This is a genomic window from Roseobacter sp. EG26 (assembly GCF_049830555.1).
In the GTDB taxonomy this organism is placed as follows: Bacteria; Pseudomonadota; Alphaproteobacteria; order Rhodobacterales; family Rhodobacteraceae; genus Roseobacter.
In genome coordinates this window covers 1-111,172 of sequence record NZ_JBNBLH010000004.1, presented here as the reverse complement: position 1 = coordinate 111,172, position 111,172 = coordinate 1, and the positions used below count along the sequence as shown (strand labels likewise).

The 111,172-nt window shown below is 56.2% G+C and carries 108 protein-coding genes, 1 tRNA gene and 9 pseudogenes (1 of these 118 cut by a window edge); 68 read left to right on the top strand and 50 right to left on the bottom strand.

The window, feature by feature from the left end; all coding sequences use genetic code 11:
• On the bottom strand, positions 1-166 hold the 5' end (the start) of the coding sequence (locus ACOTTU_RS10625) for an acetyl-CoA C-acetyltransferase (RefSeq protein WP_425657902.1). Its footprint begins 1,010 nt before the window's first position; 166 of the gene's 1,176 nt are visible here — the first part of the coding sequence; its start codon is at positions 164-166; the stop codon falls past the left edge of the window.
• A 161-nt stretch (positions 167-327) separates the two neighbouring features.
• Complete coding sequence (locus ACOTTU_RS10620; protein ID WP_298920627.1) at positions 328-1,170, bottom strand: EAL domain-containing protein; 843 nt, start codon at positions 1,168-1,170, stop codon at positions 328-330.
• A 131-nt stretch (positions 1,171-1,301) separates the two neighbouring features.
• On the opposite strand from ACOTTU_RS10620, the gene ACOTTU_RS10615 reads away from it, so the two are divergent.
• The 6 genes from ACOTTU_RS10615 (at position 1,302) to ACOTTU_RS10590 (ending at position 7,000) form a co-directional block, all read left to right on the top strand.
• The gene (locus ACOTTU_RS10615; RefSeq protein ID WP_425657900.1) at positions 1,302-1,886 is read left to right on the top strand and encodes a DNA-3-methyladenine glycosylase I; all 585 of its coding nucleotides are present in this window, start codon (positions 1,302-1,304) and stop codon (positions 1,884-1,886) included.
• A gap of 131 nt (positions 1,887-2,017) precedes the next feature.
• Complete coding sequence (gene rpsD / locus ACOTTU_RS10610; protein ID WP_298920631.1) at positions 2,018-2,638, top strand: 30S ribosomal protein S4; 621 nt, start codon at positions 2,018-2,020, stop codon at positions 2,636-2,638.
• A gap of 75 nt (positions 2,639-2,713) precedes the next feature.
• On the top strand, positions 2,714-4,132 hold the full coding sequence (locus ACOTTU_RS10605) for a homospermidine synthase (RefSeq protein WP_425657898.1): 1,419 nt from the start codon (positions 2,714-2,716) through the stop codon (positions 4,130-4,132).
• Positions 4,133-4,203: 71 nt separating this feature from the next.
• Positions 4,204-5,289: a histidinol-phosphate transaminase gene (hisC, locus tag ACOTTU_RS10600; protein ID WP_425657896.1), complete on the top strand. Its 1,086-nt coding sequence runs from the start codon at positions 4,204-4,206 to the stop codon at positions 5,287-5,289.
• A complete protein-coding gene (locus tag ACOTTU_RS10595; RefSeq protein WP_425657895.1) occupies positions 5,286-6,206 on the top strand; it encodes a prephenate/arogenate dehydrogenase family protein in 921 nt (306 codons plus the stop codon). The genes hisC and ACOTTU_RS10595 overlap by 4 nt, the downstream gene beginning before the upstream one ends.
• Positions 6,203-7,000, top strand: a complete 798-nt coding sequence (locus ACOTTU_RS10590; RefSeq protein ID WP_425657893.1) for an extensin family protein — start codon at positions 6,203-6,205, stop codon at positions 6,998-7,000. The genes ACOTTU_RS10595 and ACOTTU_RS10590 overlap by 4 nt, the downstream gene beginning before the upstream one ends.
• Here ACOTTU_RS10590 and ACOTTU_RS10585 read toward each other — a convergent pair.
• Positions 6,997-8,001: a DUF2125 domain-containing protein gene (locus ACOTTU_RS10585; protein ID WP_425657891.1), complete on the bottom strand. Its 1,005-nt coding sequence runs from the start codon at positions 7,999-8,001 to the stop codon at positions 6,997-6,999. The two genes, ACOTTU_RS10590 and ACOTTU_RS10585, sit on opposite strands and share 4 nt — an antisense overlap.
• Before the next feature lie 65 nt (positions 8,002-8,066).
• Here ACOTTU_RS10585 and ACOTTU_RS10580 point away from each other — a divergent pair, with 65 nt between their 5' ends.
• The 3 genes from ACOTTU_RS10580 (at position 8,067) to ACOTTU_RS10570 (ending at position 11,797) form a co-directional block, all read left to right on the top strand.
• Complete coding sequence (locus ACOTTU_RS10580) at positions 8,067-8,597, top strand: gamma-glutamylcyclotransferase (RefSeq protein WP_298920644.1); 531 nt, start codon at positions 8,067-8,069, stop codon at positions 8,595-8,597.
• 75 nt (positions 8,598-8,672) lie between these two features.
• Positions 8,673-9,857, top strand: coding sequence for a biopolymer transporter ExbB (locus tag ACOTTU_RS10575; protein WP_298920646.1), 1,185 nt, complete (start codon positions 8,673-8,675; stop codon positions 9,855-9,857).
• 2 nt (positions 9,858-9,859) lie between these two features.
• Positions 9,860-11,797, top strand: coding sequence for a peptidoglycan -binding protein (locus ACOTTU_RS10570; protein ID WP_425657889.1), 1,938 nt, complete (start codon positions 9,860-9,862; stop codon positions 11,795-11,797).
• Between the two features lie 126 nt (positions 11,798-11,923).
• Here the strand turns inward: ACOTTU_RS10570 and clpA are convergent, their stop codons facing one another.
• Positions 11,924-14,245, bottom strand: coding sequence for an ATP-dependent Clp protease ATP-binding subunit ClpA (gene clpA / locus ACOTTU_RS10565; protein WP_425657887.1), 2,322 nt, complete (start codon positions 14,243-14,245; stop codon positions 11,924-11,926).
• Between the two features lie 175 nt (positions 14,246-14,420).
• The gene (gloB, locus tag ACOTTU_RS10560) at positions 14,421-15,188 is read right to left on the bottom strand and encodes a hydroxyacylglutathione hydrolase (protein ID WP_425658350.1); all 768 of its coding nucleotides are present in this window, start codon (positions 15,186-15,188) and stop codon (positions 14,421-14,423) included.
• Positions 15,189-15,250: 62 nt separating this feature from the next.
• Here gloB and ACOTTU_RS10555 point away from each other — a divergent pair, with 62 nt between their 5' ends.
• From ACOTTU_RS10555 to ACOTTU_RS10530, 6 genes are all read left to right on the top strand, one after another.
• Entirely contained in the window at positions 15,251-15,985 is a 735-nt protein-coding gene (locus ACOTTU_RS10555) for a methyltransferase domain-containing protein (RefSeq protein ID WP_425657885.1), read from the top strand.
• Positions 15,986-16,301: 316 nt separating this feature from the next.
• On the top strand, positions 16,302-16,862 hold the full coding sequence (locus tag ACOTTU_RS10550; RefSeq protein WP_298920654.1) for a F0F1 ATP synthase subunit delta: 561 nt from the start codon (positions 16,302-16,304) through the stop codon (positions 16,860-16,862).
• Positions 16,863-18,401, top strand: coding sequence for a F0F1 ATP synthase subunit alpha (gene atpA / locus ACOTTU_RS10545; RefSeq protein ID WP_298920655.1), 1,539 nt, complete (start codon positions 16,863-16,865; stop codon positions 18,399-18,401). It begins immediately after the preceding gene.
• Positions 18,402-18,412: 11 nt separating this feature from the next.
• Entirely contained in the window at positions 18,413-19,288 is an 876-nt protein-coding gene (locus tag ACOTTU_RS10540) for a F0F1 ATP synthase subunit gamma (RefSeq protein WP_425657882.1), read from the top strand.
• Between the two features lie 19 nt (positions 19,289-19,307).
• Positions 19,308-20,732, top strand: a complete 1,425-nt coding sequence (gene atpD, locus ACOTTU_RS10535; protein ID WP_298920657.1) for a F0F1 ATP synthase subunit beta — start codon at positions 19,308-19,310, stop codon at positions 20,730-20,732.
• A 12-nt stretch (positions 20,733-20,744) separates the two neighbouring features.
• Entirely contained in the window at positions 20,745-21,161 is a 417-nt protein-coding gene (locus ACOTTU_RS10530; protein WP_298920658.1) for a F0F1 ATP synthase subunit epsilon, read from the top strand.
• 159 nt (positions 21,162-21,320) lie between these two features.
• Here the strand turns inward: ACOTTU_RS10530 and ACOTTU_RS10525 are convergent, their stop codons facing one another.
• Positions 21,321-22,340 (bottom strand): ribose-phosphate pyrophosphokinase, encoded by a 1,020-nt coding sequence (locus ACOTTU_RS10525; protein WP_298920659.1) that lies wholly within the window; start codon positions 22,338-22,340, stop codon positions 21,321-21,323.
• A gap of 114 nt (positions 22,341-22,454) precedes the next feature.
• On the opposite strand from ACOTTU_RS10525, the gene ACOTTU_RS10520 reads away from it, so the two are divergent.
• On the top strand, positions 22,455-23,054 hold the full coding sequence (locus ACOTTU_RS10520) for a 2-hydroxychromene-2-carboxylate isomerase (protein ID WP_425657879.1): 600 nt from the start codon (positions 22,455-22,457) through the stop codon (positions 23,052-23,054).
• On the top strand, positions 23,051-23,794 hold the full coding sequence (locus ACOTTU_RS10515) for an alpha/beta fold hydrolase (protein WP_425657877.1): 744 nt from the start codon (positions 23,051-23,053) through the stop codon (positions 23,792-23,794). Before ACOTTU_RS10520 ends, ACOTTU_RS10515 begins: the two co-directional genes overlap by 4 nt.
• Positions 23,795-23,831: 37 nt before the next feature.
• Here ACOTTU_RS10515 and ACOTTU_RS10510 read toward each other — a convergent pair whose 3' ends face one another.
• From ACOTTU_RS10510 to ACOTTU_RS10480, 7 genes are all read right to left on the bottom strand, one after another.
• A complete protein-coding gene (locus ACOTTU_RS10510; protein WP_425657875.1) occupies positions 23,832-24,866 on the bottom strand; it encodes a threonine aldolase family protein in 1,035 nt (344 codons plus the stop codon).
• Entirely contained in the window at positions 24,866-25,336 is a 471-nt protein-coding gene (locus tag ACOTTU_RS10505; RefSeq protein ID WP_425657873.1) for a YcgN family cysteine cluster protein, read from the bottom strand. Before ACOTTU_RS10505 ends, ACOTTU_RS10510 begins: the two co-directional genes overlap by 1 nt.
• Positions 25,333-26,265 (bottom strand): bifunctional riboflavin kinase/FAD synthetase, encoded by a 933-nt coding sequence (locus ACOTTU_RS10500; protein ID WP_425657872.1) that lies wholly within the window; start codon positions 26,263-26,265, stop codon positions 25,333-25,335. The genes ACOTTU_RS10505 and ACOTTU_RS10500 overlap by 4 nt, the downstream gene beginning before the upstream one ends.
• Before the next feature lie 77 nt (positions 26,266-26,342).
• A complete protein-coding gene (locus ACOTTU_RS10495) occupies positions 26,343-26,786 on the bottom strand; it encodes a MaoC family dehydratase (protein WP_298920669.1) in 444 nt (147 codons plus the stop codon).
• Positions 26,787-26,876: 90 nt separating this feature from the next.
• Positions 26,877-27,749, bottom strand: a complete 873-nt coding sequence (locus ACOTTU_RS10490; RefSeq protein ID WP_298920670.1) for a TIGR01459 family HAD-type hydrolase — start codon at positions 27,747-27,749, stop codon at positions 26,877-26,879.
• Positions 27,750-27,848: 99 nt separating this feature from the next.
• A complete protein-coding gene (locus tag ACOTTU_RS10485; RefSeq protein WP_425657870.1) occupies positions 27,849-28,769 on the bottom strand; it encodes a manganese-dependent inorganic pyrophosphatase in 921 nt (306 codons plus the stop codon).
• Positions 28,770-28,858: 89 nt separating this feature from the next.
• Positions 28,859-29,212 carry an MmcQ/YjbR family DNA-binding protein gene (locus tag ACOTTU_RS10480; protein ID WP_425657869.1) on the bottom strand — a complete coding sequence of 118 codons (354 nt, stop codon included), beginning with the start codon at positions 29,210-29,212 and terminating at the stop codon, positions 28,859-28,861.
• Between the two features lie 96 nt (positions 29,213-29,308).
• Here ACOTTU_RS10480 and ACOTTU_RS10475 point away from each other — a divergent pair, with 96 nt between their 5' ends.
• The 3 genes from ACOTTU_RS10475 to groL all read left to right on the top strand — a co-directional run bounded on the left by ACOTTU_RS10475 (position 29,309) and on the right by groL (position 32,176).
• Positions 29,309-29,986, top strand: a complete 678-nt coding sequence (locus tag ACOTTU_RS10475) for a DUF2161 domain-containing phosphodiesterase (protein WP_298920677.1) — start codon at positions 29,309-29,311, stop codon at positions 29,984-29,986.
• A 191-nt stretch (positions 29,987-30,177) separates the two neighbouring features.
• Positions 30,178-30,465 carry a co-chaperone GroES gene (locus ACOTTU_RS10470; RefSeq protein WP_298920679.1) on the top strand — a complete coding sequence of 96 codons (288 nt, stop codon included), beginning with the start codon at positions 30,178-30,180 and terminating at the stop codon, positions 30,463-30,465.
• A gap of 67 nt (positions 30,466-30,532) precedes the next feature.
• Positions 30,533-32,176: a chaperonin GroEL gene (gene groL, locus ACOTTU_RS10465; protein ID WP_298920680.1), complete on the top strand. Its 1,644-nt coding sequence runs from the start codon at positions 30,533-30,535 to the stop codon at positions 32,174-32,176.
• Positions 32,177-32,312: 136 nt separating this feature from the next.
• Here groL and ACOTTU_RS10460 read toward each other — a convergent pair whose 3' ends face one another.
• Both ACOTTU_RS10460 and ACOTTU_RS10455 read right to left on the bottom strand, forming a co-directional pair.
• Positions 32,313-32,747: a response regulator gene (locus tag ACOTTU_RS10460; protein WP_298920682.1), complete on the bottom strand. Its 435-nt coding sequence runs from the start codon at positions 32,745-32,747 to the stop codon at positions 32,313-32,315.
• A 41-nt stretch (positions 32,748-32,788) separates the two neighbouring features.
• Complete coding sequence (locus ACOTTU_RS10455; RefSeq protein ID WP_425657866.1) at positions 32,789-34,387, bottom strand: sensor histidine kinase; 1,599 nt, start codon at positions 34,385-34,387, stop codon at positions 32,789-32,791.
• A 48-nt stretch (positions 34,388-34,435) separates the two neighbouring features.
• Here ACOTTU_RS10455 and ACOTTU_RS10450 point away from each other — a divergent pair, with 48 nt between their 5' ends.
• The 5 genes from ACOTTU_RS10450 (at position 34,436) to ACOTTU_RS10430 (ending at position 38,751) form a co-directional block, all read left to right on the top strand.
• On the top strand, positions 34,436-34,741 hold the full coding sequence (locus tag ACOTTU_RS10450) for a hypothetical protein (protein ID WP_425657865.1): 306 nt from the start codon (positions 34,436-34,438) through the stop codon (positions 34,739-34,741).
• A 101-nt stretch (positions 34,742-34,842) separates the two neighbouring features.
• Positions 34,843-36,333, top strand: a complete 1,491-nt coding sequence (locus tag ACOTTU_RS10445) for an extracellular solute-binding protein (RefSeq protein ID WP_425657863.1) — start codon at positions 34,843-34,845, stop codon at positions 36,331-36,333.
• A gap of 78 nt (positions 36,334-36,411) precedes the next feature.
• Positions 36,412-37,155, top strand: coding sequence for a sensor histidine kinase (locus tag ACOTTU_RS10440; RefSeq protein ID WP_425657862.1), 744 nt, complete (start codon positions 36,412-36,414; stop codon positions 37,153-37,155).
• 43 nt (positions 37,156-37,198) lie between these two features.
• Positions 37,199-37,723 (top strand): response regulator, encoded by a 525-nt coding sequence (locus tag ACOTTU_RS10435; protein ID WP_425657860.1) that lies wholly within the window; start codon positions 37,199-37,201, stop codon positions 37,721-37,723.
• 179 nt (positions 37,724-37,902) lie between these two features.
• Positions 37,903-38,751, top strand: coding sequence for a DMT family transporter (locus ACOTTU_RS10430; RefSeq protein WP_425657858.1), 849 nt, complete (start codon positions 37,903-37,905; stop codon positions 38,749-38,751).
• On the opposite strand, the gene ACOTTU_RS10425 is transcribed toward ACOTTU_RS10430, so the two are convergent.
• Positions 38,717-39,172 carry an NUDIX domain-containing protein gene (locus tag ACOTTU_RS10425; RefSeq protein WP_425657856.1) on the bottom strand — a complete coding sequence of 152 codons (456 nt, stop codon included), beginning with the start codon at positions 39,170-39,172 and terminating at the stop codon, positions 38,717-38,719. The two genes, ACOTTU_RS10430 and ACOTTU_RS10425, sit on opposite strands and share 35 nt — an antisense overlap.
• Before the next feature lie 72 nt (positions 39,173-39,244).
• Here ACOTTU_RS10425 and ACOTTU_RS10420 point away from each other — a divergent pair, with 72 nt between their 5' ends.
• Positions 39,245-40,036 (top strand): alpha/beta fold hydrolase, encoded by a 792-nt coding sequence (locus ACOTTU_RS10420; RefSeq protein ID WP_298920693.1) that lies wholly within the window; start codon positions 39,245-39,247, stop codon positions 40,034-40,036.
• Positions 40,017-41,162, top strand: coding sequence for an alpha-D-ribose 1-methylphosphonate 5-triphosphate diphosphatase (locus ACOTTU_RS10415; RefSeq protein WP_425658348.1), 1,146 nt, complete (start codon positions 40,017-40,019; stop codon positions 41,160-41,162). Before ACOTTU_RS10420 ends, ACOTTU_RS10415 begins: the two co-directional genes overlap by 20 nt.
• Before the next feature lie 8 nt (positions 41,163-41,170).
• On the opposite strand, the gene ACOTTU_RS10410 is transcribed toward ACOTTU_RS10415, so the two are convergent.
• From ACOTTU_RS10410 to ACOTTU_RS10400, 3 genes are all read right to left on the bottom strand, one after another.
• Positions 41,171-42,238 (bottom strand): 5-(carboxyamino)imidazole ribonucleotide synthase, encoded by a 1,068-nt coding sequence (locus ACOTTU_RS10410; protein ID WP_425657854.1) that lies wholly within the window; start codon positions 42,236-42,238, stop codon positions 41,171-41,173.
• Positions 42,231-42,719, bottom strand: a complete 489-nt coding sequence (gene purE, locus ACOTTU_RS10405) for a 5-(carboxyamino)imidazole ribonucleotide mutase (protein ID WP_298920697.1) — start codon at positions 42,717-42,719, stop codon at positions 42,231-42,233. Before purE ends, ACOTTU_RS10410 begins: the two co-directional genes overlap by 8 nt.
• Positions 42,720-42,810: 91 nt before the next feature.
• Positions 42,811-43,035 (bottom strand): YdcH family protein, encoded by a 225-nt coding sequence (locus tag ACOTTU_RS10400; RefSeq protein WP_298920699.1) that lies wholly within the window; start codon positions 43,033-43,035, stop codon positions 42,811-42,813.
• A 159-nt stretch (positions 43,036-43,194) separates the two neighbouring features.
• Between ACOTTU_RS10400 and ACOTTU_RS10395 the strand changes: the two genes are divergently transcribed.
• The 3 genes from ACOTTU_RS10395 to ACOTTU_RS10385 all read left to right on the top strand — a co-directional run bounded on the left by ACOTTU_RS10395 (position 43,195) and on the right by ACOTTU_RS10385 (position 44,794).
• Complete coding sequence (locus ACOTTU_RS10395) at positions 43,195-43,608, top strand: Hsp20 family protein (protein ID WP_298920701.1); 414 nt, start codon at positions 43,195-43,197, stop codon at positions 43,606-43,608.
• A 4-nt stretch (positions 43,609-43,612) separates the two neighbouring features.
• A complete protein-coding gene (locus ACOTTU_RS10390) occupies positions 43,613-43,837 on the top strand; it encodes a DUF1150 family protein (RefSeq protein WP_298920703.1) in 225 nt (74 codons plus the stop codon).
• 75 nt (positions 43,838-43,912) lie between these two features.
• Positions 43,913-44,794, top strand: coding sequence for a PhzF family phenazine biosynthesis protein (locus ACOTTU_RS10385; RefSeq protein ID WP_425657851.1), 882 nt, complete (start codon positions 43,913-43,915; stop codon positions 44,792-44,794).
• Positions 44,795-44,836: 42 nt separating this feature from the next.
• Here the strand turns inward: ACOTTU_RS10385 and ACOTTU_RS10380 are convergent, their stop codons facing one another.
• Both ACOTTU_RS10380 and trxB read right to left on the bottom strand, forming a co-directional pair.
• The gene (locus tag ACOTTU_RS10380) at positions 44,837-46,156 is read right to left on the bottom strand and encodes a cytochrome P450 (protein WP_425657849.1); all 1,320 of its coding nucleotides are present in this window, start codon (positions 46,154-46,156) and stop codon (positions 44,837-44,839) included.
• Between the two features lie 172 nt (positions 46,157-46,328).
• Positions 46,329-47,312 (bottom strand): thioredoxin-disulfide reductase, encoded by a 984-nt coding sequence (gene trxB, locus ACOTTU_RS10375; RefSeq protein WP_298920708.1) that lies wholly within the window; start codon positions 47,310-47,312, stop codon positions 46,329-46,331.
• A 198-nt stretch (positions 47,313-47,510) separates the two neighbouring features.
• On the opposite strand from trxB, the gene ACOTTU_RS10370 reads away from it, so the two are divergent.
• A complete protein-coding gene (locus tag ACOTTU_RS10370; protein ID WP_298920710.1) occupies positions 47,511-48,011 on the top strand; it encodes an Lrp/AsnC family transcriptional regulator in 501 nt (166 codons plus the stop codon).
• 10 nt (positions 48,012-48,021) lie between these two features.
• Here the strand turns inward: ACOTTU_RS10370 and ACOTTU_RS10365 are convergent, their stop codons facing one another.
• From ACOTTU_RS10365 to lgt, 5 genes are all read right to left on the bottom strand, one after another.
• Entirely contained in the window at positions 48,022-48,792 is a 771-nt protein-coding gene (locus tag ACOTTU_RS10365; RefSeq protein ID WP_425657846.1) for a Hint domain-containing protein, read from the bottom strand.
• A 303-nt stretch (positions 48,793-49,095) separates the two neighbouring features.
• Positions 49,096-49,242, bottom strand: a complete 147-nt coding sequence (locus ACOTTU_RS10360; protein WP_425657844.1) for a hypothetical protein — start codon at positions 49,240-49,242, stop codon at positions 49,096-49,098.
• Positions 49,243-49,538: 296 nt separating this feature from the next.
• A complete protein-coding gene (gene pgeF / locus ACOTTU_RS10355; protein ID WP_425657842.1) occupies positions 49,539-50,294 on the bottom strand; it encodes a peptidoglycan editing factor PgeF in 756 nt (251 codons plus the stop codon).
• Entirely contained in the window at positions 50,291-51,349 is a 1,059-nt protein-coding gene (locus ACOTTU_RS10350) for a class I SAM-dependent methyltransferase (protein ID WP_425658346.1), read from the bottom strand. Before ACOTTU_RS10350 ends, pgeF begins: the two co-directional genes overlap by 4 nt.
• On the bottom strand, positions 51,346-52,230 hold the full coding sequence (gene lgt, locus ACOTTU_RS10345) for a prolipoprotein diacylglyceryl transferase (protein WP_425657840.1): 885 nt from the start codon (positions 52,228-52,230) through the stop codon (positions 51,346-51,348). The genes ACOTTU_RS10350 and lgt overlap by 4 nt, the downstream gene beginning before the upstream one ends.
• A gap of 94 nt (positions 52,231-52,324) precedes the next feature.
• Between lgt and ACOTTU_RS10340 the strand changes: the two genes are divergently transcribed.
• The 5 genes from ACOTTU_RS10340 to ACOTTU_RS10320 all read left to right on the top strand — a co-directional run bounded on the left by ACOTTU_RS10340 (position 52,325) and on the right by ACOTTU_RS10320 (position 55,506).
• Positions 52,325-52,570, top strand: a complete 246-nt coding sequence (locus tag ACOTTU_RS10340) for an accessory factor UbiK family protein (protein ID WP_298920719.1) — start codon at positions 52,325-52,327, stop codon at positions 52,568-52,570.
• 297 nt (positions 52,571-52,867) lie between these two features.
• The gene (locus ACOTTU_RS10335; RefSeq protein WP_298920721.1) at positions 52,868-53,368 is read left to right on the top strand and encodes a YbjN domain-containing protein; all 501 of its coding nucleotides are present in this window, start codon (positions 52,868-52,870) and stop codon (positions 53,366-53,368) included.
• Positions 53,369-53,409: 41 nt separating this feature from the next.
• A complete protein-coding gene (gene proC, locus ACOTTU_RS10330; protein ID WP_425657839.1) occupies positions 53,410-54,225 on the top strand; it encodes a pyrroline-5-carboxylate reductase in 816 nt (271 codons plus the stop codon).
• Positions 54,218-54,556 carry a tRNA-binding protein gene (locus ACOTTU_RS10325; protein ID WP_298920724.1) on the top strand — a complete coding sequence of 113 codons (339 nt, stop codon included), beginning with the start codon at positions 54,218-54,220 and terminating at the stop codon, positions 54,554-54,556. The genes proC and ACOTTU_RS10325 overlap by 8 nt, the downstream gene beginning before the upstream one ends.
• An 11-nt stretch (positions 54,557-54,567) precedes the next feature.
• Complete coding sequence (locus ACOTTU_RS10320; RefSeq protein WP_425657837.1) at positions 54,568-55,506, top strand: 2-hydroxyacid dehydrogenase; 939 nt, start codon at positions 54,568-54,570, stop codon at positions 55,504-55,506.
• A 4-nt stretch (positions 55,507-55,510) separates the two neighbouring features.
• Here ACOTTU_RS10320 and ACOTTU_RS10315 read toward each other — a convergent pair whose 3' ends face one another.
• Positions 55,511-56,092, bottom strand: a complete 582-nt coding sequence (locus ACOTTU_RS10315; RefSeq protein ID WP_425657835.1) for a thymidine kinase — start codon at positions 56,090-56,092, stop codon at positions 55,511-55,513.
• Between the two features lie 286 nt (positions 56,093-56,378).
• Here ACOTTU_RS10315 and ACOTTU_RS10310 point away from each other — a divergent pair, with 286 nt between their 5' ends.
• Positions 56,379-56,843, top strand: a complete 465-nt coding sequence (locus ACOTTU_RS10310; protein WP_298920728.1) for a hypothetical protein — start codon at positions 56,379-56,381, stop codon at positions 56,841-56,843.
• A 7-nt stretch (positions 56,844-56,850) separates the two neighbouring features.
• On the opposite strand, the gene ACOTTU_RS10305 is transcribed toward ACOTTU_RS10310, so the two are convergent.
• Together ACOTTU_RS10305 and ACOTTU_RS10300 are read right to left on the bottom strand one after the other, a co-directional pair.
• The gene (locus ACOTTU_RS10305) at positions 56,851-57,975 is read right to left on the bottom strand and encodes a beta-ketoacyl-ACP synthase III (protein ID WP_425658344.1); all 1,125 of its coding nucleotides are present in this window, start codon (positions 57,973-57,975) and stop codon (positions 56,851-56,853) included.
• Positions 57,976-58,116: 141 nt separating this feature from the next.
• Positions 58,117-58,845: a Crp/Fnr family transcriptional regulator gene (locus tag ACOTTU_RS10300; protein WP_298920730.1), complete on the bottom strand. Its 729-nt coding sequence runs from the start codon at positions 58,843-58,845 to the stop codon at positions 58,117-58,119.
• An 84-nt stretch (positions 58,846-58,929) separates the two neighbouring features.
• On the opposite strand from ACOTTU_RS10300, the gene ACOTTU_RS10295 reads away from it, so the two are divergent.
• A complete protein-coding gene (locus ACOTTU_RS10295) occupies positions 58,930-59,307 on the top strand; it encodes a hypothetical protein (RefSeq protein WP_425657832.1) in 378 nt (125 codons plus the stop codon).
• A gap of 18 nt (positions 59,308-59,325) precedes the next feature.
• Here ACOTTU_RS10295 and ACOTTU_RS10290 read toward each other — a convergent pair whose 3' ends face one another.
• Positions 59,326-59,766: a cupin domain-containing protein gene (locus tag ACOTTU_RS10290; protein WP_425657830.1), complete on the bottom strand. Its 441-nt coding sequence runs from the start codon at positions 59,764-59,766 to the stop codon at positions 59,326-59,328.
• 302 nt (positions 59,767-60,068) lie between these two features.
• On the opposite strand from ACOTTU_RS10290, the gene ACOTTU_RS10285 reads away from it, so the two are divergent.
• The 4 genes from ACOTTU_RS10285 (at position 60,069) to ACOTTU_RS10270 (ending at position 62,890) form a co-directional block, all read left to right on the top strand.
• On the top strand, positions 60,069-60,863 hold the full coding sequence (locus tag ACOTTU_RS10285) for an SseB family protein (protein ID WP_425657829.1): 795 nt from the start codon (positions 60,069-60,071) through the stop codon (positions 60,861-60,863).
• Positions 60,864-61,031: 168 nt separating this feature from the next.
• Entirely contained in the window at positions 61,032-61,556 is a 525-nt protein-coding gene (locus ACOTTU_RS10280; protein ID WP_425657828.1) for a YHS domain-containing (seleno)protein, read from the top strand.
• A gap of 2 nt (positions 61,557-61,558) precedes the next feature.
• Complete coding sequence (locus ACOTTU_RS10275; RefSeq protein WP_425657826.1) at positions 61,559-62,053, top strand: rhodanese-like domain-containing protein; 495 nt, start codon at positions 61,559-61,561, stop codon at positions 62,051-62,053.
• Complete coding sequence (locus ACOTTU_RS10270; RefSeq protein ID WP_425657824.1) at positions 62,054-62,890, top strand: alpha/beta hydrolase family esterase; 837 nt, start codon at positions 62,054-62,056, stop codon at positions 62,888-62,890.
• A gap of 102 nt (positions 62,891-62,992) precedes the next feature.
• On the opposite strand, the gene mdoH is transcribed toward ACOTTU_RS10270, so the two are convergent.
• The 8 genes from mdoH to ACOTTU_RS10230 all read right to left on the bottom strand — a co-directional run bounded on the left by mdoH (position 62,993) and on the right by ACOTTU_RS10230 (position 73,772).
• Positions 62,993-64,900 carry a glucans biosynthesis glucosyltransferase MdoH gene (gene mdoH, locus ACOTTU_RS10265; RefSeq protein WP_425657822.1) on the bottom strand — a complete coding sequence of 636 codons (1,908 nt, stop codon included), beginning with the start codon at positions 64,898-64,900 and terminating at the stop codon, positions 62,993-62,995.
• A complete protein-coding gene (locus tag ACOTTU_RS10260) occupies positions 64,897-66,420 on the bottom strand; it encodes a glucan biosynthesis protein (RefSeq protein ID WP_425657820.1) in 1,524 nt (507 codons plus the stop codon). The genes mdoH and ACOTTU_RS10260 overlap by 4 nt, the downstream gene beginning before the upstream one ends.
• Positions 66,420-67,661, bottom strand: a complete 1,242-nt coding sequence (locus tag ACOTTU_RS10255; RefSeq protein ID WP_425657819.1) for an OpgC family protein — start codon at positions 67,659-67,661, stop codon at positions 66,420-66,422. Before ACOTTU_RS10255 ends, ACOTTU_RS10260 begins: the two co-directional genes overlap by 1 nt.
• Before the next feature lie 48 nt (positions 67,662-67,709).
• Positions 67,710-69,059: a tetratricopeptide repeat protein gene (locus tag ACOTTU_RS10250; RefSeq protein ID WP_425657817.1), complete on the bottom strand. Its 1,350-nt coding sequence runs from the start codon at positions 69,057-69,059 to the stop codon at positions 67,710-67,712.
• A gap of 172 nt (positions 69,060-69,231) precedes the next feature.
• Positions 69,232-70,437 carry a CaiB/BaiF CoA transferase family protein gene (locus tag ACOTTU_RS10245; RefSeq protein ID WP_425657816.1) on the bottom strand — a complete coding sequence of 402 codons (1,206 nt, stop codon included), beginning with the start codon at positions 70,435-70,437 and terminating at the stop codon, positions 69,232-69,234.
• Positions 70,424-72,046, bottom strand: coding sequence for a thiamine pyrophosphate-binding protein (locus ACOTTU_RS10240; protein WP_425657814.1), 1,623 nt, complete (start codon positions 72,044-72,046; stop codon positions 70,424-70,426). The genes ACOTTU_RS10245 and ACOTTU_RS10240 overlap by 14 nt, the downstream gene beginning before the upstream one ends.
• Before the next feature lie 145 nt (positions 72,047-72,191).
• Entirely contained in the window at positions 72,192-72,758 is a 567-nt protein-coding gene (locus ACOTTU_RS10235; RefSeq protein ID WP_298920760.1) for a GcrA family cell cycle regulator, read from the bottom strand.
• A gap of 111 nt (positions 72,759-72,869) precedes the next feature.
• Complete coding sequence (locus tag ACOTTU_RS10230; RefSeq protein ID WP_425657812.1) at positions 72,870-73,772, bottom strand: DMT family transporter; 903 nt, start codon at positions 73,770-73,772, stop codon at positions 72,870-72,872.
• Positions 73,773-74,029: 257 nt separating this feature from the next.
• Between ACOTTU_RS10230 and ACOTTU_RS10225 the strand changes: the two genes are divergently transcribed.
• Both ACOTTU_RS10225 and argF read left to right on the top strand, forming a co-directional pair.
• Positions 74,030-75,205 (top strand): aspartate aminotransferase family protein, encoded by a 1,176-nt coding sequence (locus ACOTTU_RS10225; RefSeq protein ID WP_425657810.1) that lies wholly within the window; start codon positions 74,030-74,032, stop codon positions 75,203-75,205.
• Positions 75,206-75,256: 51 nt separating this feature from the next.
• The gene (gene argF / locus ACOTTU_RS10220; RefSeq protein WP_425657808.1) at positions 75,257-76,183 is read left to right on the top strand and encodes an ornithine carbamoyltransferase; all 927 of its coding nucleotides are present in this window, start codon (positions 75,257-75,259) and stop codon (positions 76,181-76,183) included.
• 7 nt (positions 76,184-76,190) lie between these two features.
• Here the strand turns inward: argF and ACOTTU_RS10215 are convergent, their stop codons facing one another.
• On the bottom strand, positions 76,191-76,646 hold the full coding sequence (locus tag ACOTTU_RS10215) for an NUDIX hydrolase (protein WP_425657806.1): 456 nt from the start codon (positions 76,644-76,646) through the stop codon (positions 76,191-76,193).
• Between the two features lie 193 nt (positions 76,647-76,839).
• Positions 76,840-79,278 carry an ATP-dependent helicase HrpB gene (hrpB, locus tag ACOTTU_RS10210; RefSeq protein ID WP_425657805.1) on the bottom strand — a complete coding sequence of 813 codons (2,439 nt, stop codon included), beginning with the start codon at positions 79,276-79,278 and terminating at the stop codon, positions 76,840-76,842.
• A gap of 94 nt (positions 79,279-79,372) precedes the next feature.
• Here hrpB and meaB point away from each other — a divergent pair, with 94 nt between their 5' ends.
• Both meaB and rpmB read left to right on the top strand, forming a co-directional pair.
• Positions 79,373-80,362 carry a methylmalonyl Co-A mutase-associated GTPase MeaB gene (gene meaB / locus ACOTTU_RS10205; RefSeq protein WP_425657804.1) on the top strand — a complete coding sequence of 330 codons (990 nt, stop codon included), beginning with the start codon at positions 79,373-79,375 and terminating at the stop codon, positions 80,360-80,362.
• 139 nt (positions 80,363-80,501) lie between these two features.
• Positions 80,502-80,801: a 50S ribosomal protein L28 gene (rpmB, locus tag ACOTTU_RS10200; protein ID WP_298920773.1), complete on the top strand. Its 300-nt coding sequence runs from the start codon at positions 80,502-80,504 to the stop codon at positions 80,799-80,801.
• 67 nt (positions 80,802-80,868) lie between these two features.
• On the opposite strand, the gene ACOTTU_RS10195 is transcribed toward rpmB, so the two are convergent.
• The gene (locus ACOTTU_RS10195) at positions 80,869-81,561 is read right to left on the bottom strand and encodes an NAD-dependent deacylase (RefSeq protein WP_425657802.1); all 693 of its coding nucleotides are present in this window, start codon (positions 81,559-81,561) and stop codon (positions 80,869-80,871) included.
• A gap of 69 nt (positions 81,562-81,630) precedes the next feature.
• On the bottom strand, positions 81,631-82,587 hold the full coding sequence (locus ACOTTU_RS10190; protein ID WP_425658343.1) for a LysR family transcriptional regulator: 957 nt from the start codon (positions 82,585-82,587) through the stop codon (positions 81,631-81,633).
• A 179-nt stretch (positions 82,588-82,766) separates the two neighbouring features.
• Between ACOTTU_RS10190 and ACOTTU_RS10185 the strand changes: the two genes are divergently transcribed.
• From ACOTTU_RS10185 to ACOTTU_RS10155, 7 genes are all read left to right on the top strand, one after another.
• Positions 82,767-83,642, top strand: coding sequence for a carbon-nitrogen hydrolase family protein (locus ACOTTU_RS10185; RefSeq protein WP_425657800.1), 876 nt, complete (start codon positions 82,767-82,769; stop codon positions 83,640-83,642).
• A gap of 79 nt (positions 83,643-83,721) precedes the next feature.
• Positions 83,722-83,940, top strand: a complete 219-nt coding sequence (gene infA / locus ACOTTU_RS10180) for a translation initiation factor IF-1 (protein WP_005978431.1) — start codon at positions 83,722-83,724, stop codon at positions 83,938-83,940.
• Positions 83,941-83,944: 4 nt separating this feature from the next.
• The gene (locus ACOTTU_RS10175; protein WP_425657797.1) at positions 83,945-84,520 is read left to right on the top strand and encodes a Maf family protein; all 576 of its coding nucleotides are present in this window, start codon (positions 83,945-83,947) and stop codon (positions 84,518-84,520) included.
• On the top strand, positions 84,517-85,539 hold the full coding sequence (locus ACOTTU_RS10170; RefSeq protein ID WP_425657796.1) for a ribonuclease E/G: 1,023 nt from the start codon (positions 84,517-84,519) through the stop codon (positions 85,537-85,539). Before ACOTTU_RS10175 ends, ACOTTU_RS10170 begins: the two co-directional genes overlap by 4 nt.
• Positions 85,536-85,727, top strand: coding sequence for a DNA gyrase inhibitor YacG (locus ACOTTU_RS10165; protein ID WP_425657794.1), 192 nt, complete (start codon positions 85,536-85,538; stop codon positions 85,725-85,727). The genes ACOTTU_RS10170 and ACOTTU_RS10165 overlap by 4 nt, the downstream gene beginning before the upstream one ends.
• Before the next feature lie 265 nt (positions 85,728-85,992).
• Positions 85,993-86,067, top strand: a tRNA-Phe gene (locus tag ACOTTU_RS10160).
• Positions 86,068-86,256: 189 nt separating this feature from the next.
• Complete coding sequence (locus ACOTTU_RS10155) at positions 86,257-91,449, top strand: NACHT domain-containing protein (RefSeq protein ID WP_425657793.1); 5,193 nt, start codon at positions 86,257-86,259, stop codon at positions 91,447-91,449.
• Positions 91,450-91,735: 286 nt separating this feature from the next.
• Here the strand turns inward: ACOTTU_RS10155 and ACOTTU_RS10150 are convergent, their stop codons facing one another.
• Positions 91,736-92,635 (bottom strand): hypothetical protein, encoded by a 900-nt coding sequence (locus ACOTTU_RS10150; protein WP_425657792.1) that lies wholly within the window; start codon positions 92,633-92,635, stop codon positions 91,736-91,738.
• A 223-nt stretch (positions 92,636-92,858) separates the two neighbouring features.
• Between ACOTTU_RS10150 and ACOTTU_RS10145 the strand changes: the two genes are divergently transcribed.
• Both ACOTTU_RS10145 and ACOTTU_RS10140 read left to right on the top strand, forming a co-directional pair.
• Positions 92,859-93,284: a helix-turn-helix domain-containing protein gene (locus ACOTTU_RS10145; protein ID WP_425657790.1), complete on the top strand. Its 426-nt coding sequence runs from the start codon at positions 92,859-92,861 to the stop codon at positions 93,282-93,284.
• Positions 93,285-93,336: 52 nt separating this feature from the next.
• Positions 93,337-94,353 carry a site-specific integrase gene (locus ACOTTU_RS10140; protein WP_425657788.1) on the top strand — a complete coding sequence of 339 codons (1,017 nt, stop codon included), beginning with the start codon at positions 93,337-93,339 and terminating at the stop codon, positions 94,351-94,353.
• A 318-nt stretch (positions 94,354-94,671) separates the two neighbouring features.
• Here the strand turns inward: ACOTTU_RS10140 and ACOTTU_RS10135 are convergent.
• Positions 94,672-95,161, bottom strand: a pseudogene (locus ACOTTU_RS10135) (transposase); the annotation flags it as partial.
• Positions 95,162-95,212: 51 nt separating this feature from the next.
• On the opposite strand from ACOTTU_RS10135, the gene ACOTTU_RS10130 reads away from it, so the two are divergent.
• The gene (locus ACOTTU_RS10130) at positions 95,213-95,404 is read left to right on the top strand and encodes an integrase core domain-containing protein (RefSeq protein ID WP_425658341.1); all 192 of its coding nucleotides are present in this window, start codon (positions 95,213-95,215) and stop codon (positions 95,402-95,404) included.
• A 116-nt stretch (positions 95,405-95,520) separates the two neighbouring features.
• Here ACOTTU_RS10130 and ACOTTU_RS10125 read toward each other — a convergent pair whose 3' ends face one another.
• Together ACOTTU_RS10125 and ACOTTU_RS10120 are read right to left on the bottom strand one after the other, a co-directional pair.
• A complete protein-coding gene (locus tag ACOTTU_RS10125; RefSeq protein ID WP_425657787.1) occupies positions 95,521-95,865 on the bottom strand; it encodes a hypothetical protein in 345 nt (114 codons plus the stop codon).
• A 224-nt stretch (positions 95,866-96,089) separates the two neighbouring features.
• A pseudogene (locus ACOTTU_RS10120) lies at positions 96,090-96,533 on the bottom strand (hypothetical protein); the annotation flags it as partial.
• 216 nt (positions 96,534-96,749) lie between these two features.
• Between ACOTTU_RS10120 and ACOTTU_RS10115 the strand changes: the two are divergent.
• The 5 genes and pseudogenes from ACOTTU_RS10115 (at position 96,750) to ACOTTU_RS10095 (ending at position 102,862) form a co-directional block, all read left to right on the top strand.
• Positions 96,750-98,483, top strand: a complete 1,734-nt coding sequence (locus tag ACOTTU_RS10115; RefSeq protein ID WP_425657785.1) for a type I secretion system permease/ATPase — start codon at positions 96,750-96,752, stop codon at positions 98,481-98,483.
• The gene (locus ACOTTU_RS10110; RefSeq protein ID WP_425657784.1) at positions 98,480-99,793 is read left to right on the top strand and encodes an HlyD family type I secretion periplasmic adaptor subunit; all 1,314 of its coding nucleotides are present in this window, start codon (positions 98,480-98,482) and stop codon (positions 99,791-99,793) included. The genes ACOTTU_RS10115 and ACOTTU_RS10110 overlap by 4 nt, the downstream gene beginning before the upstream one ends.
• Before the next feature lie 237 nt (positions 99,794-100,030).
• A pseudogene (tnpC, locus tag ACOTTU_RS10105) lies at positions 100,031-101,542 on the top strand (IS66 family transposase).
• Between the two features lie 868 nt (positions 101,543-102,410).
• Positions 102,411-102,590 carry a hypothetical protein gene (locus tag ACOTTU_RS10100; RefSeq protein ID WP_425657782.1) on the top strand — a complete coding sequence of 60 codons (180 nt, stop codon included), beginning with the start codon at positions 102,411-102,413 and terminating at the stop codon, positions 102,588-102,590.
• A 74-nt stretch (positions 102,591-102,664) separates the two neighbouring features.
• Complete coding sequence (locus ACOTTU_RS10095) at positions 102,665-102,862, top strand: hypothetical protein (protein ID WP_425657780.1); 198 nt, start codon at positions 102,665-102,667, stop codon at positions 102,860-102,862.
• Between the two features lie 425 nt (positions 102,863-103,287).
• On the opposite strand, the gene ACOTTU_RS10090 is transcribed toward ACOTTU_RS10095, so the two are convergent.
• The 3 genes and pseudogenes from ACOTTU_RS10090 to ACOTTU_RS10080 form a co-directional block, all read right to left on the bottom strand.
• Positions 103,288-103,419 (bottom strand): transposase, encoded by a 132-nt coding sequence (locus ACOTTU_RS10090; RefSeq protein ID WP_425658339.1) that lies wholly within the window; start codon positions 103,417-103,419, stop codon positions 103,288-103,290.
• Between the two features lie 111 nt (positions 103,420-103,530).
• Positions 103,531-104,244, bottom strand: coding sequence for a cobalamin B12-binding domain-containing protein (locus tag ACOTTU_RS10085; protein WP_425657778.1), 714 nt, complete (start codon positions 104,242-104,244; stop codon positions 103,531-103,533).
• Between the two features lie 142 nt (positions 104,245-104,386).
• A pseudogene (locus tag ACOTTU_RS10080) lies at positions 104,387-104,506 on the bottom strand (IS3 family transposase); the annotation flags it as partial.
• A gap of 64 nt (positions 104,507-104,570) precedes the next feature.
• Here ACOTTU_RS10080 and ACOTTU_RS10075 point away from each other — a divergent pair.
• Positions 104,571-105,336, top strand: a pseudogene (locus ACOTTU_RS10075) (IS3 family transposase); the annotation flags it as partial.
• A 403-nt stretch (positions 105,337-105,739) separates the two neighbouring features.
• Here the strand turns inward: ACOTTU_RS10075 and ACOTTU_RS10070 are convergent.
• Positions 105,740-105,946 (bottom strand): hypothetical protein, encoded by a 207-nt coding sequence (locus ACOTTU_RS10070; RefSeq protein ID WP_425657776.1) that lies wholly within the window; start codon positions 105,944-105,946, stop codon positions 105,740-105,742.
• Between the two features lie 311 nt (positions 105,947-106,257).
• On the opposite strand from ACOTTU_RS10070, the pseudogene ACOTTU_RS10065 reads away from it, so the two are divergent.
• The 6 genes and pseudogenes from ACOTTU_RS10065 to ACOTTU_RS10040 form a co-directional block, all read left to right on the top strand.
• Positions 106,258-106,452 (top strand): annotated as a pseudogene (locus ACOTTU_RS10065) (ATP-binding protein); the annotation flags it as partial.
• A 28-nt stretch (positions 106,453-106,480) separates the two neighbouring features.
• Positions 106,481-107,356, top strand: a pseudogene (locus ACOTTU_RS10060) (IS3 family transposase); the annotation flags it as partial.
• A 105-nt stretch (positions 107,357-107,461) separates the two neighbouring features.
• Entirely contained in the window at positions 107,462-109,882 is a 2,421-nt protein-coding gene (locus tag ACOTTU_RS10055) for a methyl-accepting chemotaxis protein (protein WP_425657774.1), read from the top strand.
• A 141-nt stretch (positions 109,883-110,023) separates the two neighbouring features.
• Positions 110,024-110,224 carry a transposase gene (locus ACOTTU_RS10050; RefSeq protein WP_425657772.1) on the top strand — a complete coding sequence of 67 codons (201 nt, stop codon included), beginning with the start codon at positions 110,024-110,026 and terminating at the stop codon, positions 110,222-110,224.
• Positions 110,185-110,749 (top strand): annotated as a pseudogene (locus ACOTTU_RS10045) (IS3 family transposase); the annotation flags it as partial. The gene ACOTTU_RS10050 and the pseudogene ACOTTU_RS10045, both read left to right, overlap by 40 nt.
• A 298-nt stretch (positions 110,750-111,047) precedes the next feature.
• Positions 111,048-111,172: pseudogene (locus ACOTTU_RS10040) on the top strand (IS3 family transposase); the annotation flags it as partial.

Here is a 111,172-nt window from a genome sequence, read left to right as displayed (position 1 = left end):
CCTGACCCAGAATGGTTTCGGAAACTTCCGACGCGTCGACACCGGCACGCGCCACAACTTCCTTTAAAACGGCGGCGCCAAGATCGTGAGCGGGCGTGGTTGCGAACGAGCCGCCAAAACTGCCGACGGCAGTACGTGCGGCGGAGGCGATAACGACATTCGTCATGTGATTGGTCCTTTGCCAGTTCTAGGCAGGGGCAAACTGGGCTGGCCTTCAAATTAAGGCCGATATCCCCCACCACTCATTGGCGAACCCATAACGCATCCAATTGTGCTCAGCAACCAACTGAGCAGTTGAGTTTCAACCGTGCATCGACGCGTTCTTGACTACATGGCTTTCTGAGTTGCCGCGTCGCGTAGCCAGTGAGGGCGGGTCGTGGCCGCGGCGAAGTGGAAACCTTGCAGGCAATCAACGCCTATTCTTACAAGCGTTTCGGCGTCTTCTTTGTTCTCGACGAACTCCGCAACGGTGAGCATGTCAAAGTGGCGGGCAATAGATACCAGGGCCGATGTCATGGCCTGATTATCCGGGTCGTTTGCGATGCCGCGGATAAACTGCCCGTCGATCTTTAAGATATCGAAGAAAAAATCCTTGAAGTAGCGCAATGCCGTATAGCCTGCGCCAAAATCGTCCATGGCAAAGCAGATGCCTTCGATTTGCAAACGGTCCATGAAATCAACGACAAGTTCCGGGACCATCATCGCGGAGCTCTCGGTGATTTCGAGAATCAGCCTTTCGGCAATAAGGTCATTGCGGGTCAGCCAGCGGTCTAACGTTCGGTTCCATTGCTGGTAGCCAATCGACCGCGCCGACATATTGATGGAGAGCCGTAGGCCCGGATTGTCATTTAATGCGCGCAAACCAAGACCGAGGGCAAGCGTATCCAACTGACGGCCAAGTTCGGAATTTTCGATGGTGTCCATGAAGTCAGACGCCGGAATAACCCGGCCAGTGTAATCCAAAACGCGGATCAACCCTTCGTAAAATGCGACTTTGCCTTGCGCGCGGGCCTGCATGACTGGCTGGAAAGCAAGCAGAACCTGCTTGTTCTTGATCGCCTCGGCCACCATGTCGATCGTGTTCTGATCCCGTTTCGATACTGCAAAGCTCAGCGGGCTTTCGGCGCCGGGTGGTACGTCTGCCAGTATTTTCTTTCTGTGTCCGGGCATCGTCTTCCTCAAACTGATCTGCTTTTGACACCTTGCAGCCTAAAACGCTAAACCCGGGTTAATATTCTCATTTTGTTCTAATTTAATATATGCTTTAATGCATTGAAAAATATGGTAAACAAAAGAGAAACATGAAAACGCGCTGCGAATGGGCCGGGCCCGAAAAAATCTATCTGGAGTACCACGATACGGATTGGGGGGTGCCCGAGTATGACAGTCGCGCACTCTGGGAGAAGCTGGTTCTTGATGGTTTTCAAGCGGGCTTGAGTTGGCTCACGATTTTGAAAAAACGGGAGAATTTCAGGACGGCATTTGCCGGATTCCAACCAGACATCGTGGCCGGATGGGGAGCGGATGAGGTTACACATTTGCTGGCCGATAGAGGGATCATTCGGCACCGAGGAAAAATCGAGGCGACGATTTCAAATGCGCGCGTGTGGCAGAAAATCGAGGCGCGCGAGGGCTTCGATACATTTTTATGGAATTATGTTGGCGGCAAGCCGCTTCAAAACAGGTGGGAATCTCCTGATGACGTGCCTGCATTTACTCCGCTGTCCACGCAGATTTCAAAGGATCTTAAGAAAGAGGGCTTTCGTTTCTGTGGCCCCACAATTGTCTATGCCTTCATGCAGGCTGTCGGGATGGTTAACGATCATTTGGTGAGCTGCCATCGACATGCCGAAGTTGCAGAATTGGCGCGCACAAAGAGCCGTTGACTCTGTCCCGAACACGCGTATAAGCGCGGCTTCATTGGTGTTGGTGGCTCCCGCAAGGGACAGCCTGTCAGGTGCAAGCCAGAGGACAACGCCCTTCACGCCCTCCGGGGTCACATAGAAGGAGATCAGCCGTGACAAAACGCACGTCTGCCAAGTACAAAATCGACCGCCGCATGGGCGAAAACATCTGGGGCCGTCCAAAATCCCCGGTGAATCGCCGCGAATATGGCCCCGGCCAGCACGGTCAGCGCCGCAAGGGCAAACTTTCCGATTTCGGTATCCAGTTGCGCGCCAAGCAGAAGCTCAAAGGCTACTATGGTGACCTGACCGAGAAACAATTCCGCCGCATCTACGCCGAAGCCGAACGCGTCAAGGGTGATACCGGTGAAAACCTGATTGGTCTGCTGGAGCGTCGTCTGGACGCCGTTGTCTACCGCGCGAAATTCGTGGCGACCGTCTTTGCGGCCCGTCAGTTCGTGAACCACGGCCATGTTAAAGTGAATGGCAAGAAGGTCAACATTCCTTCCTACCGGGTTCAGGAAGGCGACGTGATCGAAGTGCGCGACCGCTCCAAACAACTGGCCGTGCTGCTCGAAGCGACACAATTGCCCGAGCGCGACGTGCCTGATTACGTCGAGGCGGACCATTCCAAAATGACGGCGAAATTCGTGCGTACACCTGCTCTGGGCGACGTGCCATACCCGGTCATGATGGAACCAAACCTCGTCGTGGAATTCTACGCGAAGAACTAAGGTTCCTCGCAATCATTGCTTTGGGGCCGCGCCGGATCATGCCAGCGCGGCCCTTTCTTGTTTATGGGGGGCGATATGACCAACTATCCAAACTACGGCCGCATTGACGGTCCCATTGTCATCATCGGGTTCGGATCTATCGGGCGCGGTACGTTGCCGCTGATTGAACGGCATTTCGACTATGACCCGGAGCAGTTGGTTGTCATCGAGCCCAATGAAAGCGTGGGTGACTTTCTGGACGCACGCGGCGTGCGTCACCAGCAGATCAAGATCACGCGCGACAATTACCGAGAGGTCCTTGGCGGACATTTCGCTGGTGGTCAGGGGTTCTGCGTGAACCTGAGCGTTGATACATCTTCGCTTGATCTCATGAAGTTTTGTCGTGAACTGGGCGTGCTCTACATTGATACGGTGGTCGAGCCCTGGGAAGGTTTCTACTTCGAGACCAGTGAGAATGCCGAGCGCACAAACTATGCGCTGCGCCAGAAGGTCCGCGATGAGAAAGCCGCCAATCCGGGCGGGACAACGGCAGTGTCCTGCTGCGGGGCCAATCCGGGCATGGTGAGCTGGTTCGTGAAAGAGGCGCTGCTGACACTGGCAAAAGACACCGGACGTGATGTTGAGGCGCCGACAAATCGGGCGGCGTGGGGGGCGCTGATGCAGTCACTGGGCGTCAAAGGCGTTCATATTGCGGAGCGGGATACGCAGGCCCGCCACGCACCGCGCCCGCGCGGCACCTTCGTGAACACATGGTCGGTCGAAGGGTTCATTTCCGAAGGTTTCCAACCCGCCGAACTGGGGTGGGGCACGCATGAGACATGGATGCCCGACAACGCCCACAGCTATGACACTGGCTGCCAGTCCGCAATCTGGCTGGAGCGTCCCGGCGCGATTACGCGCGTGCACACTTGGTGCCCGACGCCCGGGCCGCAGTTCGGCTTTCTGGTCACCCATAACGAAGCGGTGTCGATCTCGGATTATTATACCGTTGGTCCGGCGGAGGCACCGGAATTCCGCCCGACCTGCCACTACGCCTATCATCCGAGTGACGACGCGGTCCTGTCCCTGCATGAAATGTTCGGATCCGGCCGTCAGCAAACGGTGCATCACATCCTCGAAGAAGATGAGATTGTCGAGGGCGTCGACGAGTTGGGTGTGTTGCTTTACGGGCATGAGAAAAACGCGCTCTGGTACGGCTCGCGTCTGTCCAACGCCGAAACCAGAACGCTGGCCCCCTATCAAAATGCAACCGGTTTGCAGGTCACATCCGCGGTTCTTGCGGGCATGGTCTGGGCGCTGGAAAACCCAAACGCCGGGATTGTCGAGACCGACGAAATGGACCACGCCCGCTGTCTGGACGTGCAACGGCCCTATCTTGGCCCGGTGGAGGCGCATTACACCGACTGGACGCCGCTTCAGGACCGTTGGGAGCTTTTCCCCGAAGACATTGACGAAAGCGATCCGTGGCAATTCCGCAATGTTCTGGCCAGTTAAGACAACCGTGCAGATGACGGTGGCAGACCGCGCGGCACCTCGGTAAGGTCCGCCGGACAGGAGACGACCCGATGACCACATCCCTATGCCCGCAACCCGGTATCATGGATATCGCTCTCTATCAGGGCGGGGCGTCCAGTATCGACGGGCAGGCCGATCCGCTGAAACTCAGTTCCAACGAGAACCCCTTTGGTGCCAGCCCGAAAGCCATGTCAGCGGTTGCCGAGGCCGCCGCAGGTCTGCATCGCTATCCCACAACGGATCATGCGGAATTACGGTCAGCGATTGCCGATGTGCACGGGCTGGACCCAGACCGCATCATATGCGGTGTCGGATCGGACGAGATATTGACCCTGCTCGCGCTGGCATTCGCCGGGCCAGGAGACGAAGTGCTCTATCCGGAACATGGCTTTTCGATGTACAGGATTTTCGCCTTGTCTGCGGGGGCCACGCCGGTTGTTGCACCGGAGACAGAGCGGCGCGTGGATGTCGACAAAATCATCGAGAAGATCACCCCCGCAACTCGGCTAATCTACCTTGCCAACCCGGCCAACCCCACCGGGACTGCGCTGGACACGGGGGAAGTGACGCGGCTAGCTGATGCGGTTCCCGCAAATTGCCTGTTGGTGTTGGACGGTGCCTATGCGGAATTTTTTGAGGGCTACGATGGGGGTGCGACCCTTGTGGAGGCGCGCGAAAACGTGGTGATGACACGCACCTTTTCCAAACTCTACGGGCTGGGTGGTCTGCGGGTTGGCTGGGGCTATGCGGCACAACATGTGATCGACGTGCTGAACCGTGTGCGTGGGCCGTTCAACCTGTCGTCGGTGGCACTGGCCGGGGCGCAAGGGGCCGTACGCGACCGCGATTTCGTCGATACCTGTTTGCAGGAAAACTCAGAGCAACGGGTGCGCCTGACCGGCGGGCTGCGCCAGCTTGGGATAGCTTGTGACGAAAGCCAGGCCAATTTCGTGTTGGCGCGGTTTGCGAATGAGCCCGAAGCGCTTGCCGCTGATCAGCACTTCAAGGATGCGGGTATTCTGGTCCGCCTGGTGAAAGGCTATGGGTTCCCGGACGCCTTGCGTATTACGGTAGGGCGCGCGGAAGATGTCAGCTGTGTGCTGGAGGCATTGGCCTCCTTTAAGGGGGTGGAATGAGCGCCATCTACGACCGTGTTGCGCTGATCGGATTGGGATTGATCGCCTCGTCCATGTTCTGGGCGAGCAAGAGGAGATCATTAGCAGGCGAAGTCACGGGCTTTGCGCGCAGCGCCGAGACACGCGAAACCGCCCGCCGGATCGGTCTTTGTGACCGGGTCTGCGAAAGCGCGGCAGAGGCGGTAGAAGGAGCCGATCTGGTGGTGCTCTGTGTGCCAGTGGGTGCGATGGCGTCTGTCGCCGCCGAGATTGGGCCCTTTTTGAAACCGGGCGCGACGGTTACCGATGTGGGCTCCGTCAAACGAGACGTGATTGAAAATGTCTCCGTGCATTTGCCGGATAATGTGCATTTCATTCCGGGTCATCCTCTGGCGGGCACAGAGCACTCCGGTCCGGAATCAGGGTTTGCCGAGCTTTTTGACAATCGTTGGTGCCTGCTGGTGCCCGTTAACGGATCAGACAGGGACGCCGTGGCGCAATTGCGCGCGTTTTGGGAAGGGCTCGGCAGCAATGTCGAAGAAATGGACGCTGACCATCATGATCTGGTTCTGGCAGTCACCAGCCATGCGCCGCATTTGATTGCCTACACGATGGTTGGCGTGGCAGACGACCTGCGCCGCGTCACAGACAGTGAAGTCATCAAATATTCCGCTGCGGGTTTTCGTGATTTCACCCGGATTGCTGCGAGTGATCCAACCATGTGGCGGGACGTGTTTCTGACCAACAAGGACGCGACACTGGAAATTCTGGGGCGTTTCACCGAAGAGCTTTTTGCCCTGCAGCGTGCGATCCGAACCGGCGACGGGGATCACCTGCATGATTATTTCACCCGGACCCGTGCGATCCGTCGTGGGATCATCGAGGCAGGACAAGATACGGATGCACCGGATTTCGGTCGCGTGAAACAACCCAAATGAAGACCCTTGCGTTCCTTTTCACGTTTCTGGCCGGCGTCGCAGTTGCTGCGCCAGAGGCGGTCAAACGCCCTGTCGGGCGGCCGGGGTCCACAGCAAGCGGTTCGTTGCCGCTTGCCCTCGACGGGTCCGGCGCAATCGAAGCACCGGAGCGCGCGGCGGCAGCAAAGGCAGCACTACCAACTGGAATTGCGCCAAAAACCTCATTGCGCCCGAAAATGCGGACACGTGCGGTCAAGCGTCTGGCACGAAAACAAAGAAAGCTGCGCGCCAAGGGCGCGGTCTGCGGTGACCTTGATTTGCAAGGAGAAACCCTCGGTCCCAAGCCGGGCAGAATTTCCGGGTGCGGTGTGGCTCAGGCCGTGCGGGTCCGCTCGGTATCCGGCGTGAGCCTCAGCCAACGGTCAGTGATGGATTGCGACACCGCGCGCGCACTCAAATCCTGGGTGGACAACACGGCCAAACCCGCGCTTCAAAAAAATGGGGGCGGACTCAAGAGCCTGCGCGTTGCTGCACATTACGCATGCCGAACCCGGAATAACAAAAAAGGCGCGCGTATCTCAGAGCATGGAAAAGGGCGCGCGATTGATATTTCGGGTTTTCAGCTGCGGGATGGGTCCACGATTACGGTATTAAAGGGCTGGACCGCGCGTGAAACCAGCCAGGTCATGCGCAGGCTTCAACGTGGTGCCTGTGGCCCGTTCGGGACGGTGCTGGGTCCCAACGCCGACAGCCATCATCGTGATCACTTCCATTTTGACACTGCCCGATACCGCTCCGCGACCTATTGCCGCTAGCGCAATATGAAACGTGGCGCGGGACCGAGCGGCAAAAACCCGACAGAGATCAGCCCGTCGTTGAGTGCGAGCGTCAAATCCAGCGCCTCAGAGTTACCGCCAAGACCGGCGAGGGCGGAGAGCGCTTGTTCAAACTGCGGTCGCAGGGCGCGCGGCAAAACGCCCGCATTTTCGGCCAGAGCCAGCATGGCGCGCCAGTTGCGGGCTTGTACCTTGACAGTTCCGGTCGCAACGCCCTCCGGGTCGATATCGAGGGTCGCGGCAAACCGCAATTGCAGCGCGCCCCAGACCGCTTCAGCCTGGTTGATGATGATCTGGCGCGGCTGTGGACGAGAAACCTCCAACGCTGATATGTCCCAAACCCGGTCAAATGTGACCGAGAGTCTGGCGTTGAAACTGTCAAAACTGACCGGCCAATGCTGCGGGATGAAAAGGGCCGCGCGGGGAATCTCTCCCGGACGCAAAGCGTCAACGCGCAGATCGAGGGTGTATTTTTCAGGTATCTCTTCATCCTGATGTAAGACCATTTGCGATTTTCCGCCCGCCAGGAAATCACCGGCAAGGCTATCCAGAAGCCAGGCGTCTGAAGATGTTTTCATCTTTTCCAACGCCATCGCAGCCTTGGGTTTCAAAGAAACATCGACGCGCCCTTTTTGTACTAGGAGACGCGCGCGCCCTTCAGGGGTTGCCAACAAAATGGGATCGCCGGGCAGGACAATGCGAATATCGCCAGGAGCCCAGACAGGTGCCCGGAGTTCCAAAACTGAGGCGTCTAGAGCAACGCCGGTTGACGGATCGGCCAGCGTCAATTTCTTCAGAAAGAGATGCACATGGCTGGGAAATCCCTGAAAGCCAATCGCGGAGGTTTCTGCCTGCCAGCCATCGACCTGCCGTTGAGCGAGCCATTGATCGATACCTCGCACGGCCCCAAAGGTGGCGAAGGCCCACCAACCACTTACTGCCAAGGCTGCGAGCAAAACAAACCGGATAAGTCGCCACATTACACAGCCCTTTCCCTTTCCGCTGAATTGAGGTTTACGCAATGCAGTCAAGGAGAACCAGCAAGATGACAATGTGGGTGTTCGGATACGGCAGCCTCCTGTGGAATCCCGGTTTCGAAGTGGCAGAGCAGGTTGTAGCAACGCTGCCCGGCTATGCGCGGTCGTTCTGTATGTGGTCCATTCACCACCGTGGCACGGAAGAACATCCCGGATTGGTGCTGGCGCTGGACGAGGAACCGGCACATGCCTGCGAAGGTGTGGCGCTGGCGGTTGCATCGGGGCAGGAAGCCACGACACTCAGCTACCTGCGGGAGCGGGAGTTGATCTCATCCGCCTATCTTGAGCGTGAGCTTGACATTGATCTAACCGATGGGCGCAGGGTGCAGGCGCTGTGCTACGTGATCAACCCGGATCATGTGCAGTATTGTGGCGGAATGCCATTGGAACAGCAGGCACAGATCATTTCGACTGCCAAGGGTGGCATGGGCCCGAATACCGAATACCTCTACAACACCGCCGCGCATCTGACAGAGATTGGATTGCATGATCCTGATCTGGAATGGCTCAGCCAACGGGTCCGCCACCTGACCGCATAAATCCTTGGCGCTGGCGGCGCATTTCAGTGTAAGCTGCCGCAAGAGCAGAACAATAACGCGCAGGAGCAAGAGCGCATGGCATTGCCAGACCACGAGGTACGACCGGTTTTCTCGCAGCCGGTGCGGCAAATTTCGCTGATGCTGATTGTCCTTGCGCTGTCCGGGTTTGGCAGCTTTCTGGCGTTGCCGCGTGTACTGCCGGTTTTTGAGGCCAACCCCTACCTCAACGGCTTCATCATTTTTGTGTTCATCATCGGTGTGTTCGCCTGCTTCTATCAGGTCTTCCAACTGATTGGGTCGGTCCGTTGGATCGAACGCTTCGCCACCGATAGCCTAGACAGTAGCATCAAGGCACCACAATTGCTGGCCCCTCTGGCCTCCCTGCTGCGCTCGCGGGGGGCACGCATGCAGGTCAGCGCATCCTCTACCCGTTCCATCCTTGATTCCGTTGTGAACAGGATCGAGGAAGCGCGCGAGATTACGCGCTATATTGTCAGCATGCTGATTTTCCTAGGCCTTCTGGGAACCTTCTATGGGCTCGCGACAACAGTTCCGGCGATCGTGGAAACCATCAGCAGCCTCGCTCCGGAAGAGGGTGAGGGCGGTGTCGAGGTCTTCAACAGACTGATGAGCGGGCTGCAAACACAGCTTGGCGGCATGGGCGTTGCCTTTGCCTCTTCCTTGCTGGGACTTGCGGGATCACTGATCGTTGGTTTGCTTGAGCTTTTTGCCGGGCACGGACAGAACCGGTTCTATCGTGAGCTTGAAGAGTGGCTCAGTTCCATTACACGCGTGGGGTTTTCGTCAGGAGACGATGCAACCAGCGATCAGAGCATTCTGGCGGGGGTTGTGGACCATATGGCCGAGCAGATGGAAGTGCTCCAGCAGATGTTCATAGAGACGGACGTCAGCCGGGGTCAGGTCCAGGAGCGGCTGGATGCGCTGGCGACATCCATCGAGCGCATGACCGATCGGATGGATCGACCTGATCCGTCCGGGGCAGCGCTTGAACGGGTTGCGGCGGGGCAGGAGCGTCTCATAACAGTGTTGGAGAACCAGAGCCAAGGCGATGGCATTGATGCAGAGAGCCGCATGCGGCTCCGTTCAATCGACGTGCAGATGCTCCGTATTCTCGAAGAGATTTCCGCAGGTCGGCAGGAAAGCATGGCAGAATTGCGAATGGATATCTCCCGGTTGACCGATGCATTGAGCCCGCGACGCGCCCGTTCTGCCATGAAGTCAAAACCCGAAGGGAACTGACAATGGCCTTGTCACGACGTACCGGTGCCCGCTTCCAGGCCTCGATCTGGCCGGGTTTCGTTGACGCGATGACAGGGTTGCTGCTTGTCCTGATGTTCGTTCTGACCATTTTCATGGTTGTGCAATTTGTTCTGACGGAGCGGATCACCGGGCAGGAATCGGAATTAGATCAATTGGCGGGTGAGGTGGCCGCGCTGGCGCAGGCCTTGGGGTTGGAGCAACAGACCAACTCAAACCTTGAAAAACGCATTGGCGCGCTGGATGCGAATTTGAATGATGCGGAGGCCCGCATCGCTTCTTTGATCGCTACCCGCGATGCTCAGACAACGGCGCTTCTGGAGGCCCAAACACAAATTACCAGTTTCGAAGCACAGGTTGCGGCCCTGATCTCACAACGTGATTCAGCCCTTCGGGATGTTGCGTCACTGGAAGAGAGGCGCGATACGCTCGAAAGCACCCAGGCGGAATTGTTAAGCGAGCAGGAAGCGCTGAACCTTGCCTTGGCGACGGCACGTACGGAAATCGATGCTCAGGTCGAGGCAGCGCGGTTGGCGGCTGCGCGCCGCGAAGCCTTGGATGCGCTTGTTGCTGATCTGCGGTCACGCAATGCTCAGGTTGAGGGGCAGGTCGATGCGCTGTCTGCCGAGCTTGAATCGACTGCGCAGGCGTTAAGTGATGAAGAAGCTGCTCGATTGGCGGAAGCCGCCGCTGCCGAAGCGCTGCGGGACCGGCTGGCGGATGCGGACGCGGAGCTAACGGCCATGACGTTGGCCCTAGAGGCGCAGCGCAAAGAGGCTGAGGACACTCTGACATTGTTGGCTGCGGCGCGGGCTGCGGAAAATGATCTTGATGCGCAATTGGCAGCCGCATTGCTGCGCGCAGAAGGTCTGGCGGAAACGGTTGAAACCACGGCCGAAGAGGCGCGCGCTCTGCGCGAGGCTGAACGGGCGTTGGAGGCGCAACTGAGGGCTGCCGAAACCGAAGCCTTGGCCGATCAGGAAACAATTGAAAGCGCGCAAGCCACACAAGAGAATCTTGAAGCAGAGCAGAAGCGGTTGCGCGAGCAATTGGCACTGGCATTGGCAGCCAAGCTCGCGGCGCAAACCTTGGCGGAGGATACGACGACGGAAACGGAGCGTCGCGCAGCGCTGCTGGCCGAGGCGCAACGCGCCCTGGCGCAGGAGGAAACGATCAGTGCAGATGCGCAAAGACAAGCCGAGTTGCTGAACCAGCAAGTGGCCGCACTACGAACCCAACTGGGCGACCTACAAGCATTGCTGGACGACGCGGTGGCGCGGGATGCCGCCTCTCAGGTCCGCCTTCAATCTCTGGGGTCTGATCTGAATACCGCGCTGGCGCGGGTTGCCGCAGAAGAACGGCGCCGTGCCCAGCTTGAAGAAGCCGAGCGACTGAGACTGGAAGAGGAAGCCGCCCGTCTGGCGGAAGAGGCTGCGCGGCTGACTGAGGAAACCAAGGATCTCGCGCAATACAGATCAGAATTCTTCGGTCGGTTGAGAGATGTTTTGGGTCGGCAGGAGGGTGTGCGCATTGAGGGTGATCGGTTTGTGTTCTCTTCCGAAGTTCTGTTTGAGCCCGCCAGCGCCACGCTTTCTCTTGCCGGTCAGGATGAGGTGGCAAAAGTTGCGCGTATTTTGGCAAGTGTGGCGGGTGATATCCCACCGGAAATTGATTGGATCATCCGCGTCGATGGGCACACTGATGACTTGCCGCTATCGGGTTTTGGCCAATTTGCCGATAACTGGGAATTAAGCCAGGCGCGTGCGTTGTCGGTTGTGAAATATATGGTCAGCGCTTTGGGTATTCCGCCCAACCGGCTTGCCGCAAACGGATTTGGTGAGTTTCAGCCAGTTGCTTTAGGCGACAACGAAGAAGCGCGGGCTCAGAACAGACGGATCGAGCTTAAGTTTACCGAGAAATAGCCAGTATTTCACTGCCGAGTTACATCCAGCGCGAAAAAGTTTAACGGCGCAGACATTGGATATAAGGCAAAAAAACCCGCCCTGATGTTATTCAGGACGGGAAAATGCGTAACAAACTGTAGTGGCTTAGTCCGCTGTCAGCAGCGGTGGTTTGTCGCCTGACAGTCGCGGTTTGTCGGGGCCATCGATCTTGAGATCAATTTCTCCGCCTTTGATGCCGACTTTCACAATGCCGCCCTTGGCAAGCTTGCCAAACAGCAAATCCTCGGCAAGAGGCTTTTTGATATGCTCTTGAATGACGCGGCCAAGGGGACGCGCACCCATTTTGGAATCATATCCTTTGTCAGCCAACCATTCCGCAGCAGGTTTGGTAAGTTCGATGGTTACATTGCGATCCATCAACTGAGCTTCCAATTGCAGTACGAACTTTTCAACCACTTGCAAAATGACTTCCTTCGGCAGCGGTGCAAAGCTGATGACGGCATCCAGTCGGTTGCGGAATTCCGGCGTAAAGGTGCGTTCGATTGCGGCGGTATCCTCACCCTCGCGACGATCACGACCGAAACCGATTGCTTCCTTGGCCTGTTCTGCGGCACCGGCATTTGATGTCATGATCAATACGACATTACGGAAATCAACCGTACGTCCATTGTGATCGGTCAGTTTGCCATGATCCATGACCTGCAACAAAATATTGTAGACATCCGGATGCGCTTTTTCCATTTCGTCGAGCAAGAGCACGCAATGTGGGTGCTGATCGACGCCATCTGTCAGCATACCGCCCTGATCAAATCCGACATATCCCGGAGGTGCGCCAATCAGTCGGCTTACGGCGTGTTTCTCCATGTATTCGGACATGTCAAACCGCAACAGCTCGACCCCCAGAGTGTCCGCCAGTTGCTTGGCCACTTCGGTTTTCCCGACGCCAGTTGGCCCCGCAAAGAGATAGTTACCGATTGGTTTTTCTGGCTCACGCAAACCCGCACGTGCCAATTTGATGGCAGATGAGAGTGCCTCTATCGCCTTATCCTGTCCAAAGACCACACGCTTCAGAGAGCCCTCGAGATCCTTCAGGACCTCCGCGTCATCCTTGGACACGTTTTTCGGCGGAATGCGGGCAATCTTGGCAACCACATTCTCAATTTCCTTTGTGCCTATCGTTTTGCGGCGCTTGGCGGCAACCACCAAATGTTGCGCAGCGCCCGCTTCGTCGATCACGTCGATGGCTGAATCGGGGAGTTTGCGGTCATTGATATAGCGAGACGCCAACTCCACCGAGGATTTGATCGCATCTGCCGTATACTTGACCGAGTGATGATCCTCGAAATAGGGTTTCAACCCGCGCAGGATTTTCACCGCATCCTCGACAGAGGGTTCATTTACGTCGATTTTCTGGAACCGGCGGCTCAGCGCACGGTCCTTTTCAAAATGCTGGCGGAACTCCTTGTAGGTCGTGGAGCCCATTGTGCGAAGTTTGCCGCCCGCAAGCGCGGGTTTCAAAAGGTTTGACGCATCCATTGCGCCGCCGGATGTGGCACCCGCACCGATCACTGTGTGAATTTCGTCGATAAACAGAACTGCGTCGTCGTGTTGTTCCAGTTCCGCAACAACTGCTTTTAGACGTTCCTCGAAATCACCGCGATAGCGGGTGCCCGCCAAGAGCGCGCCCATATCAAGCGAATAGATCGTGGTATTTTCCAAAACCTCAGGTGTCTCGCCGCCAACGATTTTGCGTGCAAGCCCTTCTGCAATGGCAGTTTTGCCAACACCGGGATCGCCAACCAGCAGCGGGTTATTTTTGCGGCGACGGCACAGCACCTGAATGCATCGCTCGACTTCCGCATCGCGCCCGATGAGCGGATCGATATCGCCCTCGCGTGATTTGGCGTTCAAATCCACGCAGTATTTTTCGAGCGCACTTTCCTTTTTCTCCCCCTCGGTAACACCTTGGGTCTCCTCCTCACTCTCCGGCGCGCCGGACACGGGACGGGGTTCGCCGAAAGCGGGGTCTTTTGCGACGCCATGCGCAATGAAATTGACTGCGTCATAGCGCGTCATATCCTGATCCTGCAGGAAGTAGGCCGCGTTACTTTCCCTTTCGGCAAAGATCGCGACAAGCACGTTGGCGCCTGTCACCTCCGTGCGCCCGGACGATTGCACATGAATGGCCGCGCGCTGAATGACCCGCTGGAAGGCGGCGGTGGGCACCGCTTCTGAGCCGTCAACATCCGTCACCAGATTGCTGAGATCTTCGTCGACGAATTCCACAAGTGTCGCGCGCAAATCATCCACATCGACACTGCAGGCTTGCATCACCCGGGTCGCATCCGGCTCATCAATAAGGGCGAGCAATAGATGCTCCAAAGTTGCAAACTCATGGCGACGTGCATTGGCCAAGGCCAGCGCAGAATGAATTGCCTGTTCCAGTGTGGTCGAAAATGAAGGCACAATAAGCGCTCCTTCTGATCGGGGTCGGTGGCGGATCTGATTCAAGCAGATCCTTCAGCCAACCATGGCCTCATAGTGTTAGAGTTTGGTTGATCGCAGCCCCTCTTCAAGTTTTTTCTTTGATTTTGCGGTCACAATTTATGTGAAAGCGACATGAAAGGCTGCAATATAGGCGTTAGAAAGCGTCCTTGCGGGCACGGATTTCAGCGAAAACCTGAACATCGGTGGCATCTGGAAGACCCAGACGGTGGCGAATGTCAGGGTTAGAGGCACGCAGAAACGGATTTGTCGCCATTTCCTGTGCGAGGGTTGAAGGAACGGTCGGAATACCAGCGGCGCGGGCCGTCGCTATCTCCTTGCTTCTTGATATAAGTTCAGGATTATCGGGATCAATGGTTAACGCAAACTTAGCGTTGGACGCGGTGTATTCATGCCCTGAAAATATCTGTGTCTCTGGTGGCAAAGACATTAGCTTCGTCAGGCTATCCCACATTCGATCTGCGGTGCCCTCAAACAGCCGCCCACATCCAAGCGCCATCAGGCTGTCTGCGGTAAAGGCGGCATCCGCGCCGGGAACATAAAATGCGATGTGTCCGCGCGTATGGCCGGACACATCCAGCACCAAAACCGACTGATCGGCAAAGTCAAAGGTGTCGCCATCACCGACCCGCCGATTCAGAGGCGGTAACCGGTGAGCGTCTGCGCCAGCGCCCGTGACTTGCGCAGGGTGATCTTTGAGGACGCGCGCAAGCCCCTGTACGTGATCAGGATGATGATGGGTCAACCAGACTTCATCCAGTCGCCAGGCCCGTGCGCTGAGGGCATTCAGAATCGGCACCGCTTCCGGCACGTCCACCAAAGCTGTCCGGCCCGAGGCACTGTCGTGCACCAAGAAGGCGTAATTGTCCGACAGGCAGGGGACGGTCACGATCTCAATGGGCATGGTCATTTTCCTCATGGTTTGCGAAACTGCCATCAGAGTGACCGATACCGGGACGGGCTGCAATGCATCTGGACGTGCAGGACTTGCGCAACTTCTATTACCGCTCCGCCCTGGGCCGCGCCGCTCAGGCGAGCTTGCAATCGCGCATGCTTGAGATTTGGCCGGAAGCCAAGGGGCAAACGGTTGCGGGGTATGGATTTGCCGCACCGTTGCTGCGACCGTATCTGAAAGAGGCCCGCCGCGTGATCGCGCTGATGCCGGGGCCACAGGGTGTGATGCCCTGGCCCCCCGGGCTTCCGAATGTTTCCGTATTGACCGAAGAGACGCTCTGGCCCCTGGAAACCGGTCATGTGGACAAGCTGGTCGTTCTGCACGGGTTGGAGACCTCAGAACGCGCCTATGATCTCCTGGAAGAATGTTGGCGGGTGCTTGGGCCGGGGGGGCGCGCATTGTTTATCGTTCCCAACCGCGCGGGGCTCTGGGCGCGTCGGGACCGCACGCCTTTTGGTTTTGGGCGCCCTTATTCTCCGTCGCAACTGGAAACGCAGTTGCGCAAACATCAGTTTTTACCCGAATGGCATGCAGGCGCTCTTTATCAGGTGCCATCCTCCAAACGCATTTGGATGAAATCCGGACCGGCCTTTGAAAAGTTCGGAAGGCGGATGCCGACGATGATGGCCGGCGGCGCTTTCATGGTGGAGGCGACAAAACTTGTTTATCCACCCAAGGGAAAGGTTCAGAAGGCGCGCCGCCTCAGCCCGTCAGCGGTTCTGGAGCCGACCGCCAAGCCGATTTAACGGTTAAGGCCGGATGCGAGCATCTGCTCACTGACTGATATTTTGCTCGATTTTTGCGATTGGGAATCGGAATTTGGCCTCGCAAACGCGTCTTTTGTTAATTTTTCTTCGGGGCCAAACCGTCGCACCTTTGCCAAGCTGCTGAAAACATGAGAAAAGAGCATAATCCGCACTTCGCGATCTCATGTTGCGGGGTGTGATCCTCTCTGCTACATCACCGCTGATTTCGACGTCTTGAGTAAATTCAAGCCGCGCCAACACTCTCGGTGACGCGATCTATTCGCATATCCGGGGCCAGAACATCGGAAGGGTGGACGTGTCAGAACCAGCTTCGATTTCCACGAGCATTGCCGGGCGTTATGCCACGGCGGTCTACGAGATTGCCAAGGACGGCAAAGCGGTAAAGGCCCTGGAGGCCGATCTTGAAGCATTGCAATCCGCCTTGGGCGACAGCGACGATTTTCGGGCCCTGATCCATTCACCGATATATTCCCGCGAGGAGCAAGGCGCTGCAATCTCTGCGATCGCCAAGAAGATGAAGCTGTCGGAGACGTTTTCCAACACGCTTTCGCTCATGGCGCAGAAGCGTCGCCTCTTTGTGCTTCCACAGCTGGTCACCGCTCTTCGCGATATTATCGCCGCCGAAAAAGGCGAAGTAACCGCGGATGTCGTCTCGGCCAAGGCACTGACGAAAACACAGGCCGACAAGCTGGCCAAGACGCTCAAAGCCTCCACAGGTAAAACCGTAACACTCAATGCGACCGTTGATGAAAGCCTCATCGGCGGTCTTGTTGTCAAAGTTGGTTCGCGCATGATCGACACGTCGATCCGCTCGAAACTGAATTCCCTCCAGAATGCAATGAAAGAGGTCGGATAAATGGGTATCCAAGCAGCAGAGATTTCTGCGATCCTGAAGGACCAGATCAAGAATTTCGGTCAAGAAGCCGAAGTGGCCGAGGTGGGCCGCGTGCTCTCCGTCGGTGACGGTATCGCCCGCGTATATGGTCTGGACAATGTTCAGGCCGGTGAAATGGTCGAATTCCCCGGTGGCATTCAGGGCATGGCGCTGAACCTTGAATCCGACAACGTCGGTGTGGTGATCTTTGGCTCTGACCGCGACATTAAAGAAGGCGACACGGTCAAGCGCACGAACTCCATCGTGTCCGTGCCAACAGGTGACGAACTGCTGGGTCGCGTTGTGGATGGTCTGGGCAATCCGATTGATGGCAAAGGCCCGATCGGTGCCAAGAAAACCGGCGTTGCCGACGTCAAAGCGCCGGGCATCATCCCGCGCAAGTCGGTACATGAACCCATGGCGACCGGCCTGAAGGCCGTCGACTCTATGATCCCCATCGGTCGTGGTCAGCGCGAACTGATCATCGGTGACCGTCAAACCGGCAAAACAGCTGTGGCGCTTGACGCGATCCTGAACCAGAAGTCTGTGAACGATGCGGCGGGTGACGACGAGGGCAAGAAGCTCTACTGCGTCTATGTTGCGATCGGTCAGAAGCGTTCGACCGTGGCACAGCTTGTGAAGAAGCTCGAAGAGACAGGCGCGATCGAATATTCCATCGTTGTGGCCGCGACCGCTTCTGAGCCTGCGCCGATGCAGTTCCTGGCACCTTACTCCGCGACCGCGATGGCCGAGCATTTCCGCGACAATGGCCGCCACGCGCTGATCATCTATGATGACCTTTCCAAACAGGCGGTTTCCTACCGTCAGATGTCCCTGCTGCTGCGCCGTCCACCCGGACGCGAAGCTTACCCGGGCGACGTTTTCTACCTCCACTCCCGCCTTCTGGAACGTTCCGCGAAGCTGGGTGACGACGCGGGCAACGGCTCTCTGACAGCTCTGCCGATCATCGAAACCCAAGGTGGCGACGTGTCGGCCTTTATTCCGACCAACGTGATCTCGATCACCGACGGTCAGATCTTCCTTGAAACCGAGCTTTTCTATCAGGGCATCCGCCCTGCGGTGAACACCGGTCTGTCGGTCTCCCGCGTGGGGTCTTCGGCGCAAACCAAGGCGATGTCTTCGGTGGCGGGTCCGGTGAAACTGTCCCTCGCGCAATACCGCGAAATGGCGGCCTTCGCTCAGTTCGGCTCTGACCTTGACGCTTCCACCCAGCAGTTGCTGGCCCGGGGTGCGCGTCTGACCGAGCTGATGAAGCAACCGCAGTATTCGCCGCTGACAAACGCCGAAATCGTCTGCGTCATCTTCGCGGGCACCAACGGCTACCTTGACAAGGTCGACGTAAAAGAAGTCGGTCGTTTCGAGGCGGGCATGCTGGCGCATCTGCGCGCCAAACATCAGGCTCTGCTGGACGACATCACCAACAACGACCGCAAGGTGAAAGACGATCTGGCCGATAGCATCAAGGCTGCTCTCGACGAATTTGCCGCTGATTTCGCTTAAGAGGTAGGCCCATGCCCAGTCTTAAGGACCTAAAAAACAGGATCGAGTCGGTCAAATCGACCCGCAAGATCACCAAAGCGATGCAAATGGTTGCAGCTGCAAAGCTGCGCCGCGCGCAGGAAGCTGCGGAACAGTCGCGTCCCTACACCGAACGGTTCAATGCCGTGATGGCAGGGCTCGCGGCTTCCGTCGGCGGTTCAGATTCTGCGCCGAAACTGCTGTCCGGAACGGGTAGTGATCAGGTGCAGCTACTGATCGTGATGACCTCCGAACGAGGTCTGTGCGGCGGTTTCAACTCCAATATCGCGAAACTCGCGCGTACCCATGCGACCAAACTGATGGCCGAAGGCAAAGAGGTGAAAATCCTCACGGTCGGCAAGAAAGGCCGCGATCAGATGAAGCGTGACTATGGCCAATACTACATCGGCCATGTTGATCTCACCGAAGTGAAGCGCATCGGTTATACAGACGCTCAAAGCATCGCCAAGGATGTGTTGGGTCGGTTTGATGCGGATGAGTTCGATGTGGCCACACTCTTCTACTCGAAGTTTGTGAACGTGGTCAGCCAAATCCCGACTGCGCAGCAGATCATTCCGGCGTCTTTCGAGGCGGAGGAAGGCGACGAGGCCTCGACGCTTTTTGACTATGAGCCGTCAGAAGAAGCAATCCTTGCGGATTTGCTGCCCCGCGGTGTTGCCACGCAGATCTTTGCAGGCCTGCTTGAGAACGGCGCATCGGAACAGGGTGCGCGCATGTCGGCGATGGACAACGCGACGCGCAATGCGGGCGAGATGATCGATAAACTGACCATCGAGTTCAACCGCTCCCGTCAGGCTGTCATCACAAACGAGCTGATCGAAATTATTTCCGGCGCGGAAGCGCTGTAGAACAAACCGGAGAAACGACATGGCAAATGCAGTCGGCAAACTTACACAGGTCATCGGCGCGGTCGTTGACGTTCAATTTGAGGATCACCTGCCGGAGATTCTGAACGCGCTTGAAACAGACAACAACGGCAACCGTCTGATCCTTGAGGTCGCACAGCACCTCGGCGAGAATACAGTGCGCGCCATCGCGATGGACTCCACCGAAGGCCTCGTGCGCGGTCAGAAAGTGACCGACACGGACGGTCCGATTTCGATCCCGGTGGGTAACGCCACCCTGGGCCGGATCATGAACGTTGTGGGCGAGCCTGTTGACGAAAAGGGCCCGGTAAACGCGTCTGAAAAACGTTCGATCCACCAGGATGCGCCGGAGTTTGCGGAACAATCCACAACCTCCGAAGTGTTGGAAACCGGGATCAAGGTGATCGACCTGCTGGCTCCCTACGCCAAGGGTGGTAAAATTGGCCTCTTCGGCGGTGCGGGCGTTGGTAAGACCGTTCTCATCATGGAACTGATCAACAACATCGCCAAGGTGCACTCGGGCTTCTCCGTGTTCGCGGGTGTGGGCGAGCGGACCCGTGAAGGCAACGACCTTTATCACGAGATGATCGAATCCAACGTGATCGACCCCGAGAACCTGGAGAATTCCCAGGTGGCCCTCGTATACGGTCAGATGAACGAACCTCCCGGAGCGCGGATGCGTGTGGCTCTGACCGGTCTGACGCTGGCCGAACAGTTCCGCGATCAGTCCGGTACTGACGTTCTGTTCTTCGTGGACAACATCTTCCGCTTCACGCAGGCAGGTTCCGAGGTTTCCGCTCTGCTCGGCCGTATTCCTTCTGCTGTGGGCTATCAGCCGACGCTGGCCACCGACATGGGCCAGATGCAAGAGCGCATCACCTCTACCAAGGCCGGTTCGATCACCTCCGTGCAGGCCGTTTACGTGCCCGCGGATGACCTTACCGACCCTGCACCTGCGACCTCCTTTGCGCACCTTGACGCGACAACCGTTCTGTCGCGTGCCATCTCCGAGCTCGGTATCTACCCGGCCGTTGACCCGCTCGACTCCACGTCGCGCCTGATGGACCCGGCCGTTGTTGGCGAGGAGCACTACCAGGTTGCCCGTGACGTTCAGGGTATCCTGCAACGCTACAAGTCGCTTCAGGATATCATCGCGATCCTCGGCATGGACGAACTCAGCGAAGAGGACAAGCTGACCGTGGCCCGTGCTCGGAAAATCCAGCGTTTCCTGTCGCAGCCCTTCGACGTGGCGAAGGTCTTCACCGGGTCCGACGGTGTGCAGGTGCCGCTGGCCGACACCATCGAAAGCTTCAAAGCAGTTGTGGCTGGCGAATACGACCACCTGCCGGAAGGTGCCTTCTACATGGTGGGTGGCATCGACGAAGTGAAAGCGAAAGCTGAAAAAATGGCGGCTGACGCTGCTTAAGGAGCCGGATTGATGGCAGATACGACGCAATTTGACCTGGTTTCGCCCGAGCGGCGGCTTGCCTCTGCGCAGGTCGTATCGGTTCAGATTCCAGGCGCTGACGGGGATATGACCGCAATGGCAGGCCACGCGCCGACCATTACAACGCTGCGCCCCGGGCTGCTCACGGCAGAGGGTCCTGACGGGACAACGCAATACGTCGTGACGGGCGGTTTTGCGGAAATCACCGCGACGGGTGTTTCAGTGCTGGCTGAACGTGCGATGCCGCGTGATGAAGTTTCCGCAGATGTACATGCAGAGCTCGTCAAAGAGGCGGAAGAAGCGCACGCAAAGGCCAAGGAGGTTTTTGTGAATGAGCCCGGGCCCGTTGACGATGCGGCGAAACTGCTCGCGGACATGGTGGCAGTGGGCGATCACATCGGTCTCTGACGTCGAGCAACCCATTCCAGACAATCAAGAAGGCCTCGCCAATCGCGGGGCCTTTTTTGATTTGGCGGTCTAGATCGGGGCAACCTGTTCTTGGCGGGCAAGCCATAGCTTGCGTTGTCAGCTACGTCTCAGATCAGCGTAAGAGCGGGCTGCCAAAGCTTACTCGGCTGCGTACATACCATCGTATATCGGGCTCAACGTGTCTGCTTCAAACAAAGAAGACACAGAAGTACCGCTCCAGATATTCAGTATCGCTTGTGCGAAGACCGGTGCCGTCGGCACGATGCGGATGTTTGACGCGGCCTTCACCGGTTCCGTCGCGGCGATGGAATCGGTGATCACCAATGATTTCATCACTGAGCTGGTGACCCGCTCCACGGCCGGTCCGGACAGCACGCCGTGGGTGATGTAGGAGTGCACTTCCTTCGCGCCTTTCGCCAGCAAGACCTCGGCTGCTTTGCATAGGGTGCCAGCCGTATCGCAAATATCGTCGACAATCAGGCAGGTTTTACCCGTCACATCGCCGATCACTGTCATTTCTGCAACTTCACCGGGCTTTTCGCGGCGTTTATCCACAATGGCGAGCGGAGAATTGATCCGCTTGGCCAGCTCACGCGCCCGGGCGACACCGCCCACATCCGGTGATACCACCATCAGCTCCCCCATCCGGTCCTTGAAGGTCGTCTTGATGTCCAATGCGAAGATCGGGGACGCATAGAGGTTGTCCACAGGGATATCAAAGAAGCCCTGAATCTGTGCGGCGTGCAAATCCATCGTCAGAACTCGCTCAATGCCGGTTCCAACCAGCATGTTGGCCACTAGCTTTGCCGTGATCGGCGTGCGCGCCTTGGTACGGCGGTCTTGTCGGGCATAGCCGAAGTAAGGCAGTACGGCCGTGACACGTGCAGCTGACGATCGCCGCAGGGCGTCTGCCATGATCAGCAATTCCATCAAGTTGTCATTCGCGGGGTTGGAGGTCGACTGAAGGATGAACATGTCCTCACCCCGCACGTTCTCGAAAACCTCAACAAAAATTTCGCCGTCGTTAAACCGCTCGACCCTCGCATCGACCAGTTGGGTCTGAATGCCACGGTGCATCGACATGCGGCGCGCGATGGCTTTGGCTAGCGGCATATTGGCATTGCCAGAGATCAGCTTGGGTTCTTGGACGTGGGGCATGGGGGAGGTTTCCAGGAGCAGCAACAGGGAAATGTGACAGATTCGTGATGTTGACTTCACCTAACACGGCCTTACCAATCGGCAAAGAACCACGCGCCCTCAAGGAGCCCTAAAATGGCACATATTGATCTCTTTTTTTCTACCATTTCTCCCTATGCCTACCTGGCCGGGAATCGTGTTGAAGAGGTCGCCGCGAAACATGGCGCGACGATCACGTACAAACCTCTGGACATCATGGCGCTGTTTTCGCGTACAGGGGGCACGCCCCCCAAGGATCGCCACCCCAACCGCATCGAATACCGTGCGCTGGATTTGGTGCGTCAGGCAGCCCTGCTGGAATTGCCGCTCAATCTGCAACCGGCGCATTGGCCGACCAACGCGGCTCCCTCGTCTTATGCATTTATCGCCGCACAGAATGCGGGGGGTGGTGATCTTGGCAAACTGATGTTTGCCATCTGCCGTTCTGTCTGGTCGGACGAGAAGGATATTGCCGAGGACAGTGTTGTGAGGGGGTGTCTTGAGGAGGCCGGGTTTGACCCATCATTGGCGGACAGCGGATTGCTTGTAGGTGCGGAAACCTATGCCGCCAACCTCGAAGAAGCGGTGGACAAGGGCGTGTTTGGCTCACCCTTCTATGTGACCGATGCCGGCCAGCGGTTCTGGGGCCAGGATCGCATCGACAACCTGGAGGCTCATCTCGCCGGGAAGGTATGACCAAGGAGTTTCGCCCGCATGTTCGTTATTTCGGACATGGACCCCGTGCCGCGCTGGCCATTCATTGCACCCTCGGGCATTCCGGTGCCTGGCGCGGCGTTGGTGACGCCTTGGGCGATCGTTTGAGGCTTATTGCCATTGATTTGCCCGGGCATGGGAAAAGCGCGCGATGGGACGGTGAAAACGACCTGCACCAGCTTTGTACCGATGCCGCGTTAAGCCAATTGCCCGAGCCGATGGATGTCATTGGGCATTCGTTCGGAGCAACAATCGCCCTTCGCCTGGCCGTTGAGCATCCGCATCTTGTGCGCAGCCTCGCGCTCATCGAGCCGGTCTTCATGGCCGCAGCGATCGCCGACGCGCCAGAGCGTGTCAAAGCACATGAGGTGGAGGCCGAACCCTATTTCACAGCCTTGCAAAGCGGAGACGAGATGCGCGCCGCACGTCTATTCAACCGGTTTTGGGGAGACGGCACGAAATGGGACGATATTCCCTGCATAACCCGTCAGTACATGGCCGACCGGATGCATCTGGTGCCGGGGCAGTCACCCGCGATCATCGATGATGAACCCGGATTGCTCGCAAAGGGTGCCCTTGGCAGGGCGCATATGCCTTGCCTGTTGATCCAGGGCGAGCACACGGCTGACGTGATAGATGCGATTCATCAAAGCGCTCGCAGCGCGCCTGCCAAACGCGCGGCGTGTCACCATATCAGGCGCCGGGCACATGTCGCCCATTAGCCATCCGGCAGCGGTGGCTGCGGAAATTGCCGAGCTCCTAGAAGTGACTTAGAAACTGGTTTATCTGGTCTGTTGTGATCGACCAGTCACAGACAAAACGCGCCGCCAGCATTTCATCAGGATCGTCACCTTCCAGAGTACATCCCCACATATAATAGACGGCCCCTGCCTGATGCAGACGTTGGTGCAGATGACGCGGGAAGCGCGCAAAAATCATGTTGGCTTGCGGCGGGTGAAGAAATTCAGCCCCTTTTTGCTGCAAGCCCTTGGCGAGATGGGCGCAATTCTCATTCGCAGCCCTGGCCGTTTGAAGCCAGGTTCCGCCCTCAAGATAACCTGCCATTTGCGCCGACAGATAGCGATGTTTGGAAAAGAGGTGGGCACCGCGTTTACGCCGCAACTCGAATTCCCAGGCTTTCTCGGGATCGAAGAGAACAACCGCTTCGACGCCAAGACACCCATTCTTTGTGCCGCCAAAGCTCACGGCATCGACGCCTGCTTTCCAGGTCATTTCCGCCGCAGAACACCCCAGGGCGACAAGGGCGTTGGCGAACCTCGCCCCATCAAGATGCACCGGCAGATCATATGATTTGGCGACCTCGGTCAGCGCGTTCAGTTCTTCCAGCGAATAGAGGCTGCCGCGCTCCGTCACCTGGGTAATGGAGACGGGTCCGCGTTGCGGTCCATGAACCCCGCGGGTGTTTTCCATCTCAATCCGCGCGCGCAGCGCGTCCGCCGTCATCTTGTCGCCGCCGGAGACAAGGCTGAGTTTCGCACCGCTATAGAATTCGGGCGCGTTGCACTCGTCTTCCTGAATATGCGCCACTTCTGAACAAAAGATCGTTTCCCATGGTTTGCAAAGGCAGGCGAGTGCCAGAACATTCGCCGCCGTTCCGGTCGAGACCAGATAGACGGCGGCTTCGGGCGCCTCAAAGATCTCGCGTATCTTGCCGCGCACCTCATCCATGATGGGATCGGCCCCGTAGGGCATCGCGTATCCGTCATTTGCATCCATCACCCGCTGCATGACCTTCGGGTGTGCGGCTCCTGCATTGTCAGACGCAAAAAACATCAGGTCGGCTCCTCAATAACATGGTCTTCCCATTCATCTTCCGGGATATCGAATTCGCTTAATGTCCAGCCCTGCACCGAAACGCCAGCGTCATGAACCGACTGTGACGTGCCGCTGATCAACGGGTGCCAATCGGGCAGGGGGTCGCCCTGCCATAACAACCGATAGGCGCAGGTTTCGGGCATCCAATAGGCATGGCGGTCCAGATTGTCTGGTTTCAACACGATGCAATCCGGCACGAACTGATGCCGGTTTTCATAATGCGCGCAGCGACAGGTGGAATCGTCCAGCAGGCGACAGGCGATCCGGGTCAGGGCGACCGCGCCGCTGTCCTCATCTTCCAGTTTGTTGAGGCAACATTTGCCACAGCCGTCACAAAGAGATTCCCATTCCCTCTGGCTCAGCTTGCCAAGGGGCTTGCGTTCCCAAAACCGATCCGCAAGGCCATTTCGGTCAATTGGGTCAGTCACAGCGCGCTCAAAATCTGGCGTGCCGTGGCACTGTCGGCGTCCATCTGTGTAATCAGGGCGTCAAGGCTGTCAAAGGTCTCTTCTGGTCGGAGGTGTTCTACCAGACCAACCGAAAGTTGTGCGCCGTAGATGTCGCCCTGGAAATCAAAAATGAAGGTCTCAAGATTGGGTCGGTTTTCACCAAACATCGGGCGCACACCCATTGATGCCACGCCCTGGTAGCTGCCGGTATGTGGCCCATCGAGAACATCGACGAGAACCGCATAGACACCGAACGCCGGAGGATGCAGCCCGTCTATGGACATATTCGCTGTCGGGTATCCAAGTTCACGTCCCCGTTGTTCGCCCCCGATGACCGGCCCTTCGATGCGGTGCCAATGTCCCAACATGCTGGCGGCCAACCTGGGGTCGCCGACGCTCAGCGCCTTCCGGATGGCGGTGGAGGAAATTGTTTTATCGGATTGCGCAATCAGCGGGGCAATCGTGACGCCAAAGCCCATGGTTTGACCAAAGGCAAGCAGGTCGGTGGCTGTGCCTGCACGACCCTTTCCAAAACAAAAATCCGCGCCAACGATGACATGCCGCAGCCCGAACCCATCAGCAATGACCCGTTGAGCAAACTCCTCCGGTGCCAGCGCCGCGAGCGCTGCGTTAAAATTCAACTCGTAAAGCCGCTCAACGCCGAGTTTTTCAAGGCGACTGGCGCGCGCCTCCCGGCTCATTAGGCGAAAGGGGGGGGAGGATGGTGCGAAGTAAACGCGGGGGTGCGGCTCAAAGGTGACAACACCTAGCGGTGCTGCGGGTTCGGCTGAGCGGGCGATGTCGATAACTGACTGATGCCCCAGATGCACGCCGTCAAAATTGCCGATCGCCGCGCTGGCACTGCGGTCGTCTGGCGCAACAAACTGGTAGTCACGGATGGTTCTCATGCGCCTTGGGTAAACACACCACGCAAGACACGCAAGCCGGTCTGCGCACGGGCATTATCCCGATTGCAAATGCCGGGTCAGTCGAATTTGCGCGATGGGGCCATAACCATCGCTTCGCCGATCAGGACTTTCTTGCCATCAACCGAACAATGACACTCCAGCTTCACACGACGCTTGGCCATTTCGATATCAATGACCTTCACTTCGGCATAAACCAGATCACCGGGTCGCACGGGCGCCAGAAATTTGAGTGACTGGCCCATGTAGACCGTGCCATGCCCCGGCAGCTGTTCGCCGATGACCGCGGAGATAAGCCCGGCTGTCAGCATGCCATGCGCGATACGTCCTTCGAAGATCGTATCGCGCGCATAGTCATCATCCAGATGCACCGGGTTCCGGTCTGTCGAGATCTGGGCGAACATCTCGATATCCTCATCGGTGATTACTTTCTGCAAATGGCGGGACATGCCCATTTCGATGTCTTCGATGCAAATCGTTCCGCGGGGCAGATTGTCCAACATGATGACCCTTCCGGTAATTTTCTGATCATTGCGGTGCAATTGTTGAAACTTAATTACTTCGCAAGCGCAGAAAAGCAAGGGGAAAATAGGTCAGCGTAGGTAACCTATTGTATAGGTTGGATTGGATATTTCCCTTTCCAGATAAGCGGTTAGCGCTTCCGGATCAGGGTCTGCACTTGTTTTTGTTTCAGACGCTGCGAGGCCACCTGAAATAAAAAGCGAATCGATGTCTTCGCCCATGGCACCTGCAATGTCCGTCAGCACCCCGTCGCCGATCGCCAGAATGCGATGATCAGGGATGTCGTTGCCAAGTGCAAAGAGCCTGCGCCGCGCCAGATCATAGATCGGTGGGTGCGGTTTGCCGAAGTACAGGCTCTCGCCACCCATCTCAGAATAAAGCTGCGCCAGAGCACCGGCACACCATTCGCGCTGTTCGCCCCGGTCCACGACGATGTCAGGGTTGGCACAAAGAAGCTTGAGCCCACGCTGCTTCGCCATCAGAAATTCCGGGCGCATGACACTGGGGTCGGCGAGGGGATCGAAGGGACCCGTGCAAACAATGCCTTCGGCATTTTCCAACGGAACGGATCGCACATTTACCGGGTCTTCAACGACCCCGATGGGTTCGAAAAACCGTTCGTCGCCCGGATATCCGATGTGCCAGACTCTTTCGCCCACGATGCCTCTGAACATGGCTGAACGCGCACTGTCACCCGAGGTGGCAATCGTGTCCCAACTGTCATCGGGCACACCGAAGGTGACCAGCTGCTTTTCAACACCTGCGCGCGGACGCGGAGAATTGGTCACCAAAACCACCTTGCCACCGGTTGCGCGGTAGGCTTGCAGCGCCGCAACAGCCTCCGGCAGCGCGGCAACGCCATTGTGCACACAGCCCCACAAATCGACGAACAGGGCGTCATACTGCGACGCGATGTCAGTCAGGTTCTTGATAATGCGTGTCATGGCTGGCGGTGTTCCTTCGTTGGCGTCAGGCAGAAGATCACCAACTTGGTTGACCTGCCCGCACATGCGCCTGCGACGGATACCGCAGGCTTTGATGCCTCAAACTTTGAGGTTCGGAATAATCTGCTTTTTGCGGCTCATAACGCCGGGAAGCACCACGGTATCTCCGCTCACCGCCACATCGAAACTCTGTTCGGCGACGGATTTTACGAGATCATTAGGGACGAGCAGCGTGGCTTCTTCGTTCAGGATGTCGACCACGAACAGCAGCACCTGATCAGCACCGTCATCGCTTGCAACGCCAGGCATTGCGGCCATCAGCGCCTCTTTGCGGTCCAGAACCATCTTGGGCGATGTTGTCTCAAGCACAGAAACCCGGAACTGTTTGCCGCTAACTTCGTATTCCTTGCTGTCCATGCGAAGCAGCTCGGCTTCGGAAAATGCAGAGACGTCGGATTTGGCCGCAAACATTTCTGACGCGTATTCGGAAATATTGATATCCAGCGCCTGCGCCAGATCCCAGGCGATCGCCTTGTCCTCATTTGTGGTCGTGGGGCTGCGGAATTCCAGCGTATCGCTGAGGATGCAAGACAGCATGGCACCCTGGATTGCACGTGGCATCTGCGCGACGTCCTTGCCAATCATTTTCCACATGATGGTGGCGGTGCAGGCCAAACGCTCGATGCGAATATCAATGGGGCCTTTCGTTTTTAAGCCGCCCACCAGGGCATGGTGGTCAATGATGCCTTTTATGTCCGCATCATTGATGTTGTCCGGCAGCTCCGCGGGGTTGTTCGTATCGACAATGACAACCGGCGTATCAGCTGCAAGGTCAGAGATAATCTCAGGTTTCTGAAGCGACCAGCGATCAAGGACGAAGAGGGCTTCGGTGTTTGGCTCGCCCAACAAGACAGGTTTGGCTTCGACACCCTTGATCTGGTTCAGATACCATGACCAGATAATGGGAGAGCCGGTGCTGTCGGTGTCAGGGGATTTGTGGCCAAAAACAAGTGTGGTCATACAAGCGGTCCTAGGAATGAGTGTGACGAATTTTGCGCCTTATAGCATGCAGATCCCGCTTGTCACGCGACCGTCGCCGCGGCGCAGAATTATAGCCCCAATTCCGCGCGCTTCTTCTTCGTTAGTCCGGCGATGACCATGTCATAAGAGGCGACGATGTGATTTTTCAATTCGTCATTTGAGAGACCGGGTGGCTCAAAATGTTGCAGCCACTTCAGCCCGCGAGAAGCAAGATAGGGGGCCGGTCTGATCCCGGGCATCTCCCGCAGAACTTCAAATGCCAAATCCGAGGCTTTAAAGGTAAAGGCGTCGGCACCCTCGCTCCAGCCGCAAATCGCAAAGACTTTTCCGCCGACCTTCCAGACGTCCGAGTTGCCCCATTGAACAACATGAGTGGCGTGCGCAAGGCCTGAACAGAACGCGTTGAATTCATTTCTCGTCATTGGAGGAGCCTAGGGTGGCTTTTACTTGCTGGCAATGTGCCGGGATACTGGGAAGACTGATGCCAACGATTCGATACGCAAAAGTCAGAGAAATAGTTGCCAGACGTCCGAGAAACCGACTTGTATCTTCCCATCAAGGCCTTCCTTGAAGATCAGGGCTACGCCGTTAAGTCCGAAGTTGGCTCGGCTGATGTGGTCGCAATTCGTGGTGCAGAGCCTGCCGTCATCGTGGAGTTGAAGCTTGGGTTTTCTCTGGCCCTGTTTCACCAATGCATAGATCGTTTGTCGATTACAGAAGATGTCTATCTGGCGGTTCAGCATCAAACCGGGAAAAGATTTGCAAAGGCCGTCAAGGACAATGTCAAGTTGGCGCGCCGCCTCGGTATTGGCTTGATCACCATCAGGCTCTCGGATGGTTTGGTTCAGGTGCACTGTGATCCCGGCCCCTATGCTCCGCGCAAAAACAAGCGACGGTCTGATGCGCTTTTGCGGGAATTTGCCCGTCGCGTCGGCGATCCAAACGACGGGGGACAGACACGCGCAGGTTTGGTGACCGCTTATCGGCAGGATGCCTTGAAACTGGCGCTCTATCTCTATGAGGTCGGTGCCTGCAAAGGTGCAGATGCGGCACGTGCGACCGGCGTGACAAACGCCACGCGCATGATGCGGGATGACCACTACGGTTGGTTTGAAAGGGTTGAAAAAGGTGTCTATGGCTTGAAGCCAGATGGTGCCAAAGCCGTCTCAAAGGCGGGGAATTTGCTTGGCCGTTAGCCAAATCCTGCCAGACCACCCAAACGAAGAAATTCCGCACATTTTTTCCGATCATACCTGTTGACTCGCATTGGGTCCGTCCTTAGCTATGCGCCGTTAGCACTCGAAGGTAGTGAGTGATAACGGTCCGGGCGCTGGGAAATGTCGCTCGGATCAATGGGAGTAACTTTGAGCCTTAAGGAGCTGCAAAGATGGCATTGAAACCGCTTCATGACCGCGTGTTGGTACGCCGCACGGAAAGCGAAGAGAAAACTGCTGGCGGATTGATTATCCCCGATAGCGCAAAAGAGAAACCTTCTGAAGGTGTCGTTGTCGCTTGTGGCGAAGGCGCGCGCAAGGACAGCGGCGAGCTGATCGAGATGGCTGTGAAAGCCGGTGACAAAATCCTGTTCGGCAAATGGTCCGGCACGGAAGTTACCCTCGACGGTGAAGAACTGCTGATGATGAAAGAAAGCGACATCATGGGGATCATCGAGTAAGCCCACGCGCTGCTCTGATCGTCAATCGCTGAACTCAAGATAGATATTCTCAAGAGGAGAAAACAACATGGCTGCTAAGGACGTCAAATTCGACACCGATGCCCGTAACCGTATGCTCAAGGGTGTGAACATCCTTGCGGACGCGGTCAAAGTCACGCTGGGCCCAAAAGGCCGCAACGTGGTTCTCGACAAATCATTCGGCGCACCGCGCATCACCAAAGACGGTGTTTCCGTTGCCAAAGAGATCGAGCTGGAAGACAAGTTCGAGAACATGGGCGCGCAGATGGTCAAGGAAGTGGCCTCTCGCACAGCTGACGAAGCAGGCGACGGTACAACCACCGCCACTGTGCTCGCTCAGGCAATCGTCAAGGAAGGCATGAAATCAGTTGCCGCCGGCATGAACCCGATGGACCTCAAGCGTGGTATCGACCTGGCAACTTCAAAAGTGATCGAAGCGATCAAAGCGGCCTCCCGCCCTGTTTCCGACAGCGACGAAGTTGCGCAGGTTGGCACGATCTCCGCCAACGGCGAAGCTGAAATCGGTCAGCAGATTGCTGGCGCGATGCAAAAAGTCGGCAATGAAGGCGTTATTACCGTTGAAGAAAACAAAGGTCTGGAAACAGAAACCGATGTTGTCGAAGGCATGCAGTTCGACCGCGGCTACCTGTCCCCTTACTTTGTCACCAACGCTGACAAGATGACCACTGAGCTGGAAGACTGCATCGTGCTGTTGCACGAGAAAAAACTGTCTTCTTTGCAGCCCATGGTGCCGCTGCTGGAGCAGGTCATCCAGTCGCAAAAGCCTCTGCTGATCGTTGCAGAAGACGTTGAAGGCGAAGCGCTGGCAACTCTGGTAGTGAACAAACTGCGTGGCGGTTTGAAAATCGCTGCTGTGAAAGCGCCTGGTTTTGGCGATCGCCGCAAAGCGATGCTGCAGGACCTTGCGATTCTCACAGGTGGTCAAGTGATCTCTGAAGATCTCGGCATGAAGCTTGAGTCCGTGACCATGGACATGCTGGGTTCTGCCAAGAAAGTTCAGATCACCAAAGACGAGACGACGATCGTTGACGGTGCAGGCGAGAAGGCCGAGATCGAAGCGCGGGTTGCTCAGATCCGCACGCAGATCGAAGAAACCACGTCGGACTATGATCGTGAAAAGCTGCAAGAACGCGTTGCCAAACTGGCAGGCGGTGTTGCTGTGATCCGCGTGGGCGGCATGACTGAGGTCGAAGTGAAAGAGCGCAAAGACCGTGTTGACGACGCATTGAACGCCACACGCGCTGCGGTTCAGGAAGGTATCGTCGTTGGTGGCGGTGTTGCGCTGGTTCAAGCGGGTAAAACACTTGAAGGCCTTACTGGCGACAATAACGACCAGAATGTGGGCGTAACCATCGTTCGTAAAGCGCTTGAAGCGCCGCTCCGTCAAATTGCCGAAAACTCCGGTGTCGATGGTTCTGTGGTTGCAGGCAAGATTCGCGAAAGCGGCGATGCCAAATTTGGCTTCAACGCTCAGACCGAGGAATATGGTGACATGTTCGCTTTTGGAGTGATCGACCCGGCCAAAGTTGTGCGTCATGCGCTTCAGGATGCCGCGTCCATTGCCGGTCTTCTCATCACGACCGAAGCCATGGTTGCGGACAAGCCAGCCAAAGAAGGCGCGCCAGCAGGTGGCGGCATGCCTGACATGGGTGGCATGGGCGGCATGATGTAATAGCGCCTGTTGTTGTTCAGAAGGGCTCGCCGAAAGGCGGGCCCTTTTTCATTGAAACCTTATGCAATTTTGGGTCCGGAAATTCGGGGATTGACAGAATTAGACCTATCGTATCGCTATCCCCGAAGACGCATATCTAGGCCGGAAGTTCGACGATCCGGGAGTAGCTCCCCAACATTTCAAGCGCTTCTGAAAAAGTTTCACTGGGATTTTCTTTTACCAGATAGCCCGCCACATTTTGGCTGTATGCCGACTGAATGTCGTGCGGCATATCCGATGTTGTGAAAACGAAGACGACGATCCGGTTCAGGACTGGATCTGACCGGACGGTCTCAAGAAATTCCAGACCATTCATTCTGGGCATATTCAAATCCAGCGTCACGATGAAGGGAGGCAGGGTGCCATGCTGATCGGCTGAGCCTCTCAGGATGTCCAATGCCTCCTGTCCGTCTTTCGCAACGATTGTTTTGTTGACGATTTTGAGTTTCTTGAGGGCGCGTTTCATCGCCATGATGCTGATTTCATCATCATCCACCAGCAAGAAGGTCGCTTCCTTGGTCGCGTTTTGCATGTGGTAACCTTTCTGATTTTGACGCGCTGAGACGGGTTCGGTTAGGCTGCGTCAGCTTCAACTTCGTGCAAGGCCACGGCTGTTGCCGGCAAATCAAAACAGAACTGTGAGCCACGCGTTTTCTCGGGGTCGGACTTTAATTCGATGCAACCCTTATAGCGTTCAAGAAGTTTACGTATGATTGCCAATCCCAATCCGCTTCCTTCGACATCATCGCGTGGTTTAAGTGTCTGGAACAAATTGTATATTCTGTCCTGATATTCACTCAGGATGCCCGGGCCATCGTCTGCCACTGTGACAACGATCCGGTCTCCGAGCAGCTTTGCTGAAATGGTAACTGTTCCATTGCTCTTGTCGTGATGTTTGATCGCATTGGAGACAAGATTGATCAGAATTTGTTCCAACGGCGTCGAAAGAGTGTTCGCTGAATCCAAGGGCCCAACATAGTCAATGCGGAACGTGTTTTGCGGATCCAGCATTGTCGAGATTTGCTCTATCATATCCTGCATTCGCACAGGCGAAATGTTCTCGTTCTCTTGACCTGCACGCGCATAATTCAGGAGATCGGACAGGAGCCGGTCGAGCCGATTGGCCCGGTTCTGAAGGAGATGCAGGTAGTTGTTGCTCTCGTCTGTTAACTGGTTGTCAGAGTCTTCCAACGTCCATTCGGCCAGATCATGCACTGCACGAAGAGGGGAACGCAGATCGTGAGCTGCAACATAGGCGAATCTTTCCAGATCAACATTTGATCGTCTCAATTCCTCCGCGTTTTCCTTGAAGATAATCAATGCTCTGGCGATATCGCCCAACTCATCGTCACCTTTTACGTCGATCGGATGAGTGAGATCGCCACCTGCGATCGCATGGACAGAGCGCTCCAACCCACGCATTCTGCGATTTATCTGTTTCTCGACAATAAAGGAGTTGCCTGCAACAACTGCACCGAGCACACCCACAAAGGAAAGTAGCAACACGGTTGTCATCAACTGTGTCGCCTTGTTCAGACTAATCGACTTCTCTGCAACACGAAGCGTGGCTTGATTGGTAAGCGTGGAGATAAATTCAGATAGTTCCGTGACCATCTCCAACTTGGCATCCCGAAGAGCAGCAAGTTCCGACAGGTGTGAAGCCGTTGCGTTACCAAGGGCAACCAGACCCCCATCCGCCAAAATGACCTTATCCAACTCTATGGCCAATTTTGCCAGCTCGGCCCGTTCTGCCCCTGATTCAAGTTGAGCGAGCAGGGCCGTGATCCGTCGTAGTTTGGTTTTCAGTGTCACGGCAAGAAGTTTGGACTCCTCAATCGTGCTGTTGGATCGGTCCTGCGCTGCCAAATCTATGGTCGATTCGATATCCATCGATAAGCTGACCAGATTTAGCGAGGTCAGAAACAATTCGGAGAACAATTGATCGATCGCACCGGTGACAGAAGCGTTATCCTGTCGCGCCTGGCTCAGCAAATTCTCGATCCCGACCGTTGTGCCGAAGTTCAGTGTTCGAAGATTGTCACGCGCGGCAATTCTGATCGCGTTCAGTGCTTTTTTATGAGCGTCGATCTCGCTTTGAGCTGCAAATAATGTGTTCTGGGAAGTCAGAAGGCGATCAGCGGATGCCTCCAAGGCGCTAAGATGATCTGCCAATCGGTCACCAAGGGCAGATGATCCAAATGCTTCAACGACTTGTGCAACATGGTTTCGCAGCGAGCCAACCTTGGTTTGAAAGTCCTGTTTGGCGTCGGCAAGATCATTGACATCCGGCGCCACGGCCGCGCGTTCAAGAGCGACGAACATATCGCTGAGCTCGCGTTCTGTCTTCTGAGTTTCGATAAGGAGTGGAAGCGCGTCTTCTGTGAGCTCGGCATGCGCTGTCTTTATGTTGCGCAATTGAATGACGCTGGCCATGCAGGCCGCAAGCGTGAGCCCTGCAATGAGGAAAAACAAAAATCTCAACCGCGCGACAATGCCGGACAAGGCGGGTCGTCGATCTGGCAATGAAGCTTGTGAAACTTTCATCGTCAATCGCTACCACAGCAAGACTTAAACCCATCTTAAGCCAAACCCCAATAGGATGAGCAAATTCAATTGTGGAGTTTCTCATGCCCTATCGCTTGCCTGTTGCTGCTCCACGGATGTGCCGCCGAACATTGATGCGGTCAGCGCTCGCGTTGGGGGCTACCTCCATGGTCCCGCAATTGGCGCGAGCGACGGCGTCCAAACCTCTTTACGTGGACGTGGCGGAGTGGGTGCGTGGCCTTGTAGGTGGGGCTCCGGGGCAATTGGAAGTGCTGTTTCCAAACGGATCAGAGCAAAACCTTGCGCCAATTGCATCTGCGTTTACCGAGATGACAAAAGTGAAGGTCAAGCTCCGCGGGGTTCCGGCCGAGAAGCTCAACACACAGATCGCTCTGGAGGTAATGGCCGGGGAACGACGCTTTGATGTTGCTTTGCCTGCAACCTACGGACTGCCTGACCTCGTGGCGTCAGACGTGATCCAGCCTTTGAACGACTTTGCCGAAATCTATGAACCTGCCGATTTCAGGAGGGGGATTTTATATGACATTGGCGATCGCTTTGACGACAAGCTCTATGGTTTCCAGGCGGATGGCGATGTCTACCTCATGTTTTATCTTAAAGAACTTATTGAAAACCCTAATGAAAGAGCTGCGTTTCAGGATGCCTATGGAATGGAATTGGCAGTTCCCAAGACCTGGGCGGAGCTGGACCAACAGATGGCTTGGTTTCACCGACCGGATCAGGATTTGTGGGGCGGTTTGTTACTGCGTAGTCAGGGGTATCTGGCTTGGGAATGGTGGTCCAGGTTCCATGGTTATGGCATGTGGCCCTTCTCTGAACAGATGGAGCCTCAAATTGACGCCCCGGCGGGCATAGCGGCACTCGAAGATATGATCCGGTCGAGCGCTTACTTGCACCCTGACGCGAAAAAGGTGCGTTTTACGGCGAATTGGGAGCTTTTCTCGCAGGGAAAAACCTACTGTAATATTGGTTGGGGAGGTGCGCAGAAGTTCTATAACGCGCAAGGTTCGGCATTGCGCGGAAAGCTCTGTTACGGGCCTACACCAGGGGGAGCAATCGGAGCTGGTGGGAAACAGGTGCCTATCCCATTTTTCAATTGGGGGTGGAGCTATGTCGTCAGCCGTGCCTCGTCCAGACCGGAAGTCGCCTATCTGTTCTCGCTTTTTGCATCCACGCCCGAGATGTCGACACGAGCGGTGCGAGAAGCAGGGGGTTTCTTTGACCCGATCCGACCGGAACACTATGAGGACCCAGTCGTCAGGGATGTCTATTCGGACGCTTTTTTGAAAGTGCATAAATCCAGTTTGAAAGGTGCGATGCCTGATCTGTTCTTGATGAATCAGCCGGAGTATTTTCGTGTGCTTGAAGAAGCGCTTGCCGATGCGCTTCGTGGCGAAACGACGCCAAGTGAGGCCCTGGTAAGGACCTCGCAGCTGTGGGAAATGATCACCAGTCGCGCCGGTCGATCAGAACAAATTCGTCGCTGGCAAGAACTCAGGGCCAAGTATCCTACCGAGGTCGCCCGTCATCTGCGCGACGTCCAACCTGGCTAACACGCGCTGCTGTTAATGGTGTGTTCAGTGCGGGCTGCTAAGTTGCCAATTGACGTCAAAACCGAGGACGAAGCTCACATGAACACAAATGCCACATTGCGCGCATCCCAATCTTCATCCGCTGCGGAAACTTCGCTCGAAACTTCCAAGGAATTTGAAGATTTCATCTATTTGATCAGCCACGACGTGAGGAATTCCGTCCGAGCGTTGATTGAGCTTCCTCAGTGGATTGCCGAAGATCTTACCGAGGCAGGTGTAAAGATAGATGGATCCGTTGCGGAAAGCATTGAGTTGATGAACAAGCACACGGGCCGGTTGGACAGGATGCTTGTCGACTTGCTGACATTTTCGCGTGTGGGGCGGATGCAGAATGTCGAAGACGTGAATATCGATGCCGCGCTATCGGAGGTTCTCGAGGAAATTCCGATGCCATCGGGCTTCACGGTCGTCCGCGCCTTGGATTGCGAAGTGGTGACGATCGGAGAGAGAGATATCATGACACTCATGACGGCGCTGATCTCTAACGCTGTTAAACATCATGATCGCAGCTTGGGCAAAATTGTGGTGTCGAGTTACCGCGACCGTCAAGATGTTGTTTTATCCGTGCGGGACAATGGGCCCGGCATTCCAGCGGGCTACCACGAACGCGTTTTGGGGGCGATGACGACTTTACGTCCGCGCGACGAGGTGGAGGGCAGTGGCATGGGGCTCGCGATCGCTCGGAAAATCGCACAGCTCTACGATGGTCGTATCTCAATCTCGGAAAACCAAGAGGGGCGTGGGACCACGATTGAAGTCCGATTGGCCGTTGGCAGCCCCTGAGTATCCTTAACAAAAATCTTGGTCGACGGATTCGCGTAAGTGGTTGGCCTTTATTCAAACAGATATCAAAGGCAGAATGCCTATGTACATTGACACCCAGTTCTCAACCGTTGCGGCATTCGCTGCGTCACGTGCGTCCGTCAGGACCTTGATACTTGATGATTGCGCCTTTGACAGAGCACGCTTGCGGCGATCATTGTCCGAAACAAGTTTGTTGCTCGATGTGGAAGAAGTTGCCAACCTCTCTCAGTTTGAAGCAGCCCTGCGTACGGAAAGTTACGACCTGTTCTTGATCGACCATAGGCTTCCGGTCGGGAATGGCCTTGACGCTCTTGCTGCCATTCGAAGGAGCCGGAGCGGTCTGGATGCTGCGAAGTTGATGATCACGGGACAAGTTGAACCAGGTCTTGAGGCCGCTGCACGGGAGGTCGGTTGCCAAGGTGTAGTGCCAAAAGACGAATTATGCAGTGATTATTTGGAGCCGATTATGTTCGACGTATTGTTTGGCGCCAAATACGACCTGCTGGTCCAACGCAATCAGTCAGGGGAACCACCGCGCCACATGTAGCAAGATCGCTCCTCGTCGCTGTCGGTGTGAGCACGGAAGAGCGGCACGTCAATCTGAGCGATGCATGGCTGTATAAGAGGGCGTCAATCTGATAGCGCGCGGCAATGTGAAACCCGCGATAACTGAACCGTGACGCTTGGTGCCTTGGCGCAAGAAGACATAAGAGCTATTGCGGAAAGATGCGCCTGATAATCCTGACGTCACTGACAATGATTGCTTTTGCAGCGAATTCAATCCTGACACGGCTTGCCATTGATGGCGGTCACATTGATCCAAGCAGTTTCGCGTTACTCAGGGTTCTTGCGGGAGCCATCGTTTTGGGCATGCTTATGACAGCTCGTCGTGGGCAAGTGCAATTTTTTCGGCGTGAACGTTTGATCGGCTCTGTAAGTCTGGCCGCTTACATGGCCGGGTTTTCTTTGGCGTATTTGACGCTCGACGCCGGGCTGGGGGCGTTGATCCTATTCGGTGTCGTTCAGGTTACGATGTTCGCGCATGGCGCACTAACGAACGCGACGCCAAAACCCCGGCAAATTGCCGGTGCCACAATCGCTTTTGGCGGGTTGCTTCTGGCGCTTTGGCCAGGGGCGGGCGGCCACTCTGACATTGTTGGCGCGTCTTTTATGATCATCGCAGGATTGGGATGGGCCGCTTACACCATTTCCGGAAGATCCTCTCCTGATCCGCTTGCCGCAACCACCGCAAATTTCTTGTTGTGTTTGCCTTTTCTGGCAATCGTTTTGGTTGGTTTGGCTGCGCGAACAACGGCTACCGGGGTAGCTCTGGCCATTCTGTGCGGCGGGGTGACTTCGGGACTTGGATATGCACTCTGGTACTCTGTACTCCCAAGACTACAGCAAAGTTCCGCGGCGGTTATTCAACTCAGCGTGCCGATAATTTCGTTGATCGGGGGCGCCTTGATACTTGGGGAGGTCATCACACCCTTGATTGCGGTTGCCACATTGCTGGTTATCGGTGGGATCGCGATTGCGGTCACAGCACAATCGGCTCAAGCGCGTCGTAACTGAGCGCGTGGTCATTTTCGAATGCGATGGTGGCCAGGCTGTCGGGTTTGACGTTTAGTTCAGATATTTCGTGTTTACTGGCCCAGACGTGGTCTGAGACGATCTTTTCAGGGTCTTGCCAGTCTTCCGGTATCGTCGCTGCCCCCACTATGGCGCATCTGAAAAAGACCTCGACTTGATGAAAGCTACTGCGGGGATCATAAAACTCATTGATCAGACAAGGCGCGCCAACGCGAACGGTCAGCCCCGTTTCTTCCCGGACCTCCCGGGCAAGATTGTCGGGCAAAGAGGCCCCCGGCTCGACACCGCCACCGGGCGCACAGAGCAAGGTACTACGCCCAGCGGGCCAAGCGTTGACCAGCAAAAGCCGATGCTTGTGCACAATTACCGCTCTGGTGGCCAGACGAACAGGATTTGGTGGCATATTGTTCTGCTTTCTGTAAAAGCGCGTAACGTCAGACTGTTGTAAAGCGCCAAGGGGCATTATCTCAAGGCTATGGATCACTACGTAAACACGATTGTCGGGGCAGTCCTATTTGTTTTGGTCGCGGCCAGTGCCGAGGCGCGGTGTGCGGTTTTGCTTCATGGCTTGGCACGAACCGAATTCTCGTTTGCAATAATGGAGGCCGCTTTGGAGGCCGAAGGCTACAAAGTCGTGCGCCCCGGATACCCGTCAACAGAGGCACCCGTCGCGGAATTGGTCGAGCGCACCATCCCGGACGCTGTTGCGCGTTGCGGACCGCGTGGGTCGGTTGATTTTGTCACACACTCGATGGGGGGTATTTTGGTGCGCCAGTGGGTTGCAGATACCGCCCCAGACCGGATTGGGAGGGTCGTTATGCTGGCCCCGCCAAATCAGGGTAGCGAGGTCGTTGACGCGCTTGATGAAGTCGAAGCCTTTGATTGGATCAACGGCCCCGCGGGCGCGCAACTGGGAACGGAGCCCGGTGATCTGCCCCGCCGCTTGCCTGCCGTTACATTTGAGCTTGGCGTGATTGCGGGGGATCAGTCTTTGAACCCCTACTTCTCGTCCATTTTACCGGGCCGTGACGATGGCAAAGTGTCCGTCGCGTCAACCAGAGTCGAGGGTATGAAAGACCATCTTGTATTGCCCGTGACCCATACGTTCATGATGAATAATCCGCGCGTTATCGCCCAAACGATTTCCTTTTTGAAGACAGGCGCGTTTGATCGATCGTTGACATGGTTTGATGCTGTCTTGTTGCAGTTGGGTTGCCCGGATGGCAGTTGCGTCCCGGATGTAGGGGATTTCATTGGTAAGCCTTGATTTGACGGGAGGACAGGTTCTCGGGCCGGAGGGCCTGCGTGCCGCGGACGTCTACCTATCGGATGGTCGGATTGTAGATGCCTCAGTTGGGCGCAAAATCGATCTGAGCGGTTTCCTGGTGCTGCCGGGAATTGTCGATATTCATGGAGACGGATTCGAGCGTCATCTTGCCCCACGGCGCGGCGCGATGAAGCAAATGGCCGAAGGTCTGATCGCAGCGGAGGCCGAATTTGCAGCAAACGGCATCACAACGGCTGTTTTGGCGCAGTTTGTCAGCTGGGAAGGCGGGCTGCGCGGGCCGGAGTTTGCGGCGAGTGTGTTCGATGCGATCCGTCAAACGGCCCCAACGCTGGTCACCGATCTAAAGGCCCAGCTACGATTTGAGACCCATCTGCTGGATCTCCACGCGCAACTACCACAACAAATCGCCGACTGGGGTGTCGACTACGTGGTCTTCAATGATCATCTGCCGCATGATCGGTTGTCCCAGGGACGGCAACCGCCCCGCATGGTCGGTCAGGCGCTCAAGGCTGGCCGCAATCCGGATCAGCACTTTGCGATGATGCTCGATCTTCACGCGCGATCCGCCGAAGTGCCACCGGCACTGGACCGTCTTTGCGCAGAACTTCGGGCGATGGGCGTTCGTATGGGCAGTCACGATGAATCCCGCCCTATCGACCGAGAGGTCTGGCGTGCGCGCGGGGTCGACATTTCTGAATTTCCTGAAACGATCGAGGCGGCGGAAGCCGCGCGTTATAACGGCGAAGCGGTGATCCTTGGGGCGCCAAATGTCGTGCGGGGGGGATCGCATAAAGGCAATGCCTCGGCGGTGGAACTGATTTCGATGGGATTGTGTGACGCACTGGCGTCAGACTACCACTACCCAAGCCCCAGACGGGCTGCGCTGATGCTGGCAAAGAGCGGTATCGGGGATTTCGCCAGTTGTTGGCGGCTGATCTCGCAAGGTCCTGCTGACATATTAGGCTTGTCTGATCGTCGTGATCTGTCGCCGGGAAAACGCGCTGATATCGTGATTTTGGAGGAGAAGTCTTACAGGGTTGCTGCGACGCTGGCGGCCGGGCAATTCAGCTACATGTCCGGAGAAATCGCAAACCGGTTCATGTAAAGCGAATCTTAGCCGCTTATTCTGTTTACATGGCCCATTTTCCGCCCCGGTTTGGTCTCCGCCTTACCATACAGGTGCAGCGCGCAGTTACCTTCTTTTTGCAAGGACGGTACCCGATCCATGTCATCTCCGATGAGGTTTTCCATGGTAATGTCAGAGTGCCGGGTGCCGTCGCCCAAGGGTAGTCCAACGACCGCCCGAATATGTTGTTCAAACTGATCAACAGCGCAACCGTTCTGAGTCCAATGACCGGAATTGTGAACCCTCGGAGCGATCTCATTGACGATCAGCCCGTCGGCCGTAACAAATAACTCAACACCCAGAACGCCCACATAATCCAATCTGTTCAGGATTTTCGCAGCCATCAAGACTGCGTCTGTCCGTTGTCCAGCACTCAACCGGGCCGGGACTGTTGTGGTGTGCAATATTCCGTTTCGGTGCACGTTTTCGCCGGGGTCAAAACAAGCGACATCACCCTGAGCGCTTCGGGCCGCGATGACGGAGACCTCATGCGTAAACGAAATGAACCCTTCCAGAACGGCGGGTTGACCGGCCATATCAGCCCAGGCTTGCCCAATGTCATTGGAGTTCTTTATGCGCGCCTGCCCTTTGCCATCATAGCCAAACCGGCGGGTTTTCAGGATAGAGGGCATCCCGATTTTCCCCACCGCAAGCTCAAGTTCTGCTTCCTTGGTCACATCCGCAAAGGGTGCTACGCGAAGCCCCAGATCTTGCAGAAATGTCTTTTCGATCAGGCGATCCTGACTGACCCGCAATGCCTCGCGTCCAGGCCGGATCGGCACAATCGCCTCGATCACATCAAGGGCCGTGGTTGGTATGTTCTCAAATTCATACGTGACGACATCGACGTTCTGAGCAAATCGAGTCAGAGCCGCGGTATCGTCATACTCTGCGGTTGTCAGCTTGTGGGCAACATCTGCTGCCGGCGGGTTGGTTCCGGGTTCGAATATATGCGTTTTGAAACCCAGTCGCGCGGCGGCTACTGATAACATGCGCCCCAATTGGCCTCCGCCCAGGATGCCAATGGTTGCACCGATCGAAAGTGCTTCAGTCATCTGATGGCGCCTCTGGAATGGAAGCGGATAAATCGGCACGCCACTTATCAAGGCGTTTGGCCAGCGCTTCATCCTGCAAAGACAGGATACCTGCAGCCATCAAACCGGCGTTTGTGGCACCGGCGGCACCGATGGCCATGGTGGCAACCGGATATCCGCGTGGCATTTGCAAGATGGAATAGAGCGAGTCCACACCGGAAAGCGCCTTGGTCTGAACCGGAACCCCAATGACGGGCACGCGGGTTTTTGACGCCATCATTCCAGGCAAATGCGCGGCCCCGCCCGCTCCTGCGATGATGACTTGCAATCCCCGTTCCACGGCGGTCATTCCATAGTCCCACAACCGGTCCGGTGTGCGGTGAGCCGAGACAATCCGCGTCTCATAGCTCACATCCAGACTGTCGAGAAGGTCGGCAGCCTCTCGCATGGTGGACCAATCGGATTGGCTGCCCATGATGATCCCCACAGCGGGTCTGGTCATGTGAAAGGCCCCCTCAGCCCGAATTCTGGAAGCGGCACTATAGCCAAACGCAGGCCCATGGCAATGCGGGTAAGTTGCCTGAAAAATCCGCTCAGGCAATGATGTCCGGTGTGAGGCGATCTTCGATCTGAGCGATCAGATCCTTCAGACGCAGTTTTCGTTTTTTGAGGCGTTGCAGGGTGAGTTGATCGCCCATACCCTTTTCCACGAGCGCTTGGATGGCTTCATCAAGATCCCTGTGTTCGCGTCTGAATACTTCAAGCTCGACGCGCAGCACTTCGTCGGTTTTCATCGACAGATCGGTGGGGGCATTCATGATGGCGTGATTCCGTTGCTTTCCTGCTTTCTATAATAAGCATTCACCATCCTACCGCCTAGCCCTTGCGTCGAAGCCGATTGCTACCCATATTTATATCACGGGTTGCCGATCCGGGGCCCGAACCTGACTGTCGCTTGGCTGATGAGGACGTGTCGCATGACGAAAATGACTCTGGCTTCCTATCCCCATATGTTGGGGTTTGAACAGCTTGAAAGGCTTCTGGAACGCACCGCGAAATCCGGAAATGAAGGATACCCCCCCTTCAATATCGAACAAACTTCCGACTACTCCTATCGCATTACCCTCGCCGTGGCGGGTTTTGCTGAAAGTGATCTGTCGATCACGGTAGAAGATCGTCAATTAGTGATCCGGGGACGCCAAGCGGATGACAGCGAAGGTCGCGTATTTCTGCACCGAGGCATCGCCGCGCGTCAGTTCCAGCGGAGTTTCGTTCTGGCCGATGGCGTTGATGTCGGCGAAGCCGTGATGGAGAATGGCCTGCTACACGTCGATTTGACGCGCGCCAAACCGCAAACGGTCGTCCAGACGATCAGCATCAAGAAAGGGTAAAGACATGGAACAACCATTTGAAACAGCGCCAGCTGACAATCGGATCGTTTACGTCAAAGCGGTAGATGTGACCGAACTGCCCTCTGAGGTTAGAGATCAGGCCGGTGATCTTGATCAGCTCTATGCCGTGCACGACAGCGATGGTCAGCAGTTGGCCTTGGTTGCTAACCGCAAACTTGCCTTTCAGCTGGCCCGGCAACATGACTACGCGCCCGTCGCGGTGCATTGACCTGCGCCAGATGAAGTGAAATCCTTGGATGAGGCCGCAGAAACCTGCGGCCTTTTTTGATGGGCGGGAGAGATAATGGACTTCCAATTCGATTGGGTGGACGCATTCACTGACAAGATATTTGGTGGCAACGGATGTGCGGTGGTTCATGGCGGCGCCGCGCTATCCGACGCAACATGCATGGCTTATGTGCGCGAGACGTCTCTGGTCGAGTGCACCTTTACGGGTCCTTCCGAGGTTGCGGACTTTCGCGTGCGATATTTTCTGGCCAGCCGCGAAATCCCCTTTGCCGGACACCCCACAGTTGCCACCGTTGTCGCATTGCGTGCCCGCGGTTTGATTGCTGATGGCGATCTGACACTGGAGACTCTGGCCGGGATCATTCCGGTCAATGTGTCAGATGGCCGGGTGACAATGACGCAGGTGGCACCGGTATTTGGCGCGCATGTGCCTGCTGAGATTGTGGCTCCGGTGGGCGCGCTGGAACCGGGTGATATCTTGGGTACGCCGCAGATCGTTTCAACGGGCTTGCCCTTTTGCGTCACGGTCGTGAAAGATGTCGAGACACTGGCGGGGCTACGTCTCGATCCCGACGCCATGAAGCGGTATGCGACTCATGTCGGCGCGCCAGACGTTGATGCGATGGAGCCTTTCTGGGTCACCTTGTCGGGTGCGACGTCGCATGGGGACACCTTCGCCAGATTGTTACTGGCCCCGCCCAGCCCGCCAGAAGACGCCTTCACTGGTTCTGCGACCGGCGCAATGGCTTGTTATCTATGGGCAAATGGTCTGCTCTCCGACCGGGAATTTGTTGCCGAACAAGGGCATGGTATGGGTCGACCGGGTATGGCTTCCGTCCGTATCTTAGGCTCGCGAGATGATATCAGGGGTGTTGAGGTATCGGGGCAGGGTACCATCGTGATGTCTGGCCAAGTGTTTTTGCCGACCGCGTCGTAATCCTTGCTGTGCAGATTGAAGCCTCACGCGGCTTGCCAGTGCTCACACGCGCTCCAGGATGATTGGCAAACCCCCTTTGGGTTTTGGAATGGGCATGCGTTGCCAGACAGGTGCACGACCTGGCAAATGAATTCTGTTTTTTCGCAGCAAAGTGGCCATGAAGAGCTTTACCTGAAGCGTTGAGAAATGCATGCCGATGCACTTGTGGGCGCCGCCGCCGAATGGCGTCCAGGCAAACTTGTGGCTCCGGTCCTCGACACGTTCTGGTCCAAAGCGATTAGGATCAAATTTGGTGGGGTTGGTGTAAAGCTCCGGCGACAGCATTGTCACCCCGGGGTTCAGCGCCAGCGAAGTCCCCGCGGGAATGTCATAGCCGTTCCAGTGAAAATCGCGTGTTGCAAGACGCGGAATAAACGGAACGGGCGGGACAAGACGCAGCGCCTCGCGAAAGACGTTGTTGGTCTGGGTCATTTTCGAAAGAGCATCTTCGTCTAGTTCACCCTTGCCCAATGACGCGACCTCATGTGCCAGTTTGGCCTGCCACTCCGGGTGTTCTCCCAATGCTGCGATCATGACGGAAAGTGTGGTCGCCGTGGTGTCATGGGCCGCCATGATCAGCAGATTGAACTGATCCAGAATTTCGTCCTCGCTCCAGCTTTGTCCGTTTTCGTCGCGGGCAAGACACATCTGCGAAAAGAAATCTTCACCTCCATTCGCGCGCCTCTCCGGGATCAGCGCGCGGAAGGTTCGCCGCAGAAAGTCACGTCCGCGCACGCCGCGCCACATTGGGGTGAAAGGCAAGGGGTGGCGGATTACCGCGAGAGAGGCGCGGATTTCATCGCGGATGGCGCGATTGACGTCTTTGGCCAGATCACCGTCCAGCGGCAGCCCCATGAAAACAGCCCCTCCCATGCGCAAGGTGAGATCCTTGATCGCGGTGTAAAAGCAAAAGGGGGTCCCGATGGGCCAGGCCGCCAACAAGCTGTCCATCGCTTCGGTCATACGCAGTCTGTAGTCTCTGATGGCAGATGCGCGAAAGGCGGCTGTCATGATCCGCCGATTGCGTCGGTGATGGTCGAAATCCTGAAGCAGCAGGCCACCGGGGTAAATTCGTTTGAGCGCGTCCCACCCGCCTTCAGAGGAAAAAATGCGCTCACGATCCATCAGCACCATTTCCAAAGCATCGGGACCACAGAGATTAACCCGCCAAACTCCCAGCATATTGGTCTTGTAGACGGGCCCGTAGCGCTGAATGTAATCCTGCTGCGTGCCGTAGCTGTCGCGCGCGATGGTGAGCGTGTGGCCGACAATGGGCGGTGTCGGCGGTCCGGGAATATGCGACAGGGCGGCTTTGGTGGGCATGAGGAACCTCGCAGAGCAGGAAAATCTTCAATGCACCCGGGGCGGATGCCTGATGATTTATCCTGTCGCGAGGTTTGTGGTGCCTTAACCTACCGTACGCACGCAACGGCTACGGGACGGCGGCGAAATCTGGTCGAGCTTCGCCCTCTGGCGGCGCGCGGCCAGAAGATGTTTACTCGGCTGCGCTATAGCTAAGCGGGGCTGCCTCTTGCGCATCTTCCTGTTCCGCCAGAAAACGCTCCGCTTCGAGCGCTGCCATGCACCCCATGCCCGCTGATGTCACAGCCTGCCTGTATTTGTGGTCTGTCAAATCACCCGCTGCAAAAACACCTGGGATCGAGGTTTCTGTACTGTCAGGTTTGGTGACTACATAGCCGCCCATATGGGTCTCAAGAACGTCTTTGACCAGCTCGTTGGAAGGTGCATGACCAATGGCTACGAAAACCCCCTTTGCGGGGATTTCGGTAATGTCACCTGTCTTGGTATGCTTCACTCGGACGGCTTCGACCCCCAAGGGGTTTTCTGTGCCAACAACTTCGTCCAACTCGTGAAACCAGAGAGGCTCGATCTTTGGGTTTTTCATCAGACGGTCGATCAGAATCTTTTCGGCGCGCAACTCATCGCGCCGGTGGACCAATGTGACCTTTGATGCGAAGTTGGTCAAAAACAGCGCCTCTTCAACGGCGGTATTGCCTCCTCCGATGACGACGATCTCCTGGCCTCTGTAAAAGAACCCGTCACACGTCGCACAAGCCGATACGCCAAAGCCCTTGAACTTCTCTTCTGAAGGCAACCCCAGCCACTTGGCACGTGCACCCGTTGCCAGAATCACCGCATCGGCTTCATAGGTGGTGCCGCTGTCGCCTCTGGCGACAAAAGGTCTTTTCGTAAGATCCAGGTCGGTGATGATGTCGCCGATAATTTCCGTGCCCATCGCCTTGGCATGTTCCTGCATACGGATCATGAGGTCGGGTCCCTGAACTTCGGTGTCACCGGGCCAGTTTTCCACTTCGGTGGTTGTCGTTAGCTGCCCGCCGGGCTCAATCCCCTGAACCAGTATCGGGTTCAGCATGGCGCGGCTGGCATAGACCCCTGCGGTATATCCTGCGGGCCCGGACCCGATAATAAGGACGCGTGTTTGTCTTGTATCGGTCATTTGGGTTCCCCTAGAAATCATGCCGGCAATACCGGATATATAGAGACGCAGACCGCTCTTAAACCCCTTGCGTGACGGCGTTTGCCACAACTCTGCCTTGCAGCGGACTGAAGGCTGGGAAAGAATCTTGCGCATTTGCGAAACATTATTGCGCACTACTCGGGTGGTGGTATAACAACCGAAAAATCTGGGGGCTCAATGGCTGGAACTGGTCTGGATTCGATTGATCGTAAAATTTTGGCGGAACTGCAAGCCGACGGCCGAATGACCAATGTGGAATTGGCAAAACGTGTCGGCATATCGGCCCCTCCCTGCTTGAGGCGGGTGCGCACCCTGGAAGAGGCTGGCTATATCAAAGGGTATCACGCGGATGTCGATGCGCGCGAGCTTGGCTTTGAGGTTCAGGTCTTCGCGATGGTCGGATTGGCCAGTCAGGCGGAAGCCGATTTGACGGTTTTTGAAAACAAATGTCGTGCGTGGCCGCTCGTGCGAGAGTGCCATATGCTGAACGGAGAGGTGGATTTTATCCTCAAATGCGCTGCCCCCGACCTGTCCAGTTTTCAGCGGTTCCTGACGGGTGAACTGTTGACGACACCCAATGTTGCCAGCGTCAAGACATCATTGGTTATCCGCGGCGCCAAGGATGAACCCGGTGTTCCCTTCGATGTGCTGGAAGAGCGCTTGAGCAACTCTGCCTGAACCTGAAAGGTCAGGCGGCGTTTTGGTCAAGTGAATCTGCCGCACGCGCATATCGCATGGGACCGAAGTCATTGATCTGCGACAGGTGCGGGAAGAGAGACATATAGACCTCTCTTAATGTGTGCGAAAGGGCGCGGAGCGGATTGGGGCCGGGATGAAAGCTCTCGATTTCCAGGCCACTCGCAATTACCGCGGTATGTTGCTGTAGACCCAAATGGAACAACCGGATCGGCGATGGCGGTGTTACGTCGATCACATTTACACCTTCGACGAACGTGTTCGCGGGTGTCATCATGGATTTGCTGGCTACATCGCCGCGCAGATGTGGGGGCGTCTGTAGCAATCGCGCGGACGGGCCCAGGCTGAGAAAGCTGTCTGGTCGCGTGACCCCGAAACTGCCGGCCATGATGCGTGTGAGTGACAGCGCTTGGTTTTGATCCGTTCCGGAAAAAGTCGCAGAGCCAATCCAGGTGATTTGGCTTGCCTTGCCTTCCGCCGTCATTACGCGGTCACCGGGGCAGAGGTCTTCGACGGCGACAACACCTGTTTCCGTTTGCAGTAAAGTTCCGCGCGAAAAGGCTGAAAATGCGGCGTCAAACTGTGGGAGCATCGGTATCTTGCGTTGCCCAACAACGATGCTTCCATCGGTGCGAAGCGCTTTGATTTCGACCATGCGTACGCCAAGAGACGATGGTTTGATCGCCCTGTTTGGGATAGCAGCCGTCAAATCTTGATCCTGCGGGCCAATTCGAAGGCCGTTGACAGGGTGGGTCTTGGTCATGCGCTCACCTTCTCAGGCAGATCACATCCCGTATCGGCCCCCACCGACGAGCACGGAAAGGACAAATCCTGTGCTTTCGTGTTTGTGAGAAAGAAGTGTCGCTGTTCATGGCGCTTCCTGTCAAAAGGGCTTGCCTATTGGCATTTGAACAACGGCAATCGTTTCAGATTGATAGGTTTGTTTCCAGAAATGCCAGTCGTGCCGCCATATTCTAAAAAACAAACGCCCCCCAACGATTCGTCGTCAGGGGGCAGTCGCATTTGGAGGTGTAAGTGTTCTGGTGTTCGTTTGCAGGGCGCGTGATCATCCGATCTGCCGGCGCTCCTTTTCTGCCTCGTTACGTTTTGCGACAAACGCGGCCCTACGGGGGCCGCGTGTCCATGGCAATGTTACTTCCGCTTCAGCGGCCGTTTTGATGATCGATTGGACGAATTTTGCATTGGTTTTCATGATTTGATCCTGCGTATTTTTGTAACTAGGTAACTGCCTCTTCTCGACCCTCAAATTGCCCGATCAATTGGGCTGGTTTTTGGCAAGACCGCAAAAAATTTAGCAAAATGATCTTCATATTCTCCGCGAATATGGACGAAATGCCTTAATCTTGGGTTTCGCGTGATTTCGTTATGATTCTTGCGCATTGAAGTTGATAAAGCGTTGCCAATCCCCGCTGACTTGGAGGATTGTCCACGGCAACTGGGGCGGCTTGGTGGCTCATCGGGCCACATTTCTGCCATTTTGCGTCGATTTTACAAAGAGATGGCTGCGATCAGGCGCCCGTAGTCAGCCTCTTTTGCATGGGTCGCACGCCGGTAGGAAAAGAAGCGATCTGCATCAGAATAGGTGCAGTGTCGCGTCCATTCGGCTCTGCCAATGCCTGCCTGACGCAGACGGGATAACCCAAATGCCGGGAGATCGAACTGGAGCTTATCGCCCTGGCCTTGCGCAAAAAACTGGGCATGGGCGGGATTCTCGGACATGAACGTATCGAAGAACTCCGGGCCAACTTCATAGGCTGATTGCGAAATGGAGGGGCCAATCACTGCAGAGATATCCCCGCGTTCGGCACCCAGGGCACACATTGCATCAATGGTTGCTTCCAGGATGCCATCCAGCGCGCCGCGCCAGCCGGCATGTGCCGCGCCGATCACACGCTTTTGGGGGTCTGCGAAAAGAACCGGCTGGCAGTCTGCGGTGAGGACCGAAAGAGCCAGCCCCGGTTGATCGGTCACCAACGCATCGGCACGCGGTTTTTCGGAAAAGGGAGCCGATACGGTTATTGCCTTGGCCGAATGTATCTGGTGGACACCCAGCAGGTTATCCGGTGTCACACCCATCGCTTCTGCAACACGCGCGCGGTTGATAGCGACGATCTCCGATTGATCGGAACTTCCCTGTCCGCAGTTGAGGCCTGAAAAAACGCCCGACGACGCCCCGCCGCGCCGCGTGAAGAATCCATGTTTCAACGGCGACAGGCTATCGGAAGTGAGAATCTCTAGTGTCATTTTTCCAACCCGGGCGGGGGAGGGCCGTCATTCGGAAACAAGCCCATCACTTTGAACAGGTTTCCCATTTCATCTGGATGCGTCAAGCGTCGATGTCCTGCGATGTGGGTCTCAAGCGCCGGACCGCTAAGGTGCTCTGCAAGCGACTGCGCCCTTTGGGTAATGCCCAGGCGCTCCAGGAAAACGCCTTGAGGTGTTAGCCGTGTATGCGCGCAAGGGGCAGCCTCAGCCAGCGCTTCGAAGTCAACATGGGCTGTGAGATCTGCCTGACCGGGATCGACAAGGGGGTCGGCAGGCTGGTGCGCCCTGACGGCCTGGAACGTGTCCCCAAGGCTGCGCCATGCACCATAGTCAATGATCAGGGCCGCCCCGCCATGTCGGTTGATCCTGCCGCCAACCTCATGGATCACCGGAGCCGCAGCGGGCGAATATTCGACCACATCTCCCGGTTTGGTCTCCGCAAGGCGATAGGCGAGGGCAGGCTGCGGCAGTTCAGGGCCGTAGCCCATGGCGAGTTGATCATTCTGAGCGCCGACTTGGGTTTCACGCCAATTTGTCTCGGAACGGGAAAATTGCCGGATGGGCAGAGCGTCGAAGAACTCATTGGCGATCGCAAACAGCGGCCTGTCCGGCAGATCGGTAACGGAGCCGAGAGTGTCAATCTCATAGTCTGAGAGCATTTGCTGTTGAAGCACCTTCAACCGGGGCGATGCTTCAATCAGAGTGATACGTGCCGCTGCATGAAACCCGTCGATCCCGCGTGTCGCACGAAGTGCGTCGGCCATCAGCGTGCCTCTGCCGGGGCCAAGTTCGGCGAGCGTGAATTGCTGGGGACGTCCTTGTTCCATCCAGCATTGCGCGAGGCAAAGACCGATCAACTCGCCAAACATTTGACTAACTTCCGGGGCGGTAATGAAATCGCCCTCGACACCGAAAGGCATATGACAGGTGTAATACCCATGGGTTGGGTGTAACAGGCACTCAGCCATATAGTCGGCAAGGCTGATGGGTCCGTTTTGTGCGATGCGCATCAGAAGGACATCGCGCAGGTTCATGAGCTGCGGCGCGCGTTTGTGATCAGCCATATCCCAATGAGTATCATGGGGAGAGACAAGATTTGGCCCATTGTGAGCCCCCATCCTGAAAGGTGCCATACCAGCCCCAGAGGGTTGCCATCCGTGATGAACTGCGCGTCGGGTTGGCGAACGAACTCAACTGCAAAGCGGGCGCAGCCGTAACCCGCGAAGAAAACGCCAGCGACGAGGCCCGGCGTTTTCAGCGCACCAAGGCGCCACACCAGCCAGATCAGAATGGCGCCTAACAACAGGCCCTCCAGTCCTGCTTCGTAAAGCTGAGATGGATGTCGTGCGCAGACCCCCGCCACGGCGGGGCAATGCTGTGCCGCCTCCGTTGGAAAGGCAACGCCCCACGGCAGATCAGTGGGTCGTCCCCATAGCTCCGCATTGATGAAATTTGCAAGGCGTCCCAACAAAAGCCCAGGCGGCACACCAAGCGCCATGACATCTGCCGCGCTCAAACGTGGAATGCGATGCCGTTGCGTAAAGAGAAAGCCGGCCAGAATGACACCGAGCAAACCGCCATGAAATGACATTCCCCCTTGCCATACAGCGAGAATTTCACCGGGATTTTGCGCGTAATAGGCGGGTTGGTAGAAGGCAACATATCCCAATCGTCCTCCGAGAATGACGCCCACGATCACCCAAGTCAGCAAATCCTCGATCTGGGTCGGGGTCATGACAACGGTGTCGTTTCGCCACAGGCGGGGCGTCTTTACCGCGAGAACAGCCAGGCGCCAGCCGATCAGAATGCCACCGATGTAGGCCAGCGCGTACCAGCGCAGCGCCAGCTCAAATCCGAAGATGGAGATCGAGAAGATCTCCGGTGAGATATCGGGGAAAGGCAGCAGGGCACGCATGCCGCATCCTTGCCCGCGGCATCATGGGGAAGTCAACCTTGCAGGAGTAGGCTTTTGGCACCATATAGCACTTGTGAACAGCCGGAGGCGACAGATGCAAACGCGCAATAAGATTTTCGACGATATCTCTCAATTGATGACGAATGCGATGGGCGTGGCTCAGGGCGCACGTGATGAAGCAGAAACAGCGATGAAGAGCATGATGGATCGCTGGCTTGCCGATCGTGATTTCGTCACTCGAGAGGAATTCGATGCGGTTCGCGCGATGGCGCAAAAAGCACGTGAAGAGAATGAAGCTCTGAAGGCCCGGCTTGATGCGCTTGAGAGCAAACCAGATTAAGACCCCATTATTTATTCTTCACCGAGGGGGGCTGCGCGTTAACTTCTAGGCGCAAAAGTCGGCCATTCTCGCCGGATTTGTTCACCATTTGTTAAGAATGGTAACATTTTGGGGTGGGTACTCGCTTCATCCACAACTTATTGCGGTTACCCACAAGAAAAGGGTTGCCATGATCCGCTTCTGACCTCACCATATCTTGTATAGGCACGGGGGCTCGCCCCGGTCTGTAGAGTAGGCACCTAGCATTGGGGGCCGTCGCCGGTCCGCAGCGCTAGCACGATAATAAAAGGTGACACCATGGCCTTGTCCGAGCAGTATTTGGAAGACGACATTCACCCCATCGACATTGTTGAGCATCTGGCAGCCCATCACGAGTGGGATTTCGACCGTATCTCGGACGAGCAGATCGCCATGGCGGTTGAAGGTCAGTGGCGTACCTATTCATTGACATTGGCGTGGTCTGCATTTGACGAAACGCTCCGGATGATCTGCACCTTTGACATGGAGCCTCCGTCTGAGAAGCTTCCAGAACTTTATGAGCTTCTGAATCATGTGAATGACCAGTGTTGGGCGGGTGCGTTCACTTTCTGGGCTGAACAGAAACTGATGGTGTATCGCTACGGCCTTGTTTTGGCAGGCGGGCATGTTGCGAGTGCAGATCAGATCGACACGATGATCGGGGCCGCCGTCATGAGCGCTGAACGTTATTATCCAGCGATGCAGTTGCTGGTCTGGGGTAATCAGTCGCCCGAGCAGGCGCTGCAAGTCGCCATTGCAGAGGCCTACGGTCGCGCGTAAAACTTCGCCCCGGGACATATGGATTTCGGGGGCTCCAAAAAATGAAAACCGGGCGTATTGCGGACCAGGGGTTGGTTCTTCTGGGATGCGGAAAGATGGGATCTGCCATGCTGGCGGGTTGGATGGCAAGGGGGCTTCCGGCTGGTTCAGTTTGGGTTGTAGATCCTCACCCCTCGGATTGGTTGTCGTCGACGGGCGTGCATGTCAACGAAACCTTGCCAAAGACGCCCGCCATTGTTCTCGTGGCGGTAAAGCCGCAGATGATGGCAGAGGCCTTGCCGACGCTCAAAGCCATGGGCAATGGCGATACCTTGTTCGTCAGTGTGGCTGCGGGCGTTACCATTGCAAGATTTGAAGAGATTTTAGGCGATCAGACACCCATTATTCGAGCGATGCCAAATACGCCTGCTGCGATCTCCAAAGGGATTACCGCGATTATCGGCAACGCAATTGCGGGTTCAGCGGCGCTGGGGGAAGCGGAGGCGCTTCTTACAGCGGTGGGCGAGGTCGTCAGACTGGAAAATGAGACCCAGATAGATGCGGTCACGGGTGTAAGCGGTTCAGGTCCGGCCTATGTTTTTCACATGATTGAAACCATGGCCGCAGCGGGTGAGGCCCAGGGGCTCGATCCGGAATTGGCTCTGAAGCTCGCGACAGCGACGGTTGCGGGTGCCGGGGCATTGGCGCAGGAGGCCGATGACCCCCCGGCGCAACTGCGCATCAATGTGACCTCTCCCAATGGAACAACGCAGGCCGCCCTTGAGGTGCTGATGGATCATGAGAAAGGCTTTCCGGCGTTGATGGACCGGGCAGTGGCAGCCGCAACACAAAGATCAAGGGAACTGGCCAATGGATGAGATCAGCTTTGATGAGTTCCTGAAGGTCGACATTCGCTGCGGGACAGTGATCCGGGCCGAAGCTTTTCCGGAAGCCCGCAAACCCGCGATTAAGATGTGGGTTGATTTTGGGCCGGAGATCGGAGAGCGCAAAACCTCTGCGCAGATCACGGCGCATTACGCGCCCGAAACGCTTGTGGGCAAGCAGGTCATGGCCGTGGTGAATTTTCCGCCGCGCCAAATCGGACCCTTTATCTCCGAGGTTCTGGTACTGGGTGTGCCTGATGATGCGGGCGAAATCGTATTGCTGTCACCTGATATGCAGGTGCCCGCCGGAGGACGCATGCATTGACAAAGGTTTTGATGACACGGCCCCTGCCGGAGGCGGTGCAAACCAAGGCCGCCGAATTTTTTGATCTGACCGTTCGGCCGCTGACATCACCGCTGACGGTCGAAGAAATGCGCGCTGCCTTGTCTGATTTCGACGGTGTTGTCCCGACATTGGGCGATATGTTCTCCGCGGAGATATTTGCGGCACAGCCTGATTGGCGATGTCGCATCCTGGCGAATTTCGGCGTTGGCTATAATCATATCGATGTCGAAGCAGCCAGGTCCAAAGGCCTGGCTGTCACCAACACGCCCGGCGCGGTCACCGATGCCACCGCAGATATCGCGATGACCCTGATGCTGATGAGCGCCCGGCGGGCGGGCGAGGGTGAACGCCTTTTGCGCGCGGGACGTTGGGAAGGCTGGCATCCCACGCAACTCCTGGGCATGCATCTGGGGGGCAAGACCGTCGGTATCGTGGGTATGGGGCGGATCGGTCAAGCCATTGCACGGCGGTGCCATTTCGGCTTTGGCATGAACGTGGCGTACCATAGCCGATCGGCCAAGACGCTTGATTTTCCTGCCGAGCAAATGAGCAGCCTTCTGGAACTCGCGGGCGCTGTAGATGTGCTTGTTATTGCCGTTCCCGGAGGAGACGCCACCCACCATTTGATCAACGCGGGGGTTCTGGACGCTATGAAGAGCCACGCGCATCTGATCAACATCGCGCGCGGCAATGTCGTGGAAGAGGCCGCTTTGATCGACGCGTTAACAGCGCAGAAGATTGGCGGCGCGGGTCTGGATGTTTATGAGTTTGAACCGGATGTGCCGATGGCGCTGCGGATGTTGGAGAATGTTGTCCTGCTGCCCCATATCGGGACGGCGGCCCTGGAGGTGCGCGAAGATATGGGGATGATGAGCGTTGAGAACCTCAGGGCGTTCTTCGCGGGCGAAACGCCACCGAACGCGGTTTGAGACTCTAGCCATCCCCAACCGCTTCACGCCAGTGGCGGCGACACAGAGACAAATAGGTTTCGTTCCCGCCAATCTGGACCTGCGCGCCGTCTCGCAAGGCTTTGCCATCGGCATCCATACGAACAACCATCGTGGCTTTCTTGCCGCAGTGACAGATCGTTCGGACCTCACGCATCTCATCGGCAAGTGCCAGTAACGTCGCCGATCCTGGGAAAAGCGCGCCCTGAAAATCCACCCGTAAACCAAAACACATCACCGGCACGTGCAGATCATCCACGGCTCTTGCCAACTGCCAGACCTGCGCTTCGGTCAGAAACTGCGCCTCGTCCACAAACACGCAGGCCGCGGGTCCCGCCTCCAAACGCTCTGCGATGCGCTGAAAAAGATCGTCGTCTGATGCAAATGTATCCGCTTTTTCCCCAATCCCGATGCGTGACGCGATGCGCCCGTCGCCTGCGCGATTGTCAAATTGCGCGGTGAGCAGATAGGGTACCATGCCGCGCTCACGGTAATTGTGGGCCGCTTGCAGTAAAACGGTCGATTTGCCCGCATTCATGGTAGAGTAATGAAAATAGAGCTTGGCCATGGCGGCTTGATATTCCGGAGGTTCACAACCCGCAAGTGCCGTTGAACCCATTGCAGGAGCCTGCGCGCAACTGCCGACCCGACGTCGGCCTGCCAATCCCAAAACGGCAGAACGCAACTAGGCTCCAACCCGAAACCGACGCTGGGAACGTCGGCCACTCACTAATCCCCCGAACAATGGGAGTGTTTTTATAAATGACATTTCCCTGACATCGGATTAATGGAAAAACCGATACCGTTTTCCCCCTTGTGGAAATTGCGTAAAATTTGAGTTGGATGAGGTTCATATGACGGCCATCGGGAGATACCTGAAGAAGCACACTGAGTCGCTGGTGAAAGATGTCGGGATTGAACAGGCCTGCAAATTGACCGGTAAATCCAAGGCGACGCTGGGGCGCTATTATTCGGACCATGATGAACATGCTGATCGGTTCATGCCGATCGAGGCAGTTGCCCTGCTGGAGCAAGCAGCGAAGTACCCGCATGTCACGGGAGCGCTGGCTGAGTTGTCGGGCACCTCCCTGCAGTACGACGAGCGCCGTCCAAATGATGAGCGCCCGGGGGGTGTCAATGCGGATGTCATTGCGCTGAGCCAGCGATTTGCCATGCTGATGGGTGAATATCAGCAATCCATGGAAGATGGTAAGATCACGGTCAATGAAGCCAAACGGCTGCTGCGGGAAACCGGTCTGCTACAGCAGGTTCTGATTGATATGAAACTGCATCTGGAAAATGATCACGGGGCTGTCTGACCGGCTGCTATCCGTGTTTTTCGACCAGCACTGAGCCCACCGAGTACCCCGCGCCGAACGAGCAGATCAGACCTTTGTCGCCATCTTCCAGGTCGCTGGAGTACTTGGAGAAAGCGATGATGGAACCAGCCGACGAGGTATTTGCATAATCCTGTAGGATATTGGGTTGTTCGGATGGTGCTGGCGTGCGGCCCAGAACTTTACGCCCGATGAAGTCATTCATCGTCTTGTTCGCCTGATGCAGCCACAGACGTTTCAGATCATCTGCACCCACGCCGTCCTCCTGCATGTGCGCGGCGATGTGATCGGACACCATCGGCAGCACTTCCTTGAAAACCTTGCGCCCGTTTTGCATGAACTGCATATCGCGGCGATCTGCCATTCCTGCCGGGCGCGAGCGCCGCAAATAGCCGTTGTTGTTGCGGATATTGTTTGAGAAATCGGTGGCGCAGCGTGTTGATTTGATTTCGAAATAAGGCCCGCGCGCGTCTTCTGCACGTTCGATCAGGGTGGCTGTCGCGACATCACCGAAGATGAAGTGGCAATCGCGATCACGCCATTCCAGATGCGCCGAACAAATCTCGGGGTTGATGACCAAGGCACTGGAAATACTGCCGGATTTCACCATATCGGCGGCCGCCTGTATCCCGAAAGTCGCAGAGGAACAGGCCACATTCATATCGAATGCAAAGCCCCGAATGCCAAGCAACTGCTGAATCTCGATAGCAACGGCAGGGTAGGCGCGCTCCATATTGGAAGCCGCGCAGATGACAAGATCGACGTCCGAGGCGGATTTTCCGGCCATATTGAGAGCTTTGCGCGCTGCATCCAGCCCCATCTCTGCCATCAGCGAAGGTTCGTCATCCTGGCGTTGATGCAGCAGCGGATGCATGACCGTCGGGTCGAGCACACCTTCTTTGTCAATGACATAGCGCTGATTGATGCCCGAAGCCTTGACGATGAACTCCTCGGATGAATACTCCTTTGCCGCGATCTCCCCCGTCGCGATCTGCTCTGCGTTTTCCGCGTTGTGGAGATCGACGTAGGCGTTGAAAGCTGCCACCAGCTCTGCGTTGGTGATGACGTTCTGTGGGGTGAAGACACCGGTGCCGGTGATCGCGGGTATGTGCATTTTCAGAAGCTCCTGCGGGGTCGCGGAATATGGCCGGGAATGCGACCCGGGGTCAAGTGTGACGGCGCGTGACATGCGTGCACAACCTGTGCACAGACCGTACACCGCGCGGTGCAGGCCGTGGACGGCAAGTGGCGGCCTTCATATGAGCGGTCGTGTTCTGAGCGTTTCCAGCTCCAGCTGCGCGACGGAGGCCAGCTCTCCCAGATCATGGATTTTCAACTCGCGATCTGCCCAGACAGCAAGTTGTCGTTCGCGCAGGCGGGCCAGCGTTTTGTTGGTGTGCACCAGCGACAATCCCAAAGCATCCGCGATATCCTGTTGCTTGAAGGGAAAAGGCATGGTGCCGTTCTGAACCATGCCAAGGGCGTCACCGCGCTGAAACATCCGCACCAGCGCCCAGGCCACCGCTGAGAGGGCATCACGCTGGCCCACGGTGGTCAGGGTGTCACCGAGAAAATGTTCCTCTGTGGCGGCCAGCCAGGTGATGTCAAAGGCCCGGGAGGTCGAGCTGCGAAAGAAATCAAAGAAGTCACCCCGGTCAAAAACGCAAAGCGTCATGTTGGTCGTGGCCTCTACCGAGTGCCCCATTTCTCCCAGCATCCCCGCCTGAAGGCCAATGAAGTCGCCGGGGAAGATGAAGTTGACGACCTGTCGGCGACCATCCGGCAAGGTTTTGTACCGCAGGCCCATCCCGCGCAACGCCGTGTAGAGTTGTGGCGCGTTTGATCCTTCCATCAGGATCGGCGTCCCCGGATCAACGGATAACTCACCTGATTTGAACCGCTGGGTCTTTTCCAACTCGTCCTGCGTCATGTCGTCAAAGAAGGATTGCCTGCGAAGCGGGCATGCTTTGCAGTCGGTGACCATAAATATTCCTCTTGCTATGTCATAGATTAATGCAGGAAGCCGCAAAGGGTTCCATGATGAGGTTCGAAATCCGGGAGCATCGCATTGGAACAGACCTTATTCGTCGGCATCGTCGTGAGCGATCCGCTGATATCTCATGACATCGCAGGTATTTTTGCCTTCTGGCGGGCGGGTTCTGTTTGCCGGGTGTTCGGCTCGATCGACGCGTTGCGCGCACTACCACCCAATGATTTCAATCCCGGGTTGGTGTTCATCGCAGCGACAAGGGCCGGATACCTAGATGTCGGCCCAAAGGATTTTCTGTGGCTGCAACAGCGTGCCGTCATCACGCTCGACGTGAAGGAAAATACCTATTTTCCCCATTGGCGGCATCTGACGCGGCCCTTCACGCAGGAACAGGTGATCCAGGCAGCGCAACAATTATTGAAGCCGGAAGCTGTAAACCAGTCACGCACGGGATAGGGCCGCGCGGGATTTTTGCTACTTGACCGGCTCCCCTTTTGGAACGGCGGTGGGGTCACCGATCTGCACCATTTGCTTTTTCATCCGTTCGCGCACGTCCCAGATGCCGGTCCAGCCCTTGGGCATGACGAAGGTGTCGCCGGCGGTAAATTCCTGTGTGCTTCCGTCCGCGTTGGTGATCACAAGCCGCCCGCTGATCATCAGCACATATTCGGTGAAGGGGTAATCGATGAGACGGGTCTGGCTGACGTCCGCCTCCCAAACCCCAACGCGCACGATTGTCTCATCCGCATGGGTATCGTCGAAGGTAATTTTTTGCCCGACATAGACGCCGGGTTTGACGGGGAGTTCTTCGGTCGGCGTTGCGCTGTCGACAATCGCAATTGGCGGTGCCGTTTCCGCGCTCCCCATTGTTGCCGACAGCATTGTCAGGCCCGTTAGCCAGTAAGCAAGGCGCATGGTCTTCCTTCCCAAGTTGGTAATTTGTTAGTGGTAGCTCCAAAGCGTAAGGTTCAGGCGCTGGGCTGTCTACGGGGGGACACCGCGACCTTCGTCTACCATGGAATTGAGCACCACAGTTGACGCCCGGAGCGTGCCGACGCGTCGGTTGCCGATCCTCCTGGGCGATGGTGCTTGGCCATCGTCGCAGCCCTGTCTATAGAAGACGCGCGGGGGCCGCGGGGCGGCTATGCTCAGGCAAGAACCCGAAAGATGTCAACGGAAGTGCTGATCACGGCGCTGATGCAGAGGGTCCTTCCCGAATGAGCGCACCAACACCCCTGGACCTTGCCCATGCCGCCATGGAGGCCGCCCCCGCAGATGATGCGGCGCGGTTGCGATTTTACGAACGTCTGGCGGCATCGGAATTGTTCCTGATGCTGGCGCAGGAAGCTGCGGGCGACGAGCAGATTTCCCCGGAGGTCTTTGATCTTGGCGAGGCGCGCTATGTGCTGGTGTTTGACCGCGAGGACCGGTTGGCCGAGTTTGCGGGTCAGGTGGTGCCTTATGTGGCCCTGTCGGGCCGGGTTTTGTCCGGCATGCTGGCAGGTGAGGGTCTGGGGCTTGGGGTCAATCTGGAGGTGGCCCCTTCGGCCATCCTGTTGCCTGAGAGCGCTGTGACATGGCTGCATGAAACCCTGGGTCATTTGCCGGATGAGGTGGAGGCAACCATCGCGCAGGTGCATCCACCAACCGGGTTGCCCGAGGCCCTGATCACGGCGATCGACAGCAAACTGGCAACCGCGATGGGTCTCGCGCAATGTGCCTATCTTGTCGGCACAACGGATGATGCGGGCAAGCGGGGTCATCTGTTGGGGTTTCTGGGGGCCATTCCGGAGGCTCAGGACGCGCTGGCCCGCGCTGCCGCCGAGGCCCTGACCTTTTCAGGTCTGGAAGCAGGCGCGATGGACGTGGGGTTCTTTCGGGCCTCTGACCCGATGGCCCGTAGGATGGAAACCGCAGGTCTGCGCTTTGATCTGCCGCAATTGCAGGCCCGCGCGCCGACGGCGGTGATCCCGCCCGGCAGCGACCCCGAGACCCCGCCCAAGCTGCGCTGAGCGCGCCCGAAACGCCTAATTTTTCACACGTTTGTTCACATCACGGGTTTGCCTCATCACAACGCTGCGAGAGCGGGGCGCATGGGGGTGCCAAAGGGGGTTTCCTGCGCCTAAATGGAATAACGTGGCCACGGTCACCGCGTCCCATATGTTTGACAGGAGCCTGAAATGACCCGTTTTTCGTTACTAATTGCCGGTGCGGCAACCGCTTTGACCTTTGCTTCCGCGGCCCTTGCGGGTCAACAATATGTCGACCCCACGGGCTATGCGGTTTCAGGGTTCGATGTGGTGGCCTATTTTGATCTGGCGCAATCGCCGGTGGGTGCAGACCAACCTCAGGCCGTGCCAGGTGACAAAGACATCACGGCCGCCTACAATGGCGCGGTTTTCGCCTTCTCCTCCGAGGCCAACAAAGCGAAGTTTCTGGCGGATCCTGAGAAATTCGTTCCCCAGTACGACGGGCATTGCGCTTATGGTGTGGCACAGGGCGGGAAGGTTCCGGGCAACCCCAATTTGTGGCGCATTCTTGATGGCAAACTTTATCTCAACATCACGCCAAATGTGGTCGGGTTCTGGGAAGAAGACATCCCGGGCAACCTACAGCTATCCGAGACAAATTGGGTCAGTATTGAAGGTGACGCGGCCTCAGACCGTCCGATCCCGCTCTATGAAAGCACCGCACCGGTGCAGTAGCCATGTCTGACCCCGAAACACGCCCCGCACCCGGCAACCCCCGAAACCGCTACACGCGGCGGGGCCTTCTGGCGCTGGGCGTGATCGGCGTGGCCACCGGCGGGGGTTTTGCCGCGCGGTGGTTCAATATCTGGGCAGAAAACGGCGAGAACGCTCTGAGTGCGCCGGATGCCCATTCCGCTGCCAGCAACGGGGATATCCTGCTGGTCGATATCAGACGCCCGGACGAATGGGCGCTGACAGGTATTGGCGAGGGCGCGATGCCGCTGGACATGCGGCGCAAGGATTTCATCGCGGTGCTGACGGCAGCGGTTGAGAATGACACCACGCGGCCCGTCGCGCTGATCTGCGCGCGCGGGGTGCGCTCCCGCAAACAATCTGCCAAGCTCTTCGAGGCTGGCTTTACCCGCATCATCGACGTGCCCGAAGGCATGCTGGGCTCCGGCGCGGGACCGGGATGGCTCAAACGCGGCCTGCCGGTGCGCAAGGAGAGCTGAATGACAAGACTGCTTGCGCTGCTGGCCGCTGTGTGGCTGGGCTGGACGGGGGCTGCCACTGCGGGATGTGGGGCCAGTGCGGATCCCTGCGAAATCAATTTGGGTGCCTATCACGTCCGTCTGCCGGACGGAGAGATCAAGGGTGCCATTTTGTACATTCACGGCTACGGCGGCTCGGGCGCGGGCGCGCTACGGCCCAAGGATTGGGTCAATACGGCGCTTGCACGCGGCTACGCGTTGATTGCGCCGGACGGTATCCCCTATGCCGAAGGGCGCGGGCGCGGCTGGTCCTTCATCCCCGGACGCCGGATTTTGCGCGACGAGCCGGTTTTTCTGGCGGCGGTGCGCGATGACGCGGCCCGGCGGTTTGGTTTTGATCCCGATCAGGTCATTTTGAGCGGGTTTTCCATTGGCGGTTCCATGACCTCCTACATGGCCTGCCAGCAGCCCGACGCCTTTGCTGCCTATGCGCCGGTGGCGGGCGGCTTCTGGCGGCCCCATCCGACAGAATGCGCGGGGGCTGTCCGGCTGTTGCACACTCACGGATGGACAGATGGCACCGTGCCGCTGGAAGGTCGGGTGCTGCGCGGTGAAGATTCCACCGACCCGGGCGCGCTGATGCAGGGCGATATCTTTTATACGCTGCGCATGTGGCGCGAAGTCAACGCCTGCAACCAGTTGCGCGCGGACCGTTTCGTGACCAAAGGCGCCTTCATGCGCCGCGCCTGGGATCGCTGCGCCGATGGCTCCGCGCTGGAATTCGCGCTCTTTCCTGGTGGCCATGTGGTGCCGGACGGTTGGGCGGAGATGATGCTCGACTGGTACGAAGGGCTTTAATCGCCACGCCGGTTTTTTCGAAGGGGTTGGGCAGTTCAAAAGACCCTTTGAACTGCCGTTGCATCGTGATCGTGAGGACGCTGTTCCGCCGAAAACACAGTTCTATTCAGCGGGGATTTGACTGCTGCCCAACACGGTTCGCATTTGGCTGCGGGCGACACGCGCGCGCGCGACAATGGCCGGTTCGCGCAGCGTATGCGGGCTTTGCATGCGCAACCCACCGGGCAGGGAGCGGGGCAGGGGCCAGGCGCTGAGCGCCGACAGGGGTACAGCCAGACATAAGCTGGCGGCGATCGGAATAAGCCAGAGCGACACGAGCCCTGACAGCAAGCCCGCCAGCAGGACCAGACCAAGCACGGTTTCCATCCAGTGAAAGCGGATCAGCGTTTTCAGCGGATAGGCGTTGGCATTGCGTGACTGCGCCGCCCAGGCGTCGGATTTGCCAAAGGCCGCCCGCAGCACGGCGCGGGTCTGCTGGATCATCATCACCGGGGCATAGGCGATGGAGAGGATAATCTCGACCACGAATGCCATCAGGAACGCGGCGCGCCCGCCGTAGACCCGCGTTGCCTTGGGGTGCAGCGAAATGATGCCCGCGCCGACCATCTTGGGGGCCAGCAGCATGGCGTACATGATGATCAGGAAGACGGCGGAATCAATATGGCTCATCTCCGGCGGCCAATCGGGAAAGAGCGGATTGGTTTCGTTGAAATAGCGCACGATGTTGGTCTCGGAATCCTTGCCGAGCAGCGCCCAGATCACCAGCAGCACGAACCACGCAGGCGACAGCAGATAGCTGACAGCCCCATGAAGCAGGTGAAACCGCGAGACCGGGTGCAGACCGGCGGTGCGCAGCAGACGGAGGTGTTGCAGGTTGCCGCGGCACCAGCGCTGGTCACGCAGCACGTAATCGATCAGCGTGCCGGGGGTTTCCTCGAAACTGCCCGAGACACGGGGCAGAAAACGCACCCGCCAACCGGCACGGCGCAAGAGGCCTGCTTCGACAAAATCATGGCTGAGGATCAGTTCTTCGCGCCCCTTGCGCCCTTGCAGATAGGGCAGACCGGCAGAGGCGGCGAAGGCGCGCGTGCGGATGATCGCGTTGTGACCCCAGTAGTTGCCTTCACTGCGGGCCCATTTAGCAAGGCCCTCGGCCAGCAACCAGCCATAGGCGATGTTGGAGAATTGCTGCAACCGGGCGAAAAGCGTCTCCGCGCCGATCAGCATCGGGAAGGTCTGAATCAACCCGGCGCGCGGATCAACGCTCAGCTCATCGGCGAGCCGGTCAATGGCGCGGCCCGTCATCAGGCTGTCGGCGTCCAGCACCACCATGGCCTCATAAGCCGCACCCCAACCGGTGATCCAATCCACTAGGTTGCCGGTTTTTTTGTCGGTGTTGTCAGCGCGGCGGCGGTAATGCACATCCATGTTTTTGGGCGCATTGGCGCGCAGCATGTCGAAGGCCCGCGCCTCATCCGCGGCAATGGCGTCATCGCGCGTGTCAGAGAGCACAAAGAGCGTGTAGTGATGGCGCGTGTCGCGCCGTGCGAGATCATCAAGCATCGCCGTGGCGTTGCCGAAAACATCGCTGGCAACCTCATTATAAATGGGCACCAGCAGGGCCACATCCATCGGTTTGACATCCGCGCGCGGTCGTTGCTGGGCGTTTTCGCGCGCCAGAAGGCCCGCGATGGCCACGCCCACGGTACTGACCGACAGAGTGACCCAGATGAAGGTCATGCCGATCATCGCCAACAGCGCCCATTCCAGACCGGTCATGCCGGTCTCCGCAAGCCAGCCGTAAAGACCGGAGACCAGCAGAGCGGTGCACAGAAGGGCCGGGACAAAGAGTGCCAGCCGCCACAGCAGCGTGCGGCGCGGCGATTGATCCGACAGGTTTTCATGCGCCAACGGCGGGGCGGTCAAGTCCTGCACGCGCATGTTCAGCGGCGCGCGCGGCGGCATACCCGGGGGGGTCGTGTCACTGATATGCGCGCTGAAATCTCTCATCCGGTTGTCCAACGGTAAAGCCACACTTCGCTCAAGGGGGCGCCATCCAGACGCAGTTGCGCCCGGAATTCGATGTAGCGGGCATCCTCGGGCTGAAAGGTAAACGCCAGACGCGGCCCATTGGTTTCAGGATTTCTTTGCACAAGGCCGGGGCTCACGGTTCCGGCGCTGCCCCGCAACACGATATCGAGGCGGGCGAGGTCTTCGGGCACCAGCGCGCCATCCTCGAAATCAATGGCCACGATATTGCCGCCCTCAGGGCGCCCGCCAATGGCCGTGTTCAACACGCGCAAGGGCATATCGGCATTGGGCGCGGGGTCTGCGCCCCAGTCGAGCTGGTAGCTCATCTTGTGGCTGGTCCCGGCGAGGATAGGTTCCGACGGTCGCCAATAGGCCACGATATTGTCGTAAATCTCCAGATCGGCGGGGATTTCGACAAGCGTGACCGAGCCGCGCCCCCAGTCTTCCTGCGGGGTGATCCAGACGGAAGGGCGCGAATGGTAGAGCGCTTCGAGATCGGCATAATCGCGGAAGGCGCGGGGCCGTTGCATCAGGCCAAACCCACGCGGGTTGGTGTCCGCAAAGGCGCTGATCTGCAGGGTCAGCGGGTTGGCCAGCGGACGCCAGATCACTTCGCCTGCGCCGTTGTGAATAAGCAGCCCGTCGCTGTCATGAACCGCCGGGCGGAAGTCATCGAACCGCTGCCGCATGGTTTCGTCAAAAAGAAACATGGATGTCAGGGGGGCGATGCCGACATGGGTCATATCGCTGCGCGCGAAAATCTCTGCCGAGACGGCCATGCGCAGGGTGTCCCCATGGGCAATGTCAAACCGGTAGGCCCCGGTGCAGCTGGGGCTGTCGAGCAGCGCGTGCAGCACCACCGAGCCCGAGCCCGGTTGCGGCGTTTCCAGCCAGAAGGCGGTGAAATCGGGGAATTCCTCACCCATCGGATCACCGGTTTTCAGCGCCAGACCGCGCGCGGACAACCCGTAGGTTTCGCCGGTGCCGATGCCGCGAAAATAGCTCGCGCCCTGAAACACGGCGTATTCCTGAAAGATGCCCGCCTGTTCCAGTTCGGCCCGCAGACGCAGCCCGGAATAGCCAAGCGTCGCGTCGATCTCCACATCCGGGAATTTGTCGGTGGTGTCAAAGACGCCCATGTCAAAAGCCAGAGGGCGCGCGGTTCCGTCCTCGACCACATTGACCTCGACCGCCTGGGGGAAATAAAGCCCCGGCGGGAAGACATCAACGCGCTGGGGTTTGTCGCTGTCTTCCCAAAGCGCGTTGCGGCCATCGAACCAAATCTTGCGATACTGGTCATAGGTCAGATTGCGCCAGCTTTCGGGGATCAGCGGACGGGGCATGTAGTCTTTTTGCGCGAGTTCCATGGCGCGCATCCGCACGGTTTCCGCGTCAAAGGGTTGGGCATCGCCCAGTTGCAACCCTGGTTCTGCGGCAAATCCAGCCGATGGAACGGCGGCCAGCGCCGCCAGCGATTTGAGCACATCACGACGCAGCATCAGCGGTCCACCTTCTTGCGCCAGGGCTGGCTCTTGTACCAGCCCGCGCCGTAAGCTGCGAGCACCAGCACGGCCATACCGGCAAAATTCACGGCAACGACCGTCCATGTATCGCGCCCGATGTTGTCCATCACGAAACCGCTGACTCGGGCGGTGAACATGCTGACGATGAAGACCGCAAGCGATTGCTGCCCGACCTTGAGGATGATCGCGAGGATGTTCTGCCAAAGCCGCGCCAGCATCCCGCTGCCTTCGGCCAGAAGCCGCGCGCCCTTGTCGCCTGCGGCCACCCAGCACAGATAGGCAAGGGCGAGGAAATGCACATAGCGCAGCAGGCCGAAATCGGATTTGGTGATCCAGATGCGGTTGGCAATGCGCCAGTCGCGCGCCCAGTCAAACCCGAATTCACGCACGCCGATGTTGGAGAGCGGAATATTCGCCACAACCAGAAGCGTCGCCAGACCGATCAACAGGGGTGTCACGGGGGGTTTCGGCAACCAGCCCCGCATGAAGGCAAAACCGGTGAAAAAGATCAGCTGCCAACCGAAGGGATTGAAAAACCACTTTCGCTCTGACCAGGGTTCGGCGGGCAGGCCGAGATGATACTCGCCCAACCCGATCTCCGCCAGAATGCGACGCTGGGCAAAAAGCCATACGGCACCGACAAACAGCGCCACCAGTCCCAGATGCACCCGTGACAGCGCCATGATCAAAGGCATCATCACCAGCACGACCATATACATGGGCAGGATGTCGAAATAATTGGGGACATAAGTGAGCGTCAACAGGCCAACAAGCTGAGGTCCAGGTTCTTCAAAGAACTTCCAAAGGTTGAGCGTGCCGATATAGACCTTGTCGTAAGCACCGGTCATGTCGATGGCGGCAAGCAAGGTGGCCACGGCGAAAAAGAGCCCGATGTGCGCCCAATAAACCTGCCAGACCCGGAAACTGACCCGCGCGGTGCCCAGCTTCCAGCCTACCGTGTCATAGGCGCGCCCGAAGGCGATGGCCGAGGCCATGCCCGAACAAAAGACAAAGATTTCCGTGGCATCCGAAAATCCCCAACGGGCCGGAATCCAGGAGGTGAAAAAGTTGCCGGGCGTATGCGCAAACAGGATGATGAACATCGCGATGCCCCGGAAAAAATCCAGACGCAGATCGCGCTGCTTGGACACCGGTGCCGCCTGAGAGGCAGCAACCGTAGCGCTGGGCGCAAGGTGAGAGGGATCGGCAAGTGTCATGGCCGGTCTTTATGCTCTGTGAAAAGATTTGTCATCAGGGGCAACGCGTTACTGTGCGGGAATGCGCCGAGCCTGATCGATGGTGGCAAGGCGTGTGTTGGTGAACCGGTCGCGGCGGCCTGCACGGCGTGCCAGGCGGTCTTGAATGACGGCCTCTGTCTGGTCATAGCGACCTGCGCGCAGACCGGCATCAATGGTGATGCGTTCAAAGACATCACGCTGGGCGTGGCTGCCGCCGATGGACTGCATCGCCGGGCGTGCGGCGATCAAATCCCCGAAGGCGGCGTCATAACGGCCTTCAGCAAAGGCGTTGAGGCCGGAAAGCGCTGCAACACCGGGGTCCGCATAGCGCTGCGGCATCTCGCCGGTGTTCGCGGCGTCTTTGGCAAAACGTTGTGTCATGGCGTCTTTGGCTTCCCCCCTGTCAGCCCCCGTCAATGCCAGCATATAGTGCAAATCTGCGAAAACGACACATCCGTCATCTGTGCGGTTCTGTGCGAGGTCTGCGAGTTCTTCCCAACGCGGGCCGACGTCGATGCCTTCAAGCTCCAGCCGCACCAGCAATGAGGTTGCGTTGGAAATATCGCGGTAGTCATCGGTTTTATCCGCGCGTATTTGGGCGTCGTAAAGGCCCAGGGCCACGTCCATTTCTCCCTGATCCATATGTAGCAGCGCCTTGTGCCACCAGACGTGATAGCGGAAGTTGTTGCAATGATCCCAGGCGTTTACGTGGCTTTCGATCAGTTTGATGCCCATGTCCGGGCGCGCGGTCATGTCGTAAACATGGGTGATGGCATGCAGACCCCATGAATCGTCGGGGGCCAGTAGCAGACCCTCGCGTCCGGCGGCCTCTGCGCGGTCATAATCGCCGGTTTCCTCAAGCGCAAAAGCGTGACATCCCAATGCGAATCCCCGGCAGGCGTGATCGGAACCATGTGCCTCCAGAACTCGCTCGATCGAGCGGCGCATGCCCGCGGCATCTCCCAGAATGAAACGGATGGCGTGGCTGACTTTGGCCGAAAGCGTATCAGCGGGATGGGCATCCAAAGCGCATTCCATGGCGGCAACAGCTCCGGACGGACGCCCGTCGAGCCAGTGCTCCAGCGCCTTGACCCACAGCGCTTCGCGGTGGGTCAGGGAGGTCGCGGCCTGCGCCTCCCGGGCATGCCGTGCCGCCTCATGCGCGACGCTCACCATCTCCGCCCGGCCCAGCATCAGCGAAAACAGCCCGCGCGCGGCATGGCCCATGGCAAAATCAGGATGGCTGGACAGCACCGCGCCCAAATGAGTAGGCGTCGCAGTCCCATGCGCCAGAAAGGCGCGGATCATGCCGTTCCATTCATCCAGAGCCTCTGGCGTGGAAAGCGTAACAGGGCTGTGACAGATATCATACATCATTGGGATCGCGCCTTTTTTATCAAACTGGGAATTGTTTAACGCAATATCGGGGGCCGCGAAGGTTCTGGCGTGCCGTTACACGCCAACGTGAAGTGCCGTGTTGGGATTCTGCCTATGTTTCAGGATTTCGCTCCCGAAACAGGCGAAATAAGGCCGATGGGCGGCGCTTGTTTCAATCCGCTTTGGGTTTGATACCAAACATTTCACGAACCATGCCGGTGTCCTGCCCGAACCGGGGCGGCGGGCGGCGGTAAGTCACGGGCGTGCGGGAGAATTTCAACGGATTGCCCAGCAGGGAAACTGTGCCTTTTGCAGTATCAGCCGTTTCGACGGAGACAACCGCGTTGCGGGCCTCTGCCTGATCTGATGTGAGGGCCTCTTCAACGGTATGAATAGGCCCCGCAGGCACCTTAACGCGATGACAGCGCGCCAGTATCTCGTCGCGTGGCAGGGGGGCTAGCGCCTCGGACAGGATTTCCGTCAGCCGAACGCGATTCTCGATCCGCGCGAGGTTTGTTGTGTAATCGGGATCTGCCGGTAGCTCCCCTAGCCCGAAAGCATCGCAAAACCGCGCAAATTGCGCGTCATTGCCGACGGCCAGCAGGAAGTGCCCCTCTGCGCAGGGGAAGGCATCGTATGGCACGATGTTGGGATGGGCGTTGCCACGCCGTTCCGGCAATTTCCCGGAAGTCAGGAAATTGGTGCCCTCATTGATCAGCCAGGCCATCTGCGCATCGACCAAAGCCAGATCGATATGCTGCCCTTCGCCGGTCGCGTCGCGGTGCCGTAGGGCGGCCAGAATGCCGATGGCCGCATACATGCCGCACATGACATCGGCAATGCCAACGCCTACCTTCATCGGTGGGCCGTCCGGCGCACCCGTCAGGGACATGATCCCGCCATATCCTTGCGCCATCAGATCATAGCCGGGCTGGTCGCGGTTCGGGCCGGTCTGGCCAAATCCGGAGATCGAGCAATAGACCAGTTCCGGATGCGCCTTGAGCAGCGTGGCGTGATCCAGTCCGTATTTGTCCAGCCCGCCGGGTTTGTAGTTTTCGATTACTACATCGGCACGGGCGGCCAGATGCTTCACGGTTTCTTGCCCTTGCTCGGTTGAAAGATCGACCGAAATGGACAGTTTGTTCCGGTTGGCGGCCATGAAATAGGCCGAGAGGTCCGTGCGATTGCCATCCCGGTCCAGGGCATAATTGGGCCCCCAGCCGCGGGTGTCATCGCCGCCGGTCTTGGGGTTTTCGACCTTGATGACCGTGGCCCCGAGATCGCCCAGCAATTGTGTGGCGGTGGGTCCGGCCAGAATGCGGCTGAGATCGAGCACAACCAGTCCGCCCAGTGCGGTGGGGGTGTCAGAGGCGGCCATCGTAGGCCCCCCGGTCAATGACGGCGGCAATCACCGTAAAGGTGTCGGCGTTCATGGCGGTGTTCAAGGCACCTGTGAGCTCTTCGCGGGTGGTCACGGTGTGCCCGGCGCCACCGAAGGCCACGCCCATGGCGGCAAAGTCATGTTTGGCGAAATCCACGCCGCGGTTTTTCATCTGCCGGGAGCGCTGTTTCAGCTCGATCAATGACAAAGAGGCATCGACAAAGACCAGAATGATCGGTTTCAGGCCCAGTTCCGCCGCCGTCGAAAGCTCGCCTGCGACCATCAGGAAGCCCGCATCCCCGCAAAACCCGATGACGGGGCGGTCTGGATCAGCCAATTTGGTCCCCATGGCCAATGGAATGGCACATCCCATGGTGCAAAGGGCGGTGGATTGCGTCAGCCCGCGCGGCTCGTAGCATTGCCACATCTGGCTGAGCAGAATCCGGTGTGCGCCGCTGTCAACGGTCGCCAACGTGTCGCGCGGCAGCACCTGTCGGCATGTATCCATGATGGCCGCAGGACCCCATGTCTCGTCGCTTGGAAAGGCGCTTGCCAGAGCCGCCTTGGTTGCTGCCACCTCGCCATTGGGCCATGTGGCTTGCGGCGTGATCCCGTCGGATATGGCTGCGAGGCTGGCCGTGCAATCGGCGATGAAATTGAGGCTGGACTGGTGCATGTAGTGATGATTTGGCTCGGCCGTAATGTCGATTACCCGTTGTTGCTCTGGGTGCCAGATATTGCGCCAGCCCACCCGCATTTCGATCGGGTCATAGCCGACACAAACGATCAGGTCCGCCTCGTCGATCAAGGGTAGCAAATGCCGGTCCGCCAGCGGTGACAGACCGGCACCCCCGAGGGAGAGGGCATGATCTTCGGGCAGCAGGCCCTTGGCCTTGTAGGTGGTCACAACGGGAACGTTGAAAGTCTCTGCAAATGTGGTCAGGGCGTCACTCGCGCTCTGGTTCATTGCATCCAAACCGGCAATGATTACAGGGCGTTGCGAATTTGCAAACCAGTCGCGGGCAGTTTGCAAATCGACCCCACCCGGCGCGGTGGGTGAGGCCTTTGCGCGTTTGGGCGGGGCTGCGGCTGGCACCGGGCTGTCGGCCACGGTGATTGGCACGTCAATATGAACCGGGCCGGGACGGCCCTCGGTGGCGATGGCGATGGCCTTGTCGGCAATGATGTGCGCGGCACCGGGCACAAGCGAAAAGCTGGCCTTCGTGATAGGTCGGAATACTGCCTGTTGGTCCAACACTTGATGGGTGTAGCTTTGCGCCTCATCGGCATCAACGGCCCCCGCCAACACGATCATCGGCACCCGGTCCTGATGCGCATTGGCCACGGCATTGACCCCGTTCAGCGCGCCGGGACCGACGGTCGCCACCAGAATGCCGGGCGCCCCCGTTCGGTGATAAGCACCCTCGGCCATGAAAGCGGCTGCATTTTCGTGCTTGGCGAGGATAAACCGAATGCCCGCATCTTCAAGCGCGTCGACCAGCGTCAGAACCTCGCCGCCCGGCATGCCAAACGCATAGCGGCAGCCTTCTGCATAGAGCCGCCGTGCCAAGGCATCTGCCGCCCGAATGGTTGTCGCTGTGGGCATGCGCGCCCCTCCTGCCAGAAATTACTCCGCATGGTCATAACCGATGCAGAGCGCAGTGCAATTCACCATTGCGTTCGAAACGTTTCAGCATGAAAAAAAACCGCCTCCGAAAAGGGGCGGCTTTTGATTTGCATTGTCTGAGTAGTCAGCGGCGGCGGTCGCGCCGGGAGGACATCGGCTGGAACGCCACGCCAACATGGGCCTCGCAATAGGGTTTGCCTTGCTGCACCGGCAGGCCGCAGAACCAGAAATCCTCCGTCGCGGGGTCGCCGACGGGCCATTTGCAGGTACGCTCGGTCAATTCCATCAGGGACAGCTTCTTGGCCTTTTTCTCAATCTCGGAGACTTTCGCAAGCGCTTCGGGGCTGATCTCATTGGCCGAGGGTTGAGGGGGCAGGGGTTGACCTGCGGGAATGATCTGCTTGCGCGCAGGCAGCGGCTTGGGGGCCGCATCAGCGGGTGCTTTGGAGGCAGGTTCCGCCGGTTTTGGCGCGGGCTTGGGTTTGGGCTCGGCCTTTGGCGCGGCCTTGGCTTTGGGTTCGGCCTTGGCGGTGGCCGAAGCCGTGGCGCGATTGGACAGGCCCAACCGGTGCACTTTGCCGATCACCGCATTGCGTGTCACACCGCCGAGTTCTTTGGCAATCTGGCTGGCGGATTGTCCTTCACCCCACATCTTTTTGAGCAGTTCCACGCGATCGTCAGTCCACGACATCAGCCATTCCCTAATTTAAAAGCGGCCCCGCTGTCTGAGGACCGCCCTGTCAATTTCGTCAGCGCCCTATTTTAATCACTAAGGGCGGAGTTACAAGCGGTGAACGCCCTATCATGACGTTGTGTTTTTCGCACGCTGTCGTAGCCGCGCCTCGCGCCAGGCCAGCAATACGCCGCCTGACAGGATGATGCCAGCGCCTGTGAGCGTCACGACATCCGGAATCTGATCGAAAAACGCGATGTCATAGAGCGTGGCAAAGATCAGCGTGCCGTAGCTGAAAGGGGCGACAAAGCTGGCATCCGCCCGTGCCATGGCATTGACGAAACAGGCCTGCGCCATCGCCATACAGAGGCCCAGTGCCACGAGCATGGCCCATTGTGCGGGCGTTGGCATTTGCCATACGCCAAGCACGGCGACGGAGGCAATCATCACGCCCAGAAAGTTGTTGATCAGCAAGACCTGAATGGGCAGCTCCCGACCCGAGAGTTTCTTGATGAAGATGATCTCGAACCCCATGATCAGGGCCGCAGCAAGGGCCAGAAGGCTGGCAATCTGAAAACTTTCCGGCGTCGGGCGCAAGAGGATCAAGGCACCGGCGAAGGCAATGGTTGCGGCAGACCAGCGAATGCGTCCGACCTTTTCGCCCAGCAGGGGGATCGCGAGGATCATCCCAAACACCGGGTTGAGAAAGACGATCGCCGTGGCATCGGCAAGCGGAATGAAGGTCACCGCGGCGAACATTAGCGTGACCCCACCCCAGCCAAAGAAGGTGCGCGCAAAATGCAGCCCCCAACTGGGTCGTGTCAGTGTCGGGCGCATCACCGCGACAGCCGCCGAAATACCCAGCAAGGCAAAGACAAACCGGCCGTGACTGACCTGCAAAGGGTGCAGCGCAGGGCCCAATGTCTGCCCGCCCAATGCCTTGGCAAAAAGCGTAGTGGCCGCAATGAAGGCGGTGGCGGTCACCATCAGCAGAACCGCCAGCCCGGGATTATGCGCTTTGGGTTGGAACATGCTGTTGGCTATGACCGGATTGAAGGGGGCCCGCAAGTGGTCAAAAACCACTTTGCAAATCGCGCCCACTGGTCTATTGCGCTCTCATGATCACGCATATGCATATCTCTTTCCGACGACGCACAAGCGCTTAATCCCGCTTCCCGTGATCCTGCGCCAATTGTGCGCATTAAACCCCTTCCAAAACATATTGACCTGTCTGCCAGCCTCATGCACTTTCCGTGCTCTTGCCGCAGACCCCCGATAAGGACGATCCGATGATCCCGACCCTTCTGCCCACCTATGCCCGCGCACCGCTCAGCTTTGTCAAAGGCGAAGGCACTTGGCTGATCGAGGCGGATGGGCGACGTTTCCTGGATCTTGCAGCAGGCATTGCCGTGACCGCGCTGGGGCACGCGCATCCGGCGCTGGTCAAGGCGCTGACCGATCAGGCGGGCGCACTGTGGCATACCTCCAATCTTTACCAAATCCCGCAACAGCAGGCCTTGGCCGACAAGCTGACCGAGCACACATTTGCCGATACGGTGTTTTTCACCAATTCCGGCACGGAAGCCTGCGAGTTGGCCGTAAAAATGGCGCGTAAATACTGGACAGAAAAAGGTCAGCCCGAAAAATCCGAAATCATCGCGTTCAACGGGTCTTTTCACGGGCGGTCCTCGGCGGGCATTGCGGCTGCGGGCTCCGAGAAGATGACCAAGGGGTTCGGGCCGCTTCTGCCCGGGTTCACGCACCTTGCATTTGGCGATCACGAGGCGCTGACGGCGGCGATATCGGATTCCACGGGGGCCATCATTATTGAGCCCGTGCAGGGGGAGGGCGGTATTCGCCCGGTGCCGGATCAATGCCTCAAAGGTCTGCGCGATCTATGTGATGAAAACGGTATCCTGCTGATTTTTGATGAAGTGCAATGCGGTGTGGGACGGACGGGCAAGCTTTTTGCCCATGAATGGTCCGGGATCACGCCCGACATCATGATGGTGGCCAAGGGCATCGGCGGTGGGTTTCCCATCGGCGCGGTGCTGGCCACCGAAGAGGCTGCCAGCGGAATGACGCTGGGCACGCATGGCTCGACCTATGGCGGCAACCCGCTGGGTTGTGCCGTGGGCTGCGCGGTCATGGATCACGTGACCGATCCGGATTTTCTGGCCGAGGTGAATCGCAAGGCGGGCCTGCTGCGTCAAAAGCTCGAAGGGCTGATTGCCGCGCATCCTGATGTCTTCGAAGAAGTGCGTGGGTCGGGCCTGATGCTGGGCATCAAATGCAAGGCAACAAATACAGATGTGGTGCAGGCCGGCTACAAGGAAAGGGTCCTGACCGTCCCGGCTGCGGATAATGTCATCCGGTTGCTGCCGCCGCTCACCATCGAGGAGGCGGAAATTGCCGAAGCCGTTGAGCGACTGGATGCTGCTGCAACGGCGCTGACAGCCGCCTGATCCTTTGTTTTGAGCGTTTAGGCCTCTTTCAATCCAAAAAAGAAATATGACATGAATCACTTCCTCGACATTCACCTCACGGATCCCTCCGATCTGCGGCAGATTATCGATAACGCAGCTGCGATGAAAACGGCGCGCGCGGGCCGCCCGCGCGGCGCCTTGGATGACGACCAGCCGCTCAAGGATCGCATGGTCGCGCTGATCTTCGAAAAACCATCCACCCGGACGCGCGTTTCCTTTGATGTGGGTGTACGGCAGATGGGCGGGCAAACCATGGTGTTGTCCGGGTCAGACATGCAGTTGGGGCATGGTGAAACCATCGCCGATACCGCCCGCGTGCTTAGCCGCTATGTCGATCTCATCATGATCCGCACCTTCGACGAGGCGGTACTGACCGAAATGGCGGAATTTGCCTCCGTACCCGTGGTCAACGGGCTGACCGACCGGACCCATCCCTGCCAGATCATGGCTGACGTGCAAACCTTTGAGGAACACAGGGGCCCGATCAAGGGCAAGAAGGTCGTCTGGTCGGGCGATGGTAATAACGTCTGTGCGTCCTTCCTGCATGCGGCGGGCCAGTTCGGGTTCGATCTGACCTTTACCGGGCCGCCGACCTTGGACCCCGAGCGGGAATTCGTTGATCTTGCGCGCTCCAAAGGGGTCAAAGTCGAGATTGAGCGTGACCCGGCCAAGGCGGTCGCAGGCGCTGATCTGGTGGTGACCGATACATGGGTTTCCATGCATGATGCACAATCGGCCAAGGAGCGGCGGCATAACCAGCTGCGCCCCTACCGTGTCGATAGTGCATTGATGTCAAGGGCAAAATCGGACGCGCTTTTTATGCATTGCCTGCCTGCGCATCGCGATGATGAGGTCACGTCTGAGGTCATGGACGGTCCGAATTCGGTGATTTTTGACGAGGCCGAAAACAGGCTTCATGCACAAAAGGCAATCCTGCGCTGGTGTTTGCAGGTCTGAGCCCTGTTCAGAACGCCTGCAAGATCGCTTTGAGGGCCGGTTCGCGGACCTGCTGCGCCGCTTCATCCCGAGAGAACCACCGGCGTTTGCGCTGGTGATCTTCGGGGTAAGCATCGGCGAGGCTCTCGACCTGTGCGATATAGACCTGCGTCTTGATGGAAGCCACCTTTCCGCCCGCCAGTTTTTTGTGGGTGTCATAGTGCCCGACTGGCGCTGATCGCACGTAGGCCGTTCTGACGCCCGCTTCTTCCCAGGCTTCCTGAAGGGCTGCGTCCGGATCTTCAAGGCCATCGATGGGCCAGCCCTTGGGGAGGATCCAACGGCCGGAACCACGGCTTGTCACCAGCAAGATTCGTTTGCCCGTATCCGTGTTGCGATAACAAAGTGCGGCGACCTGTCGTTGCTGAAAAGGCGGAGGGGTAAGCTCGGGACGTTTCTTTTGCAAAAATTCCGTGATGAGCATGACCTTGCCTTCCTCAATCCGTTTTTACATCTCAGGGTGGCTGCTCCTGCACGTCTCTCCGGGTTGCCGGGGCGCGCGGGCGACCTGTCACCTTCTGCCCCGCCAACCTCTCAGCAAAATTACAATTTTCGGTAAACACGATTGTGGTTCAGGCGGTTATCCGCCGACCTTCAGGCCCCAGGGCGGGCGCGGGTCATTTACGACGTTTCGCGCGCAGGGTGGGGTCGGCGACGGTGGGGTCTTCCGGCCAGGGATGTTTGGGGTAGCGACCGCGCATGTCCTTGCGCACATCTGCATAAGAAGAGGCCCAGAACCCCGGGATATCTTCAGTCACCTGCACCGGGCGCTGGGCGGGAGAGAGCAGGGTCACCTGAACCGGTGTTCCGGCAACAGTCGGATGGCGGGTCACACCGAACATCTCCTGCAGGCGCAGGGCGATGCGGGGCTGCGCGCCCGCATAGTCAATCGGCACCTTGCGACCCAACGGCGTGGTGAAATGAGGCGGCACGGCTTTGTCCAGCATCTGTTGCTGGTCCCATGTCAGACGGGCTTGCAAAGCGGGCAGAAGGTCAAAGCGTTTCCAGTCCTGCGTTGTCTTGATGCCGTGCAGATGTGGCGGCAGCCAGTCTTCCAGCGTGGCCAGCAGGGCGGCGTCTGAAAACTCCGGGAAATCGGGCGTATTCTGTCGCATCAGTTGCGCGCGGGCCAGAAACCGTTGTGCTTTCGGGTCGGGTTGCAGCCCCAATTGCCGGACGCCGGTCAGCATGGCGTTGGCAATTTCGTCGGCGGGCGCATCGCGCCAGATCCTGTCGTCCAAAACGAGCGCGCCGAAACGTTCCTGCTGACGGGTTAGTACCCGGCCATCGCGGCGCGACCATTCACAGACGTCATGCCATCCGATCTGATCCGCAAATGCTTCACGCAGCTCAGAGACATGCAGGGCGACGGCCTGACGGATGCGCGCCTCGCGCGGGTCGCCGTCAAGGTCGGTTGCGACGAGAAATTGCGTGGCGGCCAGGGGGTCAGCCTCTGGCATCACGGCCCCTTTGCCGCCCGACAGAATAAACCGTGGCGCCTCGCCCGGACGCCGCTGCCCAATGCGATCAGGATAAGCGAGAGCGGCCAAAACCGCGGTGGCGTTCGGACCAGTGCCTTTATGAGAGGCGGCCAATCTCTTGGCTTCTTCATGGACACGTGCGAGGGTCGGTTTGTGAAGTTCCCAGGGGTGATTGTCCTGAAATCGGCGTGGGTCTTTGGCAGCCTCCAGACGCAACGCCAGATCTGTGGGTGCATTTCGTAAAATATCGCGTTCGGATAATAATGCGGCCAGTAATGGCGCATTAGCACCACCTCTTGCAACCATATGTGCAAGTCTTGGATGCAGCGGAAGTCGTGAAATCTGCTTTCCGTGGCAGGTAATGCGACCTTTTTCATCCAGTGCGCCCAGCATGCGCAACACGGTTTGCGCCTCCCCAAAGCGCCCTGCGTGGGGCGGGGTGACAAACTGCATCTGATCGGCAGTGCTGCCCCACATCGCCAATTCCAGCGCCAGCCCGGTCAGATCTCCGACCTCGATTTCTGCAGGGGGATGGCTGGCAAGCGCGCCCTCTTCTCCCTTGGTCCAGAGCTTGTAACAATGACCGGGTGCAACCCGCCCCGCACGTCCCGCCCGCTGGGTGGCTTCGGCACGTGTGACGCGGGTGGTGATCAGGCGCGACATGCCGGAGGCCGGATCAAATTCAGCCCGGCGCGCGCGGCCTGCGTCGACCACGATACGGATGCCTTCGATGGTCAGTGATGTCTCCGCAATCGCTGTGGCCAGAACCACCTTGCGCCCCGATGCGGCAGGCGCAATCGCCGCGCGCTGATCCTTGAACGCCATCGCCCCAAAAAGCGGATGCAGACTTGTGCCAGATGGCAGACGTGGTCGCAGAGCGGCTTCGGTCCGGCGGATTTCACCTTCACCGGGCAGAAAGACCAGCGCACTGCCCTCATGTTCCTCTAGCGCCTTGAGGGTCAGATCAGCCACCGCTTGCTCCAGCTTTTGGGTTTTGGCGACGGGGCGCGACAGCCAGTGGGGCGTCACCTCAAAGGCGCGGCCCAGTGACGTGACAATGGGCGCTTGCATCAGCTCGGCGATGGGGTCGGCATCCAAGGTGGCCGACATGGCTATGAGCAAAAGATCCTCGCGCAGAGCGCCCGCGATATCGAGACAGAGGGCCAGCCCGAGATCGGCATTCAGGGAACGTTCGTGAAATTCGTCAAAGATCACCACACCGACACCCGGCAGATCGGGCTGCGATTGGATCATCCGGGTCAGAATGCCTTCGGTGACCACCTCGATGCGCGTGGATTTGGAAACCTTGGTGGTGCCGCGAATGCGGTAGCCCACCGTTTGCCCGAGTTTTTCCCCCAGGGTTGCCGCCATGCGTTCGGCTGCGGCACGGGCTGCGAGGCGGCGCGGTTCCAGCATGAGAATACGGCCCCGGGTCAGGCCGGCACTGAGCACCGCAAGTGGCACGCGTGTGGTTTTGCCCGCGCCGGGGGGGGCCTGCAGGACCAGTCTGCGCGACGCGCGCAGGGCCGCGATGACCTCAGGCAACACAGGATCGATGGGAAGGGAGACATCCATGGCCCGTGCTTAGCGAATTGCATGGCCCGCGCCAAGCACTGGACAAATGCGGGCATGTGCCTGAAAACCGGCTGAAAGAAGGGGAGCAGAACGTATGGACATCGCCGATCTGGCTGCACGGGTGGGACAGGGCGAACGCCGTGCGCTGGCGCGGGCGATCACGCTGGTGGAAAGTGCGCGGGCAGATCATCGGGCGCAGGCTGCGGAGATGCTGGAGGCGCTGCCGAAAGACCGTCAGGCGTTACGCATCGGCCTTTCCGGCACGCCCGGCGTGGGTAAATCCACCTTTATCGAGAGCTTCGGAATGATGCTGGTGGAAAAGGGCCTGAAGGTAGCAGTGCTGGCGGTCGATCCCTCTTCTACCCGTTCCGGCGGCTCCATTCTGGGGGACAAGACACGGATGGATCGCCTGTCTCGTGCGCTCGGGGCCTTCATCCGCCCATCGCCAAGCCAGACCCATCTGGGCGGTGTGGCGCGCCGGTCTCGCGAAGCGGTCGCCTTATGCGAAGGCGCAGGTTTCGACGTCATCCTGATCGAGACAGTCGGCGTCGGTCAGTCCGAAACCGTTGTGGCGCAGATGGCGGATATCTTCCTGTTGCTGCTGGCCCCGGCGGGCGGGGATGAGCTGCAAGGGGTCAAACGCGGGATCATGGAGATTGCTGACATTATCCTGATCAACAAGGCGGATGGCGACCTCAAACCCGCCGCGACCCGCACCTGCGCAGATTACGCCGGTGCGCTCAGGCTGTTGCGCAAACGTCCGCAGGATCCGAAAGGCTATCCCAAGGCGATGATGGTGTCTGCCTTGCAGGAGAATGGGTTGGCGGATGTCTGGGCTGATCTCAATACCTTGATCGATTGGCGGAAGGACAACGGTTTCTGGGAAGCAACGCGTGCCGATCAGGCCCGGTATTGGTTTGAACAGGAAGTGAAAAATGCGTTGCTGTCACAACTAGAAACCCCTCAGGCGCGCGCCTTGCTGTCAACGCTGAGCCGTCAGGTTGCCGCTGGTGATATGGCCCCGGCAGCGGCGGCAGCGCAGTTTCTGCAGGGGCTGTCCCAAGGGGATGCGGCAAATCGGTGAAATCGCATGCCCTTTGGGTTGACCAGCCCCGCGATTCCCACTAAAGCGCGGAGACGAAATTCAGGGGCGTGGCCTGAGGCTGCCCCCTTTTGTCGTTTACCGGACCGCCGGTGCGACCTGAGACAAAAAGGATGACCCCATGTCGCGCGTTTGCGAATTGACCGGAAAAGGCCCGATGACTGGCAACAACGTCAGCCATGCCAACAATAAAACCCGCCGGCGCTTCCTGCCGAACCTTAATGATGTGTCCCTGCAATCCGAAGCACTGGGCCGCGCTTTCAAATTCCGCATTTCCGCCGCTGCCTTGCGCACGGTCGATCACCGCGGCGGTTTGGACAAGTTCCTTGCAAAAGCCAAGGACAGTGAACTGTCGGCGAATGCTCTGAAGGTCAAGAAAGCGATCGCGAAAGCCTCCGACACGGCCGACGCGCTCAGCTAAACTTTTCTGAAAATGCAAGAATACTGCCCTGCCTGCCTTCAGGTGGGGTTTTTCTTTTTTGAGGTGCCTATCCGGCAAGAATTTCATCAACCCAAATGGGTAGCGTCTGTGTTGCAGGGCCGATCCGAAGATCGTCGAACTGGCTACCGACCTGCGACGGTTCGAGATTGAATTCGACCGTTTGCGCCCCGTGGCGTCTGGCCTCGGCCACAAATCCCGCTGCTGGATAGACGTTTCCGGATGTGCCGATGCTTGCGAAGAGATCCGCCCCGGCAAGATGGTCAAAGATTTCGTCCATGTCGTAGGGCATTTCACCAAACCAGACGATGTCTGGCCGGGCCGTCGGTTTTTCGCAGCTTGGGCAAGGATCGCCCGGCGCCATCACCATGGGCGCAGGCCAGCGATGGTCACAGGCGGCACAAAGTGCGCCCGATAATGCCCCATGCATGTGCATGACACGCGCCATGCCCGCCCGTTCATGCAGGTCATCGACGTTCTGGGTGATCAGCACGACGTCGCCTGCGAATTCGGCCTCCAGTTTCGCCAGGGCCAGGTGACCAGCATTGGGTGCGGCCTCCGCCGCCTGCGCGCGACGAGCATTGTAAAAGTCAACCACCAGCTTGGGATTGCGGGCAAAGCCTTCAGGCGTTGCGACGTCCTCGATCCTGTGCTGCGCCCAAAGCCCGCCTTCGGCCCGGAACGTCCCCAGACCGCTTTCCGCGGATATCCCGGCACCGGTGAGGATCACGATCTTTTTCATGGGCAGGCCCTTTGTAGTCTCGTTCGCTTTCATGCCGCGCCGGGCGGATGATGTCAAAGTGGATGGGTGTCAGGAGCGCAAGATGCGCAGCTGATCCCTCAGAAAGGGCAGTTCGGTCAAAGCCGGGTCAATCATCTGCGTACCAATCAGCTGACGCATGGTCGCCGCGATATTTCTGGGCACATCATCGGCCCAATCGTCGCTCGCAAAGAGCGATATGCGTCGCGAAAAGGGGGCATATGGCAGCGGGTGCGCTGTGATGTTTTCGTGAAAACGGTGGGCGCGCATATAGCCAAGCGGGGTCGTGATCGTCCAACCAATCTTGCGGGCGACCATGGCCATGAGCGCCAGATGACTGCCGATTTCAAACCGTTTGGGGTGATCTTCGATATGGGGGCCCAGATGATCCTCAATCTGTTGTCGGATCAGCTGATCTGCGTCGTAACGCAGAAACGGCAGGCCCCGAGGGTCGGGAAGGGTGTCGGCGTCAACCTGCGCGCCACGGGGCACAACCAACATGAACGGATCCTGCGCCAGCGGGTATTCCACAACATTGTCCAGCGCGCGCCCGGTGTGGGCAGAAATCGCAAGGTGCAGCCGCTTTTCGGCGATCGCATCGGTCAGATCGTTGCTGGAGGCGGTGATCATTCGGAATTGGCAGCCCGTCAGGCTATCCGCGAGAATGGTGGTGAGCCGAGGGGTCAGGTTGTCGTCGAAATCATCAATGATACCAATACTCAAGGACCTGACATGCGCCAGATCCATGACCGTCAGCTCACTTTGCGCCAGACGCAGTTCCGCCAGCGCTGCCTCGGCACGCGCCAGAAAAAGCGTGCCGGCAGGGGTCAATTGCATGGGTCGACGTCCGTGATCCACCAGATCGGTTTCGAGCGCCGTTTCGAGGTTTCGCAACTGCTGGCTGACCGCGGGTTGACTGAGACCGGTCTGCTCAGCCGCCTGCGCCACCGACCCCGACGCCGCCAGGGCCTCAAAGACTTCAAGGCCGCGTAACGTGATCCCTTTCATCATCGTAACATGCTCCCCGCAGTTTTGGTTTTTTCAAGGTAATCCAGGAATGCTTGGATGAATATAGCGGTTTCGAGACATATAGATGAAGAAATTGCAAATCTGTGGTGGGCGGCAGGAAGCTCTTGCGGGCGCTTCTGTTTTTCAACACGATGGCCAAAAATACACCGGAGTCAGGGATGAAAGTTGCGACCGCCGCCTACCAGATGGATTTCCTGACCTCTTGGGCACAATACGAAGACAAGCTTGATACCTGGGTCGGGCAGGCGGCCCGTGCGGGCGCGGATCTCGCGGTTTTTCCCGAATACGGGGCGATGGAACTGGCCACGCTTGCAGGGCGTGACGTCGCCGCCGATCTGGAACAATCGCTTTTCGCCGTGTCGAACCGGCTGGCCGATGCGGATGCCCTGCACCAGAAACTGGCGGCATCGCATGGGCTGCATATTCTGGCAGCTTCCGGTCCGGCAGCCACGCAAACCAGACCGGTGAACCGCGCAAGGCTCTTTACCCCGGGTGGTCAGAAAGGCGTTCAGGACAAGCAGATCATGACGCGTTTTGAGCGGGACGTGTGGCGCATCCAGGGCGGTGGCCCCTTGCAGATTTTCGATACGGATCTGGGCAAAATCGGCGTCCTCATCTGTTATGACGCCGAATTTCCACTGTTGGGTCGCGCACTCGCTGACTGCGATCTCTTACTGGTGCCATCCTGCACAGAGCAGCTCTCAGGCTATTGGCGGGTCCGAATTGGGGCCATGGCCCGCGCGCTAGAGACGCAATGCGTGGCCATCATGTCATCGCTTGTGGGAGAGGCGTCCTGGTCCGAAGCGGTCAACATTACAACCGGCACCGGTGGTGTGTTCGGCCCACCGGATGTTGGGTTTCCACCGGATGGAATCATTGCCTTGGGCGAGATTGGATCACCGGGATGGACCTTTGCAGAAATTGACCTAGCCTCCATCGCCAATGTGCGCACGGATGGCAGGGTCCTGGGCCGCCGACACTGGACTGAGCAAAAAGGCCGTGAAAACGCGGCCCCAATTGTGAACATGCGTTGAATCCCCCTTGAAAAACCCCCGGAATGCGCGCATTTAAGCGGCGTCCGCAAAATGGCGGGCGTGCAATCAAGGAGAAACCATGGCCAAGGAAGATACGCTCGAATTCCCCGGTGTCGTGAAGGAACTCCTGCCGAATGCGACATTCCGGGTCGAGCTTGAAAACGGCCATGAGATTATCGCCCATACGGCAGGCAAGATGCGCAAGAACCGCATCCGTGTTCTGGCTGGCGACAAGGTGCAGGTCGAGATGACCCCCTATGATCTGACCAAGGGTCGGATCAACTACCGCTTCAAATAAGCCCTTGTTTATTCTGGGGTCCGGATCGCCGCGCCGCAAGGAATTGCTGGCGCAAATCGGCGTTGTGCCGGACGCTGTTCGCGCGCCGGACATTGATGAAGACCCGTTGAAAGGCGAGTTGCCACGTCCTTATTGTGTGCGTATTGCGCGCGAAAAGGTTGAGGCGGTGACGGCTGATGCGCACGACATTGTGCTATGCGCGGATACGACAGTTGCGCTGGGTCGGCGCATTCTGGGCAAACCGCGAGACCGGGATGAAGCGGCGGGTTTTCTGAAGCTGCTGTCGGGGCGGCGGCACCGTGTCATCACAGCGGTAGCCGTTCGTTTGGGTGCGAGTGTCTGGCAGAAAGATGTGGTGAGCACCGTGCGGATGAAATCCCTCTCGTTGCCAGAGTTGAACGGGTATCTCGACACCGAGGATTGGCGCGGCAAAGCGGGTGGCTATGGCATTCAGGGGCCCGCAGGCGCATTAATCCCCTGGATCAGCGGATCATTCACCGGCATTGTCGGCTTGCCACTGGCTGAAACCGCAAACCTTTTGCGCGCGGCAGGGCTGTCTGGGGTTGAGGCTGGCGGATGAAAGGGCGTAGCATCATTCTGGATCACTATGAGGGCCGCGAAGCCGCTGCCCTGATGGTCGATGGACGTCTGGAAGATTTTCTGATTGGCGCAGACGCGCCCGCCCCGGGAACGATCTACCGTGCGATTGCCGACCGTCCGGTCAAAGGGCAGGGCGGGATGTTCCTTAAAACACCCGACGGACCTGCGTTCCTGCGACAGGTCAAGGGGCTCTCCCCCGGGCAATCGCTGCTGGTGCAGGTGACAGGATATGCCGAGCCCGGCAAAGCTTTGCCTGTCACGCAGAAGCTCTTGTTCAAAAGCCGCTATGCGATCGTGACGCCCGGCGCGCCCGGCATCAATATCAGCCGTTCCATCAAGGATGAGGATGAACGCGACCGGCTTCTCGAAATCGCGCATGACACCTTTCCGGGCAGCCAAACAGGGCTGATCCTGAGGTCTTGCTGTATGGGTGCTGACACCGACGCGATTGCTGACGATATTTCACAGATGGCTGATCTGGCCCAGCGTGTCCTTTCAGATCAGAGCCAAGATATGGATGTTCTGGCCGAAGGCGATGGGCCCCATCTTCTGGCTTGGCGCGATTGGGTCGAACCGGCTGAGGTAGTGACCGAACCCGGGAGTTTTGATGTCCATGGCATTCTTGAGGAACTGGATTTGGTGCGTCGTGCGCGGGTCTCGCTGGAAGCCGGCGCGCATCTGTTCGTGGAGCCGACACGCGCCTTGGTAGCGGTCGATGTAAACACAGGGGCCGATGCGTCGCTGGCGGCAGGCATCAAGGCGAATATGGCCTGCGCCAAGGCCTTGCCCCGCGCGCTGCGTCTCAAGGGTTTGGGCGGGCAAATCGTGCTCGACCTTGCCCCCATGCCGAAAAAGGACCGGCGCGCGTTTGAGACCGCGCTGCGTCAGAACTTCAAACAGGATGATGTTGAAACCGCTTTGGTCGGCTGGACGCCGCTGGGTCACTACGAACTCCAACGCAAGCGCGCACGGTTGCCCCTGCAGGAGCTGTTGGGATGAGTTGTCCTATCTGCGGCAAGAAAACACAGATCGAGTTCCGGCCATTTTGCTGCAAGCGCTGCGCTGACCGGGACCTCGCCCGCTGGTTCAATGGCAGCTATGCTGTCCCGTCAGTTGACGCCGACGACGCCGATGACATCGAAAACGCAATGGAAGAAGCCGCGCGAAATCCGGCAAAACCGCACTAGAATGAACCGGGAATCGTCGACGTATTGAGCCGGGTCGAAGGACCGTTCCTTGGTAAGTTTTGAATGGGCAGATCGGGCGATTGACGCAGGATCGTTCCCGGATTTCAATCTGGCCGCGTGTCGGATAAATTTCGTCACTAGAGCCACTAAGGTTTCACCAATGTGGAAATCCTCAGGCATTTGCAATTCTTGCAAAAAAGGCACTGGACAGCCCTTCGGCAAACTCATAGAAACCGCCCACCCAGTCATTCAATTGACAACCCATGCCCGGGTAGCTCAGGGGTAGAGCAGTGGATTGAAAATCCTCGTGTCGGTGGTTCGATTCCGCCCCCGGGCACCACTTTACATAAAAAAGATATTTAATTTCAGCGTATTACTGGAAGTCCATGCGATCCTGTCCACCTCTCAGTCCACCCGTTCTCGGTCGATGTGCTCATCTGATTGGCAGATAGCTTGTTGCTAGGGTTTTCAGCCAAGGGCGTATCGTGCAATTTGTGGACTATTACAGAAAAGGTTGAATGAACGAAAATTGGGAACCAGACCGTACGACTTTCATAAACTTCACTCAGAGACTGAATTTGAAGATCTGGTTGCGCTAGTCGCTCGCAAACTGATTGGTCACGTCATTGAGTTCAAACAGGGTCCAGATGAAGGACGTGATGCACGGTTTGTGGGTAAAGCTTTGGACTGGCCAAATGAAATCGGCCTACAGGGAAAGTTTGTTCTCCAAGCGAAACACACACGCAGCGACACGGCCATTTGCAGCGCAAGTGATTTTAGAACGCTTGTTCGAGGAGAGTATCCAAAAATCCAAAAGCTCGTAGGAGATGGTGATTGTGAATACTACTTGTTTTTCACCTCTTGGCAGCTTCCAGCTTCCGTGGATCGAGAGTTAATCCGAGAAATCGAGACGGAGCTTGGGGTCAAGAAAGCAGATATCCTCGCCTACGAAACGCTCGAGCGAATTGTCGATGAGCATCCAGAAATTCAAAATTGGGTTTACGAACATACTGAAGCCTCACGGGCAAGAAGCACGCAACGTTGGGGAAGGCTCGTTGCACTCCTTCGCGAACAAGATGCGCTAACGCGAAACGTCGTAGGATTTATGAACGACGCCTTCATCGGTGCAAACCAAGCAGCGAATGACCTAGTTTCCCCGCAATTCAGGGTGTTTGAAGGCTCCGAGCAAACTGGTGAAGCGATCGACTTCAATGGTCTGGTCGAACGACTAGGCAGAACACAAACGCCCATAGTGGTTGAGGGCCCTGTTGGTGCCGGAAAAAGCACCGCTGCCAAAATGCTTGTCCAAGCCCGAATACCGGACGGAGATCAGATTGTAGACAACTACGATCAAAGCAACCAATGGCTTCCGTTATTTATCACTGGCAAAACTGTTCAGCAAAGCTGGGACAACTTCATTAACCTGTTGGACCGCGCAACCAACGAAACGGATCACAGGAACTGGTGCGTAATCATTGATGGTTTAGATGAGATTGATAGTGCTGTTCTCAGATTGCGTTTGACCGACTATGCCTTTTCTAACCTTCACCCAAAGAAAGCAGAGCTTGGCTTCGTGTTCTTCACGCGACCAGGCGTCGTCGATGTACCAGTAAGTCAGCCTGCTACCATCCTTCAAATCGAAGGTTTTGATCGAACGAGGCAACTTCAAACCGCTCAATTGTTTTCGGAAGGGGAGCAACAGGCAGAGGACTTGCTAGCATCTCTTGAGAAGTCGCTGGCCAATGAGATGCTTGAACGGCCTCTGTTCCTTGCCTTGGCGTTCTATCTGGTGACGGAAGGGTATGGTGACTTCAATTCAAGATATGTGCTCTTAGACTTCTTCGTTGATGACGTTGTGAAGAGAGCTTCGGCCAAGGCTGGCTATGCAGAGATAGATCTGTTGCGTGAGCTTTCAGAGCTAGCGCTCGGCACAGATCAATCTGTGCGCCTAATACCGTTGAGGGGAGCAGATGCTGTCAATGCTGCGAACGAGAGACAGCAGGCTTTGACCGCTTCCGGTTTAATAAAGCGGTTCAAGTCTTCAAATCAGTTCACTCATGAAATCTTCGCAAGCTTCTTCAAGGCAAAGCACTTGGCAGAGAAGTTTCAACCCGGTCGAAGAGTTTGGGAAGAAATCGATCCTTTCCACTGGGGGTGGGAGACCATCTCGTTACTTTGTGAGTGCTGGGATGCTCGCGATGAAAAGTTAGCTGAGTGCCTTAAATCGCTATCGCGCCTCTCCGGTGAAGGATTTGAACGAGCGATGGAATTGGCAAGCACTTGTCACAACATAGACGATCAAACCTGCTACGATTTTGTGGCTCAGATATTTGGCGACTATAGCGAAAGCGGTGTCGTTCCAGTAGCGGAACCAACGCTTTCAAAATTAGCAGCACGTTCAGAGCGAGCGCGGCAATACCTAATTTATATGGCTAGGGGAGTAGAGGGCGCGGTTTTCGAAGGTCGAGTATTGTCTGCCCGCTGCATTAGGTACTTCGACAGAGATCAGTCGCTCAATCTTCTGAGTGAGATTGCTGCAGACGAACACTCCTATTGGAATGATCGCCTCTCGGCTGCCAAAGAACTCAACGAGTTGGGTGCAATCGCTGAAGCACTAGAGGCATTTCGTCTGATTTCATTCGAAGCTGATGAATTTCAGGGACGCTTCGAAGGGGCGGTTTTCGCTCTGGAATTGACTGGCACAGAGGATGACAAATCTCGGCTAAAGGACGTAATCGCCGAATACAAAGCCGGGGAAGATGCCTACGACGATACACTTGGCAGAGCGGTAAAACTTGGGTTTGGAGAGTTCGCAATTCCTTTGATCCGAACACCGATAGAAAAGGGTCTGTCGGACGGTTGGAAAAAATCGCATACCGGTTGGCTGGACCTCGGTTCGGCGCTGTGGAGCTGTGAAACGCTTGCTTCGATTGAATTGGCAGAAGAAGCGTTGAGGTACTATCTCCAAATGTTCGATCTGGAGGAGGTGGGATCTCGCACTATGGCGGACATCTTGTCTTCTATGGAGACGGCTGGCTTCAAAAAAGAAGTGGAAGACTTACTTAAATCGCCTGAAAACCTGACAAAGCTCAGGCAAAAGCCGGACTGGTTCACCATTGATTTTTTGAAGGTGCATAACCTTTCCGAACACTCGGTCGAAGACACCTTGAGCTCGCTAAAAGCGAGCATTTCTGATCGTCATGAACTGCACGCTTGTTTAGGTTATACAGATCGTTTGATCGCCGACGGACGGCGCGACGACGTCTTGCAAATACTACGATCAATTTCGGCCCAAAAGCTTCTGCCGACGCACTACGAAATTCAAGCGCGTTGCGGCGAAAGGAAGCTAGCCAGGGAAAGCCTGCTCAAGGGCTTTCGGACATGGACCGCTGATGACAAAATGTGGTCTGCGAGAGTGCTCGAACGTATCGGTTTTGCTGATGACGCGATCCAAATTCTACTGTCGCTGTCTAAAAGCTCTGACCTTCTTTTGGGCGATAGATTGGGCGCAGCTATAGAGGCGTATGAGATAGATGGGCGGCACTTGGCGGTGGTCGAAGGCTGCTTGGATCAATCGCGGGAAGATGACTTACTCCGCGCTCAACTGACCGAAAAACTGGTGAGGCATGGCGGTGGAGCAGCAGAACTTGCATGGCGACTGATCTCGGACAAGTTCTCTGACGAAAATTTAAGCGACGAATGCCGATTTGAGTTCGCTAGAGTTCTCCAACACACTCCCGTGCCGATTGGTTTTGAAGAAGAAGAGGAAGAACTCAACGATGAGATCATCGGCCTACTAGCCCACGTTTCCGACCCTTGGCTTTTCGCGCAGTGTGCATCCAGGTTCAGTTCCACATATGGCAGTGGGTATCAAAATTCTATCATTGTGGATCGGCTGAGAAAAAATCCCGATCTTTGGAGTGCAGACCTGCTCCGTGGTGTGGACTACATCGAAGAGATCACCCTGCCACTAGAAGAAGAGATCACTAACTTTTCGTCGTCCAATCGCTGCGATTGGCCGACCGCTATCCATGCGCTGCAGAAACTGTCAAAAGCCAACCCTGGCGGAGTTGCCGAAACGAAGTTGCGGCAGCTTGTCTTTGACACTGATGTGCCATTGCAATGGCGACTGGCTTCCATGGGCGTTGAATGGAACCAAAGCCGAAACAACGATGTTGAGTTGTTTCGGCGAGCTTCTTCGCCACTGGAAGATCGGAAGGCTAGCGCCGAAAAAAACAATCTTATCATGGGTTTCAGCAATGATACCACGTTGACGGTTGAATGCAGACTTGCGCTTATCAAGAACGTCGAGGACGAGGAACGCCGTGAGTTGCTGTTTGGTCTAGCAGGCGAAACCACAGAATGCTCTGACATAACTAGGATCGAATTAGCGCGGGACTTGGCAAGATCTTCATTAGAAGAGGATGCAAACCAGATCGTAGATTTGTTGCTCGCGTCTGAGACGCTCGGTTTCTGGGAGGCTGAGAAGCTACTTGAGCTCTGCGATGAGCTTGGCCGGGAAGATGCTGTGCAACACATATGTACGAGTGTGTCAGGCACCCCTGAAATCATTCTAGAGTGGCTTGAAGAGACATCTTCTATTCAAGCGCTTGCAGTCAGGATCGCGGACGTGCTTTGCAAGGATGAAGCGCTTAGAGTTTTGATGGTGCTTGCCAAAAAAAACCAATTTGCGAGGTGGGAACACCATTCCATACCGGTAGCCTTCGCTGCCATCGGTGCATCACACCGGCTTCCTCGCCGAGTGACCGAGGTCGAAAAAAGCTTCCTGCGGCCAGACGGCGTGGACTGGGGCGGGCTCTATGATGCAGATCTTCGCATTATTGAAGGTGACGTAAGCACTGTCTCATCGCTCATCGAAGTCTTAAACGCGGAAATAGCGCCAACTAGCGCCAAGACAATCGCGCTAAGATCACTTCACAAGGTGCCCTCCAATCTTTTTGATGACGAGGCTTTCGAGGAGGCACTACAGGGACTGCTAGAGACAACTGCGTTGAATGAACCGTCAGTTAGCGAGCTGTTTGGGCTGGGCGATCTCTTGATCAGAATAAACAGGCTAGCCGACGTGGAGAACGTTCTAAAACCATTATTTGCGGCGGAACTAAAGCGTCATGAGGTCATAGAATTTTCTAAGCTATTGGATCGCTTGGGTATGAAGAAGCAATCGCGCTGTCAGTTGGAAAAGATGCACAGATTTGACCGTTTCCTACGTTCCGAAGATTTCCTCTATGTCCAGAAAGAAATTGGTTTAGACGCGGCTACCGAAAAGCTCACAGATTTTCTGAATAGCGAAGAGAATGACGTCTTCGACAAAATAGATGTTACGACGGATATCGCTGCTTCCATTGGGGTGAAATCCGCTTTCAGCTATGTCGATGAAATCCAAGAAGACAAAAGTTTGGCGTCTTCAGAACTGATACGCTTGGCGGAATACTCCTACGAAATGGGTTGCCTAGAAGTTGCGCGATCATTGTTCGGCAAAGCAAGGGATGCCAAAGAACCAGACCACTATTGGTTGGCCGACTATGCGAATAGATATCTCGGACGGGAAGCCCAGGCAGCCGAAATTCTGGAGGCAAACTTGAGCGAGTTCGATCAGACCTATTTCGATCAAGTTGGACGACTTCTTGCAGATCTTAGGCTCAGTGAACCGCTCGAGAGGCTGAACTCTATGTATGAGAGTGCCAAGACCTCGAATGACTAGCCTGACTATCGGAACTCCAGCCTGAATTTTCTAATGAGTGCCAGTTAGTGCCAAATAGGTCATTGCAACTCGTTGCAACGCACCAAATCGCATCGTGAGCTGTGCTGGAAGCTTTGTAAGTGGTCGGCATCAGACTTTGCAACTCGTTGCAACGAGACAAGGATGCTGTGAGCAATGTGATCAACTATCAAAAACTCTCACCGACTTGATCTCGTGCAGGCAAATCAAACCAGTGTGACTTGCCCGCACAACGTTCTTTCGCAAATGCCTCTGCAACCAGTTGCAATCACAAAAATTGTTGGGTGGCTAGTGCGGCGGTGTTTCGATTGTTAGCCCAGCGCGAGAGTTCCACGATATCAAGTCCACCTGTCCATATCGCGTCAAAGATCGCTTCGGCATCCGTCAGCATTTCGTGACCTGCCAGCGACTGTCTAATTTTCTGACCCACTACGAACTCAGATGAAACTTGCCCCATTTTCCAATCGCTGGACTTAGCATTGTCACGCAATCTGCAAAGTTTGTCCCAATTGCGTGCAGATAGACCAACGAACCAATCTCCTCTGATTTCCGAGAATGTAAACTCATAACCTAGGTACTCGAATGAGCCGAACAGTCCGGTAGCTTTTCGGTGCAGGTGAAGCGGGCCCAGATTGGGTTGCTCAAAGAATTGTGTCACGGCCTCGTCTACCCTTTCGGCAATCGCTGGGGTGCGTGACAGTATTATCAGATCGTCTCCATATAGGAGAATGCAGCCGTCCTCCGGACTGGGCTGAGGAAGATCCTGCAACAGAAACGCTAGCGCGACATTCGAACAAGGGGATCCTGCCAATAGACCTTCTGGCCCGCTGTCTCCTCCTGCATCATTGATATCCCTCCAAACGGAAGGATCAGCGATATGTTTCCTTTCACGTACCAGGTCATGACGGAAACTAAGATTGTTTAGCTTTAATGTGTTTTCATATATTCTCCTTGGAAGCGGTAGTTTTGTTATTGCTTTGGGATTGACGCTGCCAAAGCAGTCCCGAACATCGAAAATTCTATAGTATGAGAACCCAGAGCGGAGGCATGATAGAAGTCTGCTGACCAAAGCGTTGCGTCCAGTTCCGTCTGCGAGGCGATCAGCACGTTTGACGTTGTAGACAAAGCAAGGAACGTTCATTTGCGCCCGGATCACGTCTGCATTCATTGAGTGAGCCGCCTTCATGTAGCCAGTTCGCGAGAGGCCAATAAGCTACCATCTTTCCCGAGTGCGTGTCCTCGTTCGAGGAGGCCGACCAATATTCCAGTGTCGAAATCGACGTGGTGGCAAGGTGTCAAGAACGGGCGGTTTCCGCCATCTCAAAAACTTGGCCCGCGCACAACGGTCTGGAAGGTGGAAGACGTGCGCGCACTGTTTGACGACGACGCAAGTGAGTAAGCGTGCCAACCCGATGGCGGTAAAGTCGGTACTGACCTACGACGTTTCGGAGGCTGCTAAAGCGCTCGGAAAATCTTCCGCAACAATCCGCAATTGGGTGAAGGATGGCTTGCCTGTAATGTCCTCCAAGAAACCGTTGTTAATTTCTGGCTTGGCGTTGCGTGAATATCTGCGGGCCAAATATCGCGACCAAAAATCGCCTCTCGCCTCTGATGAATTGTACTGCCCATCGTGTAGAAAAGGTCGCAGACCTGTTGCGATGGCGGTTGAGGTCTGCTCAAATTCACCAAAAACGACCCGCTTGCTTGGAACTTGCAGCCATTGCGACGCCTATGCGAGTCGCATCATTTCCAAGAGCAAAGCCGATGCATTCGCCCAAACCTTTCTTGTCAAAGAAGGCGGGCAGAGCGAGACCTAATAGACACCGCACCCCTTCACTTAAACTTACACTTGCAAAGGAGCGCCAACCCATGCGCAAAATCAATGAAGAAAACGAGCGGATCAAGCGACGCTATCTGCAATACCTCAAGACCGCCAAACGCAAAGACGCCAGCACGGTTTTGAAATCCGCCGAAGGCATTCTGCGGTTTGAGGCGAGTATTGGTTACGCCAGTTTCAAGCGTTTCCGCATCGACCAAGCGGCAAAGTTTCAAGAGCGCTTGAATGATGAGGTAAGCAAGATGACAGGCAGGCCGCTGTCCAAGTCCACGATCCGGAGTATATTGGCGGCGAACAAAGGCTTCATCCTTTGGCTGGCTGATCAAAGTGGATATAAGAGTCGCATCCGCCATTCCGATGCAGATTACTTCAACATGGATGCCAAGGGCGCGCGGGTGGCCAGCGCAATCCGTGACACGCCTTATCCTTCCATGGAAATGGCGCGCCACGCGTTTTCCTACATGCCAGAGGCCACAGAGATCGAGTGCCGAAACAAAGCATCGTTTGCATTCCTGATGCTGACGGGAGCACGTGATGGGGCGGTGGCGTCACTGCGGCTCAAGCATATCAACTTGTTTGACGGCTGCGTGTATCAAGACGCGCGCGAAGTGAAGACAAAAGCGTCCAAGACAATTGTCACCTATTTCCTACCGGTCGATCCCGAGTACCTGGCTTGTTTCAAAGCATGGGTGAAGCATCTAAAGGAAGTTTCTTTGTTTGGACCCGATGATCCGCTGTTCCCGCCTGCTAAGGTCAAGCCGGTCGATGGGGTATTTCAAGTGGTCGGGTTGGAGCGTGAAATCTACAAGACCGCCAACGCGATCCGGGCTGCCATCAAAGAAGCGTTCCTGCGCGCCGATTTGCCGTCATTCACGCCGCACGCCTTTCGAAAAACATTAGTCAAGTGGGCAGACACGGCTTACCCGACACGCGAAGCGTTCAAGGCATTTTCGCAGAATATCGGCCATACAAGCGTGATCACGACAGTAAGTGCGTATTATCCTGTGTCTATAGAACGCCAAGCGGAATTGATCCGGCTGAAAAAGTAGTTCTTCGCGGCAAGGAGGGCGGATATTGTTGAAAAGCTCCGGTTTTCGCGAAAATGAGTAAAAAACTTGCCCATAGAAGGCCTCTCCGAATATTCGTCTAGGGCGTTCGGCCCAAGATTAGCGTTGGCCATGTCCGTGGCTCTTGGAGACTCCACTGAGCACTCGATTTCAATTTCGCCGTCGCAATGGACGCCGGCACAAAAAAATAGCTGTCAGATTTTCGAGGTTTTCAACAATATGGGTGGATTCTTTGCGCGAGTTGCTTGCCCTGGGAGCGGACCCAGTTGACGCCTAAAGTAGCTGATTTGGCCGTTCAGATCATGCGGTGGCCTCCGTTTGGACGATTTTGGGACTTAGCTTGGTGAGCTTTCTGAGGTTCTGTGCGATTGCTGCGAGAAGGAACTCATCCTTGGCACCGTTTGGTCCGCGCAATCGCAACCTGGTCAGGTTCAGGATACGCTTCAGATGCGCGAAGAGCATCTCAACTTTCTTCCTTTTGTCACGGCTGACCTTGTAGGCTTTCGTCTTTCGTCTTTCGGCTGGAGCGTGCGAAGTCCCGGGCGTCCTCGTGCTCTTCCCGGCTGATCGATCTGCAGATCGCGTTGGGACAGCACTTCTCTTTCGATGGGCACCTCTGACAATCGGATTTGAGTGCGCGGTACTTTCGTGTGCCACGGATGTTTTTGCCGCGATTGGGGTCTGAGTAGTTCCGGCAGAACTGCTTCAATGCGAAGCCTTCGGGGCAGATGTATTGATCGTTGGCCTCGTCATATTCAAACTCAAAACGGGTCCATGCGCCGTCTTTGCGGTTAAATGTCGTTTCCGTGCCATTCCACGCCTCCCTCCCAAGATCAATGCAGTGGCACAGTTTTATGGGTCTAGGACTGGTATAATGCGTCGAAAATTCCTAAATGCTGAATGGATACATACAACCAAACAGGCCCAGATCGTCCTCAGTACCTGGCTCAGACAGCACAACCGCGTCCGGCAACATCAGGCCCTAAGACCGCGTCCGCACGTGCCAGAAACATTGCTCAAAAGTAGCGCATGAAATTGGGGAGGAATCACGTATACATGTACCCTAGAATGAAAGCAGGCCAAGCAATTCGTGTATTTGACTTAGAGTTGGTCATCAGCAGTTATCGGAATTCGCTTAGACTTCGACTTTTAGGGCAAACACTTGACACGCATAAATATCTTACCATCAATGGTTCTTACGAACCCGCGCACGTCAAATGTGCTTCCTGCGCCAACATTGGGTCGGATAAACAACTCTTCACTGTGTTCTCTAACATCTTTCACATCGAAGCCACTATTCAGAATATTTTTTTCGTAGACTCTGACAAACGCAATCAATCCGATAGAATTAGGGTAAGATCGCTCAAGTGATTGAATGATTTCAGCTGGCAATGATCGACCATATTCTTTAGCTGAGACGCCAATTCGTCGTCTCAATTCTCTTGAGATGCGGATGCTAATTGGAAGAACTTGATCAGTTGTCGAATCGGCCATATATTCCTTCAATTTTCCAAACTATGATTGAGATTTGGATGCTAAACATGCCTCGGGTTCAAATCAACAAAGGAAATCCGTTTGATCCTCCCCCAGAAAAGCGGTCCTCCGCAATGCTTAGGAAAACGGAGGATACACCTGGCAAACAAGCGATCCAAGCCCGAGGAGATTGTTACTAAGTTACGTCAGGTTGAGGTTCTGACGGGGCAGAGGATGCCGCATCTAGATGCGATCCGACGATAGCCGTAACGATCATATTGTCGGGTCAGTTCCATCATGTCGAAGATCAAACGGTCTTCATAGGGACGACCGACAGGTACCTAACGCTGCGTGGATCGGTGTTGTGTCCGAAAGCGGCAAGCGCGGCGTTCCGAGATATTCAGCTCAACACGAACACGATCAATGCAAGTACGGCGACGTGAAGGGCTTAGAAGAGCTTCGCGTTCAGGCCGGTAAACCATCCACTGGATGGTTTCCTTAACGGCCTTCATCCTTTGCGCCTCCGCTAGGACAAGCTTGTCAAGTGTCAAATCAGAAATGGCCTTGCGCAATCGTTCATTCTCTCTTTGTAGGCGCTTCATTTCTTTCGGCCTATCTGTGCTTGTTCCACCGTGCTTCTTCTTACAGCGGTAGAACGTCTGTTCAGTCACGCCAATCCTAAACATAGCGGTAGACCAACTCAGTTGGGGAGGCTCAGCACCGGTTTTGCTCGAGGCTCCAACTCTTGATTAGTAGGAAGTGTCATGAGTTGCGGGCCAACCTCAATTCGCCGGCTTTGAGGGGGTCAGATCACAGGAAATTTCGAAAACCAGTTGTAATTTAACATTTACTTAAAAGTTTAAGATCACAGTTAAGGAAGGCGTTTCTGAAAACGGTGCTGGATTGTGGCAAAAAACAAATTGGCAGGCAATTCTGAATTGAAAGCGGCTAGGACAGCCGGAGTATGGCTATTGGCATCTGTTTTAGTCTTTAGCATTTTTGTCAATATTCTGATGCTGACTGGTCCCTTGTTTATGTTGCAAGTATACGATCGAGTTCTTGGATCGCGTTCGGAAGAAACATTGGTCGCTCTTTTTGTCCTCGTCGCGCTTCTTTATGGGTTGATGGGAACGTTGGACTTCGCGCGAGGTCGAGTTCTAGCTCGATTTGGTGCCCGTTTTCAATCACATTTAGATAGCCGAGTGTTTGAAGCTGTCCTCTCAAAAGCGCTGACGGCCGAAGTGCGAAAATCTCAATCAAGTGGGCTCCGCGATCTTGAGTTAATTCAATCATTCTTTACTTCACCTCTAATACTTGCGCTTTTCGACCTGCCTTGGACCATAATGTTCATTGCTGCAATCTTTGTACTTCACTCTTGGCTCGGTTGGATGGCGATTTTTGGTGCATCCACTCTAGTTGTCATCACGATTTTGAACAATTTCCTTACGAAGCGGAAAACGCTTGAGGCTCAATCGGCAGCTCGTCAGGCTGATGGTTTTGCAGAACAGATACGGCACTCTGCGGAAATTATTCGGGCTCAAGGAATGGGTGCTGCAGTGTTAGCTCGTTGGCATCTTATGCGCGATTCTGCCCTTGAACACACAATTGGATCAAATGACTGGATTGGCTTTTTTTCGTCGCTGACAAAGACATTTCGATTATTTCTCCAATCTACAATGTTGGCCCTCGGCGCGTATCTTGTGCTAAATGGTGAAATGACAGGTGGAGCAATGATTGCCGGTTCCATTTTGTTAGGTCGAGCACTGGCGCCAATTGAACAGTCAATTGGACAATGGCCTAACGCTCAGCGCGCCCTGGGTGCATGGGCATCATTGGAGCAACTGCTGGAGTCTACCCCTCCCAGTCCGGCTAAGCATGCGCTCCCGAAGCCAATTGCGAACGTCGTTTTCAAAGGCGTGAATGTCGTAATGCCTGGTGCAAAATCGTCCGTACTAAACTCGATTAGCTTCTCGGTGGCAGCCGGTGAAGTGCTCGGTGTTATTGGGAAAAGTGGTTCTGGAAAGTCCACGTTGGCTAAAACGATATTGGGATTAACTCGAGTAATTTCTGGAGAAGTTCGATTTGGGGGAGCTACTCTTGATCAATATGGCCTGGCTGAATTGGGGACGTACATTGGATATCTACCACAACGCGTCGACCTTTTTTCTGGAACAGTCGCGGAGAACATTAGCCGAATGATGACAGTACCTAATGATCTAAAAGTAGTAGAGGCGGCAAAGAGGGCAAATGCGCATGAAATGATCCTGTCATTGCCGGAAGGGTATGAGACAGTTGTGCACACTGATGACGATCGACTGTCTGGAGGACAAAAACAACGTATTGCTTTAGCTCGAGCGTTTTTTGGCGATCCCATATTGCTTGTTCTTGATGAGCCGAATTCAGCATTGGACAACGAAGGCTCCGTTGCCCTCAACATCGCGATTAAGGAATTCAAGGCCTCTAATCGATCCGTTATTATCCTAACACATAGGCCGGCGGCAATATCTGAATGTGATCGTTTGATCGTAGTCGAAGAAGGGCGCATCAAAGCAGATGGTCCTCGCGACGAAGTCATTAAATCCGTTGTGAAGAACGTGCACCGAATACAGCGCAGCATTGCTAGAGCATCGCGACTATGAATTCGCCCCCAAATTTCAACCGGAAGTGGAAAGCGACAATTCCATTACTCATAGGATATGTTGCATTGTTCGTATTGGTGGCTGTCATTGGAGTTTGGAGCCTATCAGCGAGAATAGCTGGAGCAATCGTGGCACCGGGTATGATCCAAGTTGAATCGAATCGCCAAGTTTTACAACATCCAATAGGTGGAGTTGTGGGTGAATTGCTAGTCCAGGAAGGAGATATTGTATCAGCGGGCGATGTTGTTCTTCGCTTTGAAGATACACATTTGCAGTCGGAGTTGGCGATTATTGAGGGGCAGCTATTCGAGCTTTTGGCGCGTAAAACACGCCTGAAAGCTGAACGCGATGGATTGGAGACTCTTTCTCAACCGGATTCGGTGCTCTCTGCCGTCAGTAACAAGGCGGAAGTAAAAGAGCTGCTTGATGGTCAACGTCGTCTATTTGAAGTCCGGACGGATACCCTTCGTCAAAGCTCAGAGTTGATTTCGGAACAGATTTCGCAAGTAAAAAACCAAATTGTTGGCACAAATGCTCAACTTGAATCATTGACAGCACAAAAATTGCTGATTGAGACAGAACTATCTGATGCACAAAGCCTTTTTAAAAAGGGTTTGACCCCAGCGAACCGTGTATCGGCTCTCCAACGAGAACAGGTTCGCCTCATAGGCGAAATTGGCAGCTTAACAGCCGCGTTGGCGCAGCTCCGCGGCCAAATTGCTTCGCTGAATATTAAGCAGCTGTCTCTAAAGACTCGCCTTCGTGAAGAAGCTATTACAACTCTCCGTGACCAGCAGTTTCAAGAGGTAGAGCTGGTACAACGTCGTCTTAGCGCGCTTGATACGCTATCTCGTACCGAACTACGCGCCCCGGTCAGTGGCGTTATTTATGACTCCCGTGTTTTTGCGCTACAATCTGTGGTTTTGCCCGCTGATCCAGTAATGTACATTGTTCCCCAAGATCAGCCCTTGGTGGTCACAGCGCGAGTAGATCCGGTCGATGTCGATCAAGTGCGGGTTGGTCAAGCAGCTTCATTTCGTTTTTCGGCATTTGACCAACGACTAATACCAGAAATATTTGGTGACATTGTCAAACTCTCAGCCGATGTATTTGTCGATGAAGCAACTGGAAGATCGTTCTATCAGGCAGAGATGGCCATATCAGAAGGTGAGATGAAAAAACTGGGTGATCAGAAGCTATTGCCTGGTATGCCAGTCGAAGCATTCATCAAGACTGGAGAGCGTTCGCCTATGAGTTATCTCGTCAAACCGCTTCTAGTGTATTTTAATCGAGCATTTCGCGAAAGTTAGCAAATTTCGCATCAAACCAATGTACATTCCTTCCAGCTGAAATACGTCGCTTTACAGATCCCTGCCTTGCTGCAGATCTCAGCAAATGGCGTCCACGAGCTTGGGTGTTTCATCGTCTTCGCGCCTTTTTCAGCCAAATGGAAGTATTGCAAAAAACTCTAACCAAGAGTGGCAGAAAAATCAGGTTTCAGAGCATTTGCGCGGGCATCCGGATGCTGGTTTTGGTAGATCGGCGTCATGATTGCGACGGCTGATCTTCCTGATGACATTGATGCGCTCAGGGCCATGATTGCGACCCAGAGCGAGCAGAATGCGCGTTTGGAAACACTGGTCGCGGCGCTCATGCAGGCTTTCTTCGGGCGCAAATCCGAGAAGGCCGACAGGATCAATTCGAGCTGGCGCTGGAAGATATCGAGGCTGGGATTGTGCAGGTCGAGGCCAACGGCGAAGCCAATCCGTTGGTCACGCCGACACAGACCTCGAAGCCCCGCAAGGTCAACCGGGGATCGCTGCCGAAACACCTGCCGCGCATAGAGGAGGTGATCGCGCCAGAGCGAACGATCTGTGACTATGGCTGCGAGCGCCATGTCATTGGTGAAGACATCAGTGAACGGTTGGATATCATTCCGGCGCAGTTCCGGGTGAGTGTCACCCATCGGCTCAAATATGCCTGCCAGTCCAGCGAGGGCGGGATTGTTCAGGCCCCGGCCCGGCGCATCTGATCCCCGGCGGCATGCCAACCGAGGCGACGGTGGCGCATGTGATTGTCAGCAAATACGCCGACCAACTGCCGCTCTACCGTCAGGCGCAAATTTAAAGCGCCAGGGCATCGATCTGGACCGTTTGACACTCGCTGCCTGGGTCGGCCGGGCAGCGTTTGAACCGACCCCGGTCTATGACGCGCTGCTGGCCAACTTGAAGCGATCTTCCAAGCTCTTCATGGATGAAACCACCGCACCGGTTCAGGACCCGGGATGAAAAAAGACCAAGACGGGATACTTTTGGGCTTTGGCCCGTGATGACCGACCATGGGGCGGAGACGATCCACTAGGCGTGGCCTTCACCTATGCACCGGGACGGTCCAGGCAATATGCAGATCAGATTCTGAAAGGCTTCAGTGGCACCCTGCAAGTCGATGGTTATGCTGGCGACAACCGGTTGCTCAAACGGCCCGCGCAGGATATCAAACTAGCCTATTGCTGGGCACATGCCCGGCGCAAACTGCACGAGGTGTCCCAGGCCGGAACCACGCCGATTGCCGACGAGGGGCCCAGACAGATCGCTGCCCTCTACCGGATCGAAAAAGAGTTGCGCGGCCAGAGCCCCGAGATACGCCGGACCGCCCGGCAGGAACGATCAAAACCGATCATCGATGAATTTGAAATCTGGCTCACCACCAATCGCGCCCGCGTCTCCGCCACATCCCCACTCGGCGAAGCCCTCAAATACATTGCAAAATACTGGGACAGGCTCTGTCGGTTCCTCGATAGTGGGCGAATTGAGATGGATTCCAATGCTGTGGAACGGACAGTCCGCCCGATTGCACTCAACCGCAAAAACGCCCTCTTCGCAGGCCACGATGCCGGAGCGCAAAACTGGGCCGTCATCGCCTCGCTGATCGAAACCTGCAAGCTCAACGCCATCGATCCCCATGTCTGGCTGTCGAGCACGCTCACCGCCATCATCAATGGCAATAAACAATCCCAGATCGATGAACTACTACCCTTGAACTACGCCCAGCCAGTGTGATCGGCGCACCGCTTACGTAACTGTCGACAAATTTTCAATCATTTTCATGCATAAGATAGATTCTTAACTCTGCATTAACGGGTCTTTTGCAGACTAATATGAAATTATCAATGGACTCGAGATGATTGTGCAAGTTGAAACCAATCCGATCAATAAAAAGACTGTCAAATACGTAATCAATGATCTTCGCAGGTTTGCGAGGATAAATGGATTGGTGAATGCTGACATGGAATTGGACCATCTCGCTTACATCATTGAGCTTGAACTCACAGCCCGTTCTTTACTGTTTCCTGATGTTGAAACAGTAGATGAATGAAGTCAGAAGTTGTAGTGTTGAGTGGTTAAAATAATCAACTTAACTCAACGCCGTTCGCGCGACGCTCAGGGCGCTGCGGGAACTTGACATCTCGCGGTGCAGGACGTGCAGGATTGTTAGTGTTGACCCAAAAACAGTTCGGTGTAACCGCCCTGCGAATAACTCAGAAATCAGAGCAGAGATGAAGGCCGCCGCAAAGTCGCACTGTCGGTTTGTCGATCCGAAGATCTGTGTAGGCTGGAGCGCAAAGGAAAGCCAACAGTAATGCCGTCACCGAAGCTTTCAACTCAAAGCTAAGGGTCGAAAGTCTGAACATACATCGGCTCATAAGCATCGAAGCTGCCTGCAAAAAGATGGCGGCTTGGCGTAGAACTGACAGCAGAGCATAGGTTGTCGGCTCGAATTTGTCTTAGCTAAATAAGTTCAACCTATGTATTGGGTGTTTCTTAATTATGTGAGCGATAATTTGCTTGTGAAGTACACTGTTTACAATCTGTTAATCAAAGTTCTCGATTAGTGAACTGTGAAACTTATTTTTGGGAGGGAGCCGGTATGGATCAAGATTTGCTAGGCAGAATTCACATAGCCGCTGAGGATGCCAGGGCAAAAGGCTTTGAAAAAACTGCCGAGGCGCTAAGATTCGTGATAACTCAATATTTGTCCAGCGCAGCGTTTGAAGACGAAGAAGACACCCCCAAATGTAAGTTTTTGGATCGAGCGATTTTACGCTAGATTATTATACTTTTGTTAACAATTAGGCTGCAGAATTTTTTCACAGATCAATTTAAAGTTGTCTGGGGAGGCACATGCAGGAACATAATTGGTTGTTGTCGGTTATCGCGGATCTAAATGCCTATGCGGAAGATCAGAATATTGTTGGGTTGGTCGAAGGCCTTCAACTTGTCATTTATGAATACGCTAAAGAGGCTGAATTGAGTGCCTCCGAAAAAGAAGCTTTGATGAGGCACTTAACGGGCCCGAATCAAGTATATGCAATCACCTGAGCTCTCAGATCACCTGCATTTTCGATATGTTCTCGTACCTTCGCTCGTGCTACGAGTAAGCGCCCGGTTGAAAAAGATGGGTGCTTTTTTGATTAGTGCGGTAATTTCATGGATCCAGCAGATAGGAACAGGCGGACCTCCAGACGACCTGACAGTTGCTCCTTTCATCTTCTTGGGGCGGATCCTCCCCTAGTGAAGTAGTCCTCCGCTATGTTACCGGTATCTGCAGCGTGGCGAAGCTGGCCTGAAGGATCAATCACCGAGGCCAAAGCACGTCTGGAACCGTGTGCCTGACGAGGTGAAGCGCAAGCTTGCCGACTTCGCCTTGCAGGAGACAGGACTGCCAGGCCCGGAAACCTTCGTCCTGATGGACCAGGGGCCAGTCATAGACCAAAAATCAAAATGGACCACTCAAATGAGGCGGCTCACTCACGGCTCATTATCTCAGATAACTGTGATCGTCCCATGCCGCCGAACCGCCTCCGCCAACAGTAATAAGTTGCGTCAATTAGTCCGACACTGCGACAGGCAAAGCCAACATCGCTACCACCAGTCAGCTTCGCTTCGATCTCAAGCAGCAGTTACCAAATCTTCGTCTGAATGCCGTTTCCGTGCCATTCCACGGCCTCCCCCTCTCAAGACCAATGTGGTGCCACAGTTTTATGGGGCTAGGTCAAGCGGACCCGATGGTTCGAACCGGGATCTGTCTTGCCAAGATTGTTCAATGCATCTTCAGCATCTTCAAACCTGCTAAACAACCCATCGATTTTGAGATTGTCGAACAGTTTCCGGTCGAACTCGACCAATGGCCCACTGATGAGGATTTTAGTTTCCGGCCTGATAAGCTGAACTGTCTTCACTATCCTTTGCAACGTATTCGTCGAACTGATTGAACCTATCGACAAGGCAAGAATAGATGCCGTCGAATTGTCAATTTCAACCATCAACTTCGAGTAATTCGACTTTGTTTTTAGATCGATATCCCACCCCATTGAACGCAGGGTGTCCGCCGCAAATTTCGCACCAATCGTATGACTGTCACCCGGGATACTTGCCAAGATGGCCTGCTTGGTATTCTGCGTAATTTTAGAAGGTTCGGGCGACTGAACTCCTTCCAAAAACCCTTCAATTCTGAGCATTGCGAGCTGAACAGATAAATATGACACCTCGTTCTCATCCCAAAGAAATCCGAATTGCCGCGCGGCTTGCAGCAAAACACGAAGGTATAAGTCTCGTTTGCTCATCCCATCAGACATCAACTGAAGCAGCGTTATTTCACCAAAATGCGGAGTTCCACAAAGCAATTGATCACATAGCTCGTCGAATTCACGTTTGGTGAAAAGGGTCGATTGTGACCCATTTGAGTATTCAAACTCTTGCAAAGAACCTCAACAATATCATCAGACAGCTTAGCCAATGGCAACATCACTATTACCCATAAAAAACATTTGCCTTTAAAAATCAATACGGACGGGTCGGAAATGAACACTTTGCTTGACCTGCCCGCCGAGGCTCCCTCATCCTTAACGAGAGTCTGCGGGTCTGGATTTTGTATTCCTCGGTTTCGTTTTGAGCAAGCGCGCCGAGCACTTGTGTGGGTGTTTGATTTCCCAATGATGAGTGCGGCCTGATATTGTTGTAGTTGACCTGCTCCCCTGAAAAGTCCTCGAATTTTTGCTAGCCTGTTCTCCAACTAAGGAGACAGACGATGACGAGAAGCCGTTTCAGTGAAGAACAGATCATTGGCATTCTGAAGGAGCACCAGGCTGGTCTCGGCGCGAAAGAACTGTGCCGCAAGCATGGAGTCAGCGATGCGACCTTCCATAAGTGGCTATCCAAGTAGGGCGGCATGGAGGTGTCTGACGCCCGTCGGCTGAAGACGCTGGAAAGCGAGAACGCCAAGCTGAAGAAAATGTTGGCCGAGCAGATGATGGATGTTGCAACGCTGAAAGAGATGCTCGGAAAAAACTTCTGAGCCCAATTCGAGGAGGAATGCCGTGGATTGGGCAATGAAGACCAAGGGTTACAATCAGAGACGCGCCTGTGCGCTCGCCGGAATCAATCCGCGTGTGTATCGGCGCAGGTCGAAGCGTCCGGCGGATACCAAACTGCGGGCGAGGATGAAGGAACTGGCCTCAGAGCGCCGTCGGTTCGGGTATCGGCGGCTGGATATGCTGCTGAAGCGAGAGGGATGGGAGGTCAATTGGAAGAAGTTGTGTCGGCTCTACCGCAAATAAGGGTTAACCGTTCGTAAACGGGGCGGGCGCAAGCGCGCAGTGGGCACCAGAACATCCATAGCAATCCCGCAGGGACTTAACCAGAGATGGTAACTCGACTTCGTGTCGGACGCGCTGGAAGACGGGCGTCGGTTCCGGGCGTTGAACGTCATTGACGACTTCAGCCGGGAATGCATGGCCGCCGTCGTGGACACCTCCATCGGTGGGGCACGCGTCGCCCGTGAACTGGATCGCATCCGGGCTTTCTCGATCCTAAGCTCTGCCGATTTCCCATCACGCTGTCATTGCACTTTTGCCATCTCGTTATGTCCCAATGGAGTTTATTGTTGCGGTTACCGGGCGACTTCAGGCACCAGATCGACGCCTTTATTCGAGCACTGCGATCATCGTCGCTATCATGAGCGCCCGCAAAACATCACACTTGCAGATGTCTTCTTTGGACGATGCCAAACCAGTCTGAAACGACGAGAAAAGATCAAACGCAAGACCATCGGAACCCGTCGCTCGCTTGATCGCAAATCTGCCGTATAATCGATCAAACCAGAAGAGCCAGATACTCTCTTGGATCAGGCCCCTCTTAAGCCCAAATCCCTGACGATGGACACTATTGACGGTTGAACTCAGAGAACTTAGCGACTCTTCAGGCAGGTCTCAGGTCTACATGCTCTCTTTCTTGCCCAGGTAACCGCTCAAGCAAAGCCGCCTTTTCGGCTTCACTCAACCCAGCCTCCAATGCATATTCGTGGAGAATATGTCGAAGCCCGTCGGTCATTCCAGAGATTTTTTTATCTTCAGCATACGCGTTCAGTTCACGAACTACCGATACCAACCAATGATGTTCCTTCATCTGTCTCCCCAGACAACTCTAATTCTTATCAAGGAAATCAGTGCACCCCGAGAGTTAACATATTACTAAAATTGCACTAGGTCCCTGAAGCGTCAAAAGTGCTTAGCGCGATCCGAGACTCTGATAGCTGTGACGTCTCTTCAGTGAGAAACTCGTAATTTACACTTCTGACCGCTTGGGCTGTTTTTCCGAAGCCCATCGCCGCCGTGAACCGCCGCCACCCCTGACAATCACGACCCCGGACGCGCTGAAGCTCGCTTGCGAGCCTGAAGCGAACTGCGACCGGTATGACAGCTTAAGGAGATCACAGAATGGAACGCACGCAAGTCCTGGATGCAATGGGCCAGCTCAAACTCTACGGGATGCGAACAGCATACGACGAGATTATCACGACAGCCGTCAAACGCCAACATGAGCCGCAACAGATCATCGGTGACCTACTCCATGCTGAGATCACGGAGAAGCAGGCCCGCTCGGTCAAATATCAAATGACCATCGCCAAGTTAAGGGGTCACGTTTGGATGCCGATTGACACTTTGCGAGCCAAAAGCCTTGAAGTTTAAGTTTATCGAAGAACACCGATCTGCATTTTCCATTGAACTGATGTGTCGGGTCATGGCTGTCAGTCCGCGGGGATTGCGGGCGTACCGCAGCCGACCTGCCAGCCGCAGACAGCGGTCTGATTTGGTCACGCTGGCACATATCAAAGAACAGTCACGTCTCAGCTTGGGAAGCTATGGTCGGCCACGGATGACGGAAGAGCTGAAGGAGATCGGCTTGGATGTCGGGCACCGTCGTGTAGGCCGGTTGATGCGTCAAAACGGTATATCGGTCGTACAGACCCACAAACACAAGGTCACGACGGATAGCGACCACGAGTTCAACATCGCGCCGAACTTGCTGGATCGGGACTTCGCGGCTGAACAACCCAACCAGAAATGGGCAGGCGATATCAGCTATGTATGGACGCGCGAAGGCTGGTTGTATCTGGCCGTGATCCTGGATCTGCACTCCCAGCGCGTTATCGGTTGGGCAGTTAGCAATCGAATGAAACGCGATCTTGCGATCAGGGCACTGAACATGGCTATCGCGCCCAGATCTCCGCCTAAAGGCTGCATCCAACACACAGATCGCGGGTCGCAATATTGCTCTCACGATTATCAGAAAACCCCGCGCCAACATAGGTTTAAGGTGTCGATGTCTGGCAAAGGCGATTGCTATGATAATGCAGCAGTCGAGACCTTCTTCAAAACCATCAAGGCTGAGCTGATCTGGCGGCAGTCATGGGAAACGCGGCGGCAGGTTGAATTGGCGATCTTCGAATACATCAACGGGTTCTACAATCCGCGACGCCGACACTCACCACTCGGCTGGAAAAGCCCGGTCGCTTTCGACCGAAAGGTGGCTTAAACGAGCACTTGGAGCGGAACCAAAGCGCGACAAGTCCACCAATGGTTAAGAAATTGAGGGTATCGAAGCCGCCAAACGACTGAATCTCGATACAGGAGCTGCCAAATGTCAATTTCTAGATTAATTTTTTTGAGCATGGGATCGTTGGTCGCGCTCATCATTTTGGTCGGTGGCTTCGCATCATTTGAGACAAGGGGGCTGGCCAAAACATTCACTGAATATCGCGCGGTGGCCAGCGGCGGCATCATGGCGGGCAAAATGATGGAAGACCTCGATTTTGCTCGAACGGCTGCGCTCCATTATCGATTTGACCAGAATGAAGAGCATGTGGCCGTGGTGTCGGACAACCTGGCCAAAATTACGGCGATTGAAAAAGAGATGTTCGAGTTGCTGGATGGCTTTCCTGAACAGGAGGGTCTTGAAGATATCCCCCCGTTGCTAGCCGAATACGAAGCTTCGATGTTGCGGGCAGTGACGCTTCAGAATGAAAGTGCCGCATTGGTCGAGAATATCGCCGCCACTGGTTTTAAGGCCCGAGAGCAGTTATCTGAAATTATGGAATCCGCGCTACTCGACCATGATCCTCAGGCAAGTTCGGTCGCTGGCCTGGCTATGCGAGATCTACTGTTGGGTAGGTTGCATCTAGAGCATTTTTTGGTGACAAATGATCCTGCGGATACAGCGCGGTCGCACGAGAAGATTGAAATTGCCCGCGACGACATGTCTAGGTTGCTCGATGAGTTGCAAAACGCGCGCCGACGAGAGTTGGCCGAAGCCACGCTCGCCGACATTGAGCATTTTGACAAAGCTCTTGAGGAAGTGACCAAAGTCATACTTGCTCGAAACGAACAATACAGCAAGATGGACGAACTTGGCCCCGCGGCTCTGTTGTTGATTCACAATGCGGTAGAAGCGATATCGCTGCACCAAAAGGAACTCGGTGATACGGGTTTGAAAATTGCGAAACAGTCGTTTTTTATCGTGATTGCAATGGTTGTCGTCGGTGTGGTTGTTGGGGGGGTACTCGCCATTTTCAGCTCACGAAGTATCTCCACGCGCCTCTTTGAAATTACCAAAGGCATGACGGAGCTGGCCAGTGGTAACCTTGATGTCGAGATTGAGAAGAGTGAGGACAAACATGAGATTGGCATGATGACCAATGCCATGGCCGTGTTCCTGGAGAACGCCCGCAAAGCGCGCGATTTGAACATGGAAGTCAAAGAGAAAGAAAAGGCCGAGCGCGCGCGCGAGGAAGCCGAGCGCACGCGTGAAGCCGAGCTAGAGAAAGAGAAACGCGCAGCGGAAGAGCGGGAGCGCGAAGCGGAACGTGCGCGGATGCAGACACTACAGAATTTCCAGAACGACATGGAGCGTGTGCTGGGCGAGGCCGCCGCAGGCAACTTCTCCAACCGCATGTCAAAGGATCTTGATGATCAGGCGCTTGTCGGGCTGGCGGAGGTGATCAACCAGTTGCTGGAGCAAACCGAAACCAACATTGATGACATCGTCAGAAGCATCGGTGAGTTGTCACAAGGTAACCTCGGCATTCGGATCGATGGGGGCCGCAAGGGCGCATTCCTCAGGATGAAGGATGACTTCAATACAGCTCTGTCGGCGCTTTCGGCTATGATGGCAGGAATAATGGAAAGCGGCCAGAGTGTGTCGTCAACATCGTCTCATTTGGAGACATCGTCTGATACGATGGCGAAACGAGGCGAGGAGAACGCCGCCGCGGTTGAGGAAACTTCAGCGGCGGTTGAGCAGATCGCCGCCAGTGTTCGCCAGGTTGTCGTCAATGCGAAATCGGCTAATGAGGCGACCCTTAAAGTGCGAGAAAGCGCTGATAGAACCCGCAAAGTTTCTGATGAAACTGAAGCGTCGATCAATGCGATGACTGAAGCCTCGGAACAAATCAATCGCGTGGTTAAAGTCATTGAAGACATTGCGTTCCAAATCAACCTACTGGCTTTGAATGCAGGTGTTGAAGCCGCGCGCGCGGGAGAAGCTGGCCGCGGATTCTCGGTTGTGGCATCCGAAGTTCGGGCTTTGGCTCAGCGTTCTCAGGAAGCTGTGCAGGAAATTAGCGAGGTGATTGATCAGAATAATCACAGCGTCGAAGTGGGCGTCGAACAGGTCGCCTTATCACGCAAGGCTATCGAGGGCATCATTTCAGAAGTAGAAGTGGCGTCGGAACAAATTTCCGAAATTGCGTTGGCGGTCGAGCAACAGTCCGTAGGGATTGAAGAGATCAATGCAGCAATCGGATCTATCGATAAAACCGCACAAACGAATGCTGCAACTTTGGAAGAGATGATGGCCGCCAGTGTCACTATGAGTACTGAAGCCACGACGCTGGCGAAAGCTCTGGAACAGTTTCACGGTGTTAGTCTTTCGACTGCCACTGGAGAAAAGATCAACGCTATTTCATCGGAAAGCCGGTTGGCTGAGAGGGCTACGAAACCGCAAAAGGTTGCAGCAGTCGCCGGCTGTCAACCAATGATAGATGACAGTTGGGAAGAATTCTGATCCAGAAACTGAAAGCCGTGCCAAGCCAATTGCTCCATGAATCTGCTATGTAATCGATCTAGGTCTTATCCTCCCGGTGACCCAGCCTCCTGAAATCAGGCCACTGAGTTGTTAGTAATCCGTCCCAAGATAGGAAGGACTATGAAACGCAGCTTTAGTGACGAACAGATCATTGGGATGATCAAAGAGTATGAGGCTGGTGTGAAAGCCCAAGAGCTGTGTCACAAGTATGGCATTAGTGACGCTGAGCCTCCCCCTTTGAAGTGGTCTGCCCCTATATTTAGGAAAGTGGAGGACGAGAGATGGCCATTAAGAGACCCAAGCCAGAAGAGATTGTCGTGAAGTTACGGCAGGTTGAAGTTTTGTTGGGGCAAGGCATGCCCCGAATTGATGCGATCAGGCAGATAGGCGTGACTGAACAAACTTATTATCGCTGGAGTGCAGGCGGATAGGAAAAGCGTCCAGTGGACGGTTTTCCCGCCAAACTAGTACGGCGGAATGGGCACAGAACAACTCAAGGAACTGAAGCGGCTGCAGAAAGAGAACGAGCGACTTCGACGGGCAGTTTCTGATCTGACATTGGACAAGCTAATCTTGAAGGAAGCCGCATCGGGAAACTTTTGAGCCCCTCACTTAGGCGGGCCTGCATCAATCAAGTGCGTCGTCAGTTCAAGGTTTCTGAGCGGCGGGTTTGCCGCGTTCTGGGCCAGCACCGTTCCACGCAACGTCGATTGCCAAGAGGGCGTGCTGACGAAGAGCGCTTGGTCGCGGACATGATCGAACTAGCCCGCTAATTCGGTCGATATGGCTATCGTCGGGTTGCTGCTTTGTTGAGAGAGGCTGGCTGGCAAACCAACGACAGGCGCAGGGGATCCCGCAAGCGGGCTTTGGGCACGCGCAGGCCCATTCTCGTGCCAGATCGGGCCAATCAGCGTTGGTCATTGGACTTCGCGTCTGATGCTTTTGCAGAAGCTAAAAAAGATCATTGAAACACGGAGGATCGACTACAACACGGAACGACCACGTACATCGCTTGGCGGGCTGGCTCCGACCGTCTTCGCCAATCTCAACCGCGCCGCCCGGCAGGTCTTGACCGCAACCCTATCAACAGAAAGAAACGAGAATGGATTCTACACCTGAACGGCCCGATCAAGGGGCCGGGGTCATGGCCGATCAGTTGGCGGATGGCCGGTCGTTCCGAACGTTGAACGTGCTGGATGACTTCAATCGGGAGGGATTGGCCATTGAGGTCGACTTCTCACTGCCGTCAGAGCGCGTTGTCCGAACTCT

What these genes read in the sequence shown, in the direction of transcription:
- ACOTTU_RS10620 (WP_298920627.1), bottom strand. Translation starts at nt 1,170, where the DNA reads ATGCCCGGACACAGAAAGAAAATACTGGCAGACGTACCACCCGGCGCC.
- ACOTTU_RS10615 (WP_425657900.1), top strand. Translation starts at nt 1,302, where the DNA reads ATGAAAACGCGCTGCGAATGGGCCGGGCCCGAAAAAATCTATCTGGAG.
- ACOTTU_RS10605 (WP_425657898.1), top strand. Translation starts at nt 2,714, where the DNA reads ATGACCAACTATCCAAACTACGGCCGCATTGACGGTCCCATTGTCATC.
- hisC (WP_425657896.1), top strand. Translation starts at nt 4,204, where the DNA reads ATGACCACATCCCTATGCCCGCAACCCGGTATCATGGATATCGCTCTC.
- ACOTTU_RS10595 (WP_425657895.1), top strand. Translation starts at nt 5,286, where the DNA reads ATGAGCGCCATCTACGACCGTGTTGCGCTGATCGGATTGGGATTGATC.
- ACOTTU_RS10590 (WP_425657893.1), top strand. Translation starts at nt 6,203, where the DNA reads ATGAAGACCCTTGCGTTCCTTTTCACGTTTCTGGCCGGCGTCGCAGTT.
- ACOTTU_RS10585 (WP_425657891.1), bottom strand. Translation starts at nt 8,001, where the DNA reads ATGTGGCGACTTATCCGGTTTGTTTTGCTCGCAGCCTTGGCAGTAAGT.
- ACOTTU_RS10580 (WP_298920644.1), top strand. Translation starts at nt 8,067, where the DNA reads ATGACAATGTGGGTGTTCGGATACGGCAGCCTCCTGTGGAATCCCGGT.
- ACOTTU_RS10575 (WP_298920646.1), top strand. Translation starts at nt 8,673, where the DNA reads ATGGCATTGCCAGACCACGAGGTACGACCGGTTTTCTCGCAGCCGGTG.
- ACOTTU_RS10570 (WP_425657889.1), top strand. Translation starts at nt 9,860, where the DNA reads ATGGCCTTGTCACGACGTACCGGTGCCCGCTTCCAGGCCTCGATCTGG.
- gloB (WP_425658350.1), bottom strand. Translation starts at nt 15,188, where the DNA reads ATGCCCATTGAGATCGTGACCGTCCCCTGCCTGTCGGACAATTACGCC.
- ACOTTU_RS10555 (WP_425657885.1), top strand. Translation starts at nt 15,251, where the DNA reads ATGCATCTGGACGTGCAGGACTTGCGCAACTTCTATTACCGCTCCGCC.
- atpA (WP_298920655.1), top strand. Translation starts at nt 16,863, where the DNA reads ATGGGTATCCAAGCAGCAGAGATTTCTGCGATCCTGAAGGACCAGATC.
- ACOTTU_RS10540 (WP_425657882.1), top strand. Translation starts at nt 18,413, where the DNA reads ATGCCCAGTCTTAAGGACCTAAAAAACAGGATCGAGTCGGTCAAATCG.
- atpD (WP_298920657.1), top strand. Translation starts at nt 19,308, where the DNA reads ATGGCAAATGCAGTCGGCAAACTTACACAGGTCATCGGCGCGGTCGTT.
- ACOTTU_RS10530 (WP_298920658.1), top strand. Translation starts at nt 20,745, where the DNA reads ATGGCAGATACGACGCAATTTGACCTGGTTTCGCCCGAGCGGCGGCTT.
- ACOTTU_RS10525 (WP_298920659.1), bottom strand. Translation starts at nt 22,340, where the DNA reads ATGCCCCACGTCCAAGAACCCAAGCTGATCTCTGGCAATGCCAATATG.
- ACOTTU_RS10520 (WP_425657879.1), top strand. Translation starts at nt 22,455, where the DNA reads ATGGCACATATTGATCTCTTTTTTTCTACCATTTCTCCCTATGCCTAC.
- ACOTTU_RS10515 (WP_425657877.1), top strand. Translation starts at nt 23,051, where the DNA reads ATGACCAAGGAGTTTCGCCCGCATGTTCGTTATTTCGGACATGGACCC.
- ACOTTU_RS10510 (WP_425657875.1), bottom strand. Translation starts at nt 24,866, where the DNA reads ATGTTTTTTGCGTCTGACAATGCAGGAGCCGCACACCCGAAGGTCATG.
- ACOTTU_RS10500 (WP_425657872.1), bottom strand. Translation starts at nt 26,265, where the DNA reads ATGAGAACCATCCGTGACTACCAGTTTGTTGCGCCAGACGACCGCAGT.
- ACOTTU_RS10495 (WP_298920669.1), bottom strand. Translation starts at nt 26,786, where the DNA reads ATGTTGGACAATCTGCCCCGCGGAACGATTTGCATCGAAGACATCGAA.
- ACOTTU_RS10490 (WP_298920670.1), bottom strand. Translation starts at nt 27,749, where the DNA reads ATGACACGCATTATCAAGAACCTGACTGACATCGCGTCGCAGTATGAC.
- ACOTTU_RS10485 (WP_425657870.1), bottom strand. Translation starts at nt 28,769, where the DNA reads ATGACCACACTTGTTTTTGGCCACAAATCCCCTGACACCGACAGCACC.
- ACOTTU_RS10480 (WP_425657869.1), bottom strand. Translation starts at nt 29,212, where the DNA reads ATGACGAGAAATGAATTCAACGCGTTCTGTTCAGGCCTTGCGCACGCC.
- ACOTTU_RS10470 (WP_298920679.1), top strand. Translation starts at nt 30,178, where the DNA reads ATGGCATTGAAACCGCTTCATGACCGCGTGTTGGTACGCCGCACGGAA.
- groL (WP_298920680.1), top strand. Translation starts at nt 30,533, where the DNA reads ATGGCTGCTAAGGACGTCAAATTCGACACCGATGCCCGTAACCGTATG.
- ACOTTU_RS10460 (WP_298920682.1), bottom strand. Translation starts at nt 32,747, where the DNA reads ATGCAAAACGCGACCAAGGAAGCGACCTTCTTGCTGGTGGATGATGAT.
- ACOTTU_RS10450 (WP_425657865.1), top strand. Translation starts at nt 34,436, where the DNA reads ATGGTTTCGCAGCGAGCCAACCTTGGTTTGAAAGTCCTGTTTGGCGTC.
- ACOTTU_RS10445 (WP_425657863.1), top strand. Translation starts at nt 34,843, where the DNA reads ATGCCCTATCGCTTGCCTGTTGCTGCTCCACGGATGTGCCGCCGAACA.
- ACOTTU_RS10440 (WP_425657862.1), top strand. Translation starts at nt 36,412, where the DNA reads ATGAACACAAATGCCACATTGCGCGCATCCCAATCTTCATCCGCTGCG.
- ACOTTU_RS10430 (WP_425657858.1), top strand. Translation starts at nt 37,903, where the DNA reads ATGCGCCTGATAATCCTGACGTCACTGACAATGATTGCTTTTGCAGCG.
- ACOTTU_RS10425 (WP_425657856.1), bottom strand. Translation starts at nt 39,172, where the DNA reads ATGCCACCAAATCCTGTTCGTCTGGCCACCAGAGCGGTAATTGTGCAC.
- ACOTTU_RS10420 (WP_298920693.1), top strand. Translation starts at nt 39,245, where the DNA reads ATGGATCACTACGTAAACACGATTGTCGGGGCAGTCCTATTTGTTTTG.
- ACOTTU_RS10410 (WP_425657854.1), bottom strand. Translation starts at nt 42,238, where the DNA reads ATGACTGAAGCACTTTCGATCGGTGCAACCATTGGCATCCTGGGCGGA.
- purE (WP_298920697.1), bottom strand. Translation starts at nt 42,719, where the DNA reads ATGACCAGACCCGCTGTGGGGATCATCATGGGCAGCCAATCCGATTGG.
- ACOTTU_RS10400 (WP_298920699.1), bottom strand. Translation starts at nt 43,035, where the DNA reads ATGAATGCCCCCACCGATCTGTCGATGAAAACCGACGAAGTGCTGCGC.
- ACOTTU_RS10395 (WP_298920701.1), top strand. Translation starts at nt 43,195, where the DNA reads ATGACGAAAATGACTCTGGCTTCCTATCCCCATATGTTGGGGTTTGAA.
- ACOTTU_RS10390 (WP_298920703.1), top strand. Translation starts at nt 43,613, where the DNA reads ATGGAACAACCATTTGAAACAGCGCCAGCTGACAATCGGATCGTTTAC.
- ACOTTU_RS10385 (WP_425657851.1), top strand. Translation starts at nt 43,913, where the DNA reads ATGGACTTCCAATTCGATTGGGTGGACGCATTCACTGACAAGATATTT.
- ACOTTU_RS10380 (WP_425657849.1), bottom strand. Translation starts at nt 46,156, where the DNA reads ATGCCCACCAAAGCCGCCCTGTCGCATATTCCCGGACCGCCGACACCG.
- trxB (WP_298920708.1), bottom strand. Translation starts at nt 47,312, where the DNA reads ATGACCGATACAAGACAAACACGCGTCCTTATTATCGGGTCCGGGCCC.
- ACOTTU_RS10370 (WP_298920710.1), top strand. Translation starts at nt 47,511, where the DNA reads ATGGCTGGAACTGGTCTGGATTCGATTGATCGTAAAATTTTGGCGGAA.
- ACOTTU_RS10365 (WP_425657846.1), bottom strand. Translation starts at nt 48,792, where the DNA reads ATGACCAAGACCCACCCTGTCAACGGCCTTCGAATTGGCCCGCAGGAT.
- ACOTTU_RS10360 (WP_425657844.1), bottom strand. Translation starts at nt 49,242, where the DNA reads ATGAAAACCAATGCAAAATTCGTCCAATCGATCATCAAAACGGCCGCT.
- pgeF (WP_425657842.1), bottom strand. Translation starts at nt 50,294, where the DNA reads ATGACACTAGAGATTCTCACTTCCGATAGCCTGTCGCCGTTGAAACAT.
- ACOTTU_RS10350 (WP_425658346.1), bottom strand. Translation starts at nt 51,349, where the DNA reads ATGAACCTGCGCGATGTCCTTCTGATGCGCATCGCACAAAACGGACCC.
- lgt (WP_425657840.1), bottom strand. Translation starts at nt 52,230, where the DNA reads ATGCGTGCCCTGCTGCCTTTCCCCGATATCTCACCGGAGATCTTCTCG.
- ACOTTU_RS10340 (WP_298920719.1), top strand. Translation starts at nt 52,325, where the DNA reads ATGCAAACGCGCAATAAGATTTTCGACGATATCTCTCAATTGATGACG.
- ACOTTU_RS10335 (WP_298920721.1), top strand. Translation starts at nt 52,868, where the DNA reads ATGGCCTTGTCCGAGCAGTATTTGGAAGACGACATTCACCCCATCGAC.
- proC (WP_425657839.1), top strand. Translation starts at nt 53,410, where the DNA reads ATGAAAACCGGGCGTATTGCGGACCAGGGGTTGGTTCTTCTGGGATGC.
- ACOTTU_RS10325 (WP_298920724.1), top strand. Translation starts at nt 54,218, where the DNA reads ATGGATGAGATCAGCTTTGATGAGTTCCTGAAGGTCGACATTCGCTGC.
- ACOTTU_RS10320 (WP_425657837.1), top strand. Translation starts at nt 54,568, where the DNA reads ATGACACGGCCCCTGCCGGAGGCGGTGCAAACCAAGGCCGCCGAATTT.
- ACOTTU_RS10315 (WP_425657835.1), bottom strand. Translation starts at nt 56,092, where the DNA reads ATGGCCAAGCTCTATTTTCATTACTCTACCATGAATGCGGGCAAATCG.
- ACOTTU_RS10310 (WP_298920728.1), top strand. Translation starts at nt 56,379, where the DNA reads ATGACGGCCATCGGGAGATACCTGAAGAAGCACACTGAGTCGCTGGTG.
- ACOTTU_RS10305 (WP_425658344.1), bottom strand. Translation starts at nt 57,975, where the DNA reads ATGCACATACCCGCGATCACCGGCACCGGTGTCTTCACCCCACAGAAC.
- ACOTTU_RS10300 (WP_298920730.1), bottom strand. Translation starts at nt 58,845, where the DNA reads ATGGTCACCGACTGCAAAGCATGCCCGCTTCGCAGGCAATCCTTCTTT.
- ACOTTU_RS10290 (WP_425657830.1), bottom strand. Translation starts at nt 59,766, where the DNA reads ATGCGCCTTGCTTACTGGCTAACGGGCCTGACAATGCTGTCGGCAACA.
- ACOTTU_RS10285 (WP_425657829.1), top strand. Translation starts at nt 60,069, where the DNA reads ATGAGCGCACCAACACCCCTGGACCTTGCCCATGCCGCCATGGAGGCC.
- ACOTTU_RS10280 (WP_425657828.1), top strand. Translation starts at nt 61,032, where the DNA reads ATGACCCGTTTTTCGTTACTAATTGCCGGTGCGGCAACCGCTTTGACC.
- ACOTTU_RS10275 (WP_425657826.1), top strand. Translation starts at nt 61,559, where the DNA reads ATGTCTGACCCCGAAACACGCCCCGCACCCGGCAACCCCCGAAACCGC.
- ACOTTU_RS10270 (WP_425657824.1), top strand. Translation starts at nt 62,054, where the DNA reads ATGACAAGACTGCTTGCGCTGCTGGCCGCTGTGTGGCTGGGCTGGACG.
- mdoH (WP_425657822.1), bottom strand. Translation starts at nt 64,900, where the DNA reads ATGAGAGATTTCAGCGCGCATATCAGTGACACGACCCCCCCGGGTATG.
- ACOTTU_RS10260 (WP_425657820.1), bottom strand. Translation starts at nt 66,420, where the DNA reads ATGCTGCGTCGTGATGTGCTCAAATCGCTGGCGGCGCTGGCCGCCGTT.
- ACOTTU_RS10255 (WP_425657819.1), bottom strand. Translation starts at nt 67,661, where the DNA reads ATGACACTTGCCGATCCCTCTCACCTTGCGCCCAGCGCTACGGTTGCT.
- ACOTTU_RS10250 (WP_425657817.1), bottom strand. Translation starts at nt 69,059, where the DNA reads ATGATGTATGATATCTGTCACAGCCCTGTTACGCTTTCCACGCCAGAG.
- ACOTTU_RS10245 (WP_425657816.1), bottom strand. Translation starts at nt 70,437, where the DNA reads ATGGCCGCCTCTGACACCCCCACCGCACTGGGCGGACTGGTTGTGCTC.
- ACOTTU_RS10240 (WP_425657814.1), bottom strand. Translation starts at nt 72,046, where the DNA reads ATGCCCACAGCGACAACCATTCGGGCGGCAGATGCCTTGGCACGGCGG.
- ACOTTU_RS10235 (WP_298920760.1), bottom strand. Translation starts at nt 72,758, where the DNA reads ATGTCGTGGACTGACGATCGCGTGGAACTGCTCAAAAAGATGTGGGGT.
- ACOTTU_RS10230 (WP_425657812.1), bottom strand. Translation starts at nt 73,772, where the DNA reads ATGTTCCAACCCAAAGCGCATAATCCCGGGCTGGCGGTTCTGCTGATG.
- ACOTTU_RS10225 (WP_425657810.1), top strand. Translation starts at nt 74,030, where the DNA reads ATGATCCCGACCCTTCTGCCCACCTATGCCCGCGCACCGCTCAGCTTT.
- argF (WP_425657808.1), top strand. Translation starts at nt 75,257, where the DNA reads ATGAATCACTTCCTCGACATTCACCTCACGGATCCCTCCGATCTGCGG.
- ACOTTU_RS10215 (WP_425657806.1), bottom strand. Translation starts at nt 76,646, where the DNA reads ATGCTCATCACGGAATTTTTGCAAAAGAAACGTCCCGAGCTTACCCCT.
- hrpB (WP_425657805.1), bottom strand. Translation starts at nt 79,278, where the DNA reads ATGGATGTCTCCCTTCCCATCGATCCTGTGTTGCCTGAGGTCATCGCG.
- meaB (WP_425657804.1), top strand. Translation starts at nt 79,373, where the DNA reads ATGGACATCGCCGATCTGGCTGCACGGGTGGGACAGGGCGAACGCCGT.
- rpmB (WP_298920773.1), top strand. Translation starts at nt 80,502, where the DNA reads ATGTCGCGCGTTTGCGAATTGACCGGAAAAGGCCCGATGACTGGCAAC.
- ACOTTU_RS10195 (WP_425657802.1), bottom strand. Translation starts at nt 81,561, where the DNA reads ATGAAAAAGATCGTGATCCTCACCGGTGCCGGGATATCCGCGGAAAGC.
- ACOTTU_RS10190 (WP_425658343.1), bottom strand. Translation starts at nt 82,587, where the DNA reads ATGAAAGGGATCACGTTACGCGGCCTTGAAGTCTTTGAGGCCCTGGCG.
- ACOTTU_RS10185 (WP_425657800.1), top strand. Translation starts at nt 82,767, where the DNA reads ATGAAAGTTGCGACCGCCGCCTACCAGATGGATTTCCTGACCTCTTGG.
- infA (WP_005978431.1), top strand. Translation starts at nt 83,722, where the DNA reads ATGGCCAAGGAAGATACGCTCGAATTCCCCGGTGTCGTGAAGGAACTC.
- ACOTTU_RS10170 (WP_425657796.1), top strand. Translation starts at nt 84,517, where the DNA reads ATGAAAGGGCGTAGCATCATTCTGGATCACTATGAGGGCCGCGAAGCC.
- ACOTTU_RS10165 (WP_425657794.1), top strand. Translation starts at nt 85,536, where the DNA reads ATGAGTTGTCCTATCTGCGGCAAGAAAACACAGATCGAGTTCCGGCCA.
- ACOTTU_RS10150 (WP_425657792.1), bottom strand. Translation starts at nt 92,635, where the DNA reads ATGAATGCAGACGTGATCCGGGCGCAAATGAACGTTCCTTGCTTTGTC.
- ACOTTU_RS10140 (WP_425657788.1), top strand. Translation starts at nt 93,337, where the DNA reads ATGCGCAAAATCAATGAAGAAAACGAGCGGATCAAGCGACGCTATCTG.
- ACOTTU_RS10125 (WP_425657787.1), bottom strand. Translation starts at nt 95,865, where the DNA reads ATGGCCGATTCGACAACTGATCAAGTTCTTCCAATTAGCATCCGCATC.
- ACOTTU_RS10110 (WP_425657784.1), top strand. Translation starts at nt 98,480, where the DNA reads ATGAATTCGCCCCCAAATTTCAACCGGAAGTGGAAAGCGACAATTCCA.
- ACOTTU_RS10100 (WP_425657782.1), top strand. Translation starts at nt 102,411, where the DNA reads ATGGATCAAGATTTGCTAGGCAGAATTCACATAGCCGCTGAGGATGCC.
- ACOTTU_RS10095 (WP_425657780.1), top strand. Translation starts at nt 102,665, where the DNA reads ATGCAGGAACATAATTGGTTGTTGTCGGTTATCGCGGATCTAAATGCC.
- ACOTTU_RS10070 (WP_425657776.1), bottom strand. Translation starts at nt 105,946, where the DNA reads ATGAAGGAACATCATTGGTTGGTATCGGTAGTTCGTGAACTGAACGCG.
- ACOTTU_RS10055 (WP_425657774.1), top strand. Translation starts at nt 107,462, where the DNA reads ATGTCAATTTCTAGATTAATTTTTTTGAGCATGGGATCGTTGGTCGCG.
- ACOTTU_RS10050 (WP_425657772.1), top strand. Translation starts at nt 110,024, where the DNA reads ATGAAACGCAGCTTTAGTGACGAACAGATCATTGGGATGATCAAAGAG.